Source organism: Brevundimonas sp. M1A4_2e, from assembly GCF_053345555.1.
The window spans coordinates 53,295-140,578 of record NZ_JBKFAI010000007.1; the positions used below are offsets into that span (position 1 = coordinate 53,295).

General features: G+C 66.8%; 88 protein-coding genes and 2 pseudogenes (1 of these 90 only partly in view). 64 read left to right on the forward strand and 26 right to left on the reverse strand.

All coding sequences use genetic code 11. The features are described from left to right. On the forward strand, positions 1 to 665 hold the 3' portion of the coding sequence (locus ACLBV5_RS13665) for a prephenate dehydrogenase/arogenate dehydrogenase family protein (RefSeq protein ID WP_447605996.1). 70 nt of this gene lie to the left of the window's left edge; only the last 665 of its 735 coding nucleotides appear in the window; its start codon lies beyond the left edge, outside the window; it ends in the stop codon at positions 663 to 665. A gap of 6 nt (positions 666 to 671) precedes the next feature. On the opposite strand, the gene ACLBV5_RS13670 is transcribed toward ACLBV5_RS13665, so the two are convergent. Then, a complete protein-coding gene (locus ACLBV5_RS13670; protein WP_447605998.1) occupies positions 672 to 1,592 on the reverse strand; it encodes an alpha/beta hydrolase in 921 nt (306 codons plus the stop codon). 135 nt (positions 1,593 to 1,727) lie between these two features. Between ACLBV5_RS13670 and ACLBV5_RS13675 the strand changes: the two genes are divergently transcribed. After that, positions 1,728 to 2,486, forward strand: coding sequence for a 3-oxoacyl-ACP reductase (locus ACLBV5_RS13675; RefSeq protein ID WP_447605999.1), 759 nt, complete (start codon positions 1,728 to 1,730; stop codon positions 2,484 to 2,486). A gap of 38 nt (positions 2,487 to 2,524) precedes the next feature. Then, a complete protein-coding gene (locus ACLBV5_RS13680; protein WP_447606000.1) occupies positions 2,525 to 3,274 on the forward strand; it encodes an SDR family NAD(P)-dependent oxidoreductase in 750 nt (249 codons plus the stop codon). Positions 3,275 to 3,349: 75 nt separating this feature from the next. Here the strand turns inward: ACLBV5_RS13680 and ACLBV5_RS13685 are convergent, their stop codons facing one another. The 3 genes from ACLBV5_RS13685 to ACLBV5_RS13695 all read right to left on the reverse strand — a co-directional run bounded on the left by ACLBV5_RS13685 (position 3,350) and on the right by ACLBV5_RS13695 (position 6,131). Continuing rightward, on the reverse strand, positions 3,350 to 4,726 hold the full coding sequence (locus tag ACLBV5_RS13685) for a flavin-containing monooxygenase (protein WP_253119692.1): 1,377 nt from the start codon (positions 4,724 to 4,726) through the stop codon (positions 3,350 to 3,352). 475 nt (positions 4,727 to 5,201) lie between these two features. Then, positions 5,202 to 5,798, reverse strand: a complete 597-nt coding sequence (locus tag ACLBV5_RS13690) for a hypothetical protein (protein ID WP_447606001.1) — start codon at positions 5,796 to 5,798, stop codon at positions 5,202 to 5,204. A 57-nt stretch (positions 5,799 to 5,855) separates the two neighbouring features. Beyond that, on the reverse strand, positions 5,856 to 6,131 hold the full coding sequence (locus ACLBV5_RS13695; protein ID WP_145915918.1) for a hypothetical protein: 276 nt from the start codon (positions 6,129 to 6,131) through the stop codon (positions 5,856 to 5,858). A 500-nt stretch (positions 6,132 to 6,631) separates the two neighbouring features. Here ACLBV5_RS13695 and ACLBV5_RS13700 point away from each other — a divergent pair, with 500 nt between their 5' ends. Then, entirely contained in the window at positions 6,632 to 9,004 is a 2,373-nt protein-coding gene (locus ACLBV5_RS13700; RefSeq protein WP_447606002.1) for a protein kinase domain-containing protein, read from the forward strand. On the opposite strand, the gene ACLBV5_RS13705 is transcribed toward ACLBV5_RS13700, so the two are convergent. Then, on the reverse strand, positions 8,979 to 9,566 hold the full coding sequence (locus ACLBV5_RS13705; RefSeq protein WP_447606003.1) for an ECF-type sigma factor: 588 nt from the start codon (positions 9,564 to 9,566) through the stop codon (positions 8,979 to 8,981). The genes ACLBV5_RS13700 and ACLBV5_RS13705 overlap by 26 nt on opposite strands. Then, a complete protein-coding gene (locus ACLBV5_RS13710) occupies positions 9,520 to 9,867 on the reverse strand; it encodes a hypothetical protein (RefSeq protein ID WP_447606069.1) in 348 nt (115 codons plus the stop codon). The genes ACLBV5_RS13705 and ACLBV5_RS13710 overlap by 47 nt, the downstream gene beginning before the upstream one ends. Between ACLBV5_RS13710 and ACLBV5_RS13715 the strand changes: the two are divergent. From ACLBV5_RS13715 to ACLBV5_RS13740, 6 genes and pseudogenes are all read left to right on the forward strand, one after another. Continuing rightward, positions 9,866 to 10,228 (forward strand): annotated as a pseudogene (locus ACLBV5_RS13715) (hypothetical protein); the annotation flags it as partial. The gene ACLBV5_RS13710 and the pseudogene ACLBV5_RS13715 sit on opposite strands and share 2 nt — an antisense overlap. Positions 10,229 to 10,312: 84 nt before the next feature. Beyond that, positions 10,313 to 11,830, forward strand: coding sequence for a YadA-like family protein (locus ACLBV5_RS13720; RefSeq protein ID WP_447606065.1), 1,518 nt, complete (start codon positions 10,313 to 10,315; stop codon positions 11,828 to 11,830). 68 nt (positions 11,831 to 11,898) lie between these two features. Beyond that, a complete protein-coding gene (locus tag ACLBV5_RS13725) occupies positions 11,899 to 13,107 on the forward strand; it encodes a Yip1 family protein (RefSeq protein ID WP_447606004.1) in 1,209 nt (402 codons plus the stop codon). Positions 13,108 to 13,129: 22 nt separating this feature from the next. Continuing rightward, positions 13,130 to 16,258 carry a hypothetical protein gene (locus tag ACLBV5_RS13730; protein ID WP_447606005.1) on the forward strand — a complete coding sequence of 1,043 codons (3,129 nt, stop codon included), beginning with the start codon at positions 13,130 to 13,132 and terminating at the stop codon, positions 16,256 to 16,258. 253 nt (positions 16,259 to 16,511) lie between these two features. Continuing rightward, positions 16,512 to 16,910, forward strand: coding sequence for an IPTL-CTERM sorting domain-containing protein (locus ACLBV5_RS13735; protein ID WP_447606006.1), 399 nt, complete (start codon positions 16,512 to 16,514; stop codon positions 16,908 to 16,910). 188 nt (positions 16,911 to 17,098) lie between these two features. Then, on the forward strand, positions 17,099 to 17,452 hold the full coding sequence (locus tag ACLBV5_RS13740; protein ID WP_253119667.1) for a hypothetical protein: 354 nt from the start codon (positions 17,099 to 17,101) through the stop codon (positions 17,450 to 17,452). Between the two features lie 617 nt (positions 17,453 to 18,069). Here the strand turns inward: ACLBV5_RS13740 and ACLBV5_RS13745 are convergent. Next, positions 18,070 to 19,227, reverse strand: a complete 1,158-nt coding sequence (locus ACLBV5_RS13745) for a metallophosphoesterase (protein ID WP_447606007.1) — start codon at positions 19,225 to 19,227, stop codon at positions 18,070 to 18,072. Positions 19,228 to 19,273: 46 nt separating this feature from the next. Between ACLBV5_RS13745 and ACLBV5_RS13750 the strand changes: the two genes are divergently transcribed. From ACLBV5_RS13750 to ACLBV5_RS13760, 3 genes are all read left to right on the forward strand, one after another. Further along, complete coding sequence (locus ACLBV5_RS13750; RefSeq protein ID WP_447606008.1) at positions 19,274 to 19,942, forward strand: RNA polymerase sigma factor; 669 nt, start codon at positions 19,274 to 19,276, stop codon at positions 19,940 to 19,942. Next, positions 19,942 to 20,943, forward strand: a complete 1,002-nt coding sequence (locus ACLBV5_RS13755) for a FecR family protein (protein ID WP_447606009.1) — start codon at positions 19,942 to 19,944, stop codon at positions 20,941 to 20,943. Before ACLBV5_RS13750 ends, ACLBV5_RS13755 begins: the two co-directional genes overlap by 1 nt. Before the next feature lie 90 nt (positions 20,944 to 21,033). Beyond that, a complete protein-coding gene (locus ACLBV5_RS13760) occupies positions 21,034 to 23,538 on the forward strand; it encodes a TonB-dependent receptor domain-containing protein (RefSeq protein ID WP_447606010.1) in 2,505 nt (834 codons plus the stop codon). 91 nt (positions 23,539 to 23,629) lie between these two features. Here the strand turns inward: ACLBV5_RS13760 and ACLBV5_RS13765 are convergent, their stop codons facing one another. The 4 genes from ACLBV5_RS13765 to ACLBV5_RS13780 all read right to left on the reverse strand — a co-directional run bounded on the left by ACLBV5_RS13765 (position 23,630) and on the right by ACLBV5_RS13780 (position 27,964). After that, a complete protein-coding gene (locus ACLBV5_RS13765; RefSeq protein ID WP_447606011.1) occupies positions 23,630 to 24,664 on the reverse strand; it encodes an ABC transporter ATP-binding protein in 1,035 nt (344 codons plus the stop codon). Then, positions 24,661 to 26,202, reverse strand: coding sequence for an ABC transporter permease (locus ACLBV5_RS13770; RefSeq protein WP_447606066.1), 1,542 nt, complete (start codon positions 26,200 to 26,202; stop codon positions 24,661 to 24,663). The genes ACLBV5_RS13765 and ACLBV5_RS13770 overlap by 4 nt, the downstream gene beginning before the upstream one ends. A 71-nt stretch (positions 26,203 to 26,273) precedes the next feature. Further along, positions 26,274 to 27,326: an extracellular solute-binding protein gene (locus tag ACLBV5_RS13775; protein ID WP_447606012.1), complete on the reverse strand. Its 1,053-nt coding sequence runs from the start codon at positions 27,324 to 27,326 to the stop codon at positions 26,274 to 26,276. 188 nt (positions 27,327 to 27,514) lie between these two features. Continuing rightward, complete coding sequence (locus tag ACLBV5_RS13780; protein ID WP_447606013.1) at positions 27,515 to 27,964, reverse strand: MerR family transcriptional regulator; 450 nt, start codon at positions 27,962 to 27,964, stop codon at positions 27,515 to 27,517. A 125-nt stretch (positions 27,965 to 28,089) separates the two neighbouring features. Here ACLBV5_RS13780 and ACLBV5_RS13785 point away from each other — a divergent pair, with 125 nt between their 5' ends. From ACLBV5_RS13785 to ACLBV5_RS13805, 5 genes are read left to right on the forward strand one after another with little or no spacing between them, the layout of a single operon-like run. Next, entirely contained in the window at positions 28,090 to 28,494 is a 405-nt protein-coding gene (locus tag ACLBV5_RS13785; protein ID WP_447606014.1) for a hypothetical protein, read from the forward strand. Further along, a complete protein-coding gene (locus ACLBV5_RS13790; RefSeq protein WP_447606015.1) occupies positions 28,491 to 28,769 on the forward strand; it encodes a hypothetical protein in 279 nt (92 codons plus the stop codon). The genes ACLBV5_RS13785 and ACLBV5_RS13790 overlap by 4 nt, the downstream gene beginning before the upstream one ends. A 60-nt stretch (positions 28,770 to 28,829) precedes the next feature. Continuing rightward, entirely contained in the window at positions 28,830 to 30,773 is a 1,944-nt protein-coding gene (locus tag ACLBV5_RS13795) for an FTR1 family protein (protein WP_447606016.1), read from the forward strand. Further along, complete coding sequence (locus ACLBV5_RS13800; RefSeq protein ID WP_447606017.1) at positions 30,770 to 31,771, forward strand: arsenic resistance protein; 1,002 nt, start codon at positions 30,770 to 30,772, stop codon at positions 31,769 to 31,771. Before ACLBV5_RS13795 ends, ACLBV5_RS13800 begins: the two co-directional genes overlap by 4 nt. Beyond that, positions 31,772 to 31,990, forward strand: a complete 219-nt coding sequence (locus tag ACLBV5_RS13805; RefSeq protein ID WP_447606018.1) for a GDCCVxC domain-containing (seleno)protein — start codon at positions 31,772 to 31,774, stop codon at positions 31,988 to 31,990. It abuts the gene before it with no gap. A 39-nt stretch (positions 31,991 to 32,029) separates the two neighbouring features. On the opposite strand, the gene arsH is transcribed toward ACLBV5_RS13805, so the two are convergent. The 6 genes from arsH to ACLBV5_RS13835 all read right to left on the reverse strand — a co-directional run bounded on the left by arsH (position 32,030) and on the right by ACLBV5_RS13835 (position 35,652). Next, positions 32,030 to 32,776 (reverse strand): arsenical resistance protein ArsH, encoded by a 747-nt coding sequence (arsH, locus tag ACLBV5_RS13810; protein WP_303718298.1) that lies wholly within the window; start codon positions 32,774 to 32,776, stop codon positions 32,030 to 32,032. After that, positions 32,773 to 33,213, reverse strand: coding sequence for an arsenic resistance N-acetyltransferase ArsN2 (arsN2, locus tag ACLBV5_RS13815; RefSeq protein WP_303718297.1), 441 nt, complete (start codon positions 33,211 to 33,213; stop codon positions 32,773 to 32,775). The genes arsH and arsN2 overlap by 4 nt, the downstream gene beginning before the upstream one ends. Next, positions 33,213 to 34,298 carry an ACR3 family arsenite efflux transporter gene (arsB, locus tag ACLBV5_RS13820; protein ID WP_447606019.1) on the reverse strand — a complete coding sequence of 362 codons (1,086 nt, stop codon included), beginning with the start codon at positions 34,296 to 34,298 and terminating at the stop codon, positions 33,213 to 33,215. Before arsB ends, arsN2 begins: the two co-directional genes overlap by 1 nt. Further along, positions 34,298 to 34,720 carry an arsenate reductase (glutaredoxin) gene (gene arsC / locus ACLBV5_RS13825; protein WP_447606020.1) on the reverse strand — a complete coding sequence of 141 codons (423 nt, stop codon included), beginning with the start codon at positions 34,718 to 34,720 and terminating at the stop codon, positions 34,298 to 34,300. The genes arsB and arsC overlap by 1 nt, the downstream gene beginning before the upstream one ends. 7 nt (positions 34,721 to 34,727) lie before the next feature. Continuing rightward, positions 34,728 to 35,069 carry an ArsR/SmtB family transcription factor gene (locus ACLBV5_RS13830; RefSeq protein ID WP_303718294.1) on the reverse strand — a complete coding sequence of 114 codons (342 nt, stop codon included), beginning with the start codon at positions 35,067 to 35,069 and terminating at the stop codon, positions 34,728 to 34,730. Between the two features lie 160 nt (positions 35,070 to 35,229). After that, a complete protein-coding gene (locus tag ACLBV5_RS13835) occupies positions 35,230 to 35,652 on the reverse strand; it encodes a MerR family transcriptional regulator (protein ID WP_303718293.1) in 423 nt (140 codons plus the stop codon). Between the two features lie 74 nt (positions 35,653 to 35,726). Here ACLBV5_RS13835 and ACLBV5_RS13840 point away from each other — a divergent pair, with 74 nt between their 5' ends. The 8 genes and pseudogenes from ACLBV5_RS13840 (at position 35,727) to ACLBV5_RS13875 (ending at position 45,199) form a co-directional block, all read left to right on the forward strand. Then, positions 35,727 to 37,877 carry a heavy metal translocating P-type ATPase gene (locus ACLBV5_RS13840; protein WP_447606067.1) on the forward strand — a complete coding sequence of 717 codons (2,151 nt, stop codon included), beginning with the start codon at positions 35,727 to 35,729 and terminating at the stop codon, positions 37,875 to 37,877. 135 nt (positions 37,878 to 38,012) lie between these two features. Continuing rightward, complete coding sequence (locus ACLBV5_RS13845) at positions 38,013 to 38,357, forward strand: hypothetical protein (protein ID WP_447606021.1); 345 nt, start codon at positions 38,013 to 38,015, stop codon at positions 38,355 to 38,357. A 53-nt stretch (positions 38,358 to 38,410) separates the two neighbouring features. Then, positions 38,411 to 39,664 carry a TolC family protein gene (locus ACLBV5_RS13850; RefSeq protein ID WP_447606022.1) on the forward strand — a complete coding sequence of 418 codons (1,254 nt, stop codon included), beginning with the start codon at positions 38,411 to 38,413 and terminating at the stop codon, positions 39,662 to 39,664. Beyond that, the gene (locus tag ACLBV5_RS13855) at positions 39,661 to 40,842 is read left to right on the forward strand and encodes an efflux RND transporter periplasmic adaptor subunit (RefSeq protein WP_447606023.1); all 1,182 of its coding nucleotides are present in this window, start codon (positions 39,661 to 39,663) and stop codon (positions 40,840 to 40,842) included. Before ACLBV5_RS13850 ends, ACLBV5_RS13855 begins: the two co-directional genes overlap by 4 nt. A 12-nt stretch (positions 40,843 to 40,854) precedes the next feature. Further along, positions 40,855 to 44,076, forward strand: a complete 3,222-nt coding sequence (locus tag ACLBV5_RS13860; protein WP_447606024.1) for an efflux RND transporter permease subunit — start codon at positions 40,855 to 40,857, stop codon at positions 44,074 to 44,076. A 341-nt stretch (positions 44,077 to 44,417) separates the two neighbouring features. Next, positions 44,418 to 44,519, forward strand: a pseudogene (locus ACLBV5_RS13865) (methyltransferase family protein); the annotation flags it as partial. Between the two features lie 132 nt (positions 44,520 to 44,651). Continuing rightward, positions 44,652 to 44,789, forward strand: a complete 138-nt coding sequence (locus ACLBV5_RS13870) for a hypothetical protein (RefSeq protein WP_447606025.1) — start codon at positions 44,652 to 44,654, stop codon at positions 44,787 to 44,789. 50 nt (positions 44,790 to 44,839) lie between these two features. Continuing rightward, positions 44,840 to 45,199 (forward strand): hypothetical protein, encoded by a 360-nt coding sequence (locus ACLBV5_RS13875; protein WP_447606026.1) that lies wholly within the window; start codon positions 44,840 to 44,842, stop codon positions 45,197 to 45,199. Between the two features lie 98 nt (positions 45,200 to 45,297). Here the strand turns inward: ACLBV5_RS13875 and ACLBV5_RS13880 are convergent, their stop codons facing one another. After that, on the reverse strand, positions 45,298 to 46,107 hold the full coding sequence (locus tag ACLBV5_RS13880; protein WP_447606027.1) for a universal stress protein: 810 nt from the start codon (positions 46,105 to 46,107) through the stop codon (positions 45,298 to 45,300). Further along, positions 46,104 to 48,578 (reverse strand): heavy metal translocating P-type ATPase, encoded by a 2,475-nt coding sequence (locus ACLBV5_RS13885; protein ID WP_447606028.1) that lies wholly within the window; start codon positions 48,576 to 48,578, stop codon positions 46,104 to 46,106. The genes ACLBV5_RS13880 and ACLBV5_RS13885 overlap by 4 nt, the downstream gene beginning before the upstream one ends. Before the next feature lie 229 nt (positions 48,579 to 48,807). On the opposite strand from ACLBV5_RS13885, the gene ACLBV5_RS13890 reads away from it, so the two are divergent. The 3 genes from ACLBV5_RS13890 (at position 48,808) to ACLBV5_RS13900 (ending at position 52,737) form a co-directional block, all read left to right on the forward strand. Next, on the forward strand, positions 48,808 to 49,713 hold the full coding sequence (locus ACLBV5_RS13890) for a cation diffusion facilitator family transporter (protein WP_447606029.1): 906 nt from the start codon (positions 48,808 to 48,810) through the stop codon (positions 49,711 to 49,713). A gap of 350 nt (positions 49,714 to 50,063) precedes the next feature. Next, on the forward strand, positions 50,064 to 52,124 hold the full coding sequence (locus tag ACLBV5_RS13895; RefSeq protein WP_447606030.1) for a ParB/RepB/Spo0J family partition protein: 2,061 nt from the start codon (positions 50,064 to 50,066) through the stop codon (positions 52,122 to 52,124). A gap of 238 nt (positions 52,125 to 52,362) precedes the next feature. Continuing rightward, positions 52,363 to 52,737 carry a hypothetical protein gene (locus ACLBV5_RS13900; RefSeq protein ID WP_447606031.1) on the forward strand — a complete coding sequence of 125 codons (375 nt, stop codon included), beginning with the start codon at positions 52,363 to 52,365 and terminating at the stop codon, positions 52,735 to 52,737. Between the two features lie 118 nt (positions 52,738 to 52,855). Here ACLBV5_RS13900 and ACLBV5_RS13905 read toward each other — a convergent pair whose 3' ends face one another. Then, entirely contained in the window at positions 52,856 to 53,107 is a 252-nt protein-coding gene (locus tag ACLBV5_RS13905) for a hypothetical protein (RefSeq protein WP_447606032.1), read from the reverse strand. A 198-nt stretch (positions 53,108 to 53,305) separates the two neighbouring features. Between ACLBV5_RS13905 and ACLBV5_RS13910 the strand changes: the two genes are divergently transcribed. The 26 genes from ACLBV5_RS13910 to ACLBV5_RS14035 all read left to right on the forward strand — a co-directional run bounded on the left by ACLBV5_RS13910 (position 53,306) and on the right by ACLBV5_RS14035 (position 72,737). Then, positions 53,306 to 53,467: a hypothetical protein gene (locus ACLBV5_RS13910; protein ID WP_447606033.1), complete on the forward strand. Its 162-nt coding sequence runs from the start codon at positions 53,306 to 53,308 to the stop codon at positions 53,465 to 53,467. Further along, a complete protein-coding gene (locus ACLBV5_RS13915; protein ID WP_447606034.1) occupies positions 53,464 to 53,685 on the forward strand; it encodes a hypothetical protein in 222 nt (73 codons plus the stop codon). The genes ACLBV5_RS13910 and ACLBV5_RS13915 overlap by 4 nt, the downstream gene beginning before the upstream one ends. A 2-nt stretch (positions 53,686 to 53,687) precedes the next feature. Beyond that, complete coding sequence (locus tag ACLBV5_RS13920; protein ID WP_296172996.1) at positions 53,688 to 53,942, forward strand: hypothetical protein; 255 nt, start codon at positions 53,688 to 53,690, stop codon at positions 53,940 to 53,942. 18 nt (positions 53,943 to 53,960) lie between these two features. Next, entirely contained in the window at positions 53,961 to 54,224 is a 264-nt protein-coding gene (locus tag ACLBV5_RS13925; RefSeq protein WP_447606035.1) for a hypothetical protein, read from the forward strand. Then, positions 54,214 to 54,510 (forward strand): SOS response-associated peptidase family protein, encoded by a 297-nt coding sequence (locus tag ACLBV5_RS13930; protein WP_447606068.1) that lies wholly within the window; start codon positions 54,214 to 54,216, stop codon positions 54,508 to 54,510. Before ACLBV5_RS13925 ends, ACLBV5_RS13930 begins: the two co-directional genes overlap by 11 nt. A 43-nt stretch (positions 54,511 to 54,553) precedes the next feature. Next, the gene (locus ACLBV5_RS13935; protein WP_447606036.1) at positions 54,554 to 54,826 is read left to right on the forward strand and encodes a hypothetical protein; all 273 of its coding nucleotides are present in this window, start codon (positions 54,554 to 54,556) and stop codon (positions 54,824 to 54,826) included. Between the two features lie 705 nt (positions 54,827 to 55,531). After that, entirely contained in the window at positions 55,532 to 55,828 is a 297-nt protein-coding gene (locus ACLBV5_RS13940) for a DUF736 domain-containing protein (RefSeq protein ID WP_200168808.1), read from the forward strand. 65 nt (positions 55,829 to 55,893) lie between these two features. Beyond that, positions 55,894 to 56,778: an ArdC family protein gene (locus ACLBV5_RS13945; protein WP_447606037.1), complete on the forward strand. Its 885-nt coding sequence runs from the start codon at positions 55,894 to 55,896 to the stop codon at positions 56,776 to 56,778. Positions 56,779 to 56,914: 136 nt separating this feature from the next. Then, positions 56,915 to 57,178, forward strand: coding sequence for a helix-turn-helix transcriptional regulator (locus ACLBV5_RS13950; RefSeq protein ID WP_422676089.1), 264 nt, complete (start codon positions 56,915 to 56,917; stop codon positions 57,176 to 57,178). Further along, positions 57,175 to 57,735 carry a DUF2840 domain-containing protein gene (locus ACLBV5_RS13955; protein ID WP_447606038.1) on the forward strand — a complete coding sequence of 187 codons (561 nt, stop codon included), beginning with the start codon at positions 57,175 to 57,177 and terminating at the stop codon, positions 57,733 to 57,735. Before ACLBV5_RS13950 ends, ACLBV5_RS13955 begins: the two co-directional genes overlap by 4 nt. Further along, on the forward strand, positions 57,732 to 58,247 hold the full coding sequence (locus ACLBV5_RS13960; protein ID WP_447606039.1) for a S26 family signal peptidase: 516 nt from the start codon (positions 57,732 to 57,734) through the stop codon (positions 58,245 to 58,247). Before ACLBV5_RS13955 ends, ACLBV5_RS13960 begins: the two co-directional genes overlap by 4 nt. Further along, positions 58,244 to 58,930 carry a lytic transglycosylase domain-containing protein gene (locus ACLBV5_RS13965; protein WP_447606040.1) on the forward strand — a complete coding sequence of 229 codons (687 nt, stop codon included), beginning with the start codon at positions 58,244 to 58,246 and terminating at the stop codon, positions 58,928 to 58,930. Before ACLBV5_RS13960 ends, ACLBV5_RS13965 begins: the two co-directional genes overlap by 4 nt. 526 nt (positions 58,931 to 59,456) lie before the next feature. Next, positions 59,457 to 60,815: a DUF3363 domain-containing protein gene (locus ACLBV5_RS13970; RefSeq protein ID WP_447606041.1), complete on the forward strand. Its 1,359-nt coding sequence runs from the start codon at positions 59,457 to 59,459 to the stop codon at positions 60,813 to 60,815. Between the two features lie 37 nt (positions 60,816 to 60,852). Beyond that, complete coding sequence (locus tag ACLBV5_RS13975; protein ID WP_447606042.1) at positions 60,853 to 62,823, forward strand: conjugal transfer protein TraG; 1,971 nt, start codon at positions 60,853 to 60,855, stop codon at positions 62,821 to 62,823. Positions 62,824 to 62,832: 9 nt separating this feature from the next. Next, positions 62,833 to 63,324, forward strand: coding sequence for a CopG family transcriptional regulator (locus ACLBV5_RS13980; RefSeq protein WP_447606043.1), 492 nt, complete (start codon positions 62,833 to 62,835; stop codon positions 63,322 to 63,324). Positions 63,325 to 63,500: 176 nt separating this feature from the next. Continuing rightward, positions 63,501 to 64,442 carry a P-type conjugative transfer ATPase TrbB gene (gene trbB, locus ACLBV5_RS13985; RefSeq protein ID WP_447606044.1) on the forward strand — a complete coding sequence of 314 codons (942 nt, stop codon included), beginning with the start codon at positions 63,501 to 63,503 and terminating at the stop codon, positions 64,440 to 64,442. 32 nt (positions 64,443 to 64,474) lie between these two features. Next, entirely contained in the window at positions 64,475 to 64,792 is a 318-nt protein-coding gene (locus ACLBV5_RS13990) for a TrbC/VirB2 family protein (protein WP_178828271.1), read from the forward strand. After that, positions 64,792 to 65,058, forward strand: coding sequence for a VirB3 family type IV secretion system protein (locus ACLBV5_RS13995; RefSeq protein WP_200168813.1), 267 nt, complete (start codon positions 64,792 to 64,794; stop codon positions 65,056 to 65,058). The genes ACLBV5_RS13990 and ACLBV5_RS13995 overlap by 1 nt, the downstream gene beginning before the upstream one ends. Positions 65,059 to 65,060: 2 nt before the next feature. Further along, positions 65,061 to 67,505: a conjugal transfer protein TrbE gene (gene trbE / locus ACLBV5_RS14000; protein WP_447606045.1), complete on the forward strand. Its 2,445-nt coding sequence runs from the start codon at positions 65,061 to 65,063 to the stop codon at positions 67,503 to 67,505. Next, positions 67,502 to 68,224, forward strand: coding sequence for a P-type conjugative transfer protein TrbJ (gene trbJ, locus ACLBV5_RS14005; protein ID WP_447606046.1), 723 nt, complete (start codon positions 67,502 to 67,504; stop codon positions 68,222 to 68,224). The genes trbE and trbJ overlap by 4 nt, the downstream gene beginning before the upstream one ends. Further along, on the forward strand, positions 68,221 to 68,475 hold the full coding sequence (gene trbK-alt / locus ACLBV5_RS14010; RefSeq protein ID WP_447606047.1) for a putative entry exclusion protein TrbK-alt: 255 nt from the start codon (positions 68,221 to 68,223) through the stop codon (positions 68,473 to 68,475). Before trbJ ends, trbK-alt begins: the two co-directional genes overlap by 4 nt. Further along, on the forward strand, positions 68,472 to 69,866 hold the full coding sequence (gene trbL / locus ACLBV5_RS14015; RefSeq protein WP_447606048.1) for a P-type conjugative transfer protein TrbL: 1,395 nt from the start codon (positions 68,472 to 68,474) through the stop codon (positions 69,864 to 69,866). The genes trbK-alt and trbL overlap by 4 nt, the downstream gene beginning before the upstream one ends. Beyond that, positions 69,863 to 70,549, forward strand: a complete 687-nt coding sequence (gene trbF, locus ACLBV5_RS14020; protein WP_303719188.1) for a conjugal transfer protein TrbF — start codon at positions 69,863 to 69,865, stop codon at positions 70,547 to 70,549. The genes trbL and trbF overlap by 4 nt, the downstream gene beginning before the upstream one ends. Then, on the forward strand, positions 70,549 to 71,409 hold the full coding sequence (gene trbG, locus ACLBV5_RS14025; protein WP_447606049.1) for a P-type conjugative transfer protein TrbG: 861 nt from the start codon (positions 70,549 to 70,551) through the stop codon (positions 71,407 to 71,409). Before trbF ends, trbG begins: the two co-directional genes overlap by 1 nt. Further along, entirely contained in the window at positions 71,406 to 72,506 is a 1,101-nt protein-coding gene (locus tag ACLBV5_RS14030) for a TrbI/VirB10 family protein (protein WP_447606050.1), read from the forward strand. The genes trbG and ACLBV5_RS14030 overlap by 4 nt, the downstream gene beginning before the upstream one ends. A 3-nt stretch (positions 72,507 to 72,509) precedes the next feature. Continuing rightward, positions 72,510 to 72,737 carry a DUF2274 domain-containing protein gene (locus ACLBV5_RS14035; RefSeq protein WP_200168818.1) on the forward strand — a complete coding sequence of 76 codons (228 nt, stop codon included), beginning with the start codon at positions 72,510 to 72,512 and terminating at the stop codon, positions 72,735 to 72,737. 29 nt (positions 72,738 to 72,766) lie between these two features. On the opposite strand, the gene ACLBV5_RS14040 is transcribed toward ACLBV5_RS14035, so the two are convergent. Both ACLBV5_RS14040 and ACLBV5_RS14045 read right to left on the reverse strand, forming a co-directional pair. After that, a complete protein-coding gene (locus ACLBV5_RS14040) occupies positions 72,767 to 73,663 on the reverse strand; it encodes a LysR family transcriptional regulator (RefSeq protein ID WP_303719185.1) in 897 nt (298 codons plus the stop codon). Further along, positions 73,660 to 74,250: a hypothetical protein gene (locus ACLBV5_RS14045; protein WP_313521939.1), complete on the reverse strand. Its 591-nt coding sequence runs from the start codon at positions 74,248 to 74,250 to the stop codon at positions 73,660 to 73,662. Before ACLBV5_RS14045 ends, ACLBV5_RS14040 begins: the two co-directional genes overlap by 4 nt. 217 nt (positions 74,251 to 74,467) lie before the next feature. On the opposite strand from ACLBV5_RS14045, the gene ACLBV5_RS14050 reads away from it, so the two are divergent. From ACLBV5_RS14050 to ACLBV5_RS14075, 6 genes are all read left to right on the forward strand, one after another. Further along, on the forward strand, positions 74,468 to 74,953 hold the full coding sequence (locus tag ACLBV5_RS14050) for a hypothetical protein (RefSeq protein WP_447606051.1): 486 nt from the start codon (positions 74,468 to 74,470) through the stop codon (positions 74,951 to 74,953). A 303-nt stretch (positions 74,954 to 75,256) separates the two neighbouring features. Beyond that, positions 75,257 to 75,418 carry a hypothetical protein gene (locus tag ACLBV5_RS14055; protein WP_447606052.1) on the forward strand — a complete coding sequence of 54 codons (162 nt, stop codon included), beginning with the start codon at positions 75,257 to 75,259 and terminating at the stop codon, positions 75,416 to 75,418. A 75-nt stretch (positions 75,419 to 75,493) separates the two neighbouring features. Next, positions 75,494 to 76,108, forward strand: a complete 615-nt coding sequence (locus ACLBV5_RS14060) for a lasso peptide biosynthesis B2 protein (protein ID WP_447606053.1) — start codon at positions 75,494 to 75,496, stop codon at positions 76,106 to 76,108. 272 nt (positions 76,109 to 76,380) lie between these two features. Next, positions 76,381 to 77,811: an asparagine synthase-related protein gene (locus ACLBV5_RS14065; protein WP_447606054.1), complete on the forward strand. Its 1,431-nt coding sequence runs from the start codon at positions 76,381 to 76,383 to the stop codon at positions 77,809 to 77,811. A gap of 107 nt (positions 77,812 to 77,918) precedes the next feature. Then, positions 77,919 to 78,383 carry a MucR family transcriptional regulator gene (locus tag ACLBV5_RS14070; protein WP_447606055.1) on the forward strand — a complete coding sequence of 155 codons (465 nt, stop codon included), beginning with the start codon at positions 77,919 to 77,921 and terminating at the stop codon, positions 78,381 to 78,383. A 2-nt stretch (positions 78,384 to 78,385) separates the two neighbouring features. Beyond that, positions 78,386 to 78,601 carry a hypothetical protein gene (locus ACLBV5_RS14075; protein ID WP_447606056.1) on the forward strand — a complete coding sequence of 72 codons (216 nt, stop codon included), beginning with the start codon at positions 78,386 to 78,388 and terminating at the stop codon, positions 78,599 to 78,601. Between the two features lie 48 nt (positions 78,602 to 78,649). On the opposite strand, the gene ACLBV5_RS14080 is transcribed toward ACLBV5_RS14075, so the two are convergent. The 4 genes from ACLBV5_RS14080 to ACLBV5_RS14095 form a co-directional block, all read right to left on the reverse strand. Beyond that, on the reverse strand, positions 78,650 to 81,088 hold the full coding sequence (locus tag ACLBV5_RS14080) for an alpha/beta hydrolase family protein (RefSeq protein ID WP_447606057.1): 2,439 nt from the start codon (positions 81,086 to 81,088) through the stop codon (positions 78,650 to 78,652). 7 nt (positions 81,089 to 81,095) lie between these two features. After that, positions 81,096 to 84,038 (reverse strand): TonB-dependent receptor domain-containing protein, encoded by a 2,943-nt coding sequence (locus ACLBV5_RS14085; protein WP_447606058.1) that lies wholly within the window; start codon positions 84,036 to 84,038, stop codon positions 81,096 to 81,098. Between the two features lie 63 nt (positions 84,039 to 84,101). Further along, positions 84,102 to 85,079: a FecR family protein gene (locus tag ACLBV5_RS14090; RefSeq protein ID WP_447606059.1), complete on the reverse strand. Its 978-nt coding sequence runs from the start codon at positions 85,077 to 85,079 to the stop codon at positions 84,102 to 84,104. A 13-nt stretch (positions 85,080 to 85,092) separates the two neighbouring features. After that, the gene (locus tag ACLBV5_RS14095; protein WP_447606060.1) at positions 85,093 to 85,581 is read right to left on the reverse strand and encodes an RNA polymerase sigma factor; all 489 of its coding nucleotides are present in this window, start codon (positions 85,579 to 85,581) and stop codon (positions 85,093 to 85,095) included. Between the two features lie 83 nt (positions 85,582 to 85,664). Here ACLBV5_RS14095 and ACLBV5_RS14100 point away from each other — a divergent pair, with 83 nt between their 5' ends. The 3 genes from ACLBV5_RS14100 to ACLBV5_RS14110 all read left to right on the forward strand — a co-directional run bounded on the left by ACLBV5_RS14100 (position 85,665) and on the right by ACLBV5_RS14110 (position 87,201). Next, positions 85,665 to 85,886 (forward strand): helix-turn-helix domain-containing protein, encoded by a 222-nt coding sequence (locus ACLBV5_RS14100; protein WP_200168042.1) that lies wholly within the window; start codon positions 85,665 to 85,667, stop codon positions 85,884 to 85,886. A 48-nt stretch (positions 85,887 to 85,934) separates the two neighbouring features. Then, a complete protein-coding gene (locus ACLBV5_RS14105; RefSeq protein ID WP_200168043.1) occupies positions 85,935 to 86,138 on the forward strand; it encodes a helix-turn-helix domain-containing protein in 204 nt (67 codons plus the stop codon). A gap of 475 nt (positions 86,139 to 86,613) precedes the next feature. After that, entirely contained in the window at positions 86,614 to 87,201 is a 588-nt protein-coding gene (locus ACLBV5_RS14110) for a reverse transcriptase domain-containing protein (protein WP_447606061.1), read from the forward strand. Positions 87,202 to 87,284 lie beyond the last annotated feature (83 nt).

Below are 87,284 nucleotides of genomic sequence, written 5' to 3' on the forward strand. Positions count from 1 at the left end.
TGTCGCGGTGGTTCGACATTCTCGCACACGATCCAGCGGCGAGCGATGGCGAGGGGCTGGCGCGGCTGACGACGCTGGAAGAGGCGGCGGCTTGCCCGACGGTGGTGCTGGCCGTGCCGGTCGGAGGCCTGGCCGAGACGGTGGCGGCCATCGCGCCGCATCTGGCGCCGGGCGCCGTAATCCTCGACGTCGGCTCGGTGAAGGTGAAGCCCGCGCGTGTCATGCTGGATGGCCTGCCGTCGGGCGTTCAGATCGTCGGAACCCACCCTCTGTTCGGTCCTCAGAGCGGCAAGGACGGCATCGCCGGTCTGCGCATCGCCGTCTGTCCGGTGCGCGGCGATAAGGCGGCGTGGCGCGTCGCCGCCTTCTGCAGGAAGGCGCTGGGTCTCAAGGTCTTCGTCGTCACGCCCGAGGCTCATGACCGCGAGGCGGCGACGGTGCAGGGCCTGACCCATCTGATCGCCAAGGTGTTGCTGGCGATGGAGCCTCTACCGACGCGCATGACCACGACCAGCTTCGAGCGCGTCATGCAGGGCGTCGACATGGTCCGTCACGACAGCGAAGCGGTGTTCCGCGCCATCGAACACGACAACCCTTACGCCGCAGAGGTGCGCCGCCGTTTCTTCGACCTGGCCGAACAGGCGCGGTCGGAATTGGATGACTAGAGGCGTCTAGCGGGCTTTCAGGATGAAGTCCGCCACTGCGGGAACCACGGCCGAACCCAGCGGGATCGAGGCGTCGCCATAGGTGGCGGCGTTCCCGACGGGATCGGACGGCGCCTGACGCAGGACGTGATTCAGGCCTTCGAAGATGATCCGTTCAGCCTTGGGCTGCGCGGCGGCCAGGGTCTGGCTGTTTTCGGGGGTCACCTGAATATCGGTCGAGCCATGACCCAGCAGCATCGGGCGCTGGTACTTCGCGATCAGCGCCTGCGGATCTGCGGCGAAATAGGAGATCAGATAAGGCTGGATCGACGGGCGGAACAGGGCGGCCAGATAGGGCGGCGTCTCTGGGACGGTGCGCCCGGCCTCCAGTTCGCTCATGATGTGATCGACTTCTGATTTGATGGCGGGCGGCAGTTTGGGCTCGATCTGGCGGCGCAGTTCGACATTGGCGCGCACGCCGACCGGCGACAGCAGGACTAGTCCGCAGACGCCCGGATTGTCCGCTGCCGCGGCCTGGGCGATCAAGGCGCCTTCCGAATGGCCGATCAGCCAGACGCAGGCGGCGCCGGTCTTCTGGGCCGCCAGGGCCGCCCAGGCCTTGGCGTCGTCGATGTAGGTGTCGAGCGTCAGGCTCGCCTCGCTGGTTGCGGCAGGGGCGCTCTCCCCGACGCCGCGCTTGTCGATGCGGACGGTGGCGATCCCCCGCCCGGCCAGCCCTTCGGCCAGTTGGCGCAGGACGCCGCCGTTTACGTCGAGCGGACTGTTTCCGTCGCGATCCGTCGGTCCGGATCCGGCGATGATGACGGCGGCGGCGCGCGTCTGGCTCTCAGGCGTCAGCAGGGTTCCGTGCAGGGGCGCGGGCGTCGAAGGCAGTTCGACCGGCGTGGAGACCGGCGAGAGCAAAAGGGCGGCGGCGAGGGTCAGCATGGGGGTCTCCTTAGCTGAGGGCGATTAACGGGGAGGCCACGGCCAAATGCAACCGCTGTTCCTCCATGCCTGACTGGCCTTCCGCACGACCCCGGCCTATGGCAGAGGTCGGTTCAGAAGCTGCGAGTTGTTCTCATGGAAATCCGCGATCAGATCGTTCTCATCACCGGCGGCGCGCGCGGCGTGGGCGCGGCGGCGGCGCGGGCGTTTGCGGGCCAGGGCGCGCGGGTGGCGATCAACTGGCGCAGCAGCAGAGAACGCGCCGAGGCCCTGGCGGCGGAACTGGGCGATCGCGCCTTCGCCGTTCAGGCTGACGTGACGGACCGCGCAGGCGTCGACGCCATGGTCGCCAAGGTCGAGGCGCATTTCGGCGGACCGGTCAGCACCGTGGTCAACAACGCGCTGGATTACAGCTTCAACGGCGACGCCCGCGCCCAGATGGCGGACATTCCGTGGGAAGACATGGAGCGCCAGTTCACGACCGTGATCTGCGGCGCCCTGAACGTCATTCAGGCCACGGCGCCGGGCATGGCGGCTCAGACGTTTGGCCGGGTGATCAACATCGGCACCAACCTGTTCCAGAATCCGGTCGTGCCCTATCACGACTATACCGCCGCCAAGGCCGCCCTGCTCAGCCTGACGCGAACGGCGGCGGGCGATCTGGGGCCGTCGGGGATCACCGTCAACATGATCTCGGGCGGCCTGCTGCGGACGACTGACGCCAGCGCGGCGACGCCGGACGCTGTGTTCGACCTTATCGCCAGCATGACGCCGCTGCGCTCTGTCACCACGCCGCAAGAGTTCGCCGACGCCGCCCTCTTCTTCGCCTCGCCGTGGAGCCGGGCGGTGACGGGGCAGAATCTGGTGGTCGACGGCGGGCTGGTGCGGGATTAAGTCACCCCGAAAGTAAAGCCTCAGCCAGGACGGACATCATGAGCGGCGTCATTCTGATCACCGGAGCCACCTCGGGCATCGGTCGGGCGGCGGCGCGCCGCTTCGCCGGCGCAGGCTGGAAGGTGATCGCCACTGGCCGCCGCCAGGAACGGCTGGACGCACTGGTCGCGGAGCTGGGCGCCGACCGGGTCCACGCCGCGCCCTTCGACATGCGGGACGAAGCCGCCATCGACGCGGCGCTGGACGCCCTGCCTGAAGGCTTCCGCGATATCGACGTGCTGATCAACAACGCCGGTCTGGCGCTGGGCACGGCGACGGCGCAGGAGGCGGACCTGGCCCAGTGGCGCCAGATGATCGACACCAACATCACCGGTCTGGTGACGCTGACGCACCGCCTGCTGCCGCGCGTGATCGCGCGCAAGGGGGCGATCCTGAACATCAGCTCGGTGGCCGCGACCTACCCTTATAAGGGCGGCAACGCCTATGGCGGGACCAAGGCCTTCGTGCGCCAGTTCTCGCTAGGCCTGCGGGCGGACCTGCACGGGACGGGGGTGCGCGTCACCTCCATCGAGCCGGGCATGGCCGAGACGGAGTTCACCCTGGTCCGCACCGGCGGCGACCAGGCGGCGTCTGACGCTCTGTATGGCGGCGCGGCGCCGATGACCGGCGAGGACATCGCCGAGACCCTGTTCTGGGTCGCCACCTTGCCGCCGCACCTGAACATCAATGCGCTGGAGCTGATGCCGGTCAGCCAGTCCTTCGCGGGCTTTCAGGTCGCACGCGATTAAGCGTCTTTACGCCTCGCGCCGGGCCGCCGAGGCGGCCTCTCCTGCGCGCGCGGCGGCGGCAGGAGAGGCCGTGCATCAGACGCGCGCGGCCTGGCTTCGCGCGGACGGAAGCCGCAGATAGGCCTCCAGCGAGTCGTCGAACGCCTTGATCCACGGCACATGGTGACGCGCCGCCAGCGTGCCGGTGAGCACTGAGCGATAGCATTTGTCGCGATAGCCCATGATGTCGGCCTTCTTGTCCTTCTTCCACTGCAGGAAGATCCTGTTGATGTTGTCGACATCAAGCTCAGGATAGTCGGTCTGGGCGATCAGGCGCTTGATGTAGTCGCCTTGATATTCAAAGGCCTGTTCATCCGTGCGGATGGCGACCTCCTTCTCGCGCCAGTGGTCGTTGGCGGCCTCCATGTCCGCGCGTGACGGCAACGGGACGCGATCCATGATGATGTCCCGCGTCAGCCAGGCCTGGGCGTCAAACATGTTGAAGCTGTACCAGAGGTCCTGCATCCCCAGGTAGAACAGCCTGGGGTTGGGCGTGAAGACCACGCCTTCGTACAGGTTCAGCGGCCACAGGCGGTTGCTGGTCTTCAGACGCAGCTCGTCCGGCAGGAAGGGGAAGTGGTGCTTGTAGCCGGTGCACAGGATGATGGCGTCGACGTCGCGGCGCGTACCGTCGCTGAAGTGGGCGGTCTTGCCGTCCACGCGCGTCAGACAGGGCTTCTCCTCCCAGCCCTTGGGCCAGTCATAGCCCATCGGTTGGCTGCGATAGCTGGTCGTGACCGACCGCGCGCCGTATTTGTAGCACTGTGAGCCGATGTCCTCGGCCGAATAGCTGGAGCCGATCAGCAGCACGTCCTTGCCCTTGAACTCCGCCGCGTCGCGGAAGTCGTGGGCGTGCAGGATGCGGCCGGGGAACAGGTCGAAACCCGGATAGGCTGGCGCGTTCGGCGTCGAGAAGTGGCCGGTGGCGACGATCACATGGTCGAACGTCCCTGACGTGCGGCGTCCGGCGGAGTAATCCTGGGCCGTCACTGTGAACTGGCCGGTCGTCTTGTCGAAGGCCACATCCTTCACGGCCGTGTTGAAGCGGATGTATTGGCGAATGTTCGCCTTTTTCACGCGGCCCTGGATGTAATCCCACAGGACTTCGCGCGGCGGATAGGAGGAGATCGTCTTCTTGAAGTGTTCGTCGAAGGTGTAGTCGGCGAACTCGAGGCACTCCTTGGGGCCGTTCGACCACAGATAGCGATACATGCTGCCGTGAACCGGCTCGCCGTTCTCGTCCATGCCGGTGCGCCAGGTGTAGTTCCACATGCCGCCCCAATCCTTCTGCTTCTCGAAGCAGACGATTTCAGGGATGTCGGCACCCTCGTCGCGGGCGGACTGAAAGGCGCGCAGCAGGGCCAGGCCTGACGGGCCGGCGCCGATGATGGCGATGCGTTTTTGCTTGGGCATATTCACTTTGAGCTGATGGGTGACAAGCCCCGATGCAGGCGGCTCTGCGGCCGCAAAAAACTCGGGGCGAAAGAGGGACGATCGCCAGCATTCCCAATATCTGGAATGCGTTCGTCAGATCGACGCACGGAAATATCGCCTAGTCCGAATATTTTAGAGTTTATGCTTTCTGGGTATAATTATTACTTCTCCAGTTCTTTATTCATATAGCAACATAAGAACAGAAAACGTCACGGCGAATGTGACCGTATATTCGACGCTGCGGTCTTATGTTGTCTGTATAATAGGGCGATTGTGACGCAATTCTCAATGAATCGCAAATCTAGCCCGGATATATCCTGGGCGCCGCATGGGCGAGGGCCGATGGAAGCTCCCCTGCGAGCGTCGACGGTTCCCTGTCGTGGAGCGGAGCACGGCCGAGAGAAGGGCGCTGGAGCGCCTCGGCGCGTCTGACTGGCGTGCTCGAATTGCGGGTTTAAGGGTAAGACCAGCCGTCATGCTCGACGCGGAAAATGCGCAGGGGCGCGTCCGGCTTGTCGGCATCCGCGCGAATATGGAAGACCGCGCGTTGCGGCTGACCGAAATTGGTGAAGTCGACGTTGATCGTGATCATGCCGCGCAACATGGGATGATCCGGGTCCGGCGTCGGATCGCCCACGGCGCCGTCGAAGTCCTGCGCTCCATACAGCGGGTGGGCTTCGACCTCGCCGGACGCCAGCCAGCGCACGATGTCGTCGGTGAAATAGCGGCACGCGGTCGAAGGGTCGAAGGCGCTGGGCAGGCTGCTGTTTTCTGACTGAAACTGCCGCTCATAGACTTCGCGCACCAGATCTTGCGCCTGGCTGACGGGATCTCGGTCCGGGCTCGGGGCGTAGGGATCTGGCCCTGAGCCGTCGGTCGCCGGACAGGCGGCCGGTTGCGCGTCCCGCCGGTTTGGCGCGACGAGGGCGGCTGATGCGGCATCAGGCGAGGCGTCTGGCGCGGGCCGGGGGGCCTCGGCGTCGCACGCTGAGGCGGCCAGGCCCAGGGCGAGGGCCGCCATCGATATCGTCAGTCGATACGGCATGGTCATGCCTCCATCTGTCCGCCTCAGCCCGACCCGCAGGAGGCTGAGGCGGTCCGCTGGGGTCTATCCGCACTGGATCTCAAAGCTGGCGTTGTCGTCGACCGGCTCGCCGTTGTCGGTTTTCAGCGACACGCCCGAGGCCCGGATCGTCTGGCCGGAGACGGCGATGTCGAACGGCTGAGTATGAACGACGCCGCCGTTTATGCTGTGGTCGGCGGTGGCGAAGGGCTTGTCGACTCCCAGCCGGATCTTCAGCACGCCGGCCGTGGAAGAGTATTCGACATAGATCGGCGCCCCGTCCGGCCCCGCCCCGGCGCCGCCGACTTCCACGTCGTTCATCCCGCCTGACATGCCGATGGCGCAAGTGGTCGGGGTGAAACGGTAGTCTCCGGCTGACGTCTTGATGACGCCAGAGCCTGTTGCGGCGGCTGCAGACGGCCCTGCGGTTCCGCCTTCGTGCGGCGGGGCGGCGTTTTCGCCGCAGGCAGCCAGGCCGAGAGCAAGCAGGGTGAAAGCCGAGAAAACGGCTGTGCTGTTGATTGTAGTGATGATAGCTGCTCCTGTGTATCCTTAAATACCGATGTTCATATTTAGTTAATTGGGCGGGGGCGGCCAGGTCCTGAAAAAAGAACGGGCGACGGAAGAAGGTTTTCACGCGTCGGGTTTTCTCGGGATTTAGCTGTTGCGAGCGTGTGGCCCGGGTGTTCTGAAGTGCGGCGTCTACCCAGTCAGAACGAAGTTTCGGCGGGGGAGCGGACATCGTCTTCGGTTTTTTATCAGAGCGCGCGGGCTGTCCTGTTTCGTGTCTGTCCGTGAACGGTGCAACGGGGGGTGCTGGTTTGAGTTGGGCCGAGGTTGAAGTCGTTCTGGACGCCGCGCTGGAGCAGGCGCCCGGCAATCGCAGAGCGTGGTTGAAGGCGCGCTATGGCGACAGGCCTGACGCCCTGAAGGAGGTGATGTCCCTGCTGTCCGCCATGGAGCGCAGCGAGGCGTTTCTGGAGCCGGACGCCGAGATCGACCTGCTGCCGTCCGGCGCCCGGTTCGGGGTGTGGAAGGTCGTCGAGACTCTCGGCCACGGCGGCATGGGCGAGGTCTATCGTGTCGAGCGGGACGACGGAGAGTATCAGCAATCGGCGGCGCTGAAGCTGATGCGGCCCCTGCCGGACGCCTACCGGGCGCGCTTTCTGGCCGAGCGTCAGATCGTGGCGGAGTTGGACCACCCCGGCATCGCCCGCATTCTGGACGGCGGTCTGGGGGCGGACGGGCGCCCCTTCATGGTGCAGGAGTTCATCGAGGGCCTGCCGATTGATCAATGGTGCGTTCAGCGCGGCTTGCCGCCGGTCGAGCGGGTGCGTCTGATCATCGATGTGTGTGAAGCGGTGTCTCACGCCCATGCCAAGCTGATCGTCCACCGCGACATCAAGCCGTCGAACATCCTTGTGTCCGGGGACGGGCGCTCGCGGCTGATCGACTTCGGCGTCGCCCAGCAGATCGGAGGAGAAAAGCAGGCGACTCAGTCTCCGGTGTCGGTCGAATACGCCGCGCCTGAGTTGCTGGACGGCGGGGCGGCCTCGATCATGACGGATGTCTATGGTCTGGCGGCGACTCTGTTTGAATTGCTCGGCGGGCAGCCGCCGTTCGATGTCGCCGGGCTGGCGCCGCCCGTCGCTGTCCGGCGGGTGGCGGACGAGCCGGCGACCAGACTTCGCACGGTGCTGCAACAGAGGCTCGCCCGCCCGGCAGCGGCCGACCTTGAGGCGGTGCTCGACAAGGCGCTGAGCAAGCGGCCCCAAGACCGCTATGTCACGGTCGAGAGTTTCGCAGCGGACCTGCGACGGGCCCTGGCGCTGGAGCCGGTTCAGGCGCGCGCCTCAGACCGGGGCTATCGCGCACGGCGCTTCCTGCGGCGGCGTCGCCTGCCGATTGCGGCGGCTGCGGCGGTGGTGTTCAGCCTGTCGGGGGGACTGGCCGTGGCGGTGCATGAGGCGCAGCGCGCCGAGCGTCAGCGTGACGCCGCCCTGATGGAGCAGGCGCGGCTGCAGGCGGTGCAGAACTATCTCTATTTCATGCTGAGAACCGGCGCCGAGACCAGCGGCCCGGATGTCGATGCGGCGGGCATTCTGGATGCGGCCGCCGATCAGGTGGTGCAGCAGTTTCAGGCCGATCCGGTTCGCGGCGGGCCGGTGATGCGGATGCTGGGCGAGCTCTATTTCTACATGAACGACTATGAGGCCGCCAAGCCGCTGCTGGACCGGTTGATGACGGCCAGGGGCGTCGAGCCCGCGATCGTCGCCGCCGCCGCCTATGACCTGGCGCAGATCCGCCAAAGGCAGGGCGATCCGGCCGAGGCGCGCGGATTGCTGGCTCGGGCCCAGGCGTTCTGGCAGGGCGATCCCGCGCGCTGGCGTTCCGAACTGATCGACAGTCGACTGACCGAGGCGCGTCTTCTGCGCGACGGCGGGGATGTGGCGGCGGCGGTCAGCCTGCTTCAGGCCAATCTTCCGGCCCGCATCGCGATGAGCGGGCCGGATCACCGCGACACGGGCGTCTATCACAATGATCTGGGCGTCATGCTGGTCGCCGCAGGCCGCGCTGAGGAGGCGGCGCCGTCATTTCAGGCGGCGCTCAAGGTCTGGTCGGCCAATGGGCTGGATCGGGGGCCGGACGCGCTCAATACGCTGAACAATCTGGCGGCGCTGGAAGTCCTGTCGGGGCGGCCGGAGCGGGCTGAGCCCCTGTTCAGACAGGCGCTGGAGGTCAGGCGCTCGCTGTACGGGCCGTCAGCGGCCACCGCCGCCCTGATCAGCAATCACGGCAAGACGCTGTTGCAGTTGAAGCGTCACGCGGAGGCCCTGCCGCTGCTGCGGGAGGCGGCGCTCATGGCCGAAAACCATGCCGGGGTCGGCAGCCTTCATTACGCCTCGGCGGCGTCGGGGTTGAGCGAGGTGCTGCTGGCGGGCGGCGATGCCCGCGAGGCGGAACGGGTGAGCGTGGAGGCGCTCTCACAGGTCCAGGCGGCGCTGGGCGAGGCGCACCCGGCGACGGCGATTGTTCGCGTGGCGGTGGCGCGCGTGCGCGGCGTCCAGGGGCGCAAGGTCGAGGCGCGGGCGCTGCTGGATCAGGCCCACGACGCCCTGTCGGCCCTGGGGCCGGCCGGGGCCGCCCAGGTCGCGGCCATTGAGCGGATCAGGGGCCAATATGGGCTGGAGTGAGATCCACTGATCCCCCATCGCTCAGGTCGCGATACAGCCAGGCCTTGGCCTTGACCCAGTCCCGACGCACAGTGCGGTCGGTCTGGCCCAGAATCTCGGCGATCTGCTGGTCGGTGTAGCCGGCGAAGAAGCGGAACTCGATGATGCGAGCCAGGCGCGGGCTGACCCGGGCCAGCCGGTTCAGCGCGTCGTCCAGGTCGACGAGACGATCATCGCTCTCCCAGAACGGCTCGATGTCGTCGGTCAGAGGGTCGATCTTTCCCGATCCCCGCTTGGCCGCCAGCCGCGCGCGGGCGTGGTCGACCAGGACATGCCGCATGGCCAGCGCCGCGGCGTGCAGGAAGTGGTTGTCGTCCAGATAGTTTTCCGTGCGCCGCAGACGCAGCCAGGCCTCATTGATCAGGGCGGTGGTGCGCAGGGTTTCGCCCGCCTGCACCCGAAAGCGCTCGCGCCGGGCGATCTTGCGCAGTTCCGTCCACAGGTCGGGCACCATCCGATCGGCTGCCGACAGGACCTCATGCGGCGTGGAAATATCGGGATTCTCTAAGGGGACTGAGCTCAACGGTGAGCCTCTTGTAGGCGGTGAGGGCCAGCACCCTAACGAGCCTCAAGAAAAAGAACCAGCGCATCTGTCCGCATTGCAGGCCGGACTGCGTTTTGATGGTCGACGCCATCGTTGAGACGAAAACTCTCGAAGCAAAATCGGGCTCGCGCTTGCCGTCATGTCTGTGTGCACGAGGGGCTTCTGAAACAATGACCGCCATCAAGACTAATTCCATCGGCTCGCGCTCGAGTGATGTACGTCGCGTCAAAGGGCGGTTGCTGAAATCCGCCGCTATGGCAGGGCTGATCGTCGCCGCCATGCCGCTTACAGCCCTGGCGCAGGAGACGCCCTGCCCTGACAGCGGCGGCACGGATCGGGGGCAGGAGCATGGCCGTCAGAATACGACGTGTAACGGAGGCGCGAGCGCCTATGGATACGATAATATAGCCAGTGTCTGGCTGTCGAATGCATTTGGTTCAAATAATAACGCTTCCGGAACTGCAAGTTCTGCTTTTGGGTCCAGAAACCTTTCAGGTGGTGGTAGATCTTCAGCGTTTGGGTACTTGAATCGGTCGTCTGGAGAAGAGTCGGTTGCATTTGGCCACGACAATGATGCCAGCGCCATAAGGTCGTCGGCGTTTGGCCACAGGAACAAGGCTTCGGCCCCAGACGCCTCAGCGTTCGGGAGAGACAATATCGCCGAAGGCGAGGTCAGCACGGCTATGGGCGTCAGGAACAAGGCGTTGGGGGCGGGCGCCTCGACTATGGGCTACCTCAACACGGCGTCCGGTGAAGGCGCGTCGGCGTTGGGAAGAGGCAACACCGCTGGAGGCCTCAGCAGCACCGCAATCGGCTTTGAGACCCAGGCCTTGGGACGGCACGCCACGGCTCTAGGTTACCAGACCCAGTCCACCGGACGATACAGCTTCACCGCTGGCTACGGCAGTATCGCCAGCGAGGAACTGAGCATGGCGGTCGGGCAGAGAAACCGGGCGACCGCGACGGGCGCGGCCGCCTTTGGCTCTTTCAACTCGGTAGTCGGTCTGTACAGCGCGGGTATCGGCTATGGCGCCAGGGTCATTGGCGACCGCTCCCTAGCCATGGGATATGGAGCTCAGTCCAAAGGTGAAGGCAGCTTAGCCATAGGCAGCGCTGTCGACCTCGATGGCGACGGTATTCACAGCTTCGATGAGGGCGCCGCGGCGGAGGGCCTGTTCAGTGTCGCCGTCGGCGCAAGCGGGCGCGCCCTGGCGGACCACAGCGTCGCCCTGGGCTCGCTGTCCATAGCCGACCGGGCCAATACGGTTTCCGTCGGCAGTCTGGGCAAAGAGCGCCAGATCGTGAACGTCGCCGATGCGACCCAGGACACGGACGCCGTAAACCTGCGTCAGGCGATGGCCATGGGAGCCTCCATGGGCATGGGCTTTTCCGCCTGGATGGGCGGCGGCGCAGCCTATTCAGGAGGCGTGTTCACGGCGCCGTCCTTCACGATTCAGGGCGCGAACTACAGCAATGTGGGCGCGGCTTTCGCCGCCGTGGACACCCGTCTGACCAGTCTCGCCGCCGACATCGCCGCTGCTGGCGGCGGAGTGCAGGGACCCGAAGGCCCTCCTGGTCCGCAGGGACCGGCCGGACCTCAAGGACCCTCAGGCGCGGACGGCGCGACCGGACCACAGGGCCCTGCTGGTCCTCAGGGACCGGCGGGTCCGGCAGGCGGAAATCCTCTGGCCGCCGCCTATGACGACGCCAGCCGCGATATCATGACGCTGGAAGGCGCGGCCGGCACCCGTATCGGCAATGTCGCGGACGGTGATGCGCCTATGGACGCGGTCAACCGCCGCCAGATGGACGCTGGCGACGCGGCGGTGCAGCTGTATGCGGATGCAGGCGACGCGCGCACTCTGAGCGCGGCGCAGTCCTATGCCGACGAGGGCGACGCGCGCACGCTCAGCGCCGCCAACACCTATACGGACCACCAGGCCGCGTCGATCAATCGCAGCATGGATCAGTTCCGCGACGAGGTGCACACCCGCTTCGTCCAGATGGACCGGCGCCTCGACCAGGTCGGCGCCGCCAGCGCCGCCTTCGCCGGGTTGGCGATGAATACGGCCGGTCTGTCGGGCCCGAACAACATCGGCGTCGGCTTCGGCTCCCAGGGCGGAGAGGAGGCCATCGCCATCGGCTACCGCCGGGCGATCAGCCCGCGGGCCAGCATCTCCATCGGCGGTTCGGCGGCTGGGCGTCAGCGCAGCTTCACCGCCGGCGCCGGCTTCAGCTGGTGAATGCGTCCGTCGGCGGCCGGGCTGGCCGCGGGCGGATCTCTTTTCAGATTTCTTCAGGAGGGGCGAACATGAGCGAAGCCGTCGCGGTCGCGCAAACCCAGTCATTGCTGGCGCGCATCAAGGGTCTGCTGCTCAAGCCCAAGCAAGAGTGGCCGGTCATTGCGGGCGAGAGAACGAGCATCGGCGGGCTGATACTGTCCTATGTCGCGGTGATCGCGGCCATCCCTGTGCTGGCGCAGATGATCGGGATGCTGGTCTTCGGCATTTCCGTACTGGGCGTCACCTATCGGCCGCCGATCATGACGACGCTGGCGGGCGCCCTGGGCCAGTATGTCCTGTCGCTGATCGCGGTCGGCGTTATCGCTGTGATGATCGACGTCCTGGCGCCGAAGTTCGGCGGGCGCCGGAACCTGACGCAGGCCTTCAAGGTCGCCGCCTATGGCAGCACCGCCGCCTGGCTGGCCGGCGCCGCCGCCCTTCTGCCTGCGATCAGTTTCCTGGCCATTCTGGGCGCCTATAGCCTGTATCTCCTCTATCTGGGCCTGCCCGTTCTGATGGAGACGCCCAAGGAAAAGGCGCTGGCCTATACGGCGGTCGTCGTCATCCTTGCGGGCCTGCTGTTCGTCGTCGCCGGGGCGATCACCCGCCCCTTGCTGGCGCGTTCGCACGGCGCCGCCCTGTCGGGGGCCTTTGCTGGTTCGGTTCTTTCGCAAGACCGCGCATCCCTGCCCACGGGGCGGGTCTCCCTGCCGGGCGGGCGCCAGGTCGATCTGGGCGAGATGCAGCAGGCCGTCGCCCGCGCGGAGAAGATGACGCGCAACGCGCGCGACGGCGCCACGGCGGTCGTGGCCGCCGAAAAGCTGGCCGAGTTTCTGCCGGCCTCCATCGGCCGTTACCGCCAGGTGTCGGCGGAAAGCAGCTCAGTCGGGACGATCGAGCTGGGCGGTTCGCGGGCCGAGGCCCGCTATGTTCTGGACGATCAGTATATCGAGCTGTCGGTGACCGATATTCCGATGGCCGGCCCGATGGCCGCTATCGGCGCCGCCATGCAGGTGCGCGGCGAGCGCAAGACCGCCACCGGCTATGAGCGCACCCACGTGGTCGACGGCGCCTTCGTCGCCGAGGAGTGGGATCAGACCACTGGTCAGGGCAGCTACACCACCATGGCCGGAGAGCGCTTCATGATCACGGCGACCGGCAGGGTGGCCGACATGAAGGAGCTGAAGGCTGCGGTCGCGGCCGTCCGCCCGGACCGCATCGCCAGGCTCGCCGGTTGAGCGGCGCAGAGACCGTAGCGAGATGACTGAGCAGAGAGCATCGCGGCGCAGCCTGTTGAAGGCCGGCGCGGGGGCGGGGCTGGCCGCACTGGCGCTGGGCGGCGGCGGTTTCGCCCTTCACAGCTGCCGGGACGGATCGGGGCCGGGCGCGGTTAAAGGCGGGGCGCGCGATCCTTACGACGTGTGGCGCCAGGTGCAGGCCGCCTTGCGCACCAGTCCCGATCACGCCTCCGCCAGGGCGGGCGCCCTGGTGGCGGCCGGTGATGTCGGAGCGCTGCATCGGTTCGTTCGCGATGAAATCCGCCTGGTGTCCAGTTCCGCGACGCGGCTGCGTCTTGGGGATGAGGTCCGGTGGGGCGCGCGGGCGGCGTTGCGCGCAGGGGCCGGAACGGCGCGGGAGAAGGCGGAGATCCTGGCGGATCTGATCCGTCAGACCGGTCGCGAGGCGCGTGTGGTGGAGGGCGGCGACATCGGCCATGAGGCGGATCGCGGCGTTTTCTTTCGCGAATACTCGCCCGTTTTCGAGCCTCAGGTGATGACGTCCCAGGTCGATCAGTGGCGCGAGGCGCTGGGCCAGCCCGACGTCAAAATCAACCTCGCCGCCGGCGAACGCCAGGCGCAGAACCTGGAACGCGACCTGCGCGCCCTCATCCCGCAGGACGAGCAAAAGCGCATTGCGTCGACCAACTATAGCGACAGGATCGAAGGCGCAGCGCCGCTCGTCCTGTTTGTCGAGCCGGGGCAGGGTGCGTTTCTGGCCGACCCGATCCGGCCGGATGGAGGGCTGGAGCCGACGGGGTCGCGCACGCCGCGTGACGCCCGGCCGGCGCGCGGCATCCTGCCCGTGACCGTCAGCCTGACGGCGACGGTGCTGGACGAAACGGTCGCGCCCTTTGAAATCGCCCGCGCGGAATGGACGGCTGAAGAGGTTGCGGGGCGTCAGGTCCGCATCGGCTTCAAGCCGTTCGGCGACACCCTGTCGGTCCTGAACGCTCGGATCGGCGACCTGCGAGCCTTTACGCCCTTTCTCAGCATTCAGGCGCTGGACGGCGAGGCGCTGGACCCCGAACGCGCCCTGGTCATGGGGCAGAGCTTCACCCTTGAGGGCGACCGCATCCGGCAGGCGCAGACGGGCGTCGTCGAGTTCAACGACAGGCCGCTGGACGCCAGCCCGCCCTCAGGCCGCGCAGCCGATGTCGCCGTGATCGAGGCGGAGGCTGACGCATCGCGCTATCCCGATATGCGGCTGCTGATCCGTCCCAAGACCGCGGACGGCCGGATCGTGGAGGGCCTGGTCGCGAGCGATTTCAGGCTGACGGACGAAGGCGAGGCCGTCGCCCACCTGCTGCAGGACCGTGAGCGGGCGCCGCATATCCTGTTTCTGGCCGACGCCTCCGCCTCCATGCCCAAGGCCTTCATCGGCGAGGGCGCCTGGCGACTGGGCGAGGCGATGAAGGCCTTGATCAACCGGGTCGAGACGATGGCCAGGGCCGTGCATCCGAAGGCGATGGTGACGGTGCAGTCGACCGACTCCAGGATGTGGCGGAACCTGCTCGCCCATGTTGGTACATCGGCCAATCTGATCGTCTACGCGACCGACGGGGATCTGGAGGGCGCGCCGCCCGCCGCGGCCGAAATCGAGGCTCTCGGCGCGGGGCCGCGGGCCATTGTCATGGATGTCAACGCGCGGCTGGCGAGGCGCCGGGAGCAGGAAGGGGAGCACAACATCTTCGACGCCATGGCCCGGGCGACCGGCGGCGTGGCCCTGAATGTATCGACCGAGGACACCGATGAGGTCGAAGGCGTCATCCGGCGGTTTCTCAACGAGGAGACGCAGCATCTTCCCTATGTGCTGACCTACCGTGGGCCGGTTGCGGCCAGCGGCGTGCGCAAGGCCGGCGTGGCTACCGAGAAGGCCCACGGCGAGGCTTCGTATGAGGTCGGCGCGGCCTCGGCGCCTGCGCGCAAGGTCAGCGCCCTGCATCTCACCGTTCGGGTCGGCGACCGTCAGATACAGCGCCGTCTGGCCGGACAGGACGAGCGCGGCGTCATGGCGCCAGATCGGCAGAACGAACTGCACGGCGCCGTGCTGGGCGATCATCTGATTGCGTTCGAGGGGCCGCCGCCGTCGCTGTCGACCGTGCTGGACGACCTTATCGCCGCGCGCCTGTCCACCGAGCTTCTGGACAAAACGGCTCGCGACAGGAGTCGAAGCCTCGACGATATCATAGCGGTTCTCGACAAGGGCGTGATGAACCTGCCCAAGGAGCAGGCCGCATTGTTGATGCGCTCCGCCCCCCTGTCGGGCAGAGGCTTCGCCTTTGCGGAGCAGGGGATGCGCGTCGTGCTGCATTCCCGATATCCGATCGTGAACACGGATCAGTTCGCCAGCCGCATCGACATTCTACCGCTCAGCCGCGCCCACGTCATCGCGCCGGATCGCGAGGCTCAGTTGTCCAGAGCCTTGAACGCCTCACTGATGCTGGCGATGGGCGAGGCGGCTCTGTTCCCGATCAATACCGGGGCGGCCCTGAGCGGCAAACGGCTGGCCTTGCTGAGCAGTGACCTGCCGCGCCAGCAGACGCCGGCGCTTTCGGCCGACGAACAGGTCGAATGGGCGGCCTTCATGCGGCGACTGAGGGACATGTTCCCTTCGGGCCATGTGGCGCTGACGGCCGACGATGCGTCCACGCGAGCCTGTTGGGTGGTCGACAATGCTACGGGCGAGCTCTTCGCCGTGCTTCCGGACGGCAGCGGCGGCGGTCAGATGACCACCGGCATGCAGCGCCAACTGGCCGAACTCGACAAGGTCATCAGCATGCTCAACCTGCTGGTGACGGCGACGTCCGCCGCAGGCGGCCTGGGCGTGCTCGGCGGGGCCTCCCTGGCGATCGTGGCGGCCTATGGCCAGACGCTGGCTCGTCTTTACGCGGCAGCCTCGATGTCGGTCCTGATGACGGATTCAGGCGGGATGGATCCCATCGTCCGACAGGCGCTCGCAGGTCTAGCCTGCAATGTCGTGAAGACCTTCTTCCTGAGCGGCTTGAGCGTGGGCGGAAGAGTAGCCGCCAATGCCGTCAATATATTTTCCGCTGCAGAGGGCGTGGATGGGGCGCTTGGAATTCAGTCGCCCACGTTCTGTGCGGTGTAGAAATATGGGAATGCATAAAAAAGTCCCATGGATTTCGCTTTTTATTCAAAAATAGCTATCATAGAAAGAAGGAAGCTATGAAAATAAAGTATGTACTGTCTTTTGTTGCCGCGTTAGTGGTTGGTTTTTCTGTAAGCCCGGTCGCTGCGCGAATTTTGCAATCCCGATGACTGCTGCAAATTCTCCGATTGATTATAGTTATACGGACCTTGCTACATGTAATGTTTCGAATGGCGGTAGTCGTGTATACGAAGTGGCGATTATCACCATTCATCAATCTGGCACATACAGTGTGGTGGATTCTGTCGGGCCGGGTTTTCCTAATCTGGTTGATGGCGCCCTGGGTTTGTATTCAGGCGCGTTTGATCCGGCGAATCCGATGGCGCACTGTGTTGGAAGCGTGGATGGCAATAAGGATATCAGCCTCTCTGACGGCGAATACATCGCCGTTTTCACGACCGCCGGATCGGCAACGGGTGGTGAAGAGGTTGGCTTTGGCTTTGGGGGACCCGCTGCGGTCACGTTGGTCCCCTATCCGACGACGCCTGTCGTCGCCTCTGTCCCCACCCTGTCGGAATGGGCGATGATCTTCCTGGGCGTGGCCTTGGCGGGCGGGGCGGCTCTGATGATCCAGCGGCGTCGGACGGCCTAGGCCCGTCTAGACTGTCTGCTTTTAGGAAAGCCTAACGCTGATCGCGATCGACAGCCTTGACCTGCTGGGGCTTCGTCATCGCGGCCAGTCAGCGGGGCGACGCCCCCGTCGCCCCGCTGATCTGATCCAGGTTTTCGTGACTCTTGCGGCCATCATATCTTGGCACGGAGGTGGGTATGAGAAACTCAATGATTGCACTGGCGTCTGCACTTGCGCTTGTCGGATGCGACAGCGGCGCCGAAATCAACGGCCGCGCGGCCCAGTCCGCTGACGCGTCGGTCCCGCTCAAAGGCGGCATAGGTCAGCTCAAAATCACCGCGATTGATTTTGGCGACATGGACCAGGTCAAGGAAATCGCCCGAGGCCTTGGCGCGGATGGACCCGCGTTCATGTCCTATGTCATCAGCCGGGCGGAGGCGAAAGCCACTCTCTCCCAGCCGGAGATCGCCAGGGCCGACGGCGCGCCCCCCGAGACGGTCGCGGAAGCCGTCGAGCTTGCGAAGGAGGTTCGGGCCCGGCGCGCGGCTGCGCGCGGCCAATAATCGCCGTTGAAAAGGCGTTTCGTTCCATCGAAAAGCGCACTCTTGCGTCCTTGGGCAGCTTGACTGCGCCAGAACTTGTGCCGGCGAAAGCTCTGCGGTTTGGTTTCAAGCCCCAACTGGCGGTGCGCGTCTGTAGCGAGGGGGCGGGTAGATCGACGAACTCGCCCGGTATCCTACCGGCGCGCGTCATCGCGTTTGATGAGGGTCTGGCCTATATAGCCACCCTTCCGTCTATCTTGATGTTCTCCAATAAGGCCGATGCACCCACCGCATAGACTGTCCGCGGCGCCCATGATGGATGGTGCGGATTGTTATGTGTAATCAGTGATTTATGGAGTGGCGTGTGCAGAATTTGCACACGCAGGTTCTGCTTTTCTTTCCCTTTCGTTCTTGCGAGGTAGGGCGTTTCGGGTGCCGAAACGACCACTGTATGGGCGTGGCTTTGCTGCGACTTCAGCCTCTCCGCATCGCTACGAACAAGGCGCATATCAGCAGGACACTTTGTCCTTCGCGTGGAAGCGGCCAGACGCGTCGAAGTCAAACGGGTGTTGTTCGCGCGCTGGTCCCGGTCAGGGTTGTTGCCGCGCCGACTCCGTATCGGGGAGCTTCGGCCTGCGTCAGTTCTGGAGCTGCGGCGGGAAATCCAGCTCAAACGCCGAACGTTCAGCGGCGACTCCGAAGGTCGCTTCGCCGTTGGCGCCGGCATGACGGCCCAGCAGCGTCGAATAGGTGTAGAAGCGGATTTTTCGGGCTTCGGTATCGAACGCCATGAACCTTAGCCAGCCCGCGCCGCCGTTGGCTGAACCCGCCGTGCCGTCCGGCCCGACCGTATTGCCCTGATAGTCCTGGATCAGCTGATAGACGGGATGACCGGCGTCGTTGAGGTCGATCCGCAGGTTCTCGCCGTTGGACACGCCGTCGATCGCAGGCGTGTAGTTGTGTCCGCTCAGGACCATGAAGATCATGGCGTTCTTGCGGATGAAGCGATCCCAGATCTGATCGGGCGTGAGGTTGTCGGCGCCGGGGAAGTAGCTGTCGTAGCCGTTTGAACGCTCATGCGCATCGGGCCGCAGCCACTCATGGGTGGTGATCATGACGGGAAGGCCCGGATGGGCGTCGATCACGCCTTGCGCCCAGTCCAGCGCGGACTGCGGGGGCTCCATCTCCAACGACAGATGCAGGAACTGCTTCCCGCCGCCGTTGAACGTCTGGTAGCTGTTCAGCTTGTTTTCTGACGCGCCGCCGTACCAGGCCTTGCCGATGAAATGGCGCGAATCCGGCCCGAAATAGAGGCTCCATGTGCGACTGCCCGCCAGAGGTTTGGCGGCGCCGGGACCATCCTGGGTCCACCAGGAATAGTTGTCGTAGTCATGGTTTCCGGGAACCATGCCGAAGGGCAGGCCGCTGCGGGTCAGGATCGAGATCGCGCGGTTGGCGATGTCCCATTCCTCGCGAGTGTCGAAGTATTGGTATTCGCCCTCGGCGTCCGGGATCGCCCGCCGGAACTGGCCGTCGCCGTGCTGGACGATGTCGCCCACGAAGGTGACGAAGGCCAGGTTCTTCTCTTCGCGGGTCTCTACCAGATAGCGCATCTGCTGGGCGAAGGTATCGGCGCCGCGCGGCTGCGGCAGGGTGATGTCGGAGTAGTTCTGGGTGTCGGAAACCACGGCCACGGTGAAGACCTCGGCCCAGGCCGGACCTGCCGTCGCCAGCAGCGCGCCGCCGAGCGAGAGAGCCAGAGACAGGCTCGCGCCGATCCGTTTGAACATGGTCATAGGTCTCATCCCGAGCTGTCGCGTCGGGACGCCATAGCCACGCAGTGTGACGGTTTTCTCCATCAACCTGCGCATTGGCGCGGGCGTTTCGATTGATACGCAAATGTCGTCGCAACGACATCAGACGGTGACGCTCCAGCGCCATCTGCCGTCTGTGAACCAGAAACACGGAACGTCGACCAGCACGGTTTTGCCGTCGCCAGACCTTGCGCCCGGCGACGGGTTCGCGAGCCTGACGCGACGACTCCGCAGTCCTCTGCTCCACTTCTTTCTCAGGCGGACCAGAACGCCGGCGGACGCCGAGGAGATGGTGCAGGAACTCTTCGTGCGCCTGTTGCGCCGAGCGGACCTGCTCAGTCTTGAGAACGTCGACGGCTATGTGTTCGAGGCGGCCGCCAATATCGCGCGGGACCGGGGGCGGTACGAGCAGGCCAGAGGGCAGGGGCGTCATGTCGAGATCACGGATCTGGTCGCCGAGAGCGAAGAACCGGGGGCGGAACAGATCGTCGCGGGGAAGCAGCGTTTGAAAAAGATGCTGGCGGCGCTGAACGCCCTGCCGCCCCGGGCCCGCGAAGTGGTGATCCTGCGGCGGTTCGAAAACCTGACCTACCCCCAGATCGCAGGGCGACTGGGGATTTCAGTAAGCGCGGTCGAGAAACACATGGCGCGAGCGATGTCGGCTCTGAGGCTCGACCTGGTCGAGGGCGACCGCTGATGTTTCCCGCCCCTCCGCGCCCCGGCAACGACGACCATGCCGATCCCGCCGCCTTTTGGTTCGCGCGGCTAAACGGCGGCGGCCCGACCAGCGCCGAGGACGAGGCCGGTTTCCGTCGCTGGCTGGACGAGGACTCTGAGAATCTCCGCGCCTATCGAAGCTGCCAGCAGACCTGGCGTCTGCTGGAACTGGACGCCGCCGAGCCCGAAATGCTGGCGCTGCGGTCGGCGGCCTTGGGTCCTGAAGAACGGCGGTTCAATCGGAGACGCGCCCTGTTCGGCCTCACCGGCGGCGCCGTCGCGGCGGCCTGCGGTGGCCTCTGGTTGATGACGTCAGCGTCCCCGGCGCGGGCCCTGATCTCGACCAGGGCCGGGCAGCGGCTGACCGCGCCCTTGCCCGACGGCTCCGAAGTGACTCTGGCGCCCTTGACCCGCCTGCGGCTCGACTATGGACAGGGCAGGCGTGCGGTCGTGCTGGAGACGGGTCAGGCCTATTTCAACATCCTGCCCGATGCGGCCCAGCCCTTCAGCCTTCGCGTGGGCGAGCGGGAGCTGACGACGGAGCAGGGGCGATTCCAACTGACCTATCTGGATGATCGTCCGGACATACTCGTAGAACAGGGCCAGCTTTCCCTGGCCGATCGGGGCGGCGAGGGAGCCGTGGTTCGCCTGAAGACGGGCCAGCGTGTGGATGTCCGCAACGGCCGGCTCGAGAAGGCCGCTGCCGATGTCGAGGCCGAGACGGCGTGGCGATTGGGCCGGCTGGTCGTGCGGGATCGTCCGCTGCGCGAGGTGGTCGCCGCCTTCAACCACTATTCCGCCGACCGCCTGGCGATCGAGGACCGGGCGGCCGGAGACAAACGCATCTCCGGCTCCTTCCGATACGATGGCGGCCGAGAGTTCGCCCTGGCCCTGGCGACCGGCTTCGACCTTTCCGTGAAGCGCGCGCCGGACGGCGTCTGGCGCATTCGAACGCCTGACGAAACGACTACGCTTCGATGAAATTTCCAAGACCGGGTGGGGACTCGCGCGGTCGCTTCCGTTCCTGAGAACGAACCGGCCGGGGGCCGGTCATCCACTTAGGGGCTACCAATGACCACTTCCTCGCCGCTTTCGCGCACTCTGAAACGCGGCCTGCTGGCCTGCAGCGCCGTGGCCGTCCTGGCCGCCGCTTCGCCGGTCCTCGCGCAGTCCTTGGGCGGCCAGCCGATCGCCTTCGCCATTGAAGGCCAGGCGCTGGAAACGGCCCTGACCAGCTTCGCCCGCACGGCTGATGTCCAGGTGGTCTTCTCGCCGGAACTGGTGCGCGGCAAGCGCGCCGGTCGCGTCGTCGGCCTCATGCCGCCGGCCCAGGCGCTGCGCGAGATTCTGGCCGGATCGGGCCTGGTCGCGACCCAGGTCGGCGAGCGCACCTTTTCTGTTTCGCAGATTGGCGCCGGCGCCGCCGACGTCACCACCATCGACGAGGTGATCGTCACCGCTCAGAAGCGCGCGCAGCGGATCCAGGACGTGCCGCTGGCCGTCACCCTGCTGGACGGCGACGACGCCGCGCGTCGCGGCATCGACAGCGTCGCGGGCCTGGTGGACGAGGTTCCCGGCGTCTCGATCAACTACGCCTTCGGCGGCACCAACTACGGCCTGATCAGCATCCGCGGCATTGGCGGCGCGGACGACTACAAGCCCAACGGCAACCCTTCGGTCGCCCTGCACGTGGACGGCGTCTATCAGACCTCCAACGCCTATCTGGGCATGCCGCTGTTTGACCTGGATCGCGTCGAGATCCTCAAAGGGCCGCAGGGCACCCTGTACGGCCGCAACACCACGGCCGGCGTGATCAACGCCATCACCAAAGGGCCCGGCGACGCGGTTGAAGGTTCGGGCCGCGTCGAGATCGGCAGCCATGACTACACCGCCATGGAGGCGGCCGTCGGCGGTCCGCTGGGGGACAAGGTCGGCGTGCGCTTGGCCGTCCTGGCCGAGCAGGGCGGGGGCTTCATGACGGGCGCCGGCGCGGGCGATCTCGGCGGCTACCGTCCCGTGATCGGCGGCGTCGTCCAGACCCAGGTCCCGGCCATTGTCGATCCGGGGCGCCGCGAAGGCTTCGGCGACGCTGATCTGTTCGCGGGTCGCGCCACCGTGGCCATGGACTTCAGCCCCGAGACGAACCTGACGCTGAAGCTGTTCGGTAGCCGGGATCGCGGCGATACGCGCCAGTACGACCGGATCTCGGCCGCTCTGGACAGCAATATCGCCAACGCCGGCGAGAACGACGACCCCTACGAGTTCTATTCGTCGGAATACCCTACCCAGAGCATCGACATCTACGGCGTGTCGGGCGTCCTGGAGCACAGGCTGGGCGACAACCTGAACCTGGCCGTGATCGGCAACCTCCAGGGCACGACCCGCTCGGTCCAGGGCAATGGCGACGGCTCGCCCTATCCGGCCTCGCGCTTCGACGCCGACGAAACCTTGAGCCAGGCCTCGCTCGAAATGCGCCTGAGCGACGACACGGGTGGTCGTCTGGATTGGATCGTGGGCGGCTTCTACGTCTCGGACGACATCGATTTCGACACCCACTGGACCAGCTATACGGCCCGGACCCAGTACGACAACCTGCACAAGCAGACCCGTAACAGCTTCGCCCTCTTCGGCCAGGTCGACTATGACCTGACTGACAAGCTGACCCTGTCGGGCGGCCTGCGCTACACCCGCGACGAAGCGACCTTCAGCGGCCGCAACGACGACTTAAACCCGTGGGGCATCTCGACCTTCACCACCACCTTCGCCACGACCGACCCCTTCGTCTGGGACCGGTCGTTCGAGGATGACAATGTATCGGGCCGGGTCACGGCGAAATACGCCTTCAGCCCGAGCCTGAACGTCTTCGTCTCGGCCGGCACCGGCTATCGCGGCGGCGGCTTCGACGGAACCTCGATCTTCACCCAGGCCGAGACCCTGCCGTTCGAGTCCGAAACGGTCACGGCCTATGAGGCCGGGTTGCGTTGGACCACCGCGCGTCTGCGGGTGTCGCTGGACGCCTTCTCCTACAGGTTCAAGGAACTGCAGGCGACGACCCGCCTGGCCAATGACACCAACGGCCGCGCCAACGTCGGCGAGGCAGAGAGCAAGGGGATCGAGTTCGCTGTCAACGCGATGCTATTTGAGAGCGCTAATCAGACGCTGGACCTCGATCTGGCGGCGGCCTTCCTGGACACCGAGATCATCTCGTTCAGCTCGGCGCGCGTAGCCGAGGTGTTGTCGACCGTCGGCGATCCCCTGCCGGGCGCGCCGGATGTGACCGCGACCCTGTCGCTGAACCACGGCCTGATGCTGGCCAACGGCTGGCGAGTGGACAGTCGCCTGTCAGTTTCGCATCATGGTGAGGAGTCTAATCGCCTCAATGCGGCGCCCGGCAACACAGCCGAGGCCTACACCCTCCTGAACGCCCGCGTTGAGCTGGAAACCGCCGCCAACTGGGCGGTCTACGCCTATGGCCGCAACATCACCGACGAGGTCTACTTCCCCGAGCTGAACGGCACCTCGCGTCTGGTCGGCGCGCCGGCGACCTATGGCGTCGGCCTGCGCTACAGCTTCTGACGAAAGGCCGCGCCGCCGCCTTTCCGTCGAGCGGCGGCGCGGCCTGGCTTTCATGATGCATCAGGACGCCGGGGGGCGTGCCGACTGCGGCTCAGGCGCGGGAATAGATGCGCGCGCGGGCGGCGTTGAATGTCACCCGGACCGTTTCTCCGATGGAGGGGGCTGGTCCCGCAATCCGGAGCCTCAGGGTTTGGCTCCCGGCCAGAAGCTTCACCTCGATGAAGGGGCCGCCGAAGGCGATGGCGCCGACGGTCGCAGCCACCCCCTCCGTTCCCACGCAGGCGTCGCCGGGGCGGATCATCACCCAGGCGGGGCCGTCGGGCTCGTCGGGCGCGGGCAAGGCGCCGAAGGCGGTTGTCGCTACACCCGCCAGAACCTCGGCCGAGAGCAGTTCGACTTCTCCCAGCAGACGCGCGGCGGCGGGCGAAACGGGGTGCAGATAGGCGTCGTCCGGCGCGCCGATCTGCAAGATGCGGCCCTTGTCCATCAAGACCAGATCGTCGGCCATCAACAGGGCCTCCTCAGCGTCATGAGTAACCATCAGGACGGCGGCGTCGGCGGCGCGCAGGGCGCCCATCAGCGTCTGGCGCACCTCGGACTTCAGGTGCCGGTCCAGGCCGGAGAAGGGCTCGTCCAGCAGGACGGTGTGCGGCCGCCGCGCCAGGGCGCGCACCAGGGCCACACGTTGCTGCTCGCCGCCCGACAGCATATGCGGCCAGGCGTCGGCCCGGTCGGCCAGATGCACGGTGTCCAGCCATTCCAGGGCCGTGCGGCGGCGCTCGGCGCGCGGCCGGTCCTTGAGCCCGAAGGCGACGTTGTCGGCGACGCTGAGGTGCGGAAACAGGGCGTAGTCCTGGAACACCAGTCCGACGCCGCGCGCCTCTGGCGGGGTCGAGCGCGCGGGGTCGGACAGCAGCCGGCCCTCGGCGTGGATGGTTCCTCCGTCCATCGGCTCCAACCCGGCGATCATCCGCAACAGCGTGCTCTTGCCGCAGCCCGAGGGGCCGAGCAGGGCGGTGATGCGGCCGGCGTGCAGGTCCAGGTTAACGCCGTCGACGGCGAGGCGGGCGCCGAAACGCCGCGTGGCGCCGCGCACGGTCATGGCGGGGGTCATGGCGGGGCTCATCGTGGGGCTCCGGGACGGGAGGCGGCGATCTTGCGCGTCAGCCAGATCACGCCGGGCAGTGCCAGGACGATGATCATCAGCGACGGCCAGCCCGCCTGCGGCAACCGTTCGTCATTGGCGTAGTTGGAGGCCAGCACCGCCAGGGTGTCGAAGTCGAAGGGGCGCAGGATCAGGGTGGCCGGCAGTTCCTTCAGCACGTCGATGAAGACGATCAGGGCGGCGGTCAGCAGGGCGCCGCGCGCGATGGGCAACTGGATGGCCAGAGCGGCGCCGGTCTCGCTGCGGCCGAGGCTGCGGGCGGCCCCGATCATGGCGGGGGTGACCTTGGAGAAGCCGGCCTCGATGGGCTCCAGCGCCGCCGCCATCAGACGCGCGGCATAGGCGTAGGTGAGCAGGGCCACGCCGACGCCGACGCCGGAGGTCGCGCCGGGCGACAGTCGCCACAACACGGCGGCCGGGGCCAGAAGGCCGATGGCCATGACGGCGCCTGGCGTGGCGTACCCCAGGCTGGCGATACGCGCGGTGACCGGCAGGCGCGCGGCGCCCAGCGCCAGAAGCGTCGCCAGGATCACCGTGGCTCCAGCCCCCAGTCCGCCCATGACCAGGCTGCGTCTTCCCGCAGAAAGCAGCCGCGACCAGTCAGGCGTGATTTCAAGCGACCGCATCAGCAGAAAGCCGACCGGCAGGATGAGGGCCAGGGTCAGCAATGTCAGGCAGAAGCCTGTGGCGGCGACGGCGCGCCAGCCGGTCAGGGCCTCCGACTGCAACGGGCGATAGCGGGCGTGGCTGCTCTCAAAGCTGCGTCCCTTGCGGCCCCAGCGCTCCAGCCAGAGCAGGACGGCCGCCGTCGCCAGCAGGGGCAGGGCGAAGCGCGCGGCCGAGGCCGGCGAGCCATAGACCGACCACGCACGCACCACGCCGGTGGTCAGGGTCTGGACGCTGAGGAATTGCACCGCGCCATAGTCGGCCAGGGTCTCCATGACGGCGAGGGCCATGCCGGCGGCAAGCGCCGGCCGGGCCAGGGGCAGGGCGATCTGGACGAAGGCCTGCCAGGCCGAGCAGCCCAGGGTGCGCGCGGCTTCCAGCGGATGTACCGACTGGTTCAGGAAGGCGGCGCGCATGGCCAGGAAGACATAGGGATAGAAGGCGCAGGTCAGGATGAAGATCGCGCCTGGAACCGAGCGCATCTGGATCGGCAGATCCCAGCCCAGGCTCGGTCGCATCCACATCCGCAACGGCCCCGCCACGTCGAACAACTGGGCATAGGCATAGGCCAGGGCGAAGGCGGGCGCCGCCAGCGGCAGGGCCAGGGCCCAGGCGAAGACGTCTCGCCCCGGAAACCGATGCATGGCCGTCAGCCAGGCGGCCAGGGAGCCGACGACCGCCGTGGTCGCCGCCACGCCCAAAGCCAGAACGCCGGAGGTCGCGGCGTAGCGCGCCACGTCCTTGGCGGCGATGTCGGCCATGCCTGGCTGCATCGCCACCCAGACCACGCCGGCCAGGGGCGCCAGGGCGACCATGGCCGCGCCGATGGCCATCAGGCGCAACGGCGAAGGCCCGCCGCGACGTGCGCGGCGGGCCTCCTGGCCCTGGCTGACAGGGGACGTGATTATCGCCAGCCCGCCGCGCTGATCATCGACTGGGCCTGGGCCTGATGCACGCCATAGCGGGCGACAGACATTGGGTTGGCCTTGAAGCCGGCGTAGGGCGCGACCGCTTCGGCCGGCGCAGCGTCAGCCACGGCCGGGAACTCGAAGCTGGACTGGGTGACGATGGCCTGGGCTTCCGGCGACGCCAGGAATTCCAGGAACTTGACGGCGTTCTCGCGATTGGGCGCATGGGCCGCCAGGCCGCCGCCCGAGATGTTGACGTGCGAACCCTGGCCGTCCAGCGACGGGAAGCCCAGGGTGAGCTTCTGGGCGATCTGGCGGTCGCCGGCTTCATCGCCGGACGCCATGCGGATGAAGTAGTAGCTGTTCGTCAGGGCGACTTCGCAGACCCCCGCCGCCACGGCGCGAATCTGGTCGCGGTCACCGCCTTCCGGCGGGCGCGCCAGATTGGCGACCACGCCCTCAACCCATTGCTTGGCGCGTTCGGGTCCCCAGGCCTCGATCAGGGCGCCGACCAGGGACAGATTATAGACGTTGTCGCCCGAGCGGACGCAGAGCTTGCCCTTGAAGCGGGGCGTGGCGAGCTTGGCGTAGTCGTCGATCTCCTCGGGCTTCACCTTGGCGGGGTCGTAGGCCGCCACGCGGGCGCGGCGCGAGAAGCCGAACCACTGGCCGTCCGGCGCACGCAGGTTGGCGGGAATGGCCTGGTTCAGCCTTTCGGAGTTGGCCGCCTGGAACAGGCCGGCGTCCTGGGCGCGCCACAGGGCCCCCGCGTCGGCGGCGATGAAGACGTCGGCCGGGCTGTTGGCGCCCTCGGCCTTCATGCGGGCGATCAGTTCGTCGGGCTTGCCCTCGATGCGCTTGACGTCGATGCCGGTCTTCTGCGCGAACAGATCGTAGAGCTTCTGGTCGGCGTCATAGTGGCGGGCGGTGTAGAGGTTCAGCACCCCGGCTTCGCCCGCCTTGTCGGCGGAGCCTTCCTTCTGGCCGCAGGCCGCGAGCGACAGGGCGCCCAGGGCGACGGCGGCGAGTGTGACGATGCGACGGTTCATGGCGCCTCTCCAGCTAAAGACAGATTGGCGGTAGTTGGATTGAGAACGTTTCTCAATGTCCAAGGGGCGGTCGCGACCTCAGGCCGCAGTCTCTGCGCCGGCGGGAACCGCTCCATCATTCAATGATGTCGTAGAGTCTCCAGGCGATGCGCTTCGTTCCGGGGCGCGCCGGGCCTGGCGGCTGGTCGTTAGGCCGCCTTGGGTCCGCAGCAGGATTTCTGTCGCGTCTGGGCCAGGTCTTCCAGGATGACGCAATCCGGACTGGGACCGCTGGCACAGGCGGCGTCGCAGTCGCTCACAAGCTTCGCCAGGTCGGCTTCGAGGGCTTTGAGTTCATCGAGTTTCGTTCGAACGACGTTCAGATTCTGGTGTGCAAGGTCGCGTGCGTCGAGGCAGGAACGGTCACCGCCGTTTTCGAGCAGTTCGATCAGGCTGCGGACCTGCTCGATGGGGAAACCCAGTTCGCGGCATCGGCGTATGAAAGTCAGACGCTGGAGGTCGGCGTCGCCATAGGTGCGGTGACCTCCGTCCCGACGTTCGGCCCGGCGCACAAGCCCGATCTGTTCATAGTAGCGGATGGTCGGCGGAGTCGCACCGCTGCGCTTGGCGAGGGCGCCGATCGAAAGCTCGCGGTCCATTCTTGTCCTCGACGAATAGGGCTTGAACCTCAAGTTACTTTAAGTCCTACAAGGCGTCCATCGGATCGGCGCCAGGCGCGCCTTTCGAGTCCTGCGGGTCGCCCGACCCAGTCTCTAACCTGTGGATGCTGCCGAACATGACGTCTCTCAATCCCGGCACCCCTTTGAACGCAGAGCCCGCAAAAGGCGACCCTAACCAGAAGGCCGTCGGGGCCGGTTCCATCGTCGCGACGTCCGGCGCGGTTCTCGGCTGCGCGGCCTGCTGCGTCGTGCCGTTGGCGTTTCCGATCCTGGCCCTGGGCGCATCAGGCGCGGTTCTGGCGTGGTTCGCAGGCGCCCATATGTGGATCACGGGCCTCGCTCTTCTGATCGTCCTTGCGGCATGGAGCTGGCTGGCCTGGCGAACCTTCCGCCAGGGCCATCCGATCGCTCGCTCGACCTTGATCATGATGAGCCTCTCGACCTTCATGCTCGCCCTGGCCCTCATGTGGCCGCGAGTCGAACCCCTGCTGATGGACCTCGTGCGATGACGCGCGAGCAGACGCCCGGCAAGAAGATCAGGCCGCTTTGGGTCGTTCTCGGCTTGGCGGGCGCCTGCGCAGTCTGCTGCGCCGTGCCGATCGTCGCGTTGGTGATGGGAGGGGCGACCCTGGCCGCTTTGGGGATCGCCTTGAGCCAGAACTGGGATGCTATCGCTTGCGGCGCGCTCATGTTGATTGCTCTGGGAGCGGTCCTGGTGGGCATGAGGCCGCGCAGTCCGCCGACGTCCTGCAACATTGATGGCTCCTGCGGATGCAAGGAGTAGGTGTGAAAGCGTCGCCGGCGAGGCTTGGCCTTGAGGGTCATTGCGCCTAGACGATTGCGAATGATAACCGATCTGAAAAACTGCGTCCGCGTTTTGGCGTTCAGCATCGTCGCGCTGGCCTTTATGGGAAGCGCGCCGACGGCCGTAGCGGCCCAGGAGGTCGCTTCGTCTCAAACGGCGTGGCGTCTGCTTGATTACCTCGCGGTCGACTACAGCGGGGCGGTCCAGAACGGCCAGGTGATCAGTCCGCCCGAGTATGCGGAAATGAATGAGTTCGCGGGGCAGGTGCGTGAACGGATCGCCGCCTTGCCGACCCATCCAGCTCAGCCGGCTCTGATCGCTAAAGCCAGGGCCCTGGAAGCGGCGATCACCGCCAAGCAAGATCCCAAGGCCGTCGCCGGACAGGCCCATACCTTGGCGACCGAACTCCTCGCGGCCTATCCGACGCCGCTGGCGCCGATCCGCATGCCTGACCTGACCCGAGGGGCAAAGCTCTACGCCGAAAACTGCGCGTCTTGCCACGGCGCCGCTGGCGGCGGCGACGGCCCGCTCGCGGCCGATCTCGACCCGCCGGCCATCGCCTTCGCCGACGTCGAGCGGGCGCGCCAACGCAGCGCCTTCGGCTTGTACCAGGTCATCAATCAGGGCCTCGACGGCACGGCGATGGCGAGCTTTGCCTACCTGCCGACCGATGAGCAGTGGGACCTGGCCTTCTATGTCGGCCGGTTCGCCTTCAGTGAGGAACAGGCTGCGGAGGGTGAGAAGCTCTGGACGGAAGATGCGACGGTTCGTGCGCGTTTCCCCGACCTGAAGGCGCTGTCCCAGATGACGCCGGTCGCCCTGGCCGACATCGTCGGCGAGGCCAAGGCCGATGCGCTGACCGCCTATCTTCGGCGTCATCCCGAGGCTGTCAGCCAACAGTCGAGCGGTTCTCTGGATATCGCCCGGCGCAAGCTGCGCGAGAGTCTGGCGGCCTATGAGGCGGGTGACAAACGCAAGGCGACCGATCTCGCGCTCGCCGCCTATCTCGACGGATTCGAGCCCGTGGAGCCCATGCTGACCGCACGGGACAAGGCCCTCATGCTGCGGATCGAAACCGCCATGGGGCAGGTTCGGGGCGCCATCAGCCGCAATGCATCGGTCAGTGAGGTGCGCGCCGAGATTGAACAACTGGACGGCTTGTTCGCCGACGCCGCCCGCTCTCTGGAGCCGGATCAGGCCAGCAATACCTCGAGTTTCCTGGGGGCCTTCGCCGTCCTGCTCCGCGAGGGCCTGGAAGCGCTGCTGATCGTGGTGGCCATGATCGCCTTCCTCCGCAAGGCTGAGCGGACCGACGTGCTTCCCTATGTCCACGGCGGGTGGGTGGCGGCCCTGGTCGCCGGCGGCCTGACCTGGGTGACGGCGACCTATCTGATCACCATCAGCGGCGCGAGCCGCGAACTCACTGAGGGCTTTGGCTCTCTGATCGCCTCAGCCGTGTTGATCTCGGTCGGGCTCTGGATGCACGGCAAGGCCCAGGCTGACGCCTGGCAGGTCTACATCCGTGAGAAACTCTCAAAGGCCCTGTCGAAGAAGTCGGCCTGGTTCCTGTTCCTCCTCGCCTTCATCGTCGTCTACCGGGAGGTGTTCGAGACCATCCTCTTCCTGACCGCCTTGTGGACGCAGGGCGGCGGGGCGGCCATGCTCGCGGGGATCGGCGCTGCGGCGGTCGTGCTGGCGGTTGTGGCCTGGGTGATGTTGCGCCTCAGCCGAAGCCTGCCGATCTCGAAATTCTTCCAGTACAGCGCCGTCCTGATGGCGATCCTCGCCGTCGTTCTCGCGGGCAAGGGCGTTGCGGCCTTGCAAGAAGCCGGGTTGATCAGCCTGCATCCGCTGGCTCTGCCCCGGATTGACTGGCTGGGCTTCTATCCGACCGTCGAAGGCGTATTCGCCCAACTGGTTGTCGTCGTGGCGCTGGCGATCGGGTTCTTCGTCGCGCGTCCGAAGGTCAGGGTGACGGCATGAAGACCTCTGCGCTACGAGACGCTCTGGAAGCGCGGCAGGTCTGGATCTACTTCGCCGCCGTAATCGGCGCAGTGGCGGTAGGGCTCCTCATCCCCGGCACGGAAGCATGGGAAGGGACGATCAATCCGGCCCTGGCCTTGATGCTGTTCGTCACCTTCCTGCAGGTTCCTATGGCCGCCCTCGGTCGGGCGCTGCGCGAACTCCGGTTCATGGGGGCCTTGCTGGCGGTCAACTTCATCGCCGTGCCCGTGCTGGTGCTCGGACTGGTCCAGTTCCTGCCGGCCGACCCCCTGATCCGTCTGGGCGTCCTGATGGTGCTGCTGTGCCCGTGTATTGACTATGTTGTGACCTTCGCCCACCTGGGGCGGGCGGACGCCCGGTTGCTGTTGGCCTCGACGCCGGTCCTGCTGATCGCGCAGATGGCCCTATTGCCGATCTATCTGCGCCTGTTCCTGGGCGCCGAGGCGGCGGGCTACGTGCAGCCCGGACCGTTCATCCATGCCTTCGTCTGGCTGATTGTCATTCCCTTTGCGCTGGCGGTGGCGGTCCAGGCCTGGGCCGCCCGCTCCTCAACGGGAGAGCGGGTGTCATCCTGGCTTGGGCTGGCGCCGGTGCCGGCGACGGCCCTGGTGCTGTTCGTCGTGGTCGCGGCCGTGGTTCCGCAACTCGGGCAGGCGTTGGACAAGACCTTGGGCGTCGTGCCGGTCTATGTCGCCTTCGCGGTGCTGGCGCCGATCGCTGGATGGGCTGTGTCGCGTCTGGCGCGCCTGAACCCTGAGGCAGGGCGCGCCGTCGCTTTCAGCGCGGGGACTCGAAATTCTCTGGTGGTCCTGCCGCTCGCCCTGGCTGTCCCCGGGGCCGTACCCATTCTCCCCGCCATAATCGTGGCCCAGACGTTGGTCGAACTCATCGCAGAGCTTGTCTATGTCCAGATCATCCCGCGCTTCGGCGCAGGGCGACGGGCCTGGCTTGCGCCCAATCCGAATGGTGACCGTTGAATGAGTGCGCCTGTCCTGCTCCAGTCGACGCTGACCTGTCCGCATTGCGGCCATGTCGCGACCGAGACCATGCCCACTGACGCCTGCATCTGGTTCTACGACTGCCTCGGCTGCGGCGTGAAACTGAAGCCCCTGCCAGGCGACTGCTGCGTCTTCTGTTCCTATGCCGATGTGCCCTGTCCGCCGATTCAGGAGGATGGCAAGGGCTGCTGCGGCTAGAGAGGCCTAGGGCTTGGGATCGTCAGATGGCGGCTGGCGCTAAGCTGACCTGATAGCGATCGCAGACAGGTCGTTGGCCGCATCGATCGGCACGCCTGACGCTTTCCGTTCGGAATAGCGATCCACCAACGGACCGGCATGGGCGCGGGTCAGGACAGTGAAGCGCACGAGTTCCTCCATCACATCGACAATGCGGTCGTAGTAGCTGGACGGCTTCATGCGGCCGTCGTCGTCGAACTCCGTGAAGGCCTTAGCCACGCTGGACTGGTTGGGGATGGTGATCATCCGCATCCAGCGGCCGAGCAGGCGCAGGGTGTTGACCGCGTTGAAACTCTGCGAGCCGCCCGAGACCTGCATGACCGCCAGGGTGCGACCTTGGGTCGGGCGCATGCCTCCCATGTTTAGCGGCAGGTGGTCGATCTGAAGCTTCATGATCCCGGAAATCTGACCGTGGCGTTCCGGGCTGCTCCAGACCATGCCTTCGGACCACAGGGCGTGCTCGCGCAGTTCGTGGACGGCGGGATGGTCGTCGTAGTCGACCTGATCCGTCAGTGGCAGATCGGACGGATCGAAGATGCGCGTCTCGCAGCCCATGAAGCGCAGAAGCCGCGCGGCCTCCTCGACGCACAGCCGGGAAAAAGAGCGGTCCCGCAGCGAGCCGTAGAGCAGCAGGATGCGAGGCGGATGATCGTTCGGACCGAGGCCTAGCGCGGGCCGGGAGGACAGGTAGGCTGGGTCGAGTGCCGGCATGTGGTCGGGATCGGGCAGGACGCGTAGGCGGGTCATTGGGTAGGCAACTCCTTGAACATGAAAGCCGCCGAGGCCGGGCACAGGGTGCTGAACTGCCGGGAGGCGGCTATGGCGGGCGGCGCCGCCGAACGGGGCAGGACGACGTAGCCGTGCCGCTGGAAGAAGGCGGTCGCTGAGGTCGTGAGGAGGTAGAGGGCGGTCGCCTGTAGCTGGGACGCCTCGGCTTCGAGCCAGGACAGGATCTCCGCGCCCAGGCCGGCGTTCCGACGACCGTCGATGACGGCGATGGAGCGGATCAGGATGGCAGGTCCGGCGTGCTCCATTCCGCCGTAGCCAATCAGGCCGCGGTCATCCTCGAAGCGATAGAAGCGACGGCCGGCCTCATGGAGATCATCCGTCGGCAGGCCTGCGGCCTCCAACCCGGCGATCAGGTCGGGAGTGGGCTCGGGCAACTCCATGGCGTTGAAGGCCATCAGCAGGCGTCCTTCTTCGGCGCTGTGTCGGGGAAGTAACGGCGGCCCAGCCACAGGGCGACCGAGACCAGCAGGATCAAGACCGGCACCTCGACCAGAGGGCCGATGACGGCGGCGAAAGCCACCGGCGAGGCCAGCCCGAAGGCCGCGATGGCGACGGCGATCGCCAGTTCGAAATTGTTGGAGGCGGCGGTGAAGGCCAGGGCCGTGGTGCGCGGATAGTCCGCTTCGATCAGCCGCCCCATCAGGAAGCTGACCACGAACATGACAAAGAAGTAGATCGTCAGCGGGATGGCGATGCGCAGGGCGTCCAGCGGCAGGGCGACCACCTCGCCGCCCTTCAGGCTGAACATGGAGACGATGGTGAAGAGCAGGGCGATCAGGGTGATCGGCGCGATGCGCGGCAGGAAGCGCGTTTCATACCAATCGGCGCCCTTGCTAGCGACCAGGGTGCGCCGGGTCAGGAAGCCGCCGAGGAAGGGCAGGCCCAGATAGATCAGGACGGCGCCGGCGATGGTCCAGACGCTGACATCGACCACGCTGCTCTCCAGCCCGAACAGGGGCGGCAACACGGTCAAGAACAGCCAGGCGTAGAGGCTGAAGAAGGCGATCTGGAAGATCGAGTTGAAGGCGACCAGACCCGCTACGTACTGGTTGTCGCCGCGCGCCAACTGGTTCCAGACCAGCACCATGGCGATGCAGCGGGCCAGACCGATCAGGATGACCCCAGTCATATATTCCGGCTGATCGCGCAGGAAGATGACCGCCAGGGCGAACATCAACACCGGCCCCAGCACCCAGTTCTGGAACAGGGACAGGGCAAGCACCCGCTTGTCGGCGAAGACGCGCGGCAGTTCCTCGTACTTCACGCGCGCCAGCGGCGGATACATCATCAGGATCAGGCCGATGGCGATGGGGATGTTGGTCGTCCCGACCGACAGGCCGTTGATCCAGCCGGGAAGCCCCGGCACGACCGTGCCCAGCAGCACGCCCAGCGCCATGGCGGCGAAAATCCACAATGTCAGCCAGCGGTCCAGGAAGGAGAGGCGGGGCTGCGGCTGTTCAGTAATCACGGCATCGACCATCAGCGGACCCTCCGGCCCTCGGCGTCGATGACGACCTCGCCGTCCTCCTTGGTGAAGGGCTTCAGCCCCTCCGACGGCAGGAGATCGAGCACCGCCTCGGACGGCCGGCACAGCTTCACCCCGAGCGGGGACACGACGATAGGACGGTTCAGCAGAACCGGATGGGCTTCGATGGCGTCGAGCAACTGGTCGTCGGTCAGGGCGGGATCGCTCAGCCCTAGTTCGGCGAAAGGCGTGCCCTTCTCGCGCAGAAGGCTGCGGAGCGGCACGCCCATGCGCTCGGCTAGCCCCGCGATCATGGCGCGGCTGGGCGGCGTCTTCAGATACTCGACGACGTGCGGCTCGATCCCGACGTGACGGACCAGGGCCAGGGTGTTGCGCGAGGTCCCGCAGGCGGGGTTGTGATAGATGACGACGTCCATGGGAGCCTCAGGTGCGGCAGGGCGAGAGCGAGAGTTCAGCCAGCAGCGGCTCGCACAGCTCGGCGCGGCCCTGACAGCAGTCCTTCAGCAGGAAGAGCACCAGCGCCTGGAGGCGATCGAGGTCCGCCCGGTAGATGATCGACCGGCTGCGACGCTCGGAACTGATCAGGCCTGCGCGGGACAGAACCCCGAGGTGGGCCGACATGGTGTTGGCCGGAACCGCCAGGGCGTCCGCGATCTCGCCGGCGGGCAGGCCCTCGGGTTCGTGCCGCACCAGGAGGCGGAAGGTCTCAAGGCGCGTGGGCTGCGCCAAGGCGGCGAGAGCTAGGATGGCGGGTTCTGATTCCATAATTCCAAGATAATAGAATTATAGGAACTGGCAAGCCATGGCGAGGTCTCGGACGGGGGCGGCCGTCGCTGGCCAGCCGTTTGAAGGCGCCTGATCCCTGGAACCTGTTCGCCGTCGCCACCCTCATCTTCTGACCCTGGTCGACGTGTCCTGAGTCTAGCTAGTGCGTGTCGCTCAGGCATCCGCTGTGGTCGCCAAGCACCTCTATCACGCGGCAATCCGCCGTCGAGCCGTTGGGACAGTTCGCCATGCGGGCGACCTCGACCCGTAGGGCGGTGAGGCGCGCGATCTTGTGGTCGATATCGTCGAGGTGGGCCCGAGCGATGCTGTCTGCGGTTTCGCAAGGACCGTTCGGGTCTCCCGCCAACGCCAGAAGTTCGCGGATCGGTTCAATCTCGAACCCAAGTTCACGCGCGTGTCGAATGAACCGCAGGCGTCGCAGGTCGCCGTCGTCATAGAGGCGACGGTTCCCCTCAGTGCGCGGCGGCGACGGCAGGAGCTGAATCTGCTCATAGTAGCGGATCGTCGGCGGCTTGATCCCGCTGGCCTTCGACGCCTGGCCGATCGTTACGCCCTGGCTCATTTTACCGCTTGCTCCTCTAGTCGCTAGAGGAAGTAGCGTCGCCCGGAGTTCGAAACAAGGAGCCCCTCGTGACGATGGAAACCCTGGACGCCGTGGAAACCCGATATCGCGTGACCGGCATGGATTGCGCTAGCTGCGGCTCCAAGGTCGAAACGGCGGTGCGCAAGCTGTCGGGCGTGACGAATGTCGCGGTGACTGTCTCCTCTGGTCTACTGAAGGTCGAGCACGGCGCCGACTTCATGTCGGACGGGGTTGTTCGCCAGGTTCGCAATCTGGGCTATGGCGCTGAAGTTCTCGTCCCTCTGGAGCCTTCAGAGGGATCGACGGAAGCCCGGCAAGGCGACGACGGCGAGACCATGCGCGGGCCCTGGTGGTGGACCCGCAAGGCCAAGCTTACTGCGGCTTGCGGCGTGGCCCTGGTCGCGGCCTACCTCCTCGGCGCCCTGTTCCCGGCGATGGAGCGTGGAGCCTTCCTGGTCGCCCTGGCGGTAGGCCTCGTTCCGGTTGGCTGGCGTGCGATCACCGCCGCGCGGTACGGGACGCCGTTCTCGATCGAGATGCTGATGACGATCGCGGCGGTCGGGGCGGTCTTCATCGGAGCCGCGGAAGAGGCGGCCGCCGTCGTCCTTCTGTTCCTGGTCGGCGAAATGCTGGAGGGTGTTGCTGCGGGACGGGCCCGCAAGAGCATCCAGGGCCTGACCGACCTGGTGCCCAAGACCGCCCTGATCGAAGCCGATGGCCAGGTCAGTGAAGTACCGGCTGAAAGCCTTGCGCTCGGCGTCGTCATCCTCGTGAGACCAGGCGACCGCGTAACGGCGGACGGCGTCGTCGTTGAAGGCGAGGGCGAAATCGACGAAGCGCCGGTGACGGGCGAAAGCGTGCCCAAGCGGAAAATGGCGGGGGATCCCGTCTACGCTGGGACCATCAATGTGGGCGGCGTCCTGCGGGTTAGGGTCACGGCGACCGCCGCCGACAACACCATTGCGCGGGTTGTTCGTCTGGTGGAGGAGGCGCAGGAATCGAAGTCGCCGACCGAGCGTTTCATCGACCGTTTCTCGACAATCTATACCCCCGTGGTTCTTGTCGTCGGTGCCCTGGTCGCGACCGTCCCGCCGCTCATGTTCGGCGGATCGTGGGGCGAGTGGATTTACAAGGGTCTGGCGATCCTCCTGATCGGCTGCCCCTGCGCCCTCGTGATCTCGACGCCGGCGGCCATAGCTGCGGGTCTTTCCGCTGGCGCACGGCGAGGATTGCTGATGAAGGGCGGTGCCGTGCTCGAAACCCTGGGCAAGATCACCGCCGTCGCCATCGACAAGACCGGAACGCTGACGTCCGGCAAACCCGTTGTGACCGACATCGTGGCCGGCGCGCGGACTCAGGCGGAAGTGCTTGCCCTTTCGGCGGCCCTGGAAACCGGATCGAGCCACCCCTTGGCCCTGGCCATCCTCAATCGTGCGACGGCCGACGGCGTGTCCATCCAGCCGGCTTCGTCGGCCCGGGCGATCGCGGGGGAGGGCGTCGAAGGGATAGTGGACGGCGTGCATGTCTTTCTGGGATCGCCCCAGGCCGCCGCTCGGCGATCTCCGCCTTCGGCCTCTCAGGACGAGGCGATCGCGGGCTTCAACGCCGCTGGCAAGACGGTTTCGGTTCTGCTGGTCGATGGTCAGGCGGCGGGCTTCCTGGCCATAAGGGACGAGGCGCGCCCGGATGCGGCGGCCGGGCTGGCGCGGCTCAAGGCCATGGGTGTGCGCGTTGTGATGTTGACCGGAGACAACCGGCGCACCGCGGAGGCGGTCGCGATCGGTCTGGGCGTAGAGGCGCGGGCCGAACTGCTGCCGCAGGACAAGCAGAGGATCGTCAAAGAACTGCAGGCCGAAGGCCTTGTCGTCGCCAAGGTCGGCGATGGAATAAATGACGCGCCCGCACTTGCCGCAGCCCATGTCGGCATCGCCATGGGCGGAGGGGCTGATGTGGCCTTGGAAACAGCCGATGCGGCCGTGCTGCACGGCCGTGTTCAGGACATTCCCGACATGATCCTTTTGTCCAGGGATGTGATGGGCAACATCCGTCAGAACATCACCATCGCCCTGGGCTTGAAGGCGGTCTTCCTGGTCACGACGGTGATCGGCGTCACCGGCCTCTGGCCGGCTATCCTCGCCGACACCGGGGCGACCGTGCTGGTGACCGCAAACGCCATGCGCCTGCTGCAATGGCGGCCGAAATGAGCCGGGACGGCCAGACATCGTCCAAGTCGGGTATGGAATTCGGGGTGAGCCTGCCGTCTCCGATCTGCCGGGCTACCGGTGACGGTGCGACCATGACGGCATTGCCGGGGGCTCATACTGTGGTAGGAAAAGGCCATGTTTGAATGGTCGAACAGGACATTCGCGGTGGGGGCGCTTCTCGCGCTCGTCATCGTCGTGTTCGGTTTCCTGCCGGCCGCTGACGCGGCGGCCTGTGCGCCAGAGGCGCGGGCTGATGTCGCGGCTTCGTCCCTTTCGACCTCTCCTGATCATGATACAGGCGGCGACCTGAAACACGGCGGTTGCGCCCATGGTCATTGTCATCACGGCTCAACGGGCATGCAGCCGGCGTCGATCCTTGTTCCGGCCAACCTGAACAAGGCTGACGACGCGAAGGCGCCGAAGAGCGACCTGATGGCGTCTCGAACGCCCGCCGGTCCGGATCGCCCTCCCAGACTCTGACGCGAATGCCGCGCCTTCGTGCGCCCATCCGTCAGAAATCTGGGAAATGAACCATGTCTTCCTCACATCGTCGGCTGTCGCTTCTGGCGGCCGGCTGCGCCGTGGTCGCGATAGCGACAGCGGCCGCTGCGCCTGCCTGGGCAGATCCAGCGCCGAGCTACGAAACCCTGCTTGAACGCATCGGCCAGACGCCCGTCAACGTCGAGGCCGGCGCCCTGTTCGACGCCGCCGAGGCGCGGGTCCGACAGGCGCGCACGCGTCCCAATCCAATTGTCGGCATAACCGCTGACGGCGTCCTGGGGAGCGGTCCTTATGATGGCTACCGCAACGCCGAGACCAGCCTGGCCCTGACCCAGGATCTAGAGCTCTGGGGACGCAGGGGCGCCAGGGTGGACGTTGCGCGCGGCGAAGCCGGCGCATCCGCTCTTCGTCGCGATCTCGCCGGCGTCGATGCGGCGGGCCGTCTGGCGCTGGTCTACGCCGAAGCCGAGGCCGCAGATCGTCGCTTTCAACTGGCCAAGGAGGCCTTGACGATCACCCTGGCGGACGCCCGCGCAGCCCTGTTGCTCGTGGAGGAGGGACGAGAACCCCTGCTGCGCGGCATTCAGGCAGAAACCGAGGCGGCTTCGGCGCGTGCGTCGCTTGATGAGGCGGGCGCCGAACGCGAGGCCGCCTTCGCCCGGTTGACGGCGACGGCCATGCTGCCGACGGCCGTCACCTCCATTGATGCGGGCGTTCTGGATCGTGCGCCTTCGGCGCCGGATCGTTCCGGAGCGGTTTCGCCCGTCGTGCGCCTGGCGGAGGCGGAGCGCGATACGGCCGAGCGACGTATCCGGGTGGAGCGGATCAATGCTCGCCCGAACGTCAGCGCCTCTGTCGGCGTCACTCGGTATGAAGCCGAAGACGCCACCGCATTGACGTTCGGCGTGAGCATGCCCTTGCCGCTGTTCGATCGAAACCGGGGAAACATCCAGGCGGCGCAGGCCGAGTTCCGGGCGGCCGACGCCCGCCTCGACGGCGCCCGTCTCGATGAATCCGCCGACCGAAGCGCAGCCCTGGCCCGACTGAACGCCTCCGCCAGCCGTGTGGGAGCGACCGACGCCGGCGTGACCTCGGCCGAGGAGGCCTATCGCCTGTCCCGGTTGGGTTTTGAAGCGGGGCGCATTTCCCAGCTTGAACTGCGCGCGTCCCGCGCCGCCCTGATCTCCGCCCGCAACGCCGCCGTCGACGCCCGCCTCGCGCGGGTCCGGGCGGAAATCGACCTCGCGCGCCTGCAAAGCCGCATCCCGTTTGGAGCCGCCCTGTGAAAACCCAGATCAAGACCAGAAAGACCTGGCTGATGGCCGGGGCCGCCGTGGCGGTCCTCGTCATCGGCGGCGCGGCCTTCCTTATGACCCGCGACGATCCCGCGCCCACGGCGCCGGTTCCGGCAGCCGCTGAAGCCGGCCACGAGGGCGAGGCCGCTGGCGAAGCCAAAGAAGGCGTCATCGCCCTGACGCCGGCTCAGATCGAGGCGGCGGGCATCACAGTCATGGCGGTCGGACGTGGCGGGGGCGGCGAGACCCGTCTTGCCGGGCGTGTGGAGCCCATGATCGACGCCCGCGCCGCCGTGGCCGCCTCCGTCGGCGGTCGGGTCGAGCGCGTCCTGGTCGCGCCGGGCCAGTCCGTGCGCGCCGGCCAGGCCCTGGCGGTGCTGGTCAGCGGTGAAGCCGCCACCTTCCACGCCGACGCCGACGCCGCCGCCGCTGCTGCTGATGCGGCGCGGCGCGCCTATCAAAGGAACGACAGCCTGGCGTCCCAAGGGGTTGTGGCGCGTCAGGAGGTTGAAACCTCACGCGCTCAATCGCTGAGCGCTGACGCCGCCGCGCGAGCCGCTCGTGCTCGGGCGTCGGCGGCGGGCGGTCCCAATGCGTCGGGCCGCATCAGCGTCTCCAGCCCGATCTCGGGCGTGGTGACATCAGTTCAGGTCGGTCCGGGCGGCTTCACGCCCCAGGGCGGCGTGGTCGCAGAGGTCACCAATCCCGCTCGTGTGGAACTGGTGTTCAACGCCCCGCCTGCGCTCGCCGCCCAGGTGCGGGCGGGTTCGTCGTTGCGGGTGCAAGGTCCGACCGGTGAATTCGACGCCATCGTTACGGGCGTAGCCGTGGGCGGAGCCGGCGAGAGCGGCGCGACGCTCATTCGCGCCCGGCCGACCGGCGGCGCCCTGCCGCCCGCGGGATCGCCTGTTAGCGGCGCTCTGGTGACGGGCGGAGAAGCCGATGGCCTGACCGTTCCCACCGAGGCCGTGCAGACGGTCGAGGGGGGGACCGTCGTCTTCGTCCAGGTCGACGGCGGCTTCCAGGCCGTCCCGGTCATGGTCGGCCGCCAGGCCGGCGGCCGGACCGAGATTCTGCGCGGCCTGACCGGCGGCGAACGCATCGCCGGCGCCAAGGCCTTCCTGCTCAAGGCGGAGCTCGCCAAGGGCGAAGCCGAGCACGGCCACTAGGAGCGATGGATCATGTTCAAAGCTCTCATTGAGGCGTCCGTCCGCTTCCGCTGGTTCGTTGTCCTGACTGTGGCGCTCGTCGCCGCCTTCGGTCTGTTCGAACTGACCAAGCTGCCGATCGACGCCGTTCCCGACATCACCAACCGACAGGTCCAGATCACGACCGTCGCCCCGGCGCTCGCGCCCGAGCAGATCGAAAGGCAGGTCACCTACCCGCTCGAGACGGCCATGGCCGGCATTCCGGGACTCCAGAGCACCCGCTCTCTGTCTCGCAACGGCTTCAGCCAGATCACCGTCGTCTTCACTGATCAGACCGACATCTACTTCGCCCGCCAGCAGGTGGCGGAGCGGATGCGCCAGGCGTCGGACAAACTGCCAGAAGGCGTCGAACCCAATCTGTCGGCCATCACGACGGGCCTGGGCGAGGTGCTGATGTGGACGGTCGACTACGTCCCCTTCAGCCCCAAGACCACGGTCGCGACCGGCCAGCCCGGCTGGCAGGCGGACGGCGCCTATCTGACGCCGGAAGGCGAGCGGCTGACCGCGCCGCAGCAACGCGCCACCTATCTGCGCACGGTTCAGGACTGGATCATCGCCCCGCAGATGCGCACGGCCCCCGGTCTGGCCGGGATCGACGTCAACGACGGCTATGTGAAGGAATACGCCGTCCGTCCCGACGCCGCGGCCCTGACCCGCTACGGCCTGGGCATGAACGACCTGGTGCAGGCGCTCGACCGCGCCAACACCCAGGCCGGCGCCGGCTATGTCCAGCGCGCTGGCGAGGCCCTGGTGGTCCGCACCGACGCCCTGGCGACGACGATCGAGGATCTGGCTCAGGCGCCGGTCGTCAATCGCGGCGGCCTGGTGGTTCGGGTCGCCGATGTGGCCAAGGTCGAGATCGGCCAGGCGCCGCGCCTCGGCGGGGCCAGCCGCGACGGCCACGAGGCGGTCCTCGGCACCGCCCTGATGCTGGCCGGCGAAAACAGCCGTACGGTGGCTCAGGCGGCCGCCGAGAGGTTGGAGCAGGTCGGGGCCTCCCTGCCGCCAAGCGTGGTGGCCGTACCGGTTCTGAATCGAAGCGATCTGGTCAATTCGACCATTTCGACCGTGGCGCGGAACCTGATCGAAGGCGCCCTGTTCGTCATCGTCGTCCTGTTCCTGCTGCTCGGAAACTTCCGGGCGGCGGCGATCACGGCCCTGATGATCCCGTTATCCTTCCTGTTCGCGGTCATCGGCATGAACCGGTTCGGCATCAGCGGAAACCTGATGAGCCTGGGCGCGCTCGACTTCGGCCTTATGGTCGACGGCGGCGTGGTGGTGATCGAGAACACCCTGCTGATGCTGACCCAGAGGCGGGGCGAGCTGGGGCGTATGCTGACCCGGCATGAGCGCCTCGGCGTAGCCGTCCAGGCGGCCCGGCAGATGATCAAACCGGCCGCCTTCGGCCAGCTCATCATCCTGCTGGTCTTCACGCCCCTGCTGATGCTGGAAGGGGTGGAGGGCAAGACCTTTGTGCCGATGGGGGCGACGGTCATGCTGGCCCTGGTCGGCGCCTTCATCTTCTCCTTCACCTTCGTGCCGGCGATGACGGCCCTGCTCGTGCGCGATCCCAAGACGGTCCATCTGGGACCGGACGGCAAGGCCGAGGAGCATGAGACACGCATCCTTCGCTTCGCCCGACGCTGGATTCAACCGGCCATTACGGCGGCGGTGGCGCGTCCCAAGATCGTCCTGATCGCCGCCCTGGCGATGTTGGGCGTGGGCGCGGTCTCCTTCATGACCCTGGGCCGGGAATTCATCCCGACCCTGGACGAGGGCGACATCGCCATGCAGGCCCTGCGCGTGCCTTCGGCCTCTCTGGATCAGTCCCTGGCCATGCAGATGGCGCTGGAACGCGCCATCAAGGCCCAGCCGGAAGTGGAGACGATCTTCTCCAGGACCGGTACGGCGGAGGCCGCCGTCGACCCCATGCCGCCCAACATCTCGGACGCGGTCATCATCCTCAAGGACCGCAAAGACTGGCCTGATCCGAAGCTGGCGAAGGAAGACCTGATCGCTCGCATCGAACAGGTCGCCAGCCAGCAGATCGGAAATAATTTCGAGTTCAGCCAGCCGATCGAGCTACGGTTCAACGAACTGATCTCGGGCGTACGGACCGACCTGGCCGTCATGGTCTATGGCGACGACTTCGACACCCTGCAGAAGACGGCGGAAGCAGTCGCGGCCAAACTGAGGGCCACGCCTGGATCGGCCGATGTACGGGTGGAGCAGGCCTCCGGTCTGCCGACCCTGACCATCAGCGTCGATCGCTTCGCGGCCGCCAACTACGGCCTGTCCGCCGCGGATGTCTCGGAGGCGGTCTCGGCCGCCATCGGCGGCGCCGAGGCGGGGCGGATCTTCGAGGGCGACCGTCGCTTCGACGTGGTCGTGCGTCTGCCCGACGACGCACGCAATGATCCGGCGACCCTGGCCGCCCTGCCCATCGTCTCGAGCACGGGGGTGATCGTCCCCCTGTCTTCGGTCGCCCGCATCGAGACGGCGGAAGGACCGAACCAGATCAGCCGCGAGAACGGCAGCCGGCGCATGGTGGTCCAGGCCAATGTGCGCGGTCGCGACCTCGGCGGCTTCGTGACCGACGCCCAGGCTGCGGTGAGCGAGGTCGCTCTTCCGGTCGGCTATCGGCTGGATTGGGGCGGACAGTTCGAAAACCTGAAACGGGCCGAGCAACGCCTGGGACTGGTCATTCCCATCGTCTTCATCCTGATCGGCGTCCTGCTGTTCATGGCGCTCGGGTCATTCGCGGAGGCGGGACTGGTCTTCGCCTGCGTGCCGCTGGCCCTGGTCGGCGGGGCTCTGGCGCTGTTGCTCAGGGGGATGCCGTTCTCGGTCTCGGCGGCGGTCGGCTTCATCGCCGTCTCCGGCGTCGCGACCCTGAACGGCCTGGTGCTGATGCAGGCGATCCGGGAGCGGCTCCAGGCCGGCCTGGAGCCTGTGGCGGCGGCCATCGAAGGCGCGTCCAGCCGTCTCAGGGCGGTGCTGACCACCGCCCTGGTGGCCATCGTCGGCTTCATCCCGATGGCGCTGGCCCACGGCGCAGGGGCCGAGGTGCAGAAGCCGCTGGCCACCGTGGTTATCGGCGGCCTTCTGACCGCGACGGTGCTGACGCTCCTGGTCCTGCCGACCTTTGCAGCCAAGGCGGTCAAGCATCGTAAATCGGAGGGGATCGAGGACTGAGCCCCCTCGCACCAACGGACCGTGGGCGGCGATGACCGCCGCCCACCGTTCTCCTTCCGAAGCCTGCGGCCCCAATTCAGAGCCGTCGCCGGCTCTCATCTGAAAGTCTCCCAATGGTCGATATCCAACGCGTCCAGTTGTGGCGTAAATACATCCTCGCTGCGGGCCTAGCGGTCATGTTGGCGTAGACGGCAACGGTTCAGGCCGTCCCCTACCTCGAGCACCCTGTCGAACACCTCGGCCTCGTCTGCATCCTGGCGTGCATTCTGGGGCGCGCCTGGTGTTCGCTCTATATCGGCGGTCGCAAGAAGCAGGAGATCGTCGACGTCGGTCCCTATTCCATCAGTCGCAATCCGCTTTACGTGTTCAGTTTTTTCGGTGCATTCGGAGTCGGCGCGCAAACAGGCAGCCTTGTCGTCGCCGTCGTTTTCGCTGCGGCGGCCTATGGGGTCTTCCGTGTCGTGGTCGGCCGCGAGGAAGCCTTTCTGGTTCAAGCCTTCGGCTCTCCCTATGAGGCCTACGTCGCCAGCACCCCGCGTTTCCTGCCGAATTTGTCGCTATGGCGGGACGCCGACGTGCTTTCCATCCGGCCCGTCTTCTTCTTGCGAACGGTTAGGGACGGTCTGGTCTTTCTTCTCGCCGTGCCGGTGTTCGAGTCCCTGGAGCTTCTGCAACGCGTCGGCGGGTTCACCTCCCTGTTTCAACTGCCCTGACGGGAGCCTGGAGATGACCGAAATGGCGATGCGGACCTGGAGGATTTCTGATGCCCAAGCGTCGGCGTAAGGCCCGACGACCGGCCGTTCGGCGGAGCGCGGAGCGGCGCGTTCATCCGGCGGTCGGCATAGGCCTTCTTCTGTTGGCCGTGACGGGAGCTGGGATCGGCGGCTTCCTGTTCTCGTTCGTCTGGCTCGGCCTCTATCGTCTGCCGCTGCATCTCGGCTTTCCTGCGGCTCTTGTCGGGCTCGGCTCCATCTACGCCGTGATCGGAAAACGTGATCGCCACATGCTGATAGGTCTCGGTATGCTGTTCCTCATCATGGTGGGGGGAACCGCGGCGCTATACGTCTCAAGAGACGAAGTGCAGCTCGGTCATATCGATCGTTCGACCATGTCTATGAACTGAAGCCCGGCGGCGCGGCGGCCGGACCCGTCCTTCCTGACGACGGCGAGAGCCGGTGCGTCGCCCTGATGCAGGGAGCGCCCGAGCGTTATGGAACCGTCCTAGTGCGACATCAGCCACGACAGTTTGACGTCGGTCTGAAGGCCGCTTGTCATGCCGCCCCACACACGTTGCGCCAAAGGCCCGCGACCGAAGGCCCCGGTGACCATCAGGTCGGCGCCGAGACGATGAGCTTCGGCGAGAAGTTCTTCAGCGCCCGTGGAGCCGGCTGACGCCGGGATATGGTTGACGGCGGCCGTCACGTCGTGCCGCTTCAGATGAGCCGCGACACCTTCGAGCGCGCCCAGTTCGACCTCGTCCCCGACGCCGATCACGCTCACGACTTGAGCGCGCCGGAGCAGCGGCAGGGCGTCGTGCAAGGCACGTCTCGCCTGAGGCGCGTTCTTCCAGCCGATGACCGCATTGGAAAAGCCGGGGCCTTTGGCCCCCTGACCGAAACGCAGGACGGGGCCGCCGCCGTGGATGGCGAGCTCGCCTGCGTTGGGAAGCAGGCAGTCGACCGGCGACGCCGACGAGGTGACGAGCAGATCGGCGGTGAGCAGGAGATCGCGCAACGGGCGCGCGGGTTCCGCCACGCCGGAAATCCATTCGGCGGTTGTCGAGCCAGAGCCGAAGACCTGAAGAAAGGCGTCGTGGGCCGCAGCGACGGCGGCGTCCATTCTTCGCGTGTCTTCGAGGACCGAAAGGGGGTTGCTCGCCAGGGCCGTCCTGAGCACCGACGTGCGGGGCCAGGCGAAGCAGACCGCCTTCACGCGAGCGTCGAACCCCGCGGCCAGATCGCGAGCATATTCCAGGGTCTGGACGAGATCGTCCTTCGGCGTCGCATCAACGATGATGTCGCGGTAGATCATGGCGGTTCTCCCGTCCTGTCCCTGTATGCCAGTAATCGCAGGGCGTTGAACACGACCAAAAGGGTGGACCCCTCGTGCATGGCGACGGCGGGGCCGATGCCGAGGCCGAATATCGTCGCCGGGACGAGGATCGCCACGACCCCCAGGCTGACGAAGACGTTCTGCAGGATGATCGCCCGGGTTCGACGACTGAGACCGACGGCGAAGGGGAGGTGGGCCAGATCGTCGGCCATCAGGGCGACGTCAGCGGTTTCCAGCGCCACATCCGAACCCGCGGCGCCCATGGCTATGCCCACGGTGGCGTTGGCCATGGCTGGCGCGTCATTGACGCCGTCGCCGACCATGGCGACCTTGGCTTCGGCGCGGAGCCTGTGGATCGCCTCGACCTTGTCTTCGGGCATCAGATCGCCCCAGGCCTCGTCGAGCCCGACCTCGCGCGCCACCGCGTCGGCGACCTTCTGATGGTCGCCCGAGATCATGATCATGCGGCGAATGCCCAATTTTCGGAGCTGCGCGAGTGCGATCCTGGCGGCCTCGCGCGGCGTGTCCATCAGGCCGATGGCGCCCAGGTCCCGGTCCCCCTGCCGAACGACCATGGTGGTCCTGCCGTTGTCCCGAAGGGCCGCGATCGCTTCCTGCATAGGGCGGGACAGGGGGGCGACGCCCTCTGAGCCGAACAGTTCGGCCTTGCCGATCAGGATCGTCTGGCCGTCGACCTGGGCCGAGACGCCGCGTCCCGTCAAACTGTCGAGGTCGGAAGCGAGAGGCAAGGCGGTCTCACCGAGCCGCTCGCGACCGTCGCGCGCGATGGCCCGGGCCAGGGGATGATCGCTCAGACTCTCGACAGCGACCGCCACCGACAGCAGGACCGCTTCCGTCACGCCGGGGGCGGGGACGACATCAGTGATGCGGGGGCGCCCCTCGGTCAGGGTGCCCGTCTTGTCGAAGGCGATGGCCGAAAGCGATCCCAGGTTCTCGAGGGGACCGCCGCCCTTGACCAGGACGCCGCCGCGCGCCGCACGCGCCACCCCCGAAAGCACCGCGCTGGGCGTGGCGATCGCCAGCGCGCAGGGGCTCGCGGCTACAAGGACCGCCATCGCGCGATAGAAGCTGTCTCGGAAGGGTTCGTCCACCACCACCCCGGCGAACAGGAGAAGGGTCGCGAGGGCCAGCACCGAGGGCACGAAGATGCGTTCGAACTTCTCGGTGAAGCGTTGGGTCGGCGACTTCTGCGTTTCCGCCTCGCTGACCATCCGCACGACCTTGGCGAGGGCGCTGTCAGTCGAGCGCCGGGTCACTTCGATCTCGATGGCCCCGCTGCCGTTGATGGAGCCGGCGAAGACGCGATGGGCGGCGTCCACCGTGTCAGGGTTCCGGCGAGCTTCGGCCTCGTCATCGACCGGACGCTTGTCCGCGGGAATGCTCTCGCCGGTGACGGGAGCCTGGTTGATGCTGCTGACGCCCTTCAGGACGAAGCCGTCGGCCGGGAGGCGCGCATCGGGTTTCACGACGACCACGTCGCCGACCGCCAGCTCCTCGACCGGTGTCTCCACCAGTTTGCCGCCCTTCCGAACCAGCGCGGTGCGCGGGGCGAGCTCAGCCAAGGCCTCGATAGCGTGCCTGGCTCGCCCCATGGCGTAGTGCTCCAGCGCATGGCCGAGGCTGAACAGGAACAACAGCAAGGCGCCTTCGGCCCAGGCCCCTAATGCGGCGGCTCCGGCGGCCGCTACCAGCATCAGGGTGTCGATCTCGAACCGCTTGAGCCGGAGGTTTTCGATCGCCTCCCGAAGGGTGAATACGCCGCCGAAGACATAGGCGCCCAGATAGAAGGCCAAAGGAACCCACGAGGGCAGGGCGAGCAGCTTTTCGATAGCGAACCCGACAATCAACAAGGCGCCGCAGACAAGGGCGAAGATGAGCTCCGCTCCGCCCCCATGGGCATGAGCGGGTTCTGCTCCATGTTTCGGCTGGCCCGCCCCGTGGCCGTGATCGTGGCCTTGGCCTAGGTCCCGCGCGGGGCGCACTGGCTTACGTCTCAATCCAAGAGCCTGGTCCAACTCAGCGCGCAGAGCGGGTTCGCCTGTGACCGTGCGGTCGAACTCGATGCGGACCGTTCCTCCAGCGCCGACTTCAGCTTCCAGGACTCCCGGGACGGCCCGAAGGCGTCCGCCGATCGTCCGCGCCTGGCGCTCATGTCGACTGTCGATCCGCCAGACGGCGTGGCCGTATCGTTGGGAGATGTCGCCGCCCGCCGCCTCGGCGAGCTCGCGAATACGGGCCATCGAAAGGAGAGCGGGGTCATAGTGGATGCACAGTTGCGCGACCGCCTCCTCGCTCGCCGCGACGACGTGGACGTCATCGACCCCCTGTCGTCCACGGATTTCCGAGAGCAGGCGGGAGACACAGGCGTCGGCCGCGTCGGGGACCTCTGGCAGCAGCAGCGGAATGTCGAGTCGGAGCTTTTCAGTCATTCTCGTTCCCTTGCCCCGCGAGGTGCGAAGTTGCCTTGATGCAGATCACACCCATGCGGTCGGCGCCGTCAACGCATGGTCGCAGCTTCCGCGGCCTCGTGGAGCGTAGCCGGGCGAGGATCTGGCTCCCCTGTCGTCGTCAAGATCGATCATGACTGTTGCGGGGCGATGCATGTTCGCCAATGATCGATCGGGCCGGACATCGACGGCGCCCACTAGGAAGAGCCTCATGGCCCAAGGTCATTCTCATGGCGCCGGCGCCAACAGCAAGCGCCTGATGTGGGCGCTCGCCCTGACCTCTACCTTCCTTGTCGCCGAAGTCGTCGGGGCGGTCGTGTTCAAGAGTCTGGCCCTGCTGTCGGACGCGGCTCACATGTTCACCGATGTCGCTGCTCTGGCGATCGCGCTGGCGGCGATCAAGATCGGAGAGCGTCCCGCCGACGCCGTTCGGACCTTCGGCTATCGCCGGTTCGAAATCCTCGCCGCCGCCTTCAACGCCGTCCTGCTGTTCGTGGTGGCGGGCTATGTCCTCTATGAAGGTGTTCTGCGCCTGTTTGCGCCGGAACCCGTCGGCTCGGTCGGGATGCTTGTCGTCGCCTCCCTGGGCCTGGCCGTGAACCTCGTATCAATGCGCCTTCTGGCCTCGGGGGCAAACGCCAGTCTGAACGTGAAAGGCGCCTACCTGGAGGTTTGGGCCGACATGCTGGGCTCCGTCGGGGTGATCGGCGGCGCAGTCCTCATCATGCTGACGGGCTGGACCTGGGTCGATCCGGTTGTCGCGATCGGCATTGGTCTTTGGGTGTTGCCGCGGACCTGGATGCTGTTGAAGAACACCACTCATATCCTTCTTGAAGGCGTGCCCAAGGGCCTGTCTCTGGAGACGGTGCGGGCGACGATCGCGGCGGTGCCGGGGGTGGCTGAAGTCCACGACCTGCACCTTTGGGGCGTCAGCAGCGACGATGTGAACGGCTCGGTCCATCTCGTTCTCTCGCCGGGAAGGGATGCAGAACAGGTGCGTCGGGCGGTGCTGGCGCAGATGAACGAGGTTCACGGCATCGACCACGCCACCGTTCAAATTGAAACCGGCGACGGCGACGGGGCTGGAGCCGGCCACGGGCCTGTCGCTCATCCATAGCCTATTCGGCTCGCTGGCCACCCCGTCTGCGGACCATCCCTCTCCTGACCGTGACCTTGGCGGCGCTCGCTCTTGGGCGGAGTCTATGGACCTGCGGGTGAAGGAGAAAGTCTAAGGGCTCCGCCCTCGCGCGGGCCAGGGTAGAGCGGCTTCGCCGCCGGATCGACCGGTCTCCCCGGCCTTCCGCGCCGGTCATTCCCGCATCCTGGGCATGGACGTCAGGCTTGTGCAGGCCGGGCGATCCCCCTCCGGTCGATCCGCCCTGGCCCTTGCTACCCCGGTCTCGCCGACGGGCAGGGTTTCAGGCGCGCCTTTCGCGTGCCTGCAACCCTTGCCCAAAGGAGGCAGACATGACTGCTCATGATGTTCAGACCGCCGCGACCGATCCCGAAACCGGGGCGGTTCCTGAGCCCGCGCATGGCGCGGAGATCAAAGTCCCGTTGAACCGGCTCAAGGCGTCCCCGAGGAATGCCCGGAAGGTCCGGCATTCGGCGGCGGCTATCGAGGCGCTGGCGGCCTCGATCAGGGTCAAGGGCGTGCTTCAGGCGCCGGTGGTCGAGATCGAGCGGGACCGGGAGGGCGCGGCGACGGGGAATTATCTCGTCACCATCGGGGAGGGGCGTCGTCAGGCCCTGCGGATGCTGGTGAAGCGCAAGGCGATCAAGCAGACCCATCCGGTCAAGGTGGTCGTGGACATCCTGAACGATGCCCATGAGATCAGCCTCGACGAGAACATCACCCGCGAGGCCATGCACCCCGCCGACCAGTTCGAGGCCTTCCGCAAGCTGGCGGACGAGAAGGGCTACGGCCCGGAGGAGATAGGGGCGCGTTTCGGGGTGACGGCCCATGTGGTGCGGCAGCGCCTTCGTTTGGGCGCGGCGGCGGCGGAGTTGATGGCGGCCTATCGCGACGGGACCCTCAACCTGGACCTCCTGACCGCCTTCTGCGTCAGCGAGGATCAGGACCGGCAACGTCAGGTGCTGGAACAGATGGGGCCCTATACCTCCGTCTTCGCCATTCGTCGCGCCATGACCGAGGCCAAGGTCCGCGCCGACGACCGTCGCGTTTGCTTCGTGGGGATTGAAGCCTATGAGGCCGAGGGCGGGGCGATGCTGCGCGATCTCTTCACCGAGGACGGCGGGGGCTGGCTGGAAGAACCGGCCCTGCTGGACCGGCTGGTGAGCGAGAAACTGACAGTGCTGGCCGAGGAGGTGCGTCAGCGTGAAGGCTGGAAGTGGGTCGAGGCCTGCGCTGAGTTCGTCGACGCGGCCGACTTCGGGCGGGTCTATCCGGCAGCCGTTGAACGGTCCGAGGCCGACGCCGCCGAAATGGCGGCCCTGTCGGAAGAATACGACCGGCTGATTTCCGAGACGGATGCTGTCGAAGTCCTGCAGCCCGAGACGGACGCCCGGCTCGAGGCCATCGACAAGGCCTTGCAGGTCTATGGACCCGACTATGACTACACGCCTGACGCCAAGGCGCGGGCCGGGGTCATGGTCATGCTCGGCCATGATGGACTGGCCCGCTTCGAGCGCGGTCTGGTCCGGGCAGAGGATGCGGCGCTGGCGCCGCCTCCGCCGTGGGATGCGGACGGGGCTGCGGACGGCGCGGCCATGGACGACGCGGGCGCTGATGAAGCCTGCGCGGGCGGTGAGGGGGCGGAGCCGGATGAAGGAATGGCGCCCCTGTCCGAGCGTCTGCTCATCGACCTGACGGCCCACAAGACCATGGGGCTTCGGGACGCCGTGCAGGCCGATGTCGCCGCCGCCCTTGCGACGGTGGTTCACGCCTTGGCCTTGCAGGTCATCTATCCGGGCTACGGCGACTTCACGCCGCTGCAGTTGCGCTTGTCGGCGGGCGGGCTGGAACGTCTCGCGCCGGGGGTAGGCGACAGCCCCGCCGGGCGGCGGGTGACGGACCGTCTTGAGGCGTGGGGCGCGCGGCTTCCGGAGTGGGCCGAGGACCTGTGGTCGGTGGTGGCGGGGCTGCGCCGTTCCGACCTTCTGGACCTGCTCGCCTGCTGTGCGGGCGTCGGCCTCCACGCCGTGCGCGATCCGCACGACAGGCGACCCGGCGCATGGGCTCAGGCCGAGACGCTGGCGACGGCGGTCAGGCTGGACATGTCCAAGACATGGTCGGCCACCGCAGCCAGCTATTATTCCCGCGTCCCCAAGGCGCGGGTGCTGGAAGCCGTGACCGAGGCGGTCGGCGCCGAGGAGGCGGGTCGGATCGCCGGGTTCAAGAAGGGCGATATGGCGGACGCCGCCGAGCGGCTTCTGGAGGGGAGGGGGTGGTTGCCCGCCGTTCTCCGAACCGCCGAAACCTTGCCGCAGGAACCGGGGCAGGAAGGCGATGGGGAGGATGGACCCCCGCCTTCGCTCGACGCGGCCTACGACGTCGCAGCCGAATAGGTCTGCGATCCGGACCGAAACGGACCGCGCGCCCCTTGGGGCGCGCGGTCTTTTCCTTGCGCGAAGGTGGTCCAGGCCGGGGGCCGCGACGAGGATCATGGCGGTTCATGCTGGACCTGGCATGCCGCCGACTTCACATCGGCTGGGCCCGACGGAGGGCGTGGGGCCGGAATGGACCGGTTGTCTCGCCGGGAAACTGCGGCTTGCCGACCGCCCGGTCGGGGCCCTAGATCGACCGATGATCCACTATCTCAAGCCGGTTCGTTCGCGATACAGGTCCGCCTCGCTCAGCCTGCGCTCGCGCAAGACCACGGCGGCGGAACGTCTGGGATGGGTTTCCGGCGTCGCGCTGGCGGCCCTGGTGACGCCTCCGGCGAAGACGGCCGTTCTCGAACGTCTGACGGCCTATCGCTCCACCGCGCTCATCGACGGGATCAATCCGCAGGCTCTGGGAGCGACCGTCTTCGTCCTCGTTTTCTTCGGATGCACGACCCTGCTCGGCCTGGGCCTTGGCGCCCTGCTCAAGGTCACCCTTCTGCGCGAGCGAGTACGCCAATCCACGGCCAGCGCCCTCTATCCCGGCCCGGGTCTCAAAGGTCATCCCCGACTGTAGCCTTGGCGAGAGGCGGACGAGCGTCCGTACGGTGCAGAGTCTCCCATCCGTTGGCGCGCGATCTTTATAGGGCTGGTCGGCGCATGGGCGCTCCGCCATCGCCGTGGGGCAGGCGCGTTCAGGCCGCCTTGTCGAGGATGATCGCGAGCGCGGACGGCGGCAGGGCGTTCTGGGGAAAGCCCTGCCCAGGATTGCTGACCACCTCGATAAAACGTTCGCCGTGATAAAGGCAGATGGTGTCGAAGCCGATCCATTGCTCGGCGACCGATGCGAGGGCGCGTACTGCGGCGGCGTCGTCACGCGCGCTCAGAAACTGAATCTCCCGCGCCGGAACGCCGGGCATATTCACAATACAGTAGTATGAAATCACGCTGCTTTTCCTCGATTGGCGCTCCAAACGAACCGGGCGTCAGTCGGTTCCCGACCTCGCTCCATCGTCTTGAAACCTTGTCGCAGGGTGCAGGTTGTCCACAGTCCTGCGGGACCTGTGATCAACCGTCTCGTCCCTCTTGTTCTCTTTTTGTTCGCGTGTAGGAGTCGGCTCGGGTCGGTGCTTGAGGAGATGGAAATGAACAGGAAAACCCTGGGGCCCGATGAGGGGTTCGCCCGCGACCTGGAAGAGCTGGATCGCGCGCTTGAACAGCGTGAGCGTCCGGATGTCCCGCCGCCCACGGTCGATCTGATCGCCGGGCTCGTCGCCGGCCTGCGGCTCGTGGGGCGCCCCCAATGAGCGACGCCACGCCGACCCCCGTTGAACTGCAGGTGCTCCAACTGGTCGCGCTCTGGCGCCATGGACCCGCCGTCCGGCATGATCCTGTTCTCGCCAACATGTTCGCCCGGCTCACGGCGGCGCTGAACCGGTCTGCGCCCGGCGTCGCCGCCAGGGTTCTGGGGACGCTCGAGAACATGCAGGCGCGGGGCCTGGGCCTCTTCGCTCGAGGCGAATGAACATGGGGCGCTACAAGGGGATGTCGTCCAAAGGCTCCCTGACCGTGGAGGACCTGGTCGAACTGGTCGACATCTATCGTCGCCTCCAGGCCATGCACGCCGGACTCAATCCCGTCTCCACCCAGCGCTTTCCGGTCATGGCCGCTGCCGCCACGGTCAAGGCGGCCTGGGCCGAGGTCAGCGGCGCGGAACAGGGATGGAGCTTTCCGGCGGAGTACGTTGTCAAACCGGGCGAAAGGAAGCCGACCGGCGTCTGAGGCGTTGGGAGCGGAGCCATGTGCAACAACTACCACCTGCATGTTCCCGCCAACCAACTGGCCGCGCCCTTTATCGATATCGGCAGGACGCTCGCCATGCCGGACGGTCTGCCGAACCTTGAGCCGACCGATTACCGGATCGGCGACCGTGCGCCCGTGGTGCTCGCCGGGGAGGGCGGCCTTCGGCTGGTGATGGCGCCATGGGCGTGGAAAACCGGTCTTCAACTTCCGGTCCGAGGGTCGATCCTTCGCCAACTCGACCCGCTGCCTGATTCCATCTGACGGCTTCTATGAGTTCACCGAGCCCAAGGTGGCGGGGAAGAAAACGAAGTGGCGCTTCACCCTGATCGACCAGCCCTGGTTCTGGATCGCCGGTGTGGTGAAGGACGGCGCCTTCGCCATGCTGACGACTGAGCCTGGACCGGACGTGGCCCATTATCACGATCGGCAGATCGTCGTCCTGCCGCCGGGGGCTGGCGTGCACTGGCTCGACCTTTCCGCGCCGGAGGAGCTGATCCTCAGGCCCGGTCCACTGGGCTCGCTCTTCGTCGAGCGGGTTTATCCATAGGCGAAACGACCTGCACCGACCCGACTCAGCTTAACCGCGGCTGATGACCCCCGATCAAATGACCGCCGCCCTGGACACCATGCAGCAGGCCGCAGGGGGCGACCCCGCGCTCATGCCTGGCCTGATCACGGTGAAAAGCTCGGTGTGGTGCGACAGCCTTTACGCCATCGAACGCATCACCAAGACCCTGGATGAGGGCATTCGGCACCGGGGGATCAAGGTCATGGTCTCATCCCTGTTCGAGACCAAGGTCCTGACCCGCGCCGAAGCCGCTGATCGCGGCGCGCCCTACTACGACCTGACCTCTGGGGGCTGACTCCGGTCGCCCGCCATCGGCCTGCTCGCGCGGCTGGCGGGCAGGTCCTGAAGCCATCGCGTCATCGCCTGCAAACATGCACGCAGGCTGACATGGCGGCCGCCTTGAAAGACGGTCTGAAGGGGATGGCGCCGCCGGTGGGGCGTCGTCGCCCGGCGCTCAGTCGCGCCGCGTTTTCAGCAGCGGCGGAGCCCTCGCGTTCCGCTGCCGCAGCGGGGCGTCGACGAGGTCCTTTAGAAATCAGATGGTCTGAACCTCAGAGAAGGTGACCCGCGTCAGCCGCGGCGGGTCGCCATTCCGAGCCTCCACCGGCGGCCCCTGCCTCTGCACTAGCGAGCCTTGATCGGGCGTCGATCTTCATCACGGCCAGGTCGAACCCTTCTTTCCCGGGGCCTGGCAGGACCGACAGTTGCGGGACGCCTGGGTGATTTCGGGTCCGTAGCGGCCGGTCTTCCGTCTTTCGCGCCATCCGGCGCGGCCTCTCGATGTGGCGGATCTGACCGTGACCGGTCGGCTGGCGCAACCGTCAGGACGACTTTCTTCCCCGGCCTGCGGCCTTCCTCGCGAAACAAGAAAGTCGCTCCCTCCGGTCCTCCGCTGCGCTGCGGGGTCTCGCTGCGCTCGCCCTGCGCGCCTTCCGGCCCCGGTCTCCCGATCGCCATCGAGGCCGCGACAGGCGTGGCCCGAAGCAAAGGAGAGACTGACATGGCCGCTATTGGAACCTTCATCGCCCAGGGCGACGGCTACACCGGTTCGATCAAGACCCTGACCCTCAATGTGAAGTCGGCGACCTTCCGGCCGAACGAGAAGAGCGACGACAAGGCCCCGGACTATCGGATTTTCGCGGGGACCACGGAGTTCGGCGCGGCCTGGAAAAAGACCAGTCAGCAGAACCGCGACTACCTCTCGGTCAAGCTGGACGATCCGAGCTTCCCGGCGCCGATCTACGCCTCGCTGGTCGAGAGCGACGAGGGGCACAGCCTGATCTGGTCGCGCAACTGAGAGCCCGGCGGCGGCGCCAGGGGCGCCGCCGCCATCCCCTTCAGACCGTTTTCAAGGAGGCCGCCATGTCGCGCCCCACCGCTTCCGTTCGTCCCGATCCCCATGCTGAGATCACCGCCCTCATCCTCGCCGACCTAGAGGCCGGCGTCCGACCCTGGAGCCGTCCGTGGATGACCCAGGGCGCCGTCTCCCGCCCGCTGCGGCATGACGGAGAGCCCTATCACGGCGTCAACGTCCTGACCCTCTGGGTCCGGGCCGCGCGCTGCGGCTACGCCCGCCCCGTCTGGATGACCTTCCGTCAGGCCCTGGCGCTCGGCGGCGGCGTTCGAAAAGGCGAAAAGGGCGCTCCCGTCGTCTACGCCGCGCCCGTCGCGGCCGCCGACGACAGGGACGAAGAGACCCAGGCCTGCCGGGGCGGGCGCTTCCTCAAGCGCTACATCGTCTTCAATCTGGACCAGATCGAAGGCCTGGACGACCGCTATCCGCCGCCGGTCCGCCCCGATGTCGCCGAGCGGATCGATCATGCGGAACGCTACTTCGCCGCGACCGGCGCCGATGTCCGGGCGGGCGGCGACACGGCCTGCTACCGCCCGGACGCCGATACCGTGCACATGCCGGCCTTCGAGGCCTTCCATGACCCGGAAGCCTACTACGCCGTTCTGGCCCACGAACTGGTCCACTGGACGGGCCATACTTCCCGTCTGGATCGCGATCTCACCCTCGGCCGCTTCGGCGACGAGGCCTATGCCCGCGAAGAACTGGTGGCCGAACTCGGCGCCGCCTTCGTCTGCGCGGACCTCGGCCTGACCCTCGAACCTCGTCCCGATCACGCCGCCTACATCGCCTCCTGGCTGCGCGTCCTGCGCAACGACACCCGCTTCATTGTCGCCGCCGCCGCTCATGCGGAACGCGCCGCGAAGCTCCTGGCCGAAAAGCAGCCGCTGCCCTGATGCGGACGGGCGTGATGACGCGCGGGCATCACCCGATGCCCGCGCGCCGACTGCCGCAGACGCCGGTTTGGCGAAATCCTTGGCCTGTCCCGCCGCCGACCGCCGACGGCGTTCCAGCCCCGCAAGGATTGCCGCCATGCACGACGCCCAGACCCCGATGCCGCCGCGCTATCTCCGCACCGCCGAGGCCGCGCGGCATCTCGGCCTGTCCGGCCGCACGCTCGAGAAGCACCGCTGCTATGGCACTGGGCCCCTCTATCGGAAGATCGGGGGACGCGTCGTCTACGCCGTCGGCGACCTCCAGGCCTGGGCGGATCGCGGCGTCAAATCCTCAACCACGGACCCGGGCCACGACAGGATTTCGCCCGCGCGCCGCCCGGATCGGGACCCTGCGTTATGACCGGCCGGGACGACGAGGGCGCCCCGTCGCCGCCGTCCTATCTGGCCTATCACCGCGATCCTGTGGTGGTGGTCGAGACCCCGCCGCCGTCGGCCGACCAACTGACCTGGGTCGAACTCGTCTTCGACCCGGGCCGCACGGAGCGCTGGATCCGCTTCGGTCAGGCGGTCGACCAGCGCATCGTTTCGCGCCGGAACCGTTTCGTCGCCTTCCGGCCCGGCGCCGTCTTCGCTTATGTGCGCTGGTCCGCCAACGCCTACGGCACGGTCGTGTCGCGCCTCGATATCCTCCAGGCGGCTGATCCGACCCGCGACCGGATCGCCATTTCCGGCGTCGTTCCCGGCGCCGTCAGCCTGCTTCGGCTGAGCGGCTGGCCGAGGGTTCGCCGCGCCCTGGACCAGATTGACGCCGTCGAGGCCGGCGGTTTTGAACCGGGCGAGGTCGCTCCCGACTACTGGCGCCACGTCCATGCCCGGCTGGCGGTCAGCCTGCCGCCCCTGGCCTATACCGCCGAGCGCCACCGAGCCTTTCGTCTGCGCCAGCAGGTCTCGTTATGAAGCGGGCGGTCGTGCTGGGATGGGCTGGCCTGGCGCTCGCCGCCCTCGCGCTTGGCCCGGTCGCTGCCCGCGCGCCGCGCCTGATCTGGAACGCCTCCGCCAGCCTTCCGATCGGCCTGTACCGGCTTGAACCGACGCGCGCGGCCGCCGCAGGCGAGCTTGTGGCCTATCGCCCAGCGCCGGAATGGTCGCGGGCGTTCGCGGCGCGCGGCTATCTGCCGGACGGTGTCCCGCTCCTGAAGCCGGTCGCGGCGACCCCGCCCTCCGTGGTCTGTCGCCAGGGACTCCGGATTGTCATCGACGGCCGGACGGTCGCCATGGCGCTGGAGAAGGACCGCGCCGGACGCCCGCTGCCGCGCTGGAGCGGCTGCATCACCCTCGGTCCGGAGGCTGTCTTTCTGCTCGCGCCCGACGTCCCGGACGCGCTGGACAGCCGCTATTTCGGTCCAGTCGACCGCAGGGATCTGCTCGGCCGCATCGTGCCGATCCGCATGCGGGAGGGCCGCGGATGAGCGTGCTGTCCTTCTCTGGAAAGCGCGCGAGGCGGGCGGCGACGCTGGCCCTGGCGCTCGCAGCGACCAGCTTTCCGTGCGTCTCGGTCGCGCTTCCGGCGGCTTCTGAACCGCGCGAGCAAGCCCTTTCCAGACGCGCGATCGATGACCTGATCACGGAGGCGGCGCGTCGTTTCGGCCTGCCGGCACACTGGATCCGGGCGGTCATGAAGCAGGAGAGCGGCTTCAATCCTCGCGCTACGTCGCGCGCGGGCGCCATGGGTCTGATGCAGGTGATGCCCGCCACCTATGCGGAACTGCGGCGACGTCACGGCCTCGGCTCTGACGCCTACGACCCCCGCGACAATATCCTGGCCGGCGCCGCCTATCTGCGCGAACTGCACGACCGGTTCGGCCTGGAGGGCATGTTGCCCGCCTATAACGCCGGGCCGCGACGCTACCTGCAGCATCGGGACCAAGGCCGCCCTCTGCCTCTGGAGACCCGCGACTATGTCGCCAGGATCGGGCTTTCGGACGGGACGGCGGCGTCGCCTGTCGGCCCCCGGATCGTGGCGGTCGCGCCGGTTGATCCGCACCGGGCGCCGCTCTTCCCGGACATGCCGCACCCCTCCGATCCGGCATCTTCCGAACTGTTCGCGTCGCTGACCTCAGCGGCGGTCTCAGGTTCGGCTGCCCCCCAATGAGCGCTCCCATGGAAGAGCGGGGAAGAGGGCAGGATAAAAGCCGCAAGGTGCGGCGGGGGTGGGGGAGGAATTTTACGCATCATCTCAAGGGATTGTCGCAAGGTGAAATTTCGCTGCCTACCTTGCGTATTTGGCTATCATGCGGAAATGGCGACGATTTTCTCGCCTTGATCCGCCTATCATGACCCGTGACGACGATTTTCGGGTCCGCCCCGGGCGGATACGCTCCGCGTCGGGGCCGAGTGTCGACACGGCGCTGCGCCAGGTCAGGGTCGCCGTCGCCCGAGCCGGCGGTCCCTCCCAACATGGCGTCGGCAAGGGAGGCGCTCGCCCCAGCACCTTCGGGCGGGGAAGGGCGGCGCTGATCCGCCGTGTGCATGTGGGCGGGTCTCGTCGGTCTGTCGTCGTCAAGGCGCGGGTGGTGCGCCGAAGCGCCGGAGGGCTCGCCGCGCACATAGGCTATCTCCAACGCGACGGCGTGACCCGCGACGGCGAAGCGGGGCGGCTCTTCGACGCCCGGAGCGACATGGTCGACGCCTCAGCCTTCGCGGAGCGCGGCCAGGATGATCGCCATCATTTCCGCTTCATCGTCTCGCTGGAAGACGCGGGCGAACTCGCAGACTTTCGCGCCTATGCCCGCGATCTCATGAACGACGTCCAGAAGGATCTGGGCGCGCCGCTCGACTGGGTCGCGGTCGACCACTGGAACACCGCCCATCCGCACCTCCACATCGTCCTCCGCGGACGGCTTGAAGACGGCGCCGACCTGGTCATCAGTCGGGACTATATCAGCCAGGGCATCCGGGCGCGGGCCGAGGCCCTGGCTGAGCTGGAACTGGGACCGCCGAGCCCGCGTGAACGTACCGCCGCTCTGGCGCGGGATGCGGAGGCTTCACGCTGGACGCGGCTTGATCGTACGCTGGAGAGGCTGATGGACGCCGATCGCCAGGTCGATCTGCGACGCGTCGGCCCATTGGGCGACCCGAGCGGAGTAGGGCCCGTGTTTCATCGGCTCCGCACGCTCGAACGTCTCGGCCTGGCCGTCTCGGCGGGACCTGGCCGATGGAGACTCCAGAACGGGCTCGGAGAGCGTCTTCGTGAGATCGCTCGCGAGATCGAGGTGGCAGGCCGTCTGGAGGCGGCGGTGGAGGCGCGGGAACTCGTCCGGACAACGGAACAGTGGGCGACCTCGGCCTTGTCCGACGTCGTCGTCGGACGGGTCCTCGCCCGGGGGCAGGACGATGAACTGCGCGGCACGGGTTTCGCCGTCATTGACGGGCTGGATGGTCGGGTTCATCACATCACCCTGGCGGACGCCGGCGCGCCCGAGCCCAGGGTCGACGCCATCGTGCGCGCCAGCCCGCCGTCGCGCGGCGCCCATCCGATGACGGTGACGGTGTCCGATCTCGGCCTGACCGGCCAGATCACGGCCAGGGGCGCGACCTGGCTGGATCGTAGGGCGCTGGATCCCAACCCCTTGCCTGAGGCCGGCGGCTTCGCCGGCGAGGTCGCCGTCGCCCGCGAAGCGCGCATCGACCGGCTGGCCGCCGAGGGGCTGGCCGAACGGCGCGGCGTCGGCGTCCGCTTCGCCTCCGGCCTGCTCCAAACCCTGAAGGCCCGGGAGATCGCCGATGTCGCGGAGCGGCTCCGGAATGAGACCGGCCTCGTCTTCCGTCCGACAGCCGAGGGGGACGAGGTCTCGGGCGTCTATCGCCGCCGCCTGGACCTGGCCTCGGGACGGTTCGCCATGATCGACGACGGGACGGGCTTCAGTCTCGTGCCATGGCGGCCTCCGCTCGAACGAAATCTCGGCCGGTCGGTCAGCGGACTCGCGGGCGCCCGGGACGAGATCGAATGGCGCCCGCCGCGCGCCCTCGGCCGCTGAGCCCGCCATCAAGACTTCTCCCTGAACTGGAGGCAGCATGTCCGCTGGAAAGATCCTCTGGGGCCAGATCACCCTGGTCTTCGGTCTCATCCTCGCCGGCGTCTGGGGCGCGACCCAGTGGACCGCCTGGCGTCTGGCCTATCAGCCGGCGCTCGGCGCGCCCTGGTTCGAGGTCCTTGGTCATTCGGTCTACGCCCCGCCGAGCCTCTTCTTCTGGTGGTTCGTCTATGACGCCTATGCGCCGCGCCTCTTCCTGGAGGGCGGCGCGATCGCAGCGGGTTCTGCGCTTGTCGCCATCGGAGTCTCCATCGCTATGGCGGTCTGGCGTTCGCGGGAGGCGGCGTCGGCGACGACCTACGGCACAGCGCGATGGGGCGACGCCCGCGACGCCCGCGCCGCCGGGTTGATGGGTGATGACGGCGTGCTGCTGGGCGAGATGGACGGCCGGTATCTGCGCCACGACGGACCCGAGCATGTGCTGTGCTTCGCGCCGACCCGCTCGGGCAAGGGCGTCGGTCTGGTGGTGCCGACCCTCCTGACCTGGGGCGGCTCGGCGCTCGTTCACGACATCAAGGGCGAGAACTGGTCCCTGACCGCCGGATGGCGCGCCCGCTTTGGACCCGTCCTGATGTTCGATCCGACCGATGCGCAGAGCGCCGCCTACAACCCCCTGATGGAGGTGCGGCCGGGACCGCTCGAGGTGCGCGACGTTCAGAACATCGCCGACATTCTCGTCGACCCCGAAGGGGCGCTCGAACGCCGAAACCACTGGGAGAAGACCAGCCACGCCCTGCTGGTCGGGGCCATCCTCCATGTCCTGCACGCCGAGCCCGACAAGACCCTGGCCGGGGTGGCTTCCTTCCTGTCGGATCCGGAACGGCCGATCGAAGCCACCCTTCGGCGCATGATGACGACGCCCCATCGCGACGGACGGCCTCATCCGGTGATCGCCGCCGCCGCCCGCGAACTGCTGAACAAGAGCGAGAACGAGCGGTCGGGCGTGCTCTCCACCGCGATGAGCTTTCTCGGCCTCTATCGCGACCCGATCGTCGCGGCGGTGACCGGGCGGTGCGACTGGCGCATCGCCGACCTGGTCGATGGCGAACGGCCCGTCTCCCTCTATCTCGTGGTGCCGCCCTCGGACATCAGCCGCACCAAGCCGCTGATCCGTCTGATCCTGAACCAGATCGGCAGACGCCTGACCGAGGATCTACAGGCGCGGGCAGGGCGGCGCCGCCTGCTCATGCTTCTCGACGAGTTCCCGGCGCTCGGTCGTCTCGACTTCTTCGAAACCGCCCTGGCCTTCATGGCCGGCTATGGGCTGAAGGCCTTCCTTATCGCCCAGAGCCTCAACCAGATCGAGAAGGCCTACGGGCCCAATAACGCCATCCTCGACAACTGCCATGTCCGGGTCGCCTTCGCGACCAATGACGAGCGCACGGCCAAGCGGATTTCCGAGACCCTGGGAACGGCGACCGAACTGAGGGCGATGCGGAACTACGCCGGCCATCGGCTATCCCCCTGGCTCGGTCATCTCATGGTGTCGCGCCAGGAGACGGCTCGCCCCCTCCTGACACCCGGAGAGGTAATGCAACTGCCATCGACTGACGCCCTGGTGCTGGCGTCGGGATGCGCGCCGCTGCGGGTGAAGAAGGCGCGCTACTATGCGGACCGTCAGCTCAAGGGGCGCGTGCTTCCTCCCCCGGCGTCGCGCGGCGCGATCCCGGGCGGAGCCGATTGGGTCTGGGCGACCGCTTCGGCCCCAGCCGCCGCAGAGCGATCGAAGCCAGGGGAGGCCGATGACGGCGGCCTGAGACAGGAACAGGATCCTGAAGCGCCTGACGTCCTGGCGCCCACGCGCGTCGTCGAAGACCCGCCCTGCGATCCGCTCGGTCCCGACCTCGACGAGGACGAGGGCGTCGCGGTTCTTCCGGACGACCTTGAGGCCCGGATGCGGCGCGTCGCGCGCCAGGCGGCGCTCGATCCTGACGACGGCATCGCCCTCTAGGCCGGCGCGATGAAAAAGCCCTTCCTCACCGTCTACCTCACGCCGGAACTGCTCGACCTCCTGGTCGCCCACGCCAAGCGACGGGGCGTGCCCAAGTCGACCGTCGCCGAGGCGGCCATCGCCAGCTTCCTCACGCCGGACGCCGCCCAGCAGCAGGAGGCCGCGCTCGGACGGCGGCTGGACCGGCTCAATCGCCACGCCGACCGGTTGGAACGGGACCTCGAAATCGCCGTCGAGATGCTGGCGCTTTTCGTCCGGACCTGGATGGCCGCAACGCCCTCCCTGCCGGACGCCGCCCAGGCGGCGGCGCGGGCGAGAGGGCGGGATCGTTACGAACGCTTCGTCGAAAACCTGGGGCGCCGGCTGGCGTCCGGACGGTCGTTCACGCGCGAACTGGCGTTCGAGCTCGAAGCCGCGACGCGGGACGATGTCGTCGACCGGGCTTCTGACGTCAGCCGCAGCGACATAGGCGATGCGCAAGACGAGAATCCAGCGTCCTGACCTTCGCCCTGATCGTCCTGGGGCGAGGGGGCGAGGTCGGTCATTCCGCCGATCGCCTGTCTTTCTACGCCTGAGCCCTACTACGCCTTCGGCCTTGTTGAACTCGCGCGATTTGCGGTTCTCTTGTCGCCCCCGTCCGGATCGCCCGCCGATCCGTCCTCGCCGACGGGACCGCCATGAGCACGCAAGCGCGCAGCCTGAAAATGCTCCGCACGGCCTTTGGCCCGGCGCTCCTGGCCGCGCTGTCGGACCCGGATGTGGTGGAAGTCATGCTCAATCCGGACGGCCGGGTCTGGCTGGATCGGCTGACGAGCGGGCTTGAATTGACGCCGCATCGCCTGGAGCCCGCCGAGGGCGAGCGGGTCGTCAGACTGGTGGCCCACCACGTCGGACAGGAGGTCGACGAGACCCGTCCCCGCATCTCGGCCGAACTGCCGGAAACCGGGGAGCGGTTCGAAGGCCTCCTTCCGCCCATTGTGCGCGCGCCGGCCTTCGCCATCCGCAAACCGGCCGTCGCCGTCTTCACCCTCGACGACTATGTCGCCGCCGGGATCATGGTCGCCGGGCAGGCGCAAAGCCTGCGCGACGCCGTCGCCCAGCGCCGCAACATCCTCGTGGTCGGGGGCACCTCCAGCGGCAAGACGACCCTGGTCAACGCCCTGCTCGCTGAGATGGCGGGGAGCGACGACCGGATCATTCTCATCGAGGACATCCGCGAACTGCAGTGCGCGGCGCCCAATACCGTGGCGCTGCGCACCCGGGACGGTGCGGTGACCCTGACCGATCTGGTGCGCTCCGCCCTTCGCCTGCGCCCGGACCGCATCCCCATCGGGGAGGTCCGCGGCGCCGAGGCGCTTGATCTGGTGAAGGCCTGGGGCACCGGACATCCGGGCGGCGTCGGCACCCTCCACGCCGGATCCGCGCACGGCGCGCTCCATCGGCTCGAGCAACTCATCCAGGAAGCGGTCCTCGTGCCGCCCCGCGCCCTCATCGCCGAGACCATCCATCTCGTCGCTGTCCTGGCCGGTCGAGGCGCCGAGAGGCGTCTGGTCGAACTCGCCGCCGTCGGCGGCCTCGACGCCGACGGCCGGTATCGCCTTTCGCCCGTCCCCTCCTGACCCCTCCGACTTCATCTCTCTGGAGCACCGTCATGATCGCCTATCAACGCCGCCTCCATCCGGCCGTCCTGCTCGCGCTGGCCGCAGTCTGCGCTTCGCCCGCCCTGGCCGGCGGCTCCTCCATGCCCTGGGAGGCGCCGCTCCAGTCCATCCTCGAGTCGATCGAAGGGCCGGTGGCCAAGATCATCGCGGTGATGATCATCATCGTCACCGGCCTGACGTTGGCCTTCGGGGACACATCGGGCGGCGCGCGTCGGCTGATCCAGATCGTCTTCGGTCTCTCCATCGCCTTTGCGGCCAGTTCCTTCTTTCTCAGCTTCTTTTCCTTCGGCGGCGGCGCGCTGGTCTGATGGCTGACCCGATCCCCGAGGATTTCGTCGCGCCCCTTCACCGTGCCCTGGTGGAGCCGATCCTCCTGGCCGGCGCGCCGCGCGCGCTCGCCATCGTCAACGGCACCCTGGCCGCCGCCCTGGGGTTGGGCCTGCGGTTATGGCTCGCAGGCGTGGCGGTCTGGATCGTCGGGCACGCCCTGGGCGTCCTCGCCGCGCGTCACGACCCGGACTTCGTCGAGGTCGCGCGTCGTCATCTGCGCCTTCCGACGCTTCTGGATGTCTGACCATGTTCTCGCTTCAGGAATATCGCGCCCGGCCGCGACAACTCGCCGACTTCCTGCCCTGGGCGGCCCTGATCGCTCCGGGCGTGGTGCTGAACAAGGACGGCGGTCTCCAACGCACCGCGCGTTTCCGTGGCCCCGATCTGGATTCGGCGACCAATGCTGAACTGTCAGGCGTCGCCGGGCGACTGAACAACGCCCTGCGCCGGCTCGGATCCGGCTGGGCGATCTTCGTCGAGGCCCAGCGCTATGCCTCGGCCGCCTATTCCAAAAGCATCTTCCCCGACCCGGTCTCAGGCCTGGTGGACGAGGAGCGGCGCGCCGCCTTCCAGGCCGACCGGAGCCACTTCGAAAGCGCCTATTATCTGACCTTGGTCTGGCTGCCGCCGGCCGAAGATCGCGGCCGCGCCGCGCGCTGGCTCTATGAGGGGGAGGCGGAGAAGGGGGTGGACTGGCCGTCGCAGGTTCGCGGCTTCATCGACCGGACCGATCGGCTCCTCGCCCTCATCGAGGGGCTGATGCCGCAGGCGGCCTGGCTCGATGACGAAGCGACCCTGACCTTCCTTCACGCCACGGTCTCGACCGCGCGGCAATCCGTCCGCCTGCCGGAAACGCCGATGCACCTCGATGTGCTGCTGGCCGACAGGGCTCTGGTCGGCGGCCTGGCGCCGCGCCTCGGGGGCACGCATCTGCGTGTCCTGACCGTCATCGGCTTTCCGACGTCGACCTGGCCGGGGCTTCTCGACGAACTCAATCGCCTGGCCTTCGACTATCGCTGGACCACGCGCGCGCTCTGCCTGGACAAGACCGACGCCGGGCGGCTGCTCGGCCGCATACGTCGCCAGTGGTTCGCCAAGCGGAAATCGATCGCGGCCCTCCTTAAGGAGGTGATGACCAATGAGGCCGCCGTCCTGATGGACTCCGACGCCGACAACAAGGCGGCGGACGCCGATCAGGCCCTGCAGGATCTCGGCGCCGATGGCGTGGGCTACGCCCTGGTCACCGCCACCCTGACCGTGTGGGACGAGGATCCGGCGATCGCCGACGCCAAGCTCCGGCAGGCGGAAAAGGTCATTCAGGGACGCGACTTCACCTGTATCGCCGAGAGCCTGAACGCCGTCGAGGCCTGGCTGGGCGGCCTGCCGGGCCACGTCTACGCCAATGCGCGGACGCCGCCGATCTCCACCCTCAACCTCGCCCACATCATGCCGATGTCGGCCGTCTGGGCCGGGCCTGACTGGAACCCCCACCTCGACGGACCGCCGCTGTTCCATGCGCGGACCGACGGCGCCACGCCCTTCCGCTTTTGCCACCACGTTGGCGATGTCGGTCACACCCTGATGGTCGGGCCGACCGGGGCGGGGAAGAGCGTGCTGCTGGCGCTGATGGCCCTCCAGTTCCGGCGCTATCCGGCATCCCAGGTCTTCGCCTTCGACTTCGGCGGCTCGATCCGCGCGGCGGCTCTGGCCATGGGCGGCGACTTCCACGACCTTGGCGAGGCGATGCTGGGCGGCGAGCGCGGGCTGACCCTGCAGCCTCTCGAAGGGATCGACGATCCGGGCGAACGCGCCTGGGCCCAGGCCTGGCTGATCGACCTCCTCGCCCGGGAAGGCGTGCCGATCGAACCGGAGATCAAGGACCAGGTCTGGTCCGCCCTCGTCAGCCTCGCGGGAACCCCTGCCAGCGAACGTACGCTCTCAGGCTTCGCCGCCCTTGTCCAAAGCTCCGCGGTGAAACGGGCGATGGCGCCCTTTACTCTGGAGGGGCCATGGGGACGCCTGCTCGACGGCGACCGCGAACACCTCGGCGTCGGCGCGGTTCAGGCCTTCGAGACAGAAGGCCTGATCGGATCGGGTGCAGCGCCCGCGGTGCTCGCCCATCTGTTTCACCGGATCGAGGCGCGGCTGGACGGACGGCCGACCCTGATCATCGTTGATGAGGGCTGGATCGCCCTCGACGATACCGGCTTTGGCGCCCAACTGCGCGAATGGCTGAAGACCCTGCGCAAGAAGAACGCCTCGGTGGTCTTCGCCACCCAGTCGCTTGCCGACATCGACAACAGCGCGATCGCCGCGGCGATCATCGAGAGCTGCCATACCCGTCTCTTCCTGCCGAACGCCCGCGCCCGCGAGCCACAGATCGCCGCCGTCTACCGCCGCTTCGGATTGAACGATCGCCAGATCGACATCCTCGCCCAGGCGACGCCGAAGCGTGACTACTACTGCCAGTCGCGTGCCGGCGACCGCCTGTTCGAACTCGGTCTCGGTCCGGTCGTTCTGGCCTTCTGCGCCGCCTCCTCGGCGACGGATCAAGCGTCCATCCGGGCGGTTCTCGACGAGGCCGGCCCAGCAGGTTTCGGCGCGGCCTGGCTGCGCCATCGCGGCCTGCCCTGGGCCGCAGATCTCCTTGCGACCGCCCCAAGCCCACACCCTCCCGGAGACCCGTCATGAAACGCCTGCGTTCGCCTATGGCCTTGTCGGCCATCCTGCCTGCCGCTGTGGCCGCCGCCGTCCTCCTCTGCGGCGACCTCCCGGTCCAGGCCCAGGTGGTCGTTCATGATCCGACCAACCACGTCCAGAACGTCATCCAGGCCGCCCGCGCGCTGGAGCAGATCAACAACCAGATCCAGTCGCTCCAGAATGAAGCCACTGCGCTGATGAACCAGGCGCGGAACCTGACGAGCCTCCCGTACTCGTCGCTCCAGACCCTGCAGGCGCAAGTCGATAGGACCCGCGGCCTTCTCGCGGAGGCCCAGGCGCTCGCCTATGACGTGCGGGAGATCGAGGCGGCTTTCGACAGCCGCTACGGCGCCGTCCCAATGTCGGCGTCAGAAGGGGATCTGGTCGCGCGCGCTCGCGAGCGCTGGCGGTCGTCGGTCGCAGGTTTCGAGGACGCGATGCGAGTCCAGGCGGGCGTGGTCCAGGGCCTGGGCGCGACGCGGCAGGAAATGGACCGCCTGGTCGGCGCCAGCCAGAGCGCCGCCGGCGCCCTGCAGGCGACGCAGGCCGGCAACCAGTTGCTGGCCTTGCAGTCGAGCCAACTGGTGGAGCTTGCCGCGCTTCTCGCCGCCCAGGGGCGAGCGGACGCGCTCGAAGCCGCCGATCGGACCGCCGCCCGCGCGGATGCGCAGGCGCGCTTCCGACGCTTCATGAGCGAGCCGGATCAATGAGGGCCCTGTTTCGTCGCGACCCCCTGGGCGTCGCCGCCGTCATCATCGCGATCTGCGCCATTGGCGCGGCTGTCTTGGCGAGCCCCGGCGCGCCGGCGCCGATCCCGGCGGCGAAACCCGTGACGAACGCGGCGGCGGCGGAACTGGCCCGATGCCGCAGTCTCGGCGAAGCCGGCGGCGCCGACCCGGATTGTCATGCCGCCTGGGCGGAAAGCCGTCGACGCTTCTTCGGCGGGGGTGACCCGTCATGAACGACACCGGCGTCATCGACCGCTTCTTCGAGGTCTTCAGCCGCTACATCGACAGCGGCTTCGGCCTGCTGGGCGGAGAGGTCGCCTTTGTCGCGACGACCCTGATCGTCATCGACGTGACCCTGGCGGCGCTGTTCTGGGCTTGGGGTCCGTCGGACGACATCCTCGCCCGGCTGGTCAAGAAGACCCTGTTCGTGGGCTTCTTCGCCTTCCTGATCGGCAACTTTCAGAGGCTCTCGGAGATCGTCTTCGCCAGCTTCGCCGGCCTGGGCCTGAAGGCGTCCGGATCCAATCTGTCGAGCGAGGACTTCCTGCGGCCGGGCAAGCTGGCCCAGGCTGGCATCGACGCCGGACGGCCGATGCTCAAGGCCGCCGCCGAGATGTCAGGCTTCCCGGGCTTCTTCGAAAACTTCGTCCAGATCGCCATCCTGATGGTCGCCTTCCTGATCGTCCTGATCGCCTTCTTCATCATGGCGGTCCAGCTCTTCGTGACCCTGATCGAGTTCAAGCTGACCAGCCTCGCGGGCTTCGTCCTCATTCCCTTCGGCCTGTTCGGCAAGACCGCCTTCCTGGCCGAACGGGTCCTCGGCAACGTCGTGGCCTCCGGAGTGAAGGTCCTCGTCCTGGCGGTGATCGTCGGCATTGGCTCGACCATGTTCGATACCTTCGTCAGCGACTTCGCCGGTCGGCCTCCCGCCCTGGAGGATGCTCTGGCGACCACCCTGGCCGCGCTCAGTCTGGCCGGACTGGCCATCTTCGGTCCCGGCATCGCATCGGGGTTGATCTCAGGCGCGCCCCAGCTCAGCGCGGGCGCAGCGATCGGAACAGGCCTCGCCGTGGGCGGGGTCGCCATGGCCGGCGCGGCAGGCGCTCGAATGGCTGCCAGCGCGGGCGCCGGGCTCGCGGGGCGAGCGGGCGCTGCCATGGCGGCTGCCCGCTCGGGCTCCGCAGCCTCCGGCGCCGCAGGCGCGGGGAGCGGATCACCCGGCGGACGCGGTCCGGGCGGAGGCTCCGGCAACGGCAACGGTAGTGGCGGCAGCGGCGGCAGCGGTGGGGGTGGCGGTGGCGGTGGAGCATCCCCGCCGTCGGGGGGATTCTCGCCCCCGGATCGGTCGTCTGCCTCCCCCGGGACGGAAGCTGCGCCAGGAGCGGAAAGCGCCTCCGCTCCGGCAGGTTCAGAGTCTCAACCCGCGCCGGCTTCATCGTCTCGCGGAGGGCCCGAAAAGCCCGAAGGAGCCAGCGGGTCCAGGGAGGCCAAGCCCCGATGGGCCAGGGAGATGGAGCGCCGACAGGCCGTCGCCCACGGCGTCGCCACCGCTGTTCATGCAGTCCGGTCGGGCGACCACAGCGGGGGCTCAGCATCCGTTTCTGTCAGCGAGGACCGTTCATGAACCCCTTCAAACGTCCGGGCGGCCACTATGGGCGTTCGCCGACGCCGGAAACGCCCTATCAGCGGGCCGCCCAAGTCTGGGACGATCGGATCGGGTCCGCCCGCGTCCAGGCGCGCAACTGGCGGCTCGCCGCCCTGATGGCGCTCGGCCTTTCCGGGGGGCTGGCTGCCGGCCTCGTCGTTCAGTCCGCGAGAGGCGTGGTTACGCCCTGGATCGTCGAGGTAGATCAGCACGGCGAGCCCCTCGCGGTTGCGCCGGCCCAGGCGAACTACACGCCCAGCGACGCGCAGATCGCCTGGCATCTAGGCCGGTTCGTCGAACAGGTGCGGGGCATCTCCGCCGATCCCGTCGTGGTGCGGAACAATTGGCTGCGTGCCTACGACTACACGACCGATCAGGGCGCCGCCGCCCTGTCGGACTTCGCCCGCACGAATGATCCGTTCGCCGACGTCGGGCGCATCCAGGTGGGTATCGAGGTCTCCAGCATTATCCGCGCCTCGCCATCCTCCTTCCGTGTCGCCTGGACCGAGCGGCGCTTTGTCGATGGCCGCCTCGCGACGACGGAGCGGTGGACCGCGATCCTGACGGTGACGGTTCAGCCGCCGAGGACGGCCGATGATCTGAGGAAGAATCCTCTCGGCGTCCTGGTCCACGCCTTCAACTGGTCAAAGGAGATCGACTGATGCGCCGCCTCATGCCCTCTAGCGCCGTCCTGGCGCTCTGCCTTGCCGCAACTCCCGGCGTCGGCCTGGCCTCAAACCCTCAGCGCGCGATGCGGGAAGCGCCGCCTCCGGCTTCGCGCATAGCGGCCGCCAACGCCGCCGCGCGCGTGCAGCCCTCAGGCGACAACTATCTCAACGCCACCCAGGTTTATGCCTATGAAGCCGGCGCCCTTTTCCAGGTCTACGGGGCACCGGGGCACGTCACCGACATCGCCCTCCAGCCTGGTGAAGCCCTTTCTGGGAAAGGGCCGGTGGCGGCCGGCGACACAGTGCGCTGGATCATCGGCCAGACAGAAAGCGGCGCGGGCGAAACGCGACGGGTCCACATCCTCGTAAAGCCCACACGGAGCGACCTGAAGACCAACCTCATCATCAATACGGATCGACGGACCTACCATCTGGAGCTCAACGCCCAGGCCTCCACCTATATGGCGGGGGTGTCCTGGCGCTATCCTCAGGACGAACTGATGGCGCTCGAAGCCCAGGTGGCGGGGCAAGCGGAGCGTGACGCCGAGCCAAGGATGAGGCTGGAAGATCTCAACTTCAGCTATCGGATCTCCGGAGCCCGGACGGCCTGGCGGCCGGTCCGGGTGTTCGACGACGGCCGCCAGGTCATCCTGGAATTCGACGCCGCGATTGATCAGGCGACATTGCCGCCCCTGTTCCTGCCCGATCCCGACGGCGGCGCCGCTCTGGTGAACTACCGCGTCCTCGGTCGCCGGCTGACCGTCGACCGTCTGTTCGACGTCGCTGAACTGCGTCTCGTGTCGGGCCGGCGCACCCAGACCGTGCGGATCGAAAAGAGGAGCGCCGGTCGATGAGCGATACGGCTGGGGGCGACGATCCAGCGATCAAGGCGATGCGCCTCCGGGCCGACCCGCCCAGACCCCTTCGCCTGTCGCGCAAGGTGGCGATGGCCGGCGTCGCCGGACTGGCCCTGGCGGTCGCGGCTGCTGTCGGCGTCGGCCTGCTGAAGCCGGACCCGGACGCACCGACCGTTGAATTGACGCGGTCGTCCGCGCCGCCGCCAGACGCGGTGCGCGCGCTTCCCGGAGATTACACAGCGCCCCGGCTGGGGCCGCCGCTTCCGGGCGATCTCGGCAGGCCCATTCTCAATGCGCGCAACGCCGCAGAGGCCGAGGCGGCCCTTGTCAGTTCGCCTGCTGGACCGGGATCGCAATCGCATGAGGCCGACGCCCGCCAGGCCGAACGTGAACGTCGTCGCGCCGAGGCAGATGCGGCCCGCACCTCCACGCTGCTGTCGATCCAGAGCGGCACGCCCGTCCCTGAAGGCGTTCATACTACGACCGGGCCGCTCGCGGGAGGCCGTCCTGCTGCCGCGCCCGCCGGGACCTCGGGCGGGATGTTGCTGGCCGGCGCCGTCATCGAAGCCAGCCTGGTCACGGGCATCCGGTCCGACCTTGCCGGTCCGGTGCTCGGTCAGATCACGGCCGACGTCCATGATACGCGGACCGGTCGCACGCTGCTTGTACCTAAGGGCTCGCGGCTGATCGGCACACACACGGCTCAGGTCGCCCAGGGCCAGTCACGAATGCAGGTGGTGTGGACCCGCATCATCCTTCCGAGCGGGCGATCGATCCTTCTCGAAGATCAGATGGCGTCGGATCCCCAGGGCTATGCGGGCTTGGAGGATCGCACGGACCAGCGCTGGGGGGAGCGGTTGAGATCGGCGGCGCTGACGACGCTGCTGGCTGTCAGCAGCGCGGCGGTGGAGGTGGATGAGGCCGATCGGCTCGCGCGGGCGATCCGCGACGGAACGAGCGACGGCGTGGACGCTCTGGGGCGAGGCCTGGTCGAGCGCGGGCTCTCCATTCCGCCAAGGCTGACCATCCGACCGGGTTTCGCCTTTCGGATCATCCTTACCCACGACCTCGATCTTCAACCCTATGGAGAGTGATCCATGTCCGCGCTCAAGCTCGCCGGCCTGCAGGACGACACGCCAGTCAAGATGACGATTGAACTGCCCGCAGATATCCACCGCGACCTGGTTCTCTATGCCGAGGTCCTGTCAGGCGACAGAGAGCGAGCCTATGCTCCAGCGCAACTGATTGGGCCCATGCTGAACCGGTTCATGGCGACCGACCGATCATTCGTCGCAGCAAAAACACGCCAGCAGGTCGCCCGCTAGATCGGCGCCAGGCGCCGTTTCGCTCGAGTTCAACGCAAGGCTCGTGCTGAACTCACAAAGCGGCGCAGCGCCGGATTATCGTTCTGGTGATACCAGGCTGCGGCGAAGCTGACGCTCAAACCTTCGCCGGCGTGGAGCGGTCGGTGGACCAGACTGCCCGGCAGGCCTGCATGGTCAAGGGCGCCCGCGGTGATGAGCGCAAGGCCCAGACCCAGTTCAACCTGAGCCAGCACGATCGGGAGGCCTGCACTCACGGTTTTGAGCCTGACCGATGCGGGCAGGCGGGTCTGGGCGAGTACATCGGCGCCGAGATCCCCTTCGCTGATCAGTAACGGGTCGCCGTTGAGGGACTGCAGATCGACCGTCTGTTCCAGAGCGAGCGGATGGCTTGCGGGAAGAACGACATGGAGCGTCTCGCGCCAGAGTTCGGATACGTCGAGGCCGGTGACGGTCATGCCTCCGGGCAGGACGGCGATGTCCAGTCTGCGATCCGCAACGGCCGAGAGGTGATCGCTCGCCTCGCCGGACACCATCTCGATCTGGACGTGGGGGTGGGCGCCCCGAAATCGGTGCAGAAGTCCGAACAGGGCTTCGGAAAGGAAGGACGGGGTCAGGCCGATCTTCAGCCGGCCCAGGCGACCTTCGCCCGCCTCGCGGGCCTCAGTGACCGTATCGCCCAGCAGGTCGAGCGCGTGCTCCACGCCCCTGATGAAGGAGACGCCTGCAAAGGTGGGGGTCGCGCCGCCCGGATTGCGATGAAACAGGGAGACGCCAATTTCGTCCTCCAGCCCCCTGACGCGCCGGCTGAGGGCGGACTGTTCGACGCCGAGGGCGTCAGCCGCCTTACGAAAGCCGCCTGCGCTGGCCACGGCGAGGGACCACCTCAGGGAGGTGAGGTCCAGCCTCGGGGCCGATCCCGGTTTCACCCGGCGCCCGCCTGAACCTGTTCCGCCTCGGTCAACAGGGGGGCGGCGCTGATGCGCCGCTCGTGAAAGTCGCGAAGCCGCTCCGCCGCTTGCGGCTCCTGTCCGTTGGCCAGCAGGTCGGCGACGGTTTCCAGGGCTGACGGCATGTCGCCGAGCAAGCGCGCTTCCGCCCGTGCGAACCGTTCAATCGTCGCCTGGACGCGATCATAGACGGCCACCAAAGCGGGATCTGCCGCGGCGGCGACGATATGGCGAAAGAGCCGCGTCGGGTCCGCATGGGGCGTTACGTTGATGCCAGGCACGGCGCCCTCCAACCCCTTTTCCAGACAGTGGAGCCGCAACCTGTATCGGCCGGCCAGGCCGGCAGGGTCGAGACTTAGTCCGGCATAGCCGCCGGCGGGCGCGCGCTCGATCAGGCCCTCTCCCCCGAGCCAGGCCAGAGCTTCGCGAATGGGTGTCGTGGACAGTCCGAGGGATTGGGCTTCATCGAGAATGATGATGGGCTTGCCGGGCGAGAAGGCACCGGCGATCGCGCGCTCCCTGAGCGTGCGCAAGGCGCTGGCGAAAGGATCGCGATTGCGCGCCATCCGATGACTCCGTTGCTCCGAATCATCAGACTCAAGACTTCTTGCCTCGGTTGAAAGCGGCTGGGGTGCTGAATGCGACATATCTTCGCGCCCGGATGAAAAGCCCGCGTGGGCGCGCGACTTTTTCGCGCGAGGCTGCCTTTGCGGGTCCAGAAACGCTGACTTCTGTTGATTGAACCGCGTTAGCCGCTCACACCTGTCGCGGGGAGGTTGTGAAATGACGCCACCGGACCAATCAGAGCTTGAAAGCGACAGCGCGGTGCTCTCGGCGACGATCCGCGGTATTCGACGCCTGCGCGGTTTCTCTTCATCGGAGACGGCTGCCGGAATGAACCTTGTCCTGCGCACCTATCAAGACTTCGAGGCGGGGCGAGGCCGCTTGAACGTCGACTACATCTACCGCTTCTGCCATTTCGTGAATGCCGATCCCGACGCCATCTTCGCGTCGCTGTCGATTGGGTCTCCGGACTTTGCACTGCGCTGCAGCTCCAACAAACTCATGAGCATTGTCATGATGGGGATGCATCAATTGAATCAGCAGTCGGGTGACAAGCTCGCTACTCTGGACGTCCGCACGATCGTCAACGCGGTGAACGCCCTGGTGCGCGAACTGGTCGACAAGAGCGCTGGCGGCGAGGAGGTCGATTGGCTCAAGGCCGCGGAGGAACAACTTCGTCGTGCGCGCCCCAAGCCGGGCCGCTGAATATACCGAGATATACTTTGCCACGGCGTCGCGAGCGGCCGTCCATGGAGAGGCCGCAATCCTGCGGCCGACCAAGGAGACTGTGATGCAAACCTCAATCTGCGTTCGCCTGGTTCGTCTGGGCGAGGCCCGTACTCTCACGCGTGGGGGGTGGCATGAAGGGGTGATGGAACTGGATGGCACCTACATCCGGATCGCGTGATGGCCCTGCAGGCGCTGGCGCATGTCAGCGCCTGCAACTCCCGAAGGGTAGAGAATATATGGCAATATAGCTTGCCGCTATCCGCCCGGAGTCGCCTCCTGATGAAGCCGCGTTTTGCGGCGATCCAGAGAGGAGAGACTGAGATGACCCCCACCAAAACGATCCGCCTCATCCGCCTCGGCCAAGCTCGCGAATTGACCCGCGGCGGCGCCGTCGACGGCGAGCTGGAAATCGACTTCACTCGCGTCAAGCCGTTGGGCTGAGGTCGGGGGCCGTCGGCTTGGGCCGACGGCCATCGCCTCCTCGCGACCGTGATTTCGCCCGCCCCCTCCATCCATGTGGCCTCGATCGAAGACGACCTGGTCGCCCTCGATCTCGAGAACGACGCCTACCTCTGCCTCCCCGGATTGGGGCGGCATCTGCTCGACGCCGGCGACGGCCAATGGACGGCCTCGAGCGCGATGATCGCGGACGGTCTTCTCGAGACGGGGCTTTTCCAAACGGCTGTTTCACGCCCGCCCCGGCCCGCCCTGCCGCCGGCCGCCCGAACCTCTAGGCGCTACGAGGGACCAGGTCCCGGCCGCATGGCAAGCGTGACCTTGGCGACGATCATGATCCGAGAAGCCTGGCGCATCCATGGACGCTCGTTGAAGGCGCTCATCGCGCGATCGCCGAACCTGTCACTGCGTCATGACCAGACGGCCGAGGCCATGGCGGACGCCCGCCTGTTCGATCACCGGATGCCCTGGGTTCCGGGGCAGGGGCAGTGCCTCTATCGGGCCTATCTGTTGCGCGCGTTTCTCGCGTCACGCGGTCGCGGCGCCACCTGGGTTTTCGGCGTCAGGACCTGGCCCTTCTCCGCCCATTGCTGGCTGCAGGTCGGCGACGTGCTTCTGGATGATGATCTGGATCGGGTCGCCCTTTACACGCCCATCATGGCGGTCGGCGCGTGAGCCGGTTCGTCGCCGTGCTCGGGCGGGAGACAGACCCCGACGCCTGTCGGCCGATGAAGGAGGCCGCTCGCCAGCGGGGCTGGACGATTACGGATGTCGGGCCGTCATTCTGGATCGCCGCGGAAAGGGCCTCGGTCGCACGCCGGGCTCTGGGCATCGGCGAAGTCGTCCTGATCGGCGAAACCGTCACCGGAGCGACTACTTCGGACGGTCGCGTAGGCAATATCGACGACGCCTGTCGGGACCTGGCGCGGACGATCTGGGGCCGATACGTGGCGGTGTTCCTGACGCCCGAAGGCCGTCTGGCCGGCGTGTTTCGGGACCCGTCCGGGGCGATGGACTGCGCCGTCTCGCGAAGCCGATCAGCCTGGTTGATCGCGAGCGATACGCCTGACTGGCTGGTCGACATTCATGAGCACGCCGGCCTTTCATGGGGTGCAGTCGCGACTGTCTTGCGCGACCCAATCACCCTGTCGACCGCCGATCTCCTCCAAGGCTGGAAGACGGTCTATCCCGGCGCACTTCATCTGCCCGACGGTCGAAACCGGAAGGTATGGTCGCCAGTGCAGGCGGCACGACGATCAACGTCGATGACGACAGACGACCTTCGCGAAACGGTCGATGAGGCCGTCGCGGGCCTCACCCGCCGACGGTCCTCCTTGCTGGTCGAAGTCTCAGGAGGCCTGGATTCTGCCATCATGGCCGCCAGCCTTCGAGCCAGCGGGTTCGATGGAAAGGTCCTCTGGCTCAACACCCATGGTCCCTATCCGGAATCTGACGAGCGCGCCTACGCCACGGCGGTGGCCGACGCCCTGGGCGTGCACCTGACAATCCTGTCCCGATCCGCCCGCGACCTGGCCAAAGGGCTGGCGCTTGAACATCCCCGGTCGTTCCGGCCCAGTCTCAATCGCCTGGACGCGGCCTATGACGCCCTGCAGGCGGACCTATGCGAGGCGCATGGTGTGGAGGGCGTGCTTACCGGCAAGGGCGGGGATGTCGCCTTTCTGCAGACCGCCAGCTCCAGCATTCTCGCTGACGAGCTGCGCGATCGAGGTTGGGTCGCTTTGTTCGGCCGGACCGCGCCTGTGCTCGCCCGTCGGATGAGGCGGTCAGCATGGCGGAATATGCGAGCAGCGATCGTCTCTGCGCGACGACCACGTGAGTATTCGCCGTCTGCAAACGCCCTTCTGCACCCGGACATCCGCGGCGCCGAATGCCCGCCTCATCCTTGGCTTGTCGACATGGCCGGCGTCGGTCCGGGCAAACGACAGCAGATTGTCGGCTTCGCGAGCAACCTCGGCCTGCACAGCCCGTCCCGGCGAAGCGAGAGAGCAGAGCTGTTGCATCCGGCGCTCAGCCAGCCGGTCATGGAAGCGGTTCTGGCCACCCCGTCATATGGGCTGACGAAGGGAGGACATGACCGCCTTCTGGCCCGCGACGCCTTCGCGGACCGACTACCGCAGGCCCTGGTCCATCGCCGGTCCAAGGCCGAACTCGGCGGCTATTACGGCCGTGTCCTCGCCGCGAACATCGACCGCCTGCGTCCGCATCTCCTCGAGGGACATCTCGCCCGGCAGGGCCTGATAGACCGCGACCAGGTCGAGGCCGCGCTTCAGGTCGAGCACCTGATCTGGCAGGGCGGCTATCTGGAACTGATGATGCTGGGTCTGGTCGAGAGTTGGACCAAGGCTTGGCTGCGCTGAGGCGAGATTTGAGCGTCCCGGTTTCAGGACATGTATTGGGCCGTGGGCCTGTCAGGCGGCGGCGTTACAGGATATCCAAAGCGTGACCTTTTATATGGAGCGCTAACTTGGACGACGCCATGACGCCCGACCGGGATCTTCTCGACATGACCGCAGACATCGTCGCGGCCTATGTGACGAACAACAAGATCGACGCCGCAGCGCTACCCGCCCTGATCACCTCAATCCACGCCGCCCTGGGTTCGACGGGTTCGGAGCCCGTGGAAGAGGTCGAGCCGGTTCAACGGCTGACGGCCGCGCAGGCCCGCAAGCTGATCACGCCCGGCGGCATCATCAGCCTGATCACGCAGAAGCCGTTCAAGTCGATGAAGCGCCACCTCTCAATTCACGGCCATACGCCGCAATCCTATCGCGAGGCTTTCGGCCTCCCTGCCGATTTCCCGATGGTCCACCCGGAATATGCCAAGGCGCGATCCGATCTCGCCAAGGCGATGGGGCTCGGCGCCGGTGGACGTCAGGCGGCCAAGCCGGCTCCCAAGGGTAAGCCGGGCCGTAAGCCGAAGGCCGGCTGATTATGGCGTCGTGGCAGGTCGCGGCATTGCTGTTCGTCGGGTTCGGCAGCCTCGGTCTGCTGCTGACGATCAGCAAGCAGCTCGACCGGCTGATCAAGGAGGTCAGCCATCTTCGGATTGAGCATCGCAATGCGACCGGCGTTGAACCTGCCGGAATGACCTTGGCGCGCGAGCGGGGGGATGAGCGACGCTGGTCGGATGACGAAAGCGGACGTTGAAATGTCGCTCAGGCTATAGCGATCAGGGTCGCTATAGCCTGAGTGGGGTCAGTCCATTTTGCTGGCTAGGGCAGCGGGCGCTAGGGGGAGCTGTTTTGATTGAGGACGCTGCAGAACCTCATCCAGCCATGCCCATGCGGTGTCGTAGAAGTCGCGAATGTTGGCCGGACTGGAAAGGATGTGTCCTTCGCCCCTGTAGGTGACGAGGACGACATCCTTCTGCTGTCGGTAGAGGGCTGAGAACAGTTCCTCGGCCTGACCCGGCGGCACATAGTCCCGATCGGCCGTGAACAGCAGGACAGGCGCTGAATTGCGACCTGCGGCCAGAGCGGGACTGTTGCGCACATAGCGGTCGGCGTCCGCGAAGGGCGGAGACCCGAGACCTCCTTGGCCCGTCTCGACCCAGCCTGCCCGAGATCGAACCGGCAGTCCGTCCTCCGGTGAAAGAGATGGCTTTAGGGAAAACTGCCCCCAGGCGCTGAGTAGATTATAGGGGCCGTTCGCTGCGATGACGGCGGAGAAGCGGTCCGATTGGGTTGCAGCGGCGACGGCCGCAAAGGCGCCGAAGCTGTGCCCCCAGAGGACGACGCGGTCGGGGTCAAACGCCCCCAGAGGCGCCGCGGCGTCTACCGCCCTCAGGATGTCGTCCGCCATGCCGATAGCGGGTTCGCCTCGTCTGTCCGGTCTGGGGAGACTTGGGATCAGTACAGCATAGCCGGCCGCCGTCATCAGTTGAACATTGGAGGTCAAGCCGTCTTCCGGCGAGGCTGGCCGGTATGCGGGCTCGCCAGGATAGGGAATGACGATCAGGGTGGGCTTGCGATCGCCCGTCTTGAGCGGACGATAGAGCCAGCTCACGAGGGGACTGCCGTCCGGAGACTGGTGGGTCACCGCCTCGGCGGAGGCGAAGGATATCTCCGCGAGCCGATCATTCAATCGGAGCATCGGGGGGGCGCCGTCCAGGGCGAGCGCCTCGCGGTTGCGGTCATCCCGCGTCGCGACGACAGTGCGCTGTTCGCCCGCCGCGGTGATCCGGGAAGACATCTTCATCCTGGCGCCGATCATGGCGCCGGAGGCCGTATCGACCCGCCACATCTCTTCGCCATCACCCGTCAACGTCCAGTCCCGTTGTGGCGGGCTGTTGAAGGAGAAGCGTTGACCCCGACTGAACAGGGCAGTTGTCGTACTCGGCCGGGCGCGGACCGCCCTTCCCAGTCGTTTGGCGCGACCCTTTTGGTCGACGGACCAGGCCTCGGCGCTGGATTGCACGACAAGGCGGTGTGGGGATACCGCGACAAGCGAGGCGGAAGGCGTGGTCAGATTGGCGGTCAGCACCTGCGGGCCAGCCTTGGTGAGGGCGACCCAGTCTCGCCGTTCGCCATTCTGGACATAGAGGACGGGCGTCTCGCCAAGCCAGTCCGCACTGACGAACTGGGTACGCAGTCCCGTCTCGACCCGCGCTGGCTTGAAGCCTCCGAGCGCCGTCGGGGTGGCGGCTTTCCGTTTCGGATCGATCTGCATCAATCTGCCGTCCGACCAGGGCTCGCCGTCCTGCCTCGCCCAGACCAGAAGGCGATTTCCGGAGGGCGACCAGGCCAGGAGCAGGGGGGAAATGTCCTGTCCGGGCAGGGGCTCCCAGGTCTCGCCGCTTTCGAGGTCGACGAGGGTGAGCTCGCGCCTCTCCGAGAAGTCACCTTGGAGGAAAGGGATGTCTGGATCGAACGGACGGTCGCCTGCGAACCTCACGGCAGCGGCGAAGCCTCCGCCAGGCGCGATTTCAAGGTCGTGGAAACGGCCTGACGCCAGGGTCCGTTGTTGTCCGGAGGCGGCTGACACCAGCACCAGACGCGAGTCCGCAGGCTTGGGGTTCAAGTCCAGAAAAGAGCCGCCCGCGATCAAGGTGCGCCCCGGATGCAGTCCCTCGCGGGTCGACCGCCAAAGCTGGTTCATCCGATCCTGGACGTGGAACCCCTGCCGTAGCATCGGGGGGAGATCACTGTCGGCGCGCTGGATCATGACCAGGTCGTCACCGTTACGCCATTGCGCAGATCGGCCCCACATGGCGCCCTCCGGCGTGCCGGAGAGCCATTGGACCTCGCCGGTGACCGTGTCCGCGATCCCGGCCGTAAAGGTGCGGTCCCGCAGACGGTAGATCAGCAGTCTGCGGTCGTCGGGCGACCAGGCGCCGATGACATGGCCCTTGCCTTCGACCTCAGACAGGAGAGGTCGCGGCGCGGCGCTGCCGTCGGACCGGGCGATCAGAATTTCGGAGCGTAGCACCATGTCCAGGGCGTCATACTCATAGGGTCCGGCGCCGAGGGTTGGACCGATCCGCTCGAAAGCGACGGTCGTCTCCTGTGGCGACAGCGACACCTGGCCGAACTGTTCGATACGAAGCAGGTCTTCGACGGTGAAGGGCGTGGCGAGAGCCGGTCCCGATCCGCAGATCAGGACCGCGCTCGCGGCGGCGAGCAGGGTACGAAGCATGGCGGACCTACCAGCGCTTGGTCAGTTGCAGCGCGAAGGTCCGGCCCAGGGGATCGGCCTGCCCGGCGTCGAAGCCTATGCCGGTTGTGGCGTCATAGAAGGGCGGGTCTACATCGAAGACGTTCCGCACGGAGGCCGTCAGGCTGAGCCCCTCGCCCCATGAACCGGAAGGCGTCCATCCGACCTGCATGTCCGTCGTCGTCCAGGAGCCGATCCGGGACTCCAGAAGGTCGCGATAGCCGCCGACATGGTTCACCGCCACCCGAAGTGAAACATCGTCTCGCACCCAACGACCGGAGATGGTGCCGCGCAGATCGACCGGAAAGCCGTAGGTGTCGACAAGGTCGATGGTCGGCGCGGCCGTGGTGATGCGGCGCTTGTAGTCGATCATGTAGGAGGCCGTGGCTTCCAGGGTGAGCTCGCCGCCGGCCAGGTCCAGATCGTAGGCGGCGTAGCCGTCCAGGCCGCGCACCTCGACCGACGAAGTGTTCAGCCAGCGAGCGTCGACGATGACGCCGAAGGCGTCCGCCGGGAGAACCCCCGGCAGGAGGAAGTCCGGGCTATTGATCAGGGCGTCCACGGCCGCCCGATCGGCGGCCGAGTTGCGGTCGACCCTGCGCACAAAGGGCGCGAGATTGGGATCCAGCAAGACCTGGGAGAGATTGTCGCGAGCGGGGCTTCCGATCTGATCGGAGAAGACGATGTCGAACCAGGTGGCGCCGGTCCGGAAGGGGCTGTCCTTGGGCCGATAGTCGAAGCCGAAAGTGAAGGTGTCCGCCGTTTCGGGCTTGAGGTCCGGATTGCCGCCGCCTTCGAACAGGGCGACTTGCTGGCCGACCGTATCGGCGACGAAGGTCGCTGAAATGTAGCGGCGTTGCGCCAGTTCGGTCATGGCCGGCGCGCGAAAAGACGTCCCCCAATTGGCGCGGATTTTTAGATCCTCGACCGGGGTCCACATCAGACCGATCTTGGGATTGGCGGTGGAGCCTATGTCGTCATAGTCCTCCAGGCGCCCCGCGAGGGAGAGCTCGAGTTTTTGCACGCCAGGAATGGCGTTGTCTGGACCGATGAGCGGCGCGCGAACCTCGACGAAGGCTGCGGCGACCTTGCGGTCCTTGTCCGGGGATCGGGTCGAGAGCGGGGTGAGGCCGGAGGTGAAGGTGAGGCCGCTGTTCTTCAACGCCTCCGTTCGGAACTGGGCGCCGACCGCGACCTTCACGTCGCCAGCGGGCAGCTTGAACGCCGTGCCCTGGACGATGAGGTTGGCGGAGGCGACCTCGCTTTCGTCAGTGTAGCGGTTCCAGCCGCTGGAGATGAAATCCAGGACCGTACGAGAGTTGGCCGCACCGGAGCCAAAGAGGTTGAGATAGCCGTCGCGCGGCGCGGAGAAGGCCGTCGCCGGATTGTCTGCAGTGTTTCCTAGAGCCTCCTGCAGGAAGGTGGACTGAATCATGCCGCGACTCCCGTCGACGGTCCGCTCGGTGCCATAGGTCAGGAAGGCTTCGGCCTCCCAGTCGGCGGGTAGGAAGACCCGTGCGCCGAGGGTGGCGCCGAGACTTCTAGCCCGGCCGGAGCGTCGCAAGGTCCCCAGGTCTTCACCGAAGGAATAGGCGATGCTGTGCGAGGTCGCGCCGGTCGGAGACACGAAGTGGGGATTGGCCGTCGTGACGGTCGCGATGGCGGTCGGGGTAATGCTCTCGGTTTCGAACTCGCGCTGACTGAAGCGGAGATCACCCGTAAGCTCGAGGTGCGCACCGACCTGCTGCCGGGCGTAGAGATAGGCCGCGTGGCGATCGAACTCCGGAATGAGCGCAGCGCCCGCGCGGGTGTTGTCGTAGTTCTGCTGGCCGGCCGCGAAATCCGCTGCTGAAACTGCGACGCCGCCGGTTCCCGGGCGGATGGCGTGGGTGACCACATAGCTGCTGCTGGCGTTGTCGAAGCGGACGATATTGCCCGGGACGCCGTAATAGGTCCGGTGGTCCGTGCCGCCGAAAGGCCTGAGGTCGCCTGTCGCAGTATAGGGGCGGTCCAGGGTGCTCAGCGCGTTCTGGCGCTCGAACTCGTAGGACAAAAGCGCCTGGCCGGTAGACCAGGTCCGGCCGATGGTGTGGGCGGCTATGACGGACTCGCCGCCGCCTTTTGAGGCGCCGACGCGCAGGCGGCTTTCCTGACCGTCGAAGTCCCGCCGAAGGATGATGTTGACCACGCCGCCGACGGCGTCGGCGCCATAGAGGGCGGAGGCGCCGTCGAGCAGGACGTCCACGCGCTCGACGGCGGCGGTCGGAACGGCCGAGACGTCGGCGAAATCACCTCGGCCGCCGGCCCCGGCCATACGGCGGCCGTTGACCAGCACCAGGGTGGAGTCCGGCCCGAGACCGCGCAGGTTCACGCCGGTCGCTAGGCCCGAATTGCTCTGCATCGGATCCGAACCGACCAGGGCCGCCGTCGGCGTGCCGCTGCCGGCATAGTTCTGGGGCAGGGCGGCGAGGGCTTCCGCGATGGTCGCGCGGCCGGTTCGATCGAGATCGTCGCGCCGGATCACCGTGACCGGGGAAGGGGTGTCGCCTGGGCCGCGCAGCAGGGTGCCGGTGACGACGACGTCGTCGACGAGCACGGCCTCCGCGAGTTCATCCCGGGACCCGCGTTGAAGGACCCAGGCGCCGCTGGACGACTGTATCGCCAACAGTCCGGAGCCCGCGAGGAGTTGGTTGAGGGCGGCGTCGGCGGACATCCGCCCGCTGAGACCGGGGGAGCGACGGCCCGCGACCTGGTCCGAGGTGAACATGAGTTGGCGGCCGGCCTGACTGGCGTAGGCGTTGAGCGCCGCCGCCAGAGACCCGGCCGGAATGGAGAAGTTGATTTGAGCTGGCGTCGGGGACTGGGCCTGGGCGGCGCCGGATATGGCCAGTATGGCGACGCCCGTGAACAGGCTGGAACGGTAGGCGGTCATGATGTCTTCCCCCACGACGCAACAGCGCGTCGGGGAAGAGACGGTTTACGTGGGGGCTGACCCTCACCTCTGCGCATTATTCCTTGAGCTGACCAAACGTACCTTGCCGTCAGCCTCTCGGATCGCCTTCAGATTGAACAGATGCGCCGCCGCCGAAACAAAGGCCGTCCGGTCTCCGCTGCGGAAGACCCCGTTGATCGGCGTGTTTGCCGCGGCGGGCGCTTCCAGAACAATGGGGGCGGCCAGGTAGCGGTTCACCTCGGCGACGGCCTCGGCCAGAGGCGTGTCCACGAAGGTCAGTTCTCCGGTGGTCCAACTCGTCGCAGTGTCGGCGTTCACGGTCGAGATCTTGGCCTTGCCCGATTTGATCGCCGTCTGTTGGTTCGGCAGCAGCCTCTGAGGTGCGTCCTTCGTGGCGGCCTGCACCACGTCGACGGCGCCCGACACGAGAACGACCCGCGTCTCTGCCCCCACGCGACGCACTTCGAATACGGTCCCGACCGCCGTCACGGACGCGTCTGTCGTCGAAACCACGAAGGGGCGGGCGGGGTTGTGCGCCACCTCGAACAGGGCCTGGCCCTCGGCGAGCTCGATGCGACGTTCTCCCTCGGTAAAGCGGACCCGCATCCTGGAGGCGGTGTCCAGGCGGACGCGGGACCCGTCAGCCAGTTGCAGGACACGCTGCTCGCCGACGCCGGTGGCGTAGGTGTCGCGGCCTTGCCAGAAGAAGACGCCTGCCGCGAGCGTGGCGGCCAGAGCCGCGGTCAGGCCGACTGCGCCGATCTGTTTGGCGCCGAAGCGTCTGGGACGCCGACGCTGCGCCTGCTCGAGCGCAGCCTGGATATCGGGATCGCCCGCCAGATCGCCGGTGCGCGACCACAGCTGCTCCGCGCGCCGATAAGCTTCGGCGTTCGCAGGATGCTCACGCCACTTGGCGAACTCCTGGATTGTGTCCAGCGAAATGGTGCGCGTGCCCAGCCGCGCAATCCAACTGGCCGCCTGGTCGTCGGCGGCCGTTCGTGTCTTTACCTCAGCCGGCATTGCAGCCCCTGGACTAGCGTCGGAGTTGAGCATCGACCTGTTTCAGCGCGCGCGTGATACGGCGCTCCACGGTCTTTACCGACAAATCTAGTCGTGCTGCGATCTGCTCGTTTGTCAAACTTCCGAAGCGGCTGAGCATGAAAATATCTCGCTCGGGTTGCGGAAGCTTGAGGACCAACTGCTTCAGAAGGACGGCTTCGGTCTGGGATGGGGCGTCGGTCCAGAGGGGCGCGGTGGCGGCGTGGCGACGTTGTCTTTGAGTGCGTCGGCCTTCTTCGGCCACGAGGTTGGTGGCGATCCGGAGGAGGAGGGACTTGGGGTGACGGACCTCGCCGCGCGCCTGGTAGGGGGCGATGCGGAGGTAGGTTTCCTGGACGACGTCGTCCGGGCTTTCTACGCCGAGCCGCCGCAACCGGGCGGCTAGCCAGCCAGCATGGCTCAGATACAGGTCAGCTAGCCCTGATGTGCTTTTCCCAAGTCTGATTGCAGCCTGATCTAGCATCAGTCCCTCACTGACACGCTCAGGAGGCAAAATGACACGATTAGGGGACAGATAAAAGAGTCGGGTACGCCTCAATTGTCGGGATGGCCCTCATCGCCCTCCTGGGTAGGAACATACGGCGGTATCGAAACGCCCTAGGCATTTCTCAGGAAGAGCTCGCGTTCCGTGCCGGCATGAAGCGGAGCTATGTGAGCGGAGTAGAGCTCGGTACACGCAACCCGACGGTGCAGGCCCTGGAAAGGTTGGCAGGCGCGCTTGATCTTGATCCGCGCTCCCTTCTGGCCCCGGACAGCTACATGAAATGACACGTCTGGTGGGCAGCCAATCTCAACCTGTGCCGGTCTTCTGCGCGCATGGACGTGGTAGCCCTATTAGGCCGCAACGTGCGCGTCCTCAGGACAGCTGCAGATCTTTCGCAAGAGGAGCTGGCGTTTCGAGCCAGCATGAAGCGAAGCTATCTCAGCGATCTCGAGCGCGGCACGCGAAATCCCAGCGTTAGGGCGCTGGGACGTCTTGCCGCTGCGCTGGGCGTGCCGCCGAGCCGGCTTCTGGAGTAGTCTCTAGCGTGCCTGACCCAATCGTGTGGGCGCGTGAGTTGGACCGTTCCCTAGAAACTGGCGCTCACGATGCTTGGTCCGCCTACAGGCTATTTAGGCGAACTGGAACCGGGGAGCCGCAATCCGCCACTCAAGGTCGTCAACCGCATAGGAAAGGCCTTGGTTAGAGGCCGCGTTTCTGAACTTTAGGATCCTTATCCAATCAACGCTGAGGCAGGGAGCTTGGCGGTCGTTCCACTCGTCTTCGCAAGGCGATCGGGAGGAAACTGAGCTTCTTAGGTGCCTCAAGCTCGACAGTGGTTCGGCGAGATTGTAAGCGTAGCCTAAGGCCCACAGGCAGACTTGTTGTCGCGTTATTGCGGCATATGAAACAACGTCAGGGCGTCAGCCCTATGACGCTATACGCGCCGATGCGATTGGTGCTGATCATGCGTAGGAGTGCCTGTGGGCCGTTCTCCTATTGAGAAGGGCTCGCGTGTCTACACTCGCTGCGTTGAAGAACGTTCTGACGCTCCGCGATATGGCTGGGTTGCTTGACGTGGAGCCCCGACAGTTGTCGTTCGCTCTATATAAACTGACGCCCCAGCAGAAATACGACACGTTTGAAATTCCCAAAAAGGGCGGCGGGGTCAGGACGATCCACGCTCCACGCGGCGTGCTCAAGGACATTCAGGCGCGTTTGGCGGCGCTGCTCTACGACTGCGTCGATGAGATTCAGGTGGCAAAGCCGCGCCGGCCTGTTTCGCATGGCTTTCGTCGATCGCTCTCGATCATCACTAACGCCGCACGCCACACAAATCGGCGCTACGTCTTCAACCTCGATTTGGAAGACTTCTTCCCGACGTTTAACTTCGGTCGCGTACGGGGTTTTTTCCTCAAGGATCAAGACTTCCTCCTAAGTGAAAAGGCAGCGACTTTGATCGCCCAAATTGCCTGTCGCGACGGAGCGTTGCCTCAAGGCAGTCCGTGTTCGCCGATCATTGCGGATTTGATTGCGCACATTCTCGACGTCCGTCTCCTGAGCCTCGCCAAAACGAGCAAGGTTACTGACGTGACCCCCTGAAACTCCTCCAGGAATAGCTAGAGTCCGCCCTAACGAAGGACGGACAGAATGAAGCGATCAAGGTTCACGGAAGAGCAGATCAT

Coding starts and splice junctions, on each gene's coding strand:
- ACLBV5_RS13670 (WP_447605998.1), bottom strand. CDS start 1,592: ATGCTGACCCTCGCCGCCGCCCTTTTGCTCTCGCCGGTCTCCACGCCG.
- ACLBV5_RS13675 (WP_447605999.1), top strand. CDS start 1,728: ATGGAAATCCGCGATCAGATCGTTCTCATCACCGGCGGCGCGCGCGGC.
- ACLBV5_RS13680 (WP_447606000.1), top strand. CDS start 2,525: ATGAGCGGCGTCATTCTGATCACCGGAGCCACCTCGGGCATCGGTCGG.
- ACLBV5_RS13685 (WP_253119692.1), bottom strand. CDS start 4,726: ATGCCCAAGCAAAAACGCATCGCCATCATCGGCGCCGGCCCGTCAGGC.
- ACLBV5_RS13690 (WP_447606001.1), bottom strand. CDS start 5,798: ATGACCATGCCGTATCGACTGACGATATCGATGGCGGCCCTCGCCCTG.
- ACLBV5_RS13695 (WP_145915918.1), bottom strand. CDS start 6,131: ATGAACGACGTGGAAGTCGGCGGCGCCGGGGCGGGGCCGGACGGGGCG.
- ACLBV5_RS13710 (WP_447606069.1), bottom strand. CDS start 9,867: ATGGCGGCGACGATCAGCCCTGCCATAGCGGCGGATTTCAGCAACCGC.
- ACLBV5_RS13720 (WP_447606065.1), top strand. CDS start 10,313: ATGGGCTACCTCAACACGGCGTCCGGTGAAGGCGCGTCGGCGTTGGGA.
- ACLBV5_RS13725 (WP_447606004.1), top strand. CDS start 11,899: ATGAGCGAAGCCGTCGCGGTCGCGCAAACCCAGTCATTGCTGGCGCGC.
- ACLBV5_RS13730 (WP_447606005.1), top strand. CDS start 13,130: ATGACTGAGCAGAGAGCATCGCGGCGCAGCCTGTTGAAGGCCGGCGCG.
- ACLBV5_RS13740 (WP_253119667.1), top strand. CDS start 17,099: ATGATTGCACTGGCGTCTGCACTTGCGCTTGTCGGATGCGACAGCGGC.
- ACLBV5_RS13745 (WP_447606007.1), bottom strand. CDS start 19,227: ATGACCATGTTCAAACGGATCGGCGCGAGCCTGTCTCTGGCTCTCTCG.
- ACLBV5_RS13755 (WP_447606009.1), top strand. CDS start 19,942: ATGTTTCCCGCCCCTCCGCGCCCCGGCAACGACGACCATGCCGATCCC.
- ACLBV5_RS13760 (WP_447606010.1), top strand. CDS start 21,034: ATGACCACTTCCTCGCCGCTTTCGCGCACTCTGAAACGCGGCCTGCTG.
- ACLBV5_RS13765 (WP_447606011.1), bottom strand. CDS start 24,664: ATGAGCCCCGCCATGACCCCCGCCATGACCGTGCGCGGCGCCACGCGG.
- ACLBV5_RS13770 (WP_447606066.1), bottom strand. CDS start 26,202: ATGGCCATCGGCGCGGCCATGGTCGCCCTGGCGCCCCTGGCCGGCGTG.
- ACLBV5_RS13775 (WP_447606012.1), bottom strand. CDS start 27,326: ATGAACCGTCGCATCGTCACACTCGCCGCCGTCGCCCTGGGCGCCCTG.
- ACLBV5_RS13780 (WP_447606013.1), bottom strand. CDS start 27,964: ATGGACCGCGAGCTTTCGATCGGCGCCCTCGCCAAGCGCAGCGGTGCG.
- ACLBV5_RS13785 (WP_447606014.1), top strand. CDS start 28,090: ATGCTGCCGAACATGACGTCTCTCAATCCCGGCACCCCTTTGAACGCA.
- ACLBV5_RS13790 (WP_447606015.1), top strand. CDS start 28,491: ATGACGCGCGAGCAGACGCCCGGCAAGAAGATCAGGCCGCTTTGGGTC.
- ACLBV5_RS13795 (WP_447606016.1), top strand. CDS start 28,830: ATGATAACCGATCTGAAAAACTGCGTCCGCGTTTTGGCGTTCAGCATC.
- ACLBV5_RS13800 (WP_447606017.1), top strand. CDS start 30,770: ATGAAGACCTCTGCGCTACGAGACGCTCTGGAAGCGCGGCAGGTCTGG.
- ACLBV5_RS13805 (WP_447606018.1), top strand. CDS start 31,772: ATGAGTGCGCCTGTCCTGCTCCAGTCGACGCTGACCTGTCCGCATTGC.
- arsH (WP_303718298.1), bottom strand. CDS start 32,776: ATGACCCGCCTACGCGTCCTGCCCGATCCCGACCACATGCCGGCACTC.
- arsN2 (WP_303718297.1), bottom strand. CDS start 33,213: ATGGCCTTCAACGCCATGGAGTTGCCCGAGCCCACTCCCGACCTGATC.
- arsB (WP_447606019.1), bottom strand. CDS start 34,298: ATGGTCGATGCCGTGATTACTGAACAGCCGCAGCCCCGCCTCTCCTTC.
- arsC (WP_447606020.1), bottom strand. CDS start 34,720: ATGGACGTCGTCATCTATCACAACCCCGCCTGCGGGACCTCGCGCAAC.
- ACLBV5_RS13830 (WP_303718294.1), bottom strand. CDS start 35,069: ATGGAATCAGAACCCGCCATCCTAGCTCTCGCCGCCTTGGCGCAGCCC.
- ACLBV5_RS13835 (WP_303718293.1), bottom strand. CDS start 35,652: ATGAGCCAGGGCGTAACGATCGGCCAGGCGTCGAAGGCCAGCGGGATC.
- ACLBV5_RS13840 (WP_447606067.1), top strand. CDS start 35,727: ATGGAAACCCTGGACGCCGTGGAAACCCGATATCGCGTGACCGGCATG.
- ACLBV5_RS13845 (WP_447606021.1), top strand. CDS start 38,013: ATGTTTGAATGGTCGAACAGGACATTCGCGGTGGGGGCGCTTCTCGCG.
- ACLBV5_RS13850 (WP_447606022.1), top strand. CDS start 38,411: ATGTCTTCCTCACATCGTCGGCTGTCGCTTCTGGCGGCCGGCTGCGCC.
- ACLBV5_RS13860 (WP_447606024.1), top strand. CDS start 40,855: ATGTTCAAAGCTCTCATTGAGGCGTCCGTCCGCTTCCGCTGGTTCGTT.
- ACLBV5_RS13875 (WP_447606026.1), top strand. CDS start 44,840: ATGCCCAAGCGTCGGCGTAAGGCCCGACGACCGGCCGTTCGGCGGAGC.
- ACLBV5_RS13880 (WP_447606027.1), bottom strand. CDS start 46,107: ATGATCTACCGCGACATCATCGTTGATGCGACGCCGAAGGACGATCTC.
- ACLBV5_RS13885 (WP_447606028.1), bottom strand. CDS start 48,578: ATGACTGAAAAGCTCCGACTCGACATTCCGCTGCTGCTGCCAGAGGTC.
- ACLBV5_RS13890 (WP_447606029.1), top strand. CDS start 48,808: ATGGCCCAAGGTCATTCTCATGGCGCCGGCGCCAACAGCAAGCGCCTG.
- ACLBV5_RS13895 (WP_447606030.1), top strand. CDS start 50,064: ATGACTGCTCATGATGTTCAGACCGCCGCGACCGATCCCGAAACCGGG.
- ACLBV5_RS13900 (WP_447606031.1), top strand. CDS start 52,363: ATGATCCACTATCTCAAGCCGGTTCGTTCGCGATACAGGTCCGCCTCG.
- ACLBV5_RS13910 (WP_447606033.1), top strand. CDS start 53,306: ATGAACAGGAAAACCCTGGGGCCCGATGAGGGGTTCGCCCGCGACCTG.
- ACLBV5_RS13915 (WP_447606034.1), top strand. CDS start 53,464: ATGAGCGACGCCACGCCGACCCCCGTTGAACTGCAGGTGCTCCAACTG.
- ACLBV5_RS13920 (WP_296172996.1), top strand. CDS start 53,688: ATGGGGCGCTACAAGGGGATGTCGTCCAAAGGCTCCCTGACCGTGGAG.
- ACLBV5_RS13925 (WP_447606035.1), top strand. CDS start 53,961: ATGTGCAACAACTACCACCTGCATGTTCCCGCCAACCAACTGGCCGCG.
- ACLBV5_RS13935 (WP_447606036.1), top strand. CDS start 54,554: ATGACCCCCGATCAAATGACCGCCGCCCTGGACACCATGCAGCAGGCC.
- ACLBV5_RS13940 (WP_200168808.1), top strand. CDS start 55,532: ATGGCCGCTATTGGAACCTTCATCGCCCAGGGCGACGGCTACACCGGT.
- ACLBV5_RS13945 (WP_447606037.1), top strand. CDS start 55,894: ATGTCGCGCCCCACCGCTTCCGTTCGTCCCGATCCCCATGCTGAGATC.
- ACLBV5_RS13950 (WP_422676089.1), top strand. CDS start 56,915: ATGCACGACGCCCAGACCCCGATGCCGCCGCGCTATCTCCGCACCGCC.
- ACLBV5_RS13955 (WP_447606038.1), top strand. CDS start 57,175: ATGACCGGCCGGGACGACGAGGGCGCCCCGTCGCCGCCGTCCTATCTG.
- ACLBV5_RS13960 (WP_447606039.1), top strand. CDS start 57,732: ATGAAGCGGGCGGTCGTGCTGGGATGGGCTGGCCTGGCGCTCGCCGCC.
- ACLBV5_RS13965 (WP_447606040.1), top strand. CDS start 58,244: ATGAGCGTGCTGTCCTTCTCTGGAAAGCGCGCGAGGCGGGCGGCGACG.
- ACLBV5_RS13970 (WP_447606041.1), top strand. CDS start 59,457: ATGGTCGACGCCTCAGCCTTCGCGGAGCGCGGCCAGGATGATCGCCAT.
- ACLBV5_RS13975 (WP_447606042.1), top strand. CDS start 60,853: ATGTCCGCTGGAAAGATCCTCTGGGGCCAGATCACCCTGGTCTTCGGT.
- ACLBV5_RS13980 (WP_447606043.1), top strand. CDS start 62,833: ATGAAAAAGCCCTTCCTCACCGTCTACCTCACGCCGGAACTGCTCGAC.
- trbB (WP_447606044.1), top strand. CDS start 63,501: ATGAGCACGCAAGCGCGCAGCCTGAAAATGCTCCGCACGGCCTTTGGC.
- ACLBV5_RS13990 (WP_178828271.1), top strand. CDS start 64,475: ATGATCGCCTATCAACGCCGCCTCCATCCGGCCGTCCTGCTCGCGCTG.
- ACLBV5_RS13995 (WP_200168813.1), top strand. CDS start 64,792: ATGGCTGACCCGATCCCCGAGGATTTCGTCGCGCCCCTTCACCGTGCC.
- trbE (WP_447606045.1), top strand. CDS start 65,061: ATGTTCTCGCTTCAGGAATATCGCGCCCGGCCGCGACAACTCGCCGAC.
- trbJ (WP_447606046.1), top strand. CDS start 67,502: ATGAAACGCCTGCGTTCGCCTATGGCCTTGTCGGCCATCCTGCCTGCC.
- trbK-alt (WP_447606047.1), top strand. CDS start 68,221: ATGAGGGCCCTGTTTCGTCGCGACCCCCTGGGCGTCGCCGCCGTCATC.
- trbL (WP_447606048.1), top strand. CDS start 68,472: ATGAACGACACCGGCGTCATCGACCGCTTCTTCGAGGTCTTCAGCCGC.
- trbF (WP_303719188.1), top strand. CDS start 69,863: ATGAACCCCTTCAAACGTCCGGGCGGCCACTATGGGCGTTCGCCGACG.
- trbG (WP_447606049.1), top strand. CDS start 70,549: ATGCGCCGCCTCATGCCCTCTAGCGCCGTCCTGGCGCTCTGCCTTGCC.
- ACLBV5_RS14030 (WP_447606050.1), top strand. CDS start 71,406: ATGAGCGATACGGCTGGGGGCGACGATCCAGCGATCAAGGCGATGCGC.
- ACLBV5_RS14035 (WP_200168818.1), top strand. CDS start 72,510: ATGTCCGCGCTCAAGCTCGCCGGCCTGCAGGACGACACGCCAGTCAAG.
- ACLBV5_RS14045 (WP_313521939.1), bottom strand. CDS start 74,250: ATGGCGCGCAATCGCGATCCTTTCGCCAGCGCCTTGCGCACGCTCAGG.
- ACLBV5_RS14050 (WP_447606051.1), top strand. CDS start 74,468: ATGACGCCACCGGACCAATCAGAGCTTGAAAGCGACAGCGCGGTGCTC.
- ACLBV5_RS14055 (WP_447606052.1), top strand. CDS start 75,257: ATGAAGCCGCGTTTTGCGGCGATCCAGAGAGGAGAGACTGAGATGACC.
- ACLBV5_RS14075 (WP_447606056.1), top strand. CDS start 78,386: ATGGCGTCGTGGCAGGTCGCGGCATTGCTGTTCGTCGGGTTCGGCAGC.
- ACLBV5_RS14080 (WP_447606057.1), bottom strand. CDS start 81,088: ATGCTTCGTACCCTGCTCGCCGCCGCGAGCGCGGTCCTGATCTGCGGA.
- ACLBV5_RS14085 (WP_447606058.1), bottom strand. CDS start 84,038: ATGACCGCCTACCGTTCCAGCCTGTTCACGGGCGTCGCCATACTGGCC.
- ACLBV5_RS14090 (WP_447606059.1), bottom strand. CDS start 85,079: ATGCCGGCTGAGGTAAAGACACGAACGGCCGCCGACGACCAGGCGGCC.
- ACLBV5_RS14095 (WP_447606060.1), bottom strand. CDS start 85,581: ATGCTAGATCAGGCTGCAATCAGACTTGGGAAAAGCACATCAGGGCTA.
- ACLBV5_RS14100 (WP_200168042.1), top strand. CDS start 85,665: ATGGCCCTCATCGCCCTCCTGGGTAGGAACATACGGCGGTATCGAAAC.
- ACLBV5_RS14105 (WP_200168043.1), top strand. CDS start 85,935: ATGGACGTGGTAGCCCTATTAGGCCGCAACGTGCGCGTCCTCAGGACA.